119 protein-coding genes, 3 tRNA genes, 2 pseudogenes and 1 riboswitch (1 of these 125 running past the window's edge) are annotated in these 113804 nt (G+C 51.6%); of the genes and pseudogenes, 50 read left to right on the forward strand and 74 right to left on the reverse strand.

What is annotated here, in order from left to right:
* Positions 1 to 69 precede the first annotated feature (69 nt).
* Complete coding sequence (locus tag OGV38_RS03455) at positions 70 to 1050, forward strand: IS5-like element ISKpn26 family transposase (protein WP_000019450.1); 981 nt, start codon at positions 70 to 72, stop codon at positions 1048 to 1050.
* 397 nt (positions 1051 to 1447) lie between these two features.
* On the opposite strand, the gene cbl is transcribed toward OGV38_RS03455, so the two are convergent.
* Positions 1448 to 2398 carry an HTH-type transcriptional regulator Cbl gene (gene cbl, locus OGV38_RS03460; protein WP_286472942.1) on the reverse strand — a complete coding sequence of 317 codons (951 nt, stop codon included), beginning with the start codon at positions 2396 to 2398 and terminating at the stop codon, positions 1448 to 1450.
* Positions 2399 to 2499: 101 nt separating this feature from the next.
* Complete coding sequence (gene nac, locus OGV38_RS03465; protein ID WP_016156200.1) at positions 2500 to 3417, reverse strand: nitrogen assimilation transcriptional regulator NAC; 918 nt, start codon at positions 3415 to 3417, stop codon at positions 2500 to 2502.
* A gap of 59 nt (positions 3418 to 3476) precedes the next feature.
* Here nac and OGV38_RS03470 point away from each other — a divergent pair, with 59 nt between their 5' ends.
* The 5 genes from OGV38_RS03470 to OGV38_RS03490 all read left to right on the forward strand — a co-directional run bounded on the left by OGV38_RS03470 (position 3477) and on the right by OGV38_RS03490 (position 8715).
* Entirely contained in the window at positions 3477 to 3629 is a 153-nt protein-coding gene (locus OGV38_RS03470; RefSeq protein WP_165500029.1) for a hypothetical protein, read from the forward strand.
* Between the two features lie 113 nt (positions 3630 to 3742).
* Positions 3743 to 3818, forward strand: a tRNA-Asn gene (locus tag OGV38_RS03475).
* Positions 3819 to 4031: 213 nt separating this feature from the next.
* Entirely contained in the window at positions 4032 to 5348 is a 1317-nt protein-coding gene (gene shiA / locus OGV38_RS03480) for a shikimate transporter (RefSeq protein WP_286472943.1), read from the forward strand.
* 118 nt (positions 5349 to 5466) lie between these two features.
* The gene (locus OGV38_RS03485) at positions 5467 to 6921 is read left to right on the forward strand and encodes an AMP nucleosidase (protein ID WP_016152657.1); all 1455 of its coding nucleotides are present in this window, start codon (positions 5467 to 5469) and stop codon (positions 6919 to 6921) included.
* Positions 6922 to 6936: 15 nt separating this feature from the next.
* A complete protein-coding gene (locus OGV38_RS03490; RefSeq protein ID WP_016156197.1) occupies positions 6937 to 8715 on the forward strand; it encodes an aminopeptidase P family protein in 1779 nt (592 codons plus the stop codon).
* Positions 8716 to 8770: 55 nt separating this feature from the next.
* Here the strand turns inward: OGV38_RS03490 and ptsG are convergent, their stop codons facing one another.
* From ptsG to yceD, 14 genes are all read right to left on the reverse strand, one after another.
* The gene (gene ptsG / locus OGV38_RS03495; RefSeq protein WP_286472944.1) at positions 8771 to 10204 is read right to left on the reverse strand and encodes a PTS glucose transporter subunit IIBC; all 1434 of its coding nucleotides are present in this window, start codon (positions 10202 to 10204) and stop codon (positions 8771 to 8773) included.
* 292 nt (positions 10205 to 10496) lie between these two features.
* Positions 10497 to 11294 carry a metal-dependent hydrolase gene (locus OGV38_RS03500; protein ID WP_016156196.1) on the reverse strand — a complete coding sequence of 266 codons (798 nt, stop codon included), beginning with the start codon at positions 11292 to 11294 and terminating at the stop codon, positions 10497 to 10499.
* 10 nt (positions 11295 to 11304) lie between these two features.
* Positions 11305 to 12309 carry a DNA polymerase III subunit delta' gene (gene holB / locus OGV38_RS03505; RefSeq protein ID WP_016152653.1) on the reverse strand — a complete coding sequence of 335 codons (1005 nt, stop codon included), beginning with the start codon at positions 12307 to 12309 and terminating at the stop codon, positions 11305 to 11307.
* Positions 12306 to 12947, reverse strand: a complete 642-nt coding sequence (gene tmk, locus OGV38_RS03510; protein WP_016156195.1) for a dTMP kinase — start codon at positions 12945 to 12947, stop codon at positions 12306 to 12308. The genes holB and tmk overlap by 4 nt, the downstream gene beginning before the upstream one ends.
* Positions 12937 to 13959 carry a cell division protein YceG gene (yceG, locus tag OGV38_RS03515; protein ID WP_019076480.1) on the reverse strand — a complete coding sequence of 341 codons (1023 nt, stop codon included), beginning with the start codon at positions 13957 to 13959 and terminating at the stop codon, positions 12937 to 12939. Before yceG ends, tmk begins: the two co-directional genes overlap by 11 nt.
* Before the next feature lie 2 nt (positions 13960 to 13961).
* Positions 13962 to 14771 (reverse strand): aminodeoxychorismate lyase, encoded by an 810-nt coding sequence (gene pabC, locus OGV38_RS03520; RefSeq protein ID WP_286472945.1) that lies wholly within the window; start codon positions 14769 to 14771, stop codon positions 13962 to 13964.
* A gap of 135 nt (positions 14772 to 14906) precedes the next feature.
* Entirely contained in the window at positions 14907 to 16148 is a 1242-nt protein-coding gene (gene fabF / locus OGV38_RS03525) for a beta-ketoacyl-ACP synthase II (RefSeq protein WP_269517422.1), read from the reverse strand.
* A gap of 85 nt (positions 16149 to 16233) precedes the next feature.
* Positions 16234 to 16470, reverse strand: coding sequence for an acyl carrier protein (gene acpP / locus OGV38_RS03530; protein ID WP_000103754.1), 237 nt, complete (start codon positions 16468 to 16470; stop codon positions 16234 to 16236).
* A 155-nt stretch (positions 16471 to 16625) separates the two neighbouring features.
* The gene (gene fabG / locus OGV38_RS03535; RefSeq protein WP_016152641.1) at positions 16626 to 17360 is read right to left on the reverse strand and encodes a 3-oxoacyl-ACP reductase FabG; all 735 of its coding nucleotides are present in this window, start codon (positions 17358 to 17360) and stop codon (positions 16626 to 16628) included.
* 12 nt (positions 17361 to 17372) lie between these two features.
* A complete protein-coding gene (gene fabD / locus OGV38_RS03540; RefSeq protein ID WP_286472946.1) occupies positions 17373 to 18302 on the reverse strand; it encodes an ACP S-malonyltransferase in 930 nt (309 codons plus the stop codon).
* 15 nt (positions 18303 to 18317) lie between these two features.
* Positions 18318 to 19271 (reverse strand): beta-ketoacyl-ACP synthase III, encoded by a 954-nt coding sequence (fabH, locus tag OGV38_RS03545; protein ID WP_016152639.1) that lies wholly within the window; start codon positions 19269 to 19271, stop codon positions 18318 to 18320.
* A 77-nt stretch (positions 19272 to 19348) separates the two neighbouring features.
* Positions 19349 to 20428, reverse strand: a complete 1080-nt coding sequence (gene plsX / locus OGV38_RS03550; protein WP_072161016.1) for a phosphate acyltransferase PlsX — start codon at positions 20426 to 20428, stop codon at positions 19349 to 19351.
* 122 nt (positions 20429 to 20550) lie between these two features.
* Positions 20551 to 20724 carry a 50S ribosomal protein L32 gene (gene rpmF, locus OGV38_RS03555; protein ID WP_003036242.1) on the reverse strand — a complete coding sequence of 58 codons (174 nt, stop codon included), beginning with the start codon at positions 20722 to 20724 and terminating at the stop codon, positions 20551 to 20553.
* Positions 20725 to 20740: 16 nt separating this feature from the next.
* On the reverse strand, positions 20741 to 21262 hold the full coding sequence (gene yceD / locus OGV38_RS03560) for a 23S rRNA accumulation protein YceD (RefSeq protein ID WP_286472947.1): 522 nt from the start codon (positions 21260 to 21262) through the stop codon (positions 20741 to 20743).
* Between the two features lie 197 nt (positions 21263 to 21459).
* Here yceD and OGV38_RS03565 point away from each other — a divergent pair, with 197 nt between their 5' ends.
* Entirely contained in the window at positions 21460 to 22044 is a 585-nt protein-coding gene (locus OGV38_RS03565; protein WP_016152637.1) for a Maf family protein, read from the forward strand.
* A 91-nt stretch (positions 22045 to 22135) separates the two neighbouring features.
* Here OGV38_RS03565 and rluC read toward each other — a convergent pair whose 3' ends face one another.
* The gene (gene rluC, locus OGV38_RS03570) at positions 22136 to 23089 is read right to left on the reverse strand and encodes a 23S rRNA pseudouridine(955/2504/2580) synthase RluC (RefSeq protein ID WP_049259723.1); all 954 of its coding nucleotides are present in this window, start codon (positions 23087 to 23089) and stop codon (positions 22136 to 22138) included.
* Positions 23090 to 23787: 698 nt separating this feature from the next.
* Between rluC and rne the strand changes: the two genes are divergently transcribed.
* Entirely contained in the window at positions 23788 to 27018 is a 3231-nt protein-coding gene (rne, locus tag OGV38_RS03575; RefSeq protein ID WP_286472948.1) for a ribonuclease E, read from the forward strand.
* 242 nt (positions 27019 to 27260) lie between these two features.
* Here the strand turns inward: rne and flgL are convergent, their stop codons facing one another.
* From flgL to flgB, 11 genes are all read right to left on the reverse strand, one after another.
* Positions 27261 to 28214 (reverse strand): flagellar hook-associated protein FlgL, encoded by a 954-nt coding sequence (flgL, locus tag OGV38_RS03580; protein WP_016152634.1) that lies wholly within the window; start codon positions 28212 to 28214, stop codon positions 27261 to 27263.
* Positions 28215 to 28228: 14 nt separating this feature from the next.
* Positions 28229 to 29887: a flagellar hook-associated protein FlgK gene (gene flgK / locus OGV38_RS03585; RefSeq protein WP_286472949.1), complete on the reverse strand. Its 1659-nt coding sequence runs from the start codon at positions 29885 to 29887 to the stop codon at positions 28229 to 28231.
* A 64-nt stretch (positions 29888 to 29951) separates the two neighbouring features.
* Positions 29952 to 30902, reverse strand: a complete 951-nt coding sequence (gene flgJ / locus OGV38_RS03590) for a flagellar assembly peptidoglycan hydrolase FlgJ (protein ID WP_016152632.1) — start codon at positions 30900 to 30902, stop codon at positions 29952 to 29954.
* Positions 30902 to 31978, reverse strand: a complete 1077-nt coding sequence (locus tag OGV38_RS03595; protein ID WP_019076467.1) for a flagellar basal body P-ring protein FlgI — start codon at positions 31976 to 31978, stop codon at positions 30902 to 30904. The genes flgJ and OGV38_RS03595 overlap by 1 nt, the downstream gene beginning before the upstream one ends.
* A gap of 33 nt (positions 31979 to 32011) precedes the next feature.
* Positions 32012 to 32710: a flagellar basal body L-ring protein FlgH gene (gene flgH, locus OGV38_RS03600; RefSeq protein WP_016152630.1), complete on the reverse strand. Its 699-nt coding sequence runs from the start codon at positions 32708 to 32710 to the stop codon at positions 32012 to 32014.
* Positions 32711 to 32767: 57 nt separating this feature from the next.
* The gene (gene flgG, locus OGV38_RS03605; protein WP_003036202.1) at positions 32768 to 33550 is read right to left on the reverse strand and encodes a flagellar basal-body rod protein FlgG; all 783 of its coding nucleotides are present in this window, start codon (positions 33548 to 33550) and stop codon (positions 32768 to 32770) included.
* A 13-nt stretch (positions 33551 to 33563) separates the two neighbouring features.
* Positions 33564 to 34319, reverse strand: a complete 756-nt coding sequence (locus OGV38_RS03610; protein WP_016156188.1) for a flagellar basal body rod protein FlgF — start codon at positions 34317 to 34319, stop codon at positions 33564 to 33566.
* Positions 34320 to 34339: 20 nt separating this feature from the next.
* Positions 34340 to 35593 (reverse strand): flagellar hook protein FlgE, encoded by a 1254-nt coding sequence (gene flgE, locus OGV38_RS03615; protein ID WP_286472950.1) that lies wholly within the window; start codon positions 35591 to 35593, stop codon positions 34340 to 34342.
* Between the two features lie 26 nt (positions 35594 to 35619).
* On the reverse strand, positions 35620 to 36318 hold the full coding sequence (flgD, locus tag OGV38_RS03620; RefSeq protein WP_016152627.1) for a flagellar hook assembly protein FlgD: 699 nt from the start codon (positions 36316 to 36318) through the stop codon (positions 35620 to 35622).
* A 12-nt stretch (positions 36319 to 36330) separates the two neighbouring features.
* Positions 36331 to 36735, reverse strand: coding sequence for a flagellar basal body rod protein FlgC (flgC, locus tag OGV38_RS03625; protein WP_006685091.1), 405 nt, complete (start codon positions 36733 to 36735; stop codon positions 36331 to 36333).
* A gap of 3 nt (positions 36736 to 36738) precedes the next feature.
* Positions 36739 to 37155: a flagellar basal body rod protein FlgB gene (gene flgB, locus OGV38_RS03630; RefSeq protein WP_016152626.1), complete on the reverse strand. Its 417-nt coding sequence runs from the start codon at positions 37153 to 37155 to the stop codon at positions 36739 to 36741.
* Positions 37156 to 37312: 157 nt separating this feature from the next.
* On the opposite strand from flgB, the gene flgA reads away from it, so the two are divergent.
* The 3 genes from flgA to flgN all read left to right on the forward strand — a co-directional run bounded on the left by flgA (position 37313) and on the right by flgN (position 38785).
* On the forward strand, positions 37313 to 37972 hold the full coding sequence (gene flgA, locus OGV38_RS03635; protein ID WP_016156187.1) for a flagellar basal body P-ring formation chaperone FlgA: 660 nt from the start codon (positions 37313 to 37315) through the stop codon (positions 37970 to 37972).
* A gap of 93 nt (positions 37973 to 38065) precedes the next feature.
* Positions 38066 to 38359, forward strand: a complete 294-nt coding sequence (gene flgM, locus OGV38_RS03640) for a flagellar biosynthesis anti-sigma factor FlgM (protein ID WP_016152624.1) — start codon at positions 38066 to 38068, stop codon at positions 38357 to 38359.
* Between the two features lie 3 nt (positions 38360 to 38362).
* Positions 38363 to 38785 (forward strand): flagella biosynthesis chaperone FlgN, encoded by a 423-nt coding sequence (flgN, locus tag OGV38_RS03645; RefSeq protein WP_016152623.1) that lies wholly within the window; start codon positions 38363 to 38365, stop codon positions 38783 to 38785.
* Positions 38786 to 38870: 85 nt separating this feature from the next.
* On the opposite strand, the gene murJ is transcribed toward flgN, so the two are convergent.
* From murJ to rimJ, 4 genes are all read right to left on the reverse strand, one after another.
* A complete protein-coding gene (gene murJ / locus OGV38_RS03650; RefSeq protein WP_016152622.1) occupies positions 38871 to 40406 on the reverse strand; it encodes a murein biosynthesis integral membrane protein MurJ in 1536 nt (511 codons plus the stop codon).
* Between the two features lie 223 nt (positions 40407 to 40629).
* Positions 40630 to 41553, reverse strand: coding sequence for a Gfo/Idh/MocA family protein (locus OGV38_RS03655; protein ID WP_047415318.1), 924 nt, complete (start codon positions 41551 to 41553; stop codon positions 40630 to 40632).
* Between the two features lies 1 nt (position 41554).
* The gene (locus tag OGV38_RS03660) at positions 41555 to 42202 is read right to left on the reverse strand and encodes a YceH family protein (protein ID WP_049040969.1); all 648 of its coding nucleotides are present in this window, start codon (positions 42200 to 42202) and stop codon (positions 41555 to 41557) included.
* Between the two features lie 34 nt (positions 42203 to 42236).
* Complete coding sequence (gene rimJ, locus OGV38_RS03665; protein ID WP_006685101.1) at positions 42237 to 42821, reverse strand: ribosomal protein S5-alanine N-acetyltransferase; 585 nt, start codon at positions 42819 to 42821, stop codon at positions 42237 to 42239.
* 259 nt (positions 42822 to 43080) lie between these two features.
* On the opposite strand from rimJ, the gene mdtH reads away from it, so the two are divergent.
* The 9 genes from mdtH to OGV38_RS03710 all read left to right on the forward strand — a co-directional run bounded on the left by mdtH (position 43081) and on the right by OGV38_RS03710 (position 49825).
* Entirely contained in the window at positions 43081 to 44289 is a 1209-nt protein-coding gene (gene mdtH, locus OGV38_RS03670) for a multidrug efflux MFS transporter MdtH (RefSeq protein WP_286472951.1), read from the forward strand.
* 114 nt (positions 44290 to 44403) lie between these two features.
* Positions 44404 to 44964 (forward strand): lipoprotein, encoded by a 561-nt coding sequence (locus tag OGV38_RS03675; RefSeq protein ID WP_016152618.1) that lies wholly within the window; start codon positions 44404 to 44406, stop codon positions 44962 to 44964.
* 105 nt (positions 44965 to 45069) lie between these two features.
* Positions 45070 to 46116, forward strand: coding sequence for a dihydroorotase (pyrC, locus tag OGV38_RS03680; RefSeq protein WP_103283707.1), 1047 nt, complete (start codon positions 45070 to 45072; stop codon positions 46114 to 46116).
* Positions 46117 to 46181: 65 nt separating this feature from the next.
* Positions 46182 to 46427, forward strand: a complete 246-nt coding sequence (gene dinI, locus OGV38_RS03685) for a DNA damage-inducible protein I (RefSeq protein WP_003036157.1) — start codon at positions 46182 to 46184, stop codon at positions 46425 to 46427.
* A gap of 339 nt (positions 46428 to 46766) precedes the next feature.
* The gene (bssS, locus tag OGV38_RS03690) at positions 46767 to 47021 is read left to right on the forward strand and encodes a biofilm formation regulator BssS (protein ID WP_003036154.1); all 255 of its coding nucleotides are present in this window, start codon (positions 46767 to 46769) and stop codon (positions 47019 to 47021) included.
* A 114-nt stretch (positions 47022 to 47135) separates the two neighbouring features.
* Complete coding sequence (gene solA / locus OGV38_RS03695) at positions 47136 to 48254, forward strand: N-methyl-L-tryptophan oxidase (RefSeq protein ID WP_047501073.1); 1119 nt, start codon at positions 47136 to 47138, stop codon at positions 48252 to 48254.
* Between the two features lie 52 nt (positions 48255 to 48306).
* Complete coding sequence (locus tag OGV38_RS03700) at positions 48307 to 48420, forward strand: YceO family protein (RefSeq protein ID WP_003036148.1); 114 nt, start codon at positions 48307 to 48309, stop codon at positions 48418 to 48420.
* Positions 48421 to 48682: 262 nt separating this feature from the next.
* Positions 48683 to 49249, forward strand: coding sequence for a cytochrome b (locus OGV38_RS03705; RefSeq protein WP_049040632.1), 567 nt, complete (start codon positions 48683 to 48685; stop codon positions 49247 to 49249).
* Between the two features lie 12 nt (positions 49250 to 49261).
* Positions 49262 to 49825, forward strand: a complete 564-nt coding sequence (locus OGV38_RS03710; RefSeq protein ID WP_286472973.1) for a YceI family protein — start codon at positions 49262 to 49264, stop codon at positions 49823 to 49825.
* 46 nt (positions 49826 to 49871) lie between these two features.
* Here the strand turns inward: OGV38_RS03710 and trhO are convergent, their stop codons facing one another.
* Positions 49872 to 50924 (reverse strand): oxygen-dependent tRNA uridine(34) hydroxylase TrhO, encoded by a 1053-nt coding sequence (gene trhO, locus OGV38_RS03715; protein ID WP_016152613.1) that lies wholly within the window; start codon positions 50922 to 50924, stop codon positions 49872 to 49874.
* A 220-nt stretch (positions 50925 to 51144) separates the two neighbouring features.
* Between trhO and OGV38_RS03720 the strand changes: the two genes are divergently transcribed.
* The 3 genes from OGV38_RS03720 to OGV38_RS03730 all read left to right on the forward strand — a co-directional run bounded on the left by OGV38_RS03720 (position 51145) and on the right by OGV38_RS03730 (position 53900).
* Complete coding sequence (locus OGV38_RS03720; protein ID WP_019076458.1) at positions 51145 to 52065, forward strand: Kdo(2)-lipid IV(A) acyltransferase; 921 nt, start codon at positions 51145 to 51147, stop codon at positions 52063 to 52065.
* A gap of 155 nt (positions 52066 to 52220) precedes the next feature.
* Positions 52221 to 53441 (forward strand): multidrug efflux MFS transporter MdtG, encoded by a 1221-nt coding sequence (gene mdtG, locus OGV38_RS03725; protein ID WP_016156180.1) that lies wholly within the window; start codon positions 52221 to 52223, stop codon positions 53439 to 53441.
* Positions 53442 to 53522: 81 nt separating this feature from the next.
* On the forward strand, positions 53523 to 53900 hold the full coding sequence (locus OGV38_RS03730) for a MysB family protein (protein ID WP_016152610.1): 378 nt from the start codon (positions 53523 to 53525) through the stop codon (positions 53898 to 53900).
* Between the two features lies 1 nt (position 53901).
* On the opposite strand, the gene OGV38_RS03735 is transcribed toward OGV38_RS03730, so the two are convergent.
* The 3 genes from OGV38_RS03735 to mdoG all read right to left on the reverse strand — a co-directional run bounded on the left by OGV38_RS03735 (position 53902) and on the right by mdoG (position 58261).
* The gene (locus tag OGV38_RS03735; RefSeq protein WP_016152609.1) at positions 53902 to 54129 is read right to left on the reverse strand and encodes a YceK/YidQ family lipoprotein; all 228 of its coding nucleotides are present in this window, start codon (positions 54127 to 54129) and stop codon (positions 53902 to 53904) included.
* Positions 54130 to 54204: 75 nt separating this feature from the next.
* A complete protein-coding gene (gene mdoH / locus OGV38_RS03740) occupies positions 54205 to 56733 on the reverse strand; it encodes a glucans biosynthesis glucosyltransferase MdoH (protein ID WP_019076449.1) in 2529 nt (842 codons plus the stop codon).
* Positions 56726 to 58261, reverse strand: coding sequence for a glucans biosynthesis protein MdoG (mdoG, locus tag OGV38_RS03745; RefSeq protein WP_087121841.1), 1536 nt, complete (start codon positions 58259 to 58261; stop codon positions 56726 to 56728). The genes mdoH and mdoG overlap by 8 nt, the downstream gene beginning before the upstream one ends.
* Positions 58262 to 58532: 271 nt before the next feature.
* Here mdoG and mdoC point away from each other — a divergent pair, with 271 nt between their 5' ends.
* Positions 58533 to 59693 carry a glucans biosynthesis protein MdoC gene (gene mdoC, locus OGV38_RS03750; protein ID WP_286472952.1) on the forward strand — a complete coding sequence of 387 codons (1161 nt, stop codon included), beginning with the start codon at positions 58533 to 58535 and terminating at the stop codon, positions 59691 to 59693.
* 24 nt (positions 59694 to 59717) lie between these two features.
* Here the strand turns inward: mdoC and OGV38_RS03755 are convergent, their stop codons facing one another.
* From OGV38_RS03755 to csgB, 6 genes are all read right to left on the reverse strand, one after another.
* On the reverse strand, positions 59718 to 61157 hold the full coding sequence (locus tag OGV38_RS03755; protein WP_087121833.1) for a phospholipase D family protein: 1440 nt from the start codon (positions 61155 to 61157) through the stop codon (positions 59718 to 59720).
* The gene (ymdB, locus tag OGV38_RS03760) at positions 61141 to 61683 is read right to left on the reverse strand and encodes an O-acetyl-ADP-ribose deacetylase (protein ID WP_016156177.1); all 543 of its coding nucleotides are present in this window, start codon (positions 61681 to 61683) and stop codon (positions 61141 to 61143) included. Before ymdB ends, OGV38_RS03755 begins: the two co-directional genes overlap by 17 nt.
* Before the next feature lie 100 nt (positions 61684 to 61783).
* Positions 61784 to 62104 carry a YmdA family protein gene (locus tag OGV38_RS03765; protein WP_286472953.1) on the reverse strand — a complete coding sequence of 107 codons (321 nt, stop codon included), beginning with the start codon at positions 62102 to 62104 and terminating at the stop codon, positions 61784 to 61786.
* A 151-nt stretch (positions 62105 to 62255) separates the two neighbouring features.
* Complete coding sequence (gene csgC, locus OGV38_RS03770) at positions 62256 to 62588, reverse strand: curli assembly chaperone CsgC (RefSeq protein WP_016152602.1); 333 nt, start codon at positions 62586 to 62588, stop codon at positions 62256 to 62258.
* Positions 62589 to 62649: 61 nt separating this feature from the next.
* On the reverse strand, positions 62650 to 63099 hold the full coding sequence (gene csgA, locus OGV38_RS03775; protein ID WP_016156176.1) for a curli major subunit CsgA: 450 nt from the start codon (positions 63097 to 63099) through the stop codon (positions 62650 to 62652).
* 40 nt (positions 63100 to 63139) lie between these two features.
* Positions 63140 to 63595 (reverse strand): curli minor subunit CsgB, encoded by a 456-nt coding sequence (gene csgB / locus OGV38_RS03780; protein WP_019076446.1) that lies wholly within the window; start codon positions 63593 to 63595, stop codon positions 63140 to 63142.
* Positions 63596 to 64354: 759 nt separating this feature from the next.
* On the opposite strand from csgB, the gene csgD reads away from it, so the two are divergent.
* Genes csgD through csgG form a run of 4 tightly spaced genes read left to right on the forward strand, consistent with a single transcriptional unit; the run spans position 64355 to position 66700 of the window.
* A complete protein-coding gene (gene csgD / locus OGV38_RS03785) occupies positions 64355 to 65005 on the forward strand; it encodes a biofilm master transcriptional regulator CsgD (protein ID WP_003036091.1) in 651 nt (216 codons plus the stop codon).
* A gap of 4 nt (positions 65006 to 65009) precedes the next feature.
* The gene (csgE, locus tag OGV38_RS03790; protein WP_016152600.1) at positions 65010 to 65402 is read left to right on the forward strand and encodes a curli production assembly/transport protein CsgE; all 393 of its coding nucleotides are present in this window, start codon (positions 65010 to 65012) and stop codon (positions 65400 to 65402) included.
* A 25-nt stretch (positions 65403 to 65427) separates the two neighbouring features.
* On the forward strand, positions 65428 to 65841 hold the full coding sequence (csgF, locus tag OGV38_RS03795) for a curli production assembly/transport protein CsgF (RefSeq protein WP_016152599.1): 414 nt from the start codon (positions 65428 to 65430) through the stop codon (positions 65839 to 65841).
* 25 nt (positions 65842 to 65866) lie between these two features.
* Positions 65867 to 66700, forward strand: a complete 834-nt coding sequence (csgG, locus tag OGV38_RS03800; protein WP_016152598.1) for a curli production assembly/transport protein CsgG — start codon at positions 65867 to 65869, stop codon at positions 66698 to 66700.
* Between the two features lie 47 nt (positions 66701 to 66747).
* On the opposite strand, the gene OGV38_RS03805 is transcribed toward csgG, so the two are convergent.
* The 4 genes from OGV38_RS03805 to ghrA all read right to left on the reverse strand — a co-directional run bounded on the left by OGV38_RS03805 (position 66748) and on the right by ghrA (position 69672).
* Entirely contained in the window at positions 66748 to 67230 is a 483-nt protein-coding gene (locus OGV38_RS03805; RefSeq protein WP_016156175.1) for a DUF1097 domain-containing protein, read from the reverse strand.
* Positions 67231 to 67331: 101 nt separating this feature from the next.
* Entirely contained in the window at positions 67332 to 67886 is a 555-nt protein-coding gene (locus tag OGV38_RS03810; protein WP_103283704.1) for a TorD/DmsD family molecular chaperone, read from the reverse strand.
* A 23-nt stretch (positions 67887 to 67909) separates the two neighbouring features.
* Positions 67910 to 68647, reverse strand: a complete 738-nt coding sequence (locus OGV38_RS03815; protein ID WP_016156173.1) for a phosphatase — start codon at positions 68645 to 68647, stop codon at positions 67910 to 67912.
* 86 nt (positions 68648 to 68733) lie between these two features.
* On the reverse strand, positions 68734 to 69672 hold the full coding sequence (gene ghrA / locus OGV38_RS03820; protein WP_019076444.1) for a glyoxylate/hydroxypyruvate reductase GhrA: 939 nt from the start codon (positions 69670 to 69672) through the stop codon (positions 68734 to 68736).
* Positions 69673 to 69907: 235 nt separating this feature from the next.
* On the opposite strand from ghrA, the gene OGV38_RS03825 reads away from it, so the two are divergent.
* Positions 69908 to 69995, forward strand: a tRNA-Ser gene (locus tag OGV38_RS03825).
* A gap of 345 nt (positions 69996 to 70340) precedes the next feature.
* Positions 70341 to 70805: a hypothetical protein gene (locus OGV38_RS03830; RefSeq protein ID WP_286472954.1), complete on the forward strand. Its 465-nt coding sequence runs from the start codon at positions 70341 to 70343 to the stop codon at positions 70803 to 70805.
* A 57-nt stretch (positions 70806 to 70862) separates the two neighbouring features.
* Here OGV38_RS03830 and phoH read toward each other — a convergent pair whose 3' ends face one another.
* The 6 genes from phoH to putP all read right to left on the reverse strand — a co-directional run bounded on the left by phoH (position 70863) and on the right by putP (position 77203).
* Positions 70863 to 71651, reverse strand: a complete 789-nt coding sequence (gene phoH / locus OGV38_RS03835; RefSeq protein WP_016152592.1) for a phosphate starvation-inducible protein PhoH — start codon at positions 71649 to 71651, stop codon at positions 70863 to 70865.
* A complete protein-coding gene (locus OGV38_RS03840) occupies positions 71630 to 71926 on the reverse strand; it encodes a hypothetical protein (RefSeq protein WP_049041309.1) in 297 nt (98 codons plus the stop codon). The genes phoH and OGV38_RS03840 overlap by 22 nt, the downstream gene beginning before the upstream one ends.
* A gap of 245 nt (positions 71927 to 72171) precedes the next feature.
* The gene (gene efeB / locus OGV38_RS03845; protein WP_049041310.1) at positions 72172 to 73455 is read right to left on the reverse strand and encodes an iron uptake transporter deferrochelatase/peroxidase subunit; all 1284 of its coding nucleotides are present in this window, start codon (positions 73453 to 73455) and stop codon (positions 72172 to 72174) included.
* A gap of 5 nt (positions 73456 to 73460) precedes the next feature.
* Entirely contained in the window at positions 73461 to 74588 is a 1128-nt protein-coding gene (gene efeO / locus OGV38_RS03850) for an iron uptake system protein EfeO (RefSeq protein WP_016152589.1), read from the reverse strand.
* 58 nt (positions 74589 to 74646) lie between these two features.
* Positions 74647 to 75480, reverse strand: coding sequence for an iron uptake transporter permease EfeU (efeU, locus tag OGV38_RS03855; RefSeq protein ID WP_019076441.1), 834 nt, complete (start codon positions 75478 to 75480; stop codon positions 74647 to 74649).
* Positions 75481 to 75694: 214 nt separating this feature from the next.
* On the reverse strand, positions 75695 to 77203 hold the full coding sequence (putP, locus tag OGV38_RS03860; RefSeq protein ID WP_016152586.1) for a sodium/proline symporter PutP: 1509 nt from the start codon (positions 77201 to 77203) through the stop codon (positions 75695 to 75697).
* Between the two features lie 422 nt (positions 77204 to 77625).
* Between putP and putA the strand changes: the two genes are divergently transcribed.
* Both putA and OGV38_RS03870 read left to right on the forward strand, forming a co-directional pair.
* The gene (gene putA, locus OGV38_RS03865) at positions 77626 to 81588 is read left to right on the forward strand and encodes a trifunctional transcriptional regulator/proline dehydrogenase/L-glutamate gamma-semialdehyde dehydrogenase (RefSeq protein ID WP_269517431.1); all 3963 of its coding nucleotides are present in this window, start codon (positions 77626 to 77628) and stop codon (positions 81586 to 81588) included.
* A gap of 59 nt (positions 81589 to 81647) precedes the next feature.
* Positions 81648 to 82043 carry a lysozyme inhibitor LprI family protein gene (locus tag OGV38_RS03870; protein ID WP_016152584.1) on the forward strand — a complete coding sequence of 132 codons (396 nt, stop codon included), beginning with the start codon at positions 81648 to 81650 and terminating at the stop codon, positions 82041 to 82043.
* Here the strand turns inward: OGV38_RS03870 and rutR are convergent.
* The 3 genes from rutR to OGV38_RS03885 form a co-directional block, all read right to left on the reverse strand.
* Positions 82040 to 82678 carry an HTH-type transcriptional regulator RutR gene (rutR, locus tag OGV38_RS03875; RefSeq protein WP_016152583.1) on the reverse strand — a complete coding sequence of 213 codons (639 nt, stop codon included), beginning with the start codon at positions 82676 to 82678 and terminating at the stop codon, positions 82040 to 82042. The genes OGV38_RS03870 and rutR overlap by 4 nt on opposite strands.
* A 58-nt stretch (positions 82679 to 82736) precedes the next feature.
* Positions 82737 to 83651, reverse strand: a complete 915-nt coding sequence (locus OGV38_RS03880) for a DMT family transporter (protein ID WP_016156164.1) — start codon at positions 83649 to 83651, stop codon at positions 82737 to 82739.
* 164 nt (positions 83652 to 83815) lie between these two features.
* Positions 83816 to 83989 (reverse strand): con-10 family general stress protein, encoded by a 174-nt coding sequence (locus OGV38_RS03885; protein WP_003036022.1) that lies wholly within the window; start codon positions 83987 to 83989, stop codon positions 83816 to 83818.
* A gap of 386 nt (positions 83990 to 84375) precedes the next feature.
* Between OGV38_RS03885 and wrbA the strand changes: the two genes are divergently transcribed.
* Together wrbA and OGV38_RS03895 are read left to right on the forward strand one after the other, a co-directional pair.
* Positions 84376 to 84972, forward strand: a complete 597-nt coding sequence (gene wrbA, locus OGV38_RS03890) for an NAD(P)H:quinone oxidoreductase (protein WP_003832057.1) — start codon at positions 84376 to 84378, stop codon at positions 84970 to 84972.
* A 20-nt stretch (positions 84973 to 84992) separates the two neighbouring features.
* Positions 84993 to 85220: a YccJ family protein gene (locus tag OGV38_RS03895; protein ID WP_016152581.1), complete on the forward strand. Its 228-nt coding sequence runs from the start codon at positions 84993 to 84995 to the stop codon at positions 85218 to 85220.
* A gap of 38 nt (positions 85221 to 85258) precedes the next feature.
* Here OGV38_RS03895 and agp read toward each other — a convergent pair whose 3' ends face one another.
* From agp to OGV38_RS03935, 8 genes are all read right to left on the reverse strand, one after another.
* Complete coding sequence (gene agp / locus OGV38_RS03900; RefSeq protein WP_016156163.1) at positions 85259 to 86500, reverse strand: bifunctional glucose-1-phosphatase/inositol phosphatase; 1242 nt, start codon at positions 86498 to 86500, stop codon at positions 85259 to 85261.
* A gap of 87 nt (positions 86501 to 86587) precedes the next feature.
* Positions 86588 to 87295: an ArsR/SmtB family transcription factor gene (locus OGV38_RS03905; RefSeq protein ID WP_016152579.1), complete on the reverse strand. Its 708-nt coding sequence runs from the start codon at positions 87293 to 87295 to the stop codon at positions 86588 to 86590.
* 69 nt (positions 87296 to 87364) lie between these two features.
* The gene (locus tag OGV38_RS03910) at positions 87365 to 88120 is read right to left on the reverse strand and encodes a sulfite exporter TauE/SafE family protein (protein ID WP_049271386.1); all 756 of its coding nucleotides are present in this window, start codon (positions 88118 to 88120) and stop codon (positions 87365 to 87367) included.
* Between the two features lie 134 nt (positions 88121 to 88254).
* A complete protein-coding gene (locus tag OGV38_RS03915) occupies positions 88255 to 88761 on the reverse strand; it encodes a protein disulfide oxidoreductase (RefSeq protein ID WP_016152577.1) in 507 nt (168 codons plus the stop codon).
* Positions 88751 to 89374, reverse strand: a complete 624-nt coding sequence (locus OGV38_RS03920) for a DsbA family protein (RefSeq protein ID WP_046274457.1) — start codon at positions 89372 to 89374, stop codon at positions 88751 to 88753. The genes OGV38_RS03915 and OGV38_RS03920 overlap by 11 nt, the downstream gene beginning before the upstream one ends.
* Positions 89371 to 91251, reverse strand: a complete 1881-nt coding sequence (locus OGV38_RS03925) for a protein-disulfide reductase DsbD family protein (RefSeq protein ID WP_019076434.1) — start codon at positions 91249 to 91251, stop codon at positions 89371 to 89373. The genes OGV38_RS03920 and OGV38_RS03925 overlap by 4 nt, the downstream gene beginning before the upstream one ends.
* Positions 91252 to 91299: 48 nt before the next feature.
* Complete coding sequence (locus tag OGV38_RS03930) at positions 91300 to 91662, reverse strand: copper resistance protein (protein WP_103766121.1); 363 nt, start codon at positions 91660 to 91662, stop codon at positions 91300 to 91302.
* Positions 91663 to 91732: 70 nt separating this feature from the next.
* On the reverse strand, positions 91733 to 92137 hold the full coding sequence (locus tag OGV38_RS03935; RefSeq protein WP_016156158.1) for a VOC family protein: 405 nt from the start codon (positions 92135 to 92137) through the stop codon (positions 91733 to 91735).
* A gap of 397 nt (positions 92138 to 92534) precedes the next feature.
* Between OGV38_RS03935 and dsbA the strand changes: the two genes are divergently transcribed.
* From dsbA to OGV38_RS03955, 4 genes are all read left to right on the forward strand, one after another.
* Entirely contained in the window at positions 92535 to 93158 is a 624-nt protein-coding gene (gene dsbA / locus OGV38_RS03940) for a thiol:disulfide interchange protein DsbA (RefSeq protein ID WP_016156157.1), read from the forward strand.
* Between the two features lie 206 nt (positions 93159 to 93364).
* Positions 93365 to 94285, forward strand: coding sequence for a curved DNA-binding protein (gene cbpA, locus OGV38_RS03945; RefSeq protein ID WP_016152571.1), 921 nt, complete (start codon positions 93365 to 93367; stop codon positions 94283 to 94285).
* Positions 94285 to 94578 carry a chaperone modulator CbpM gene (gene cbpM / locus OGV38_RS03950; RefSeq protein WP_016152570.1) on the forward strand — a complete coding sequence of 98 codons (294 nt, stop codon included), beginning with the start codon at positions 94285 to 94287 and terminating at the stop codon, positions 94576 to 94578. The genes cbpA and cbpM overlap by 1 nt, the downstream gene beginning before the upstream one ends.
* Before the next feature lie 121 nt (positions 94579 to 94699).
* Positions 94700 to 95386, forward strand: coding sequence for a Crp/Fnr family transcriptional regulator (locus OGV38_RS03955; RefSeq protein ID WP_131348276.1), 687 nt, complete (start codon positions 94700 to 94702; stop codon positions 95384 to 95386).
* Between the two features lie 47 nt (positions 95387 to 95433).
* Here the strand turns inward: OGV38_RS03955 and OGV38_RS03960 are convergent, their stop codons facing one another.
* From OGV38_RS03960 to OGV38_RS03980, 5 genes and pseudogenes are all read right to left on the reverse strand, one after another.
* Entirely contained in the window at positions 95434 to 96270 is an 837-nt protein-coding gene (locus OGV38_RS03960) for an outer membrane protein OmpK (protein WP_200100779.1), read from the reverse strand.
* A gap of 95 nt (positions 96271 to 96365) precedes the next feature.
* Positions 96366 to 97520 carry an MFS transporter TsgA gene (tsgA, locus tag OGV38_RS03965; RefSeq protein WP_286472956.1) on the reverse strand — a complete coding sequence of 385 codons (1155 nt, stop codon included), beginning with the start codon at positions 97518 to 97520 and terminating at the stop codon, positions 96366 to 96368.
* Between the two features lie 38 nt (positions 97521 to 97558).
* Positions 97559 to 98266 (reverse strand): purine-nucleoside phosphorylase, encoded by a 708-nt coding sequence (gene deoD / locus OGV38_RS03970; protein WP_016156154.1) that lies wholly within the window; start codon positions 98264 to 98266, stop codon positions 97559 to 97561.
* Between the two features lie 184 nt (positions 98267 to 98450).
* Positions 98451 to 98558: pseudogene (locus OGV38_RS03975) on the reverse strand (YcgJ family protein); the annotation flags it as partial.
* 147 nt (positions 98559 to 98705) lie between these two features.
* The gene (locus OGV38_RS03980) at positions 98706 to 99515 is read right to left on the reverse strand and encodes a CatB-related O-acetyltransferase (protein ID WP_286472957.1); all 810 of its coding nucleotides are present in this window, start codon (positions 99513 to 99515) and stop codon (positions 98706 to 98708) included.
* 552 nt (positions 99516 to 100067) lie between these two features.
* Here OGV38_RS03980 and OGV38_RS03985 point away from each other — a divergent pair.
* The 8 genes from OGV38_RS03985 (at position 100068) to OGV38_RS04020 (ending at position 107263) form a co-directional block, all read left to right on the forward strand.
* The gene (locus tag OGV38_RS03985; protein ID WP_210591501.1) at positions 100068 to 100607 is read left to right on the forward strand and encodes a GNAT family N-acetyltransferase; all 540 of its coding nucleotides are present in this window, start codon (positions 100068 to 100070) and stop codon (positions 100605 to 100607) included.
* Positions 100608 to 100818: 211 nt separating this feature from the next.
* Positions 100819 to 101042, forward strand: a riboswitch (cobalamin riboswitch).
* 221 nt (positions 101043 to 101263) lie between these two features.
* Entirely contained in the window at positions 101264 to 102319 is a 1056-nt protein-coding gene (locus OGV38_RS03990; protein WP_269517447.1) for an ABC transporter substrate-binding protein, read from the forward strand.
* A gap of 66 nt (positions 102320 to 102385) precedes the next feature.
* Entirely contained in the window at positions 102386 to 103453 is a 1068-nt protein-coding gene (locus tag OGV38_RS03995; RefSeq protein ID WP_016156150.1) for a FecCD family ABC transporter permease, read from the forward strand.
* Positions 103450 to 104265 (forward strand): ABC transporter ATP-binding protein, encoded by an 816-nt coding sequence (locus OGV38_RS04000; protein WP_047501115.1) that lies wholly within the window; start codon positions 103450 to 103452, stop codon positions 104263 to 104265. Before OGV38_RS03995 ends, OGV38_RS04000 begins: the two co-directional genes overlap by 4 nt.
* A gap of 10 nt (positions 104266 to 104275) precedes the next feature.
* Positions 104276 to 104716: a pseudoazurin gene (locus tag OGV38_RS04005; RefSeq protein ID WP_047501117.1), complete on the forward strand. Its 441-nt coding sequence runs from the start codon at positions 104276 to 104278 to the stop codon at positions 104714 to 104716.
* A gap of 27 nt (positions 104717 to 104743) precedes the next feature.
* Positions 104744 to 105295 (forward strand): ubiquinol-cytochrome c reductase iron-sulfur subunit, encoded by a 552-nt coding sequence (gene petA, locus OGV38_RS04010; protein WP_049042414.1) that lies wholly within the window; start codon positions 104744 to 104746, stop codon positions 105293 to 105295.
* A 1-nt stretch (position 105296) separates the two neighbouring features.
* Positions 105297 to 106457: a cytochrome b gene (locus tag OGV38_RS04015; RefSeq protein ID WP_047501122.1), complete on the forward strand. Its 1161-nt coding sequence runs from the start codon at positions 105297 to 105299 to the stop codon at positions 106455 to 106457.
* Positions 106458 to 106459: 2 nt separating this feature from the next.
* A complete protein-coding gene (locus OGV38_RS04020; protein WP_049042405.1) occupies positions 106460 to 107263 on the forward strand; it encodes a cytochrome c1 in 804 nt (267 codons plus the stop codon).
* Positions 107264 to 107650: 387 nt separating this feature from the next.
* Here OGV38_RS04020 and OGV38_RS04025 read toward each other — a convergent pair whose 3' ends face one another.
* Both OGV38_RS04025 and OGV38_RS04030 read right to left on the reverse strand, forming a co-directional pair.
* Positions 107651 to 107950, reverse strand: coding sequence for a hypothetical protein (locus tag OGV38_RS04025; RefSeq protein WP_286472959.1), 300 nt, complete (start codon positions 107948 to 107950; stop codon positions 107651 to 107653).
* 395 nt (positions 107951 to 108345) lie between these two features.
* Positions 108346 to 108702: a hypothetical protein gene (locus OGV38_RS04030; protein ID WP_049040814.1), complete on the reverse strand. Its 357-nt coding sequence runs from the start codon at positions 108700 to 108702 to the stop codon at positions 108346 to 108348.
* A 359-nt stretch (positions 108703 to 109061) separates the two neighbouring features.
* Between OGV38_RS04030 and OGV38_RS25055 the strand changes: the two are divergent.
* The 3 genes and pseudogenes from OGV38_RS25055 to OGV38_RS04040 all read left to right on the forward strand — a co-directional run.
* Positions 109062 to 109241: pseudogene (locus OGV38_RS25055) on the forward strand (tyrosine-type recombinase/integrase); the annotation flags it as partial.
* A 50-nt stretch (positions 109242 to 109291) separates the two neighbouring features.
* Positions 109292 to 109522, forward strand: coding sequence for a type II toxin-antitoxin system Phd/YefM family antitoxin (locus tag OGV38_RS04035; RefSeq protein WP_049040815.1), 231 nt, complete (start codon positions 109292 to 109294; stop codon positions 109520 to 109522).
* 26 nt (positions 109523 to 109548) lie between these two features.
* Positions 109549 to 109878, forward strand: a complete 330-nt coding sequence (locus OGV38_RS04040; protein WP_049040818.1) for a type II toxin-antitoxin system RelE/ParE family toxin — start codon at positions 109549 to 109551, stop codon at positions 109876 to 109878.
* Between the two features lie 111 nt (positions 109879 to 109989).
* On the opposite strand, the gene OGV38_RS04045 is transcribed toward OGV38_RS04040, so the two are convergent.
* Positions 109990 to 110077, reverse strand: a tRNA-Ser gene (locus tag OGV38_RS04045).
* 142 nt (positions 110078 to 110219) lie between these two features.
* Positions 110220 to 111848 carry an ABC transporter substrate-binding protein gene (locus tag OGV38_RS04050; protein ID WP_047359360.1) on the reverse strand — a complete coding sequence of 543 codons (1629 nt, stop codon included), beginning with the start codon at positions 111846 to 111848 and terminating at the stop codon, positions 110220 to 110222.
* Between the two features lie 270 nt (positions 111849 to 112118).
* Between OGV38_RS04050 and yccA the strand changes: the two genes are divergently transcribed.
* A complete protein-coding gene (gene yccA / locus OGV38_RS04055; protein ID WP_016152501.1) occupies positions 112119 to 112778 on the forward strand; it encodes an FtsH protease modulator YccA in 660 nt (219 codons plus the stop codon).
* A 56-nt stretch (positions 112779 to 112834) separates the two neighbouring features.
* Here yccA and OGV38_RS04060 read toward each other — a convergent pair whose 3' ends face one another.
* Both OGV38_RS04060 and OGV38_RS04065 read right to left on the reverse strand, forming a co-directional pair.
* Entirely contained in the window at positions 112835 to 113311 is a 477-nt protein-coding gene (locus OGV38_RS04060; protein ID WP_019076424.1) for a hypothetical protein, read from the reverse strand.
* Positions 113308 to 113804: the 3' portion of a winged helix-turn-helix domain-containing protein gene (locus OGV38_RS04065; RefSeq protein ID WP_049042089.1), read on the reverse strand. The gene runs 259 nt beyond the window's last position; the window shows 497 of its 756 coding nt (coding positions 260-756); its start codon lies beyond the right edge, outside the window; its stop codon occupies positions 113308 to 113310. Before OGV38_RS04065 ends, OGV38_RS04060 begins: the two co-directional genes overlap by 4 nt.

A 113804-nucleotide genomic window follows, 5' to 3' on the forward strand; every position in this document is an offset into this window, starting at 1 on the left:
GGGAAGGTGCGAACAAGTTCCTGATATGAGATCATCATATTCATCCGGAGCGCATCCCAGAGGGACATCATGAGCCATCAACTCACCTTCGCCGATAGTGAATTCAGCACTAAGCGCCGTCAGACCCGAAAAGAGATTTTCCTCTCCCGCATGGAGCAGATTCTGCCATGGCAGAATATGACCGCTGTCATCGAGCCGTTTTATCCCAAGGCGGGCAATGGCCGACGGCCCTATCCGCTGGAGACCATGCTGCGTATTCACTGCATGCAGCATTGGTACAACCTGAGCGACGGTGCCATGGAAGATGCCCTGTACGAAATCGCCTCCATGCGCCTGTTTGCCCGATTATCCCTGGATAGCGCCCTGCCGGATCGCACCACCATCATGAATTTCCGCCACCTGCTCGAGCAGCATCAACTGGCCCGTCAATTGTTCAAGACCATCAATCGCTGGCTGGCCGAAGCAGGCGTCATGATGACCCAAGGCACTTTGGTGGATGCCACCATCATTGAGGCACCCAGCTCTACCAAGAACAAAGAGCAGCAACGCGATCCGGAGATGCATCAGACCAAGAAAGGCAATCAGTGGCACTTTGGCATGAAGGCCCACATTGGTGTCGATGCCAAGAGTGGCCTGACCCACAGCCTGGTCACCACCGCGGCCAACGAGCATGACCTCAATCAGCTGGGTAATCTGCTTCATGGAGAGGAGCAATTTGTCTCAGCCGATGCCGGCTACCAAGGAGCGCCACAGCGCGAGGAGCTGGCCGAGGTGGATGTGGACTGGCTGATCGCCGAGCGTCCCGGCAGGGTAAAAACCTTGAAGCAGCATCCGCGCAAGAACAAAACGGCCATCAACATCGAATACATGAAAGCCAGCATCCGTGCCAGGGTGGAGCACCCGTTTCGCATCATCAAGCGGCAGTTCGGCTTCGTGAAAGCCAGATACAAGGGGCTGCTGAAAAACGATAACCAACTGGCGATGTTATTCACCCTGGCCAACCTGTTTCGGGTGGACCAAATGATACGTCAGTGGGAGAGATCTCAGTAAAAACCGGAAATAACGCCAGAAATGGTGGAAAAAATAGCCTAAATAGGCTGATTCGATGTGTTTGCGGGAAAAAAATCGGCCCAGATCCGCGAAATTTTAATCAGCGAGTCAGCTTGGGAAGAAATGACCTGCTTATTCGCACCTTCCTTAGAGGAACAGACAACAGTCATTGTTGGTCGAAACAACAGTGGGAAAACTGAATCGCCACGGATAATCTAGACACTTCCGAGCCGTTGTGGACTGCCCCCACCCCGGTAGACGATCCTGCTCTATAGTTGTGGGGGCAGTCCAGTTTTAATAACTGGCCCAAAGCTGAAAGCTTTCCGGAACCCCCAGCCTAGCTGGGGGTTTTCTGTGCACAAAAAGCCTGCTTAGGAAACTAAGCAGGCTTTTTGCATTATATCTGATAATCAATCACGGCTTCATCTGGCTCCATCGCCTGGCGCTTGATTTCATCGACGGATAACCCTGCGTTGCATAGCTCAATAAATCGCCAGACATAGTTGCGCTGCAGTTGCCCGCGTTTCAGGCCCAGCCAGACGGTATTTGCATCAAATAAGTGCCGGGTATCCAGACGGGTTAAGCTCCCCTCCTCCTGCTCTCCACTGGATTGTTCTGCCACCAGCCCGATTCCCAGCCCCAGCGACACATAGGTTTTAATCACATCCGAGTCCTGGGCGCTGAGGATAATATCCGGCACTAACCCTTTACGGGCAAATGCCTCATCGATACGGGAACGCCCCGTAATCCCCTGACGATACGTAATTAATGGCCAGTGGGCGATAGATTCCAGTGTGAGAGGAGACGTTTTCACCAAGGGATGGTCGTGAGGAACAAGCAGGCTGTGGTGCCAACGGAACCAGGGAAAAGCTACCAACAGCGGATCGCTGCTAAGTCGCTCACTGGCAATCCCGATGTCTGCCCCACCGTTTTGCAACAGTACGTCAATCTCCTGCGGTGTACCCTGGATCAGTTCCAGACGCACCTCAGGGAAGAGCTCACGAAAGGCTTTAATCACCGCGGGCAGGCTATAGCGTGCCTGTGTATGCGTGGTGGCAATCGCCAGTACACCGGACGTGTCATTGGTAAACAGATCCGCCAGTCTGCGAACGTTGCTGGCCTCATTCAGAATACGCTCGGCAATAACCAGCAAGGCTTTGCCCGGTTCGGTCATGCCCAGCAGGCGTTTACCGCGACGGATAAAAATCTCAATGCCAAGTTCATCTTCAAGTTCACGAATATGTCGGCTGACTCCCGACTGCGAGGTGTACAGTATATTCGCGACTTCCGTCAGGTTGTAATCCTGACGGGCCGCTTCGCGGATTATTTTAAGTTGCTGGAAATTCACTTTTCGCTCCGGGCACATCAGACATTACGCTATTGTTAAAGTCTGATGCCCCGCATAACAAATAATAAAAACCCGCATCTTATTCCTGGAGGGAATAAGGTTTAGCTGACCAGCTGTAGCTCGCGGTTTTCCAGTGCCGGACGGCTTACCAGCGACAACAGGATCTCCTTCACGGCCTGTGCCTGCGGCGATAAGCTCCCTCTGGCTGAGACGTTCAGCGATAATGGCAGATTCATCGATGGGGTTGTTATCCGCGCCATCCAGCCGTTAGCGGCATTACATAATGAACGGGCCGCCGACTCAGGCAACACTGTGACGCCCATCCCACTGGCGATGGCAGCCGTTAAGGTGGCGATAGATTCAATTTCGCCAATCACTTTGGCCGTCAGGCGACGAAGCGAAAAAGCTTCATCTACACGCAGGCGAACTGCGCTGTAATCCCGTGGCAAAAACAGATTCATCTGCGCCACCGCGGCTAAATCGACGCTTTGCCCCGGGCAATCACGCGTCCCGACCAGGTACAGATCCTCTTTAAGCAACGGTTGACTGCTGATACCCGCCACGGGTGAGCGCTCGTAGAGCACCGCCATGTCTAAATGCCCGCTGAGCAGCTTGTCATTCAGCACCGCCCCACTGTTTTCATGCAAATAGACCAGCACATCGGGCAGCTCTGCTCGTACTGTCTGTAATAACGGCATAGTGATGGCTGACGCCGCCGTCCCCGGCGCCAGGCCAATAGAGACCTGTCCCCCCAGGGTCTGACCTACGTTATTGACCGCAAGTTGCGCCTGCTCGCACTGGCGTAAAATCGTCCGCGCATGGGCATACAACACTTTCCCCGCTTCCGTTGGTGTGACGCCGCGCTTGGTGCGAATCAGCAGTTGCTGATCCAGTTCGCCTTCCAGCGTAGCAACCTGCTGGCTCAGCGCAGGTTGCGCGATATGCAACACTTCCGCTGCCTGGGTCAGGCTACCAATATCGACGATTTTCACGAAATATTTCAGTCGTCTGAAGTTCATTTTGCCTCCTGTCGGAATACCAGAACCCGTGCTGGCAGTCATTAATTCAGGATTGCAAGATGCTTGCCAGTTTAGTCAGCAGCCGTGTTTTACGGTTAAAACCGCGTAAAGTCAGGCTCAAAGGTGAAGAATGGACTTTTTGCACACCTGAACCTCTCATTCTGGCTGCCCTGGAAGAGGTAGACGCGCACCAGAATGGGGCAAAAGCATAAAAAGACGGAAAGATCGCCGCTTTGCTGATTTTGTCAGCAAACGAACGCACAAATGTATTTCCCCCTTTGACAAGCCTCATCGCCCTCGCTAATATGCGCCTCGTTCAAACGATTCCTCTGTAGTTCAGTCGGTAGAACGGCGGACTGTTAATCCGTATGTCACTGGTTCGAGTCCAGTCAGAGGAGCCAAATTTAAGAAGCCTGCTTAGGAAACTAAGCAGGCTTTTTGCTTTTCTGTTTTTCATTCATCTTATTTTTCATGTAGCCCTCTGGTGAGGGAGATAATCGTTTTCTCTTCCCGTCTGTCGCGGTAATCTCATAACGGTCGTTAATATATCGACTGCAATGTGTGTAGCCCAATTCAAATACTAATAACTAAAAGACAGTACAGACAGGATAACTATGGATTCCACTCTCACCTCCGCGGGTCCCCAAGAGGACGTCTCTTCGCTTCATCGTGCCCGACGCGCTGCGCTTGGTAGCTTCGCTGGCGCCGTGGTCGACTGGTATGATTTTCTGCTTTATGGCATCACCGCCGCACTGGTCTTTAATCGCGAGTTCTTCCCGCAGGTTAGCCCGGCAATGGGAACACTTGCCGCATTTGCCACCTTTGGCGTCGGATTTTTGTTCCGTCCGTTAGGCGGGGTTATCTTCGACCACTTTGGCGATCGCCTTGGCCGTAAACGCATGCTGATGCTCACCGTCTGGATGATGGGGATTGCCACTGCGCTGATAGGGATTATTCCTTCTTTTGACACTATTGGCTGGTGGGCCCCTGTGCTGCTGGTGACGCTACGCGCCATTCAGGGATTCGCCGTTGGTGGTGAATGGGGCGGCGCGGCGTTGCTCTCGGTCGAAAGCGCGCCGAAAAATAAAAAAGCCTTCTACAGCAGTGGCGTTCAGGTCGGTTACGGCGTCGGACTGCTGCTTTCTACCGGTCTGGTCTCACTGATTAGCTCGCAAACCACCGATGAGCAGTTCCTGAGCTGGGGCTGGCGTATTCCGTTCCTGTTCAGCATCGTACTGGTTTTGGGCGCGTTGTGGATGCGTAACAGAATGGATGAATCAGCCGAATTCGAACAGCAGCAACAGGCAGCGCAACCAGAGAAAAAGCGGTTACCGGTGGTCGAGGCGTTAATCCGCCATCCGGGCGCATTCTTAAAAATTATCGGCTTGCGCTTATGTGAACTGCTGACGATGTATATCGTCACCGCGTTTGCCCTTAATTACTCTACGCAGAACCTGGGCCTACCCCGCGAGCTGTTTCTGAATATCGGTTTGTTAGTGGGAGGACTGAGTTGTCTCACCATCCCCTGCTTTGCCTGGCTTGCCGACCGCTTTGGTCGACGGCGCGTGTACATTACCGGTGCACTGGTCGGTACGCTGAGCGCCTTCCCGTTCTTTATGGCGCTGGAAGCACAGTCTATTTTCTGGATCGTGTTCTTCGCGATTATGTTGGCCAATATTGCGCACGATATGGTGGTCTGCGTACAGCAGCCTATGTTTACCGGTTTGTTTGGCGCAAGTTATCGCTACAGCGGCGCAGGCGTTGGCTATCAGGTGGCAAGTGTGGTTGGCGGTGGTTTTACCCCCTTCATTGCTGCGGCACTGGTGACATTCTCGGGCGGAGACTGGCACAGCGTGGCCATTTATCTGATGGCCGGGTGTCTTATTTCCGCCGCCACTGCATTGCTGATGCGGGATAAGCAGCACAGTTAAGCCCTGATGCGAAGGTCATTCGACCTTCGCACAATCTTCCTCTACGTCTGACTTTTGTTTCATATTCCTGTGACATACTATCGGGAGAGCAGTACATCTGTGGAACAAGGAGACAGACATGAACAATAAGGGCTCCAGCCTGACCCCAACTCAGGCACTGGATAAACTGGACGCGCTGTACGAGCAGTCGGTTAAAGCACTGCGTAGCGCCATTGGTAAGTACATTGAAACAGGGACGCTCCCTGACATAATTGCCCGCCATAATGGTCTTTTTGTTTACCCATCGCTTTGTGTCACCTGGGATGGCAGCGCCACCAATCCCCCGAAAACCCGCGCTTATGGCCGTTTTACCCATGCGGGTAGCTATACCACTACGATCACCCGTCCGTCGCTTTTTCGTCCCTATCTTGAAGAACAACTCACGCTGCTGTATCAGGATTATGATGCGCATATCTCCGTCGAACCGTCGCAGCATGAAATCCCTTATCCCTATGTGATTGACGGTTCTGAGCTGACGCTCGACCGCTCAATGAGCGCCGGATTAACGCGCCATTTCCCCACTACCGAGTTGTCACAAATTGGAGATGAAACAGCCGATGGTACCTATCATCCGGCGGAATTCTCCCCGCTGTCGCACTTCGACGCCCGACGAGTAGATTTTTCGCTCGCACGACTGCGTCACTACACGGGAACGCCGGTTGAACATTTCCAACCATTTGTGCTGTTCACCAACTACACCCGCTATGTCGATGAGTTCGTGCGCTGGGGCTGCAGCCAGATCCTCGATCCGAACAGCCCCTATATCGCGCTGTCATGCGCGGGCGGGATCTGGATCACCGCTGAAACGGAAGCTCCAGAAGAGGCCATCTCCGATCTCGCCTGGAAGAAACATCAGATGCCCGCCTGGCATCTAATCACCGCCGACGGTCAGGGGATCACGCTGGTCAATATCGGCGTTGGCCCGTCTAACGCTAAAACCATTTGTGATCATCTGGCCGTACTGCGCCCTGACGTCTGGCTGATGATTGGACACTGTGGCGGCCTGCGTGAAAGCCAGGCGATTGGCGACTATGTTCTGGCCCACGCTTATCTGCGTGACGACCACGTGCTGGATGCCGTCCTGCCGCCGGATATTCCGATTCCGAGCATTGCGGAAGTACAACGTGCACTGTATGACGCCACCAAAGAAGTCAGCGGCATGCCCGGCGAAGAAGTTAAACAGCGCCTGCGTACCGGTACCGTCGTCACCACCGACGATCGCAACTGGGAGTTACGCTATTCCGCTTCTGCGCTGCGTTTTAACCTCAGTCGCGCGGTGGCTATTGATATGGAAAGCGCCACTATCGCCGCCCAGGGCTACCGCTTCCGCGTCCCGTACGGCACGCTGCTGTGCGTTTCCGATAAACCGCTGCACGGCGAGATCAAACTACCTGGTCAGGCCAACCGTTTTTATGAAGGTGCCATTTCCGAGCACCTGCAAATAGGTATCCGGGCAATCGATCGTCTGCGTGCTGAAGGCGATCGACTGCACTCCCGTAAATTACGTACGTTCAACGAACCGCCGTTCCGTTAAGGCCTGAAGGTAACTATGCACAACTCAACTCCTCTTTCCGCTCTGCGCAACCTGCTGTTAGCGCAAGGGCTGGATGGCATGATTGTTCCGCGCGCCGACGCTCACCAAAGCGAAGATTGTACACCGCATGACAATAAGCTGGCCTGGCTGACCGGTTTTAGCGGCTCCGCTGGTCTCGCGTTGGTCCTGCGCGACCGCGCATTAATGTTTGTCGATGGACGCTATCAGGTCCAGGTGCGCAATGAAGTCTCGCTGGATGATTTTGAAATTCACCATTTACATGACGAACCGCTGGCCGACTATTTGCAGTCTCACGTTGCTGCGGGCGCGCGTATCGGTTTTGAACCGTTGCTGATGGTCAACAGCCAGTTTGAAGCACTGTCGGCGACCCATTGCGAGCTGGCGCCTCTTGAGCAAGATCCTTTCGACCAGGTATGGCTTGACCGCCCGGCTGCACCCTGCGGCATCATTCGTGAAATGCCCATTGAAATCAGCGGGGAAAGCAGCACACAAAAACGTGCCCGCGTCGTGGATCTGCTCACGCAACAACAGGCCGACGTTCTGGCGATCACGCTGCCGGATAACATTGCCTGGCTGCTGAATGTGCGCGGTTCCGATCTGCCCATGGTGCCAGTGCCGTTTTCGTTCGCCCTACTCCATCGCAGCGGCGAGCTGGAATGGTTTGTGGATAGCAACAAAACCCAGCAGCTCCCTGCTGCACTGCTGAATACGCTCACGCTGGCCCCACAAGAGAGTTTTCTTGCCCGCTGCCAGCAGTTAGCCAAAGGGAAACGCTTTTTGGTCGATAAAGACTACGCCCCGGTCGCGCTGCGTTTTGCCATTGTAGAACACGGTGGCGAGGTCTTATGGGCACCCGATCCCATCACCTTGATGAAAGCGCACAAGAATGACGTTGAACTGGCGGGCTATCGGGAATGCCATGAACAAGATGGCGCGGCCTGGGTTAACTTTCTGGCATGGCTTACGCATGAAGTTCCCTTGCGCGAAGCGGCAGGCAATCCGGTCACTGAGCTGGAAGCGCAGGCCAGGCAACTGGAATTTCGCCAGCAGCAGCCGGGATTTATCGAGCAAAGCTTCAACACGATTTCGGCCTCAGCCAGCAATGCCGCAATGTGCCATTACCATTCCAGCGAAAAAACCAATACGCCCATTACCTCTCAGGCCATGTATCTGAATGATTCCGGCGGCCAGTACCATAATGGTACGACGGATACAACGCGCACCCTCGCGTTTGGTCCACAGGATCCGCAGCGTCGTCTGCATTACACCGCTGTGTTGAAAGGCTTTTTGTCGCTTATCTCGCTGCAATTTCCCAGCGGCACTCAGGGTCATCAGCTGGATGCCTTTAGCCGTCGGGCGCTGTGGGATCTGGGTCTGGATTTTGATCACGGTACGGGACACGGCGTAGGCCATCAGCTCCTGATCCATGAGCAGCCCCATCGCATTGCCAAAAAAGTAAACCCCTGGCCTCTGGTCGCGGGCAATATCATTACCATCGAGCCGGGTTATTATCTGGCCGGAGAATATGGGATCCGTATTGAGAATCAGGTGGAGATTATCAACAGTCGTCCTGGCTTCTGTCGCTTCTCAACGCTGACGCTGGTGCCAATTGATTTAAGTCTGGTTGAACTGCATCTGCTAAGTGAGGCTGAAAAGCAGTGGATTGATGATTACCACCAGCAGGTCAGAGAGACGTTATCCCCACGCGTGAACGCAGAGGCTCGTCCGTGGTTGTTTGCCGCCACTGCGCCGATTCGCGTTCAGGCCAATTAATGCATTAAAAAAGGCAGCCCGCAGGCTGCCTTAATTCTCCCCAACTTTTTACTGCTTAGCTGTGACGGATGTACTCATCCATTTCAGTTTTCAGGTTATCGGACTTAGTACCGAAGATAGCCTGAACACCGGAACCCGCCACTACAACGCCCGCTGCACCCAGTTTCTTCAGGCCAGCCTGATCCACTTTGGCAACGTCAGCGACGCTGACACGCAGACGAGTGATGCACGCATCGAGGTTAGTGATGTTATCTTTACCGCCGAATGCCGCAACCAGGGCCGGAGCCATTTCGCCGGACGCACCCGCTTTGGTGTCTTCGGTAGCATCTTCACGACCCGGAGTTTTCAGGTCCAGCGCTTTGATCAGCACACGGAAGATGGTGTAGTAAACAATCGCATAACCGATACCGACAATCGGGAACAGCCACAGTTTGCTGCTGTTACCGGACAGAACGATAAAGTCGATCAGACCGTGGGAGAACGACGTACCGTCACGCATACCCAGCAGGATACAGATCGGGAATGCCAGACCAGCCAGAATTGCGTGGATGATGTACAGGATCGGTGCCACGAACATGAACGAGAACTCGATCGGTTCGGTAATACCGGTCAGGAACGAGGTCAGCGCCGCGGAGATTATGATACCGCCCACTTTCGCGCGGTTTTCTGGTTTAGCAGAGTGCCAGATAGCGATAGCGGCAGCCGGCAGACCGTACATTTTGAACAGGAAGCCACCAGACAGTTTGCCCGCAGTCGGGTCACCCGCCATATAGCGAGGGATATCGCCGTGGAATACCTGGCCCGCAGCATTGGTGTATTCACCGATCTGCATCTGGAATGGAACGTTCCAGATATGGTGCAGACCAAACGGCACCAGGCAGCGTTCAATGAAGCCATAGATACCGAACGCTACGACCGGGTTCTGGTATGCAGCCCACTGGGAAAACGTCTGAATAGCAGTCCCGATCGGCGGCCAAATGAAGGACAGAACCACACCGGTGAAGATAGCGGCCAGACCAGAAATGATAGGAACGAAGCGCTTACCCGCAAAGAAGCCAAGATACTCAGGCAATTTGATACGGTAGAAACGGTTGAACATATACGCTGCAATCGCACCGGAGATAATCCCCCCGAGAACACCCGTATCAGCAAGGTGTTTAGCTGCGATCTCTTCAGCAGGTAAATGCAGAACCAGCGGCGCAACAACAGCCATGGTCTTAACCATAATGCCGTAGGCAACAACGGATGCCAGTGCAGATACGCCGTCGTTATTGGTGAAGCCTAACGCGACACCGATGGCAAAAATCAGCGGCATGTTTGCAAAAACAGAACCGCCTGCTTCTGCCATTACGTGCGATACAACGGCTGGCAGCCAGCTGAAGTTAGCGGAACCGACACCCAGCAGGATACCTGCAATCGGGAGTACGGATACCGGCAGCATCAGCGATTTACCGACCTTTTGCAGGTTAGCAAATGCATTCTTAAACATAATTGAGAGTGCTCCTGAGTATTTGTGCTTTTCTACGTTCTCACGCATTAGCGAGGGGGGAGAACCTCGCCGTGTACAGGGCATCTAAGTACCCTTTATTTATTACACAGAGTAAAATAATTCAGTTTGTTTTTGTTTGACGGCTATCACAATTCAGTCGTGGATGGCCGTAAAATCCGCACATTCCGATAAAATGCGTTTCTGAATGTGTCAAACCGGTTATTCACCGCCCATTTTGAGGCGGTGAACTTTACTCGCTTTGCTTATTAATTACGAGCTTTAAAAAAGTCAGTTAACGAACGGATTGCAGGCGAGAAGCGTCGATGTGAAACAGGCGGGCAAAGTTATCAGTGGTTGCCTGCGCCAGTTCTTCAACGGCAACACCTTTCACTACGGCCATATACTCCGCAACGTCACGGGTCATGGCAGGCTGGTTCTCTTTTCCACGATGCGGTACAGGCGCAAGGTAGGGAGAATCCGTCTCAACCAGCAACCTATCCAGAGGAACATAGCGGGCGGCATCACGGAGCTGATCTGCGTTACGGAACGTGACGATGCCGGAAAACGAGATATAAAATCCGAGGTCCAGCAATTTGCCCGCCGTTTCTCTGTCTTCTGTAAAACAGTGTAGTACGCCACCACAATCCGTCACTTTTTCTTCGCGCAGAATAGACAGCGTATCGGCCCGCGCATCGCGGGTATGTACGATAACTGGCTTTTGTAACTCACGGCCAATCTGAATATGATGGATAAAAGATTCCTGCTGGCGCACCTTTGTTTCCGGCGTATAGAAATAGTCCAGCCCGGTTTCCCCCATCGCCACAACGCCCTCTTCGGCGGCAAAACGGCGCAGGTCTTCAACATCATAGGCTTCATCCTGATTTAACGGATGCACGCCGCAGGAGAACACCACATTGTCACGTTCACCGACCAGTTCGCGCATACTGCGGTATCCTGGCAGAGTGGTCGCGACGGCAAGACAGAATTTCACATCGCGTGCGGCTGCTTTCGCCAGCACGTCATCCACGTCCTTATGCAGAGATTGATAATCCAGGCCATCAAGATGGCAGTGTGAGTCGACTAAAAACATAATGTCTCTCTCAAAGATGGGGAACAGGCAGTACGGTGCCTGGTTGCAGGTAATGCTCAATACGCAGGATAAGATCGGTTAACACCAGTTCACGGTTTACGCCTGTTACGTTCAGCAACTGCTGACGGCAATGACAAACGTCACCGAGTATCGCCTGTATCCGGGCGACGGATAACCGTTCTGCGATAGAAGATATCAGGTCCAGCGCATCAGGATTGGTTAAATGGGAAACCCCATACGGACGCTTCAAGGCATCCGTCAACAACGTTGCCAGCCAGTGTAAACGGGCGGCGGCCTGATCGTGGTTTAACGCCGCGAGCAGGATATACCAGTCACCTGCGTTTAATGTGTTTGCCAGTGCCGCACAAAAATCTGTGCGATGCGCCCAGCTTTCAGCCTGTAACAACGAGAGTGCCGCACCAGGCGAACCCGCGCTCAGGCGTAATGCGCTCAACAGCGCTTCTGGAGATGCGGTCACTTCGCGGGCGAGCCAGGAGATTGCGTACGACTCAGCCGGCGGCGCAAGATGGTGTAACCGGCAGCGGCTGCGCAATGTCGCCAGCAATCGCGCAGGCTCTGTGCTGGCGAGGAAAAACCAGGTTTGTGCAGGCGGTTCTTCCAGCGTTTTTAGCAGAGCATTGGCAGCAGCATCAGTTAACTGGGCAGCATCAGGGATCCACACCACTTTCGCACCGCCAAGGCGTGAATGCTCGTACAGCTTTTCACTCACTTCACGTACCGCATCAACCCCCAGCGTGCTTTTGCCTTTTTCCGGCAGCAGCGAATAGTAATCAGGATGCGTCCCCGCCTGCATCAATTGACAGCCCCGGCAGTGTCCGCAGCTTTTATGCCCTTCCGGCTGCTGGCACATTAAATAGCGACTGAGCGCGTAAATCAGCGCGTCGTCACCCATTCCGGGTAATGCCTGAATCAGTAACGCATGGTGACCACGACCCGCCTGGTAGCTGGCTACCAGTTTTTCAAAATCTGGCCGTAACCATGGGTACCATTTCATGCGCCCTGCTCCTGCACCCACTGGGTGATGGTATTGCGGATATCAGCCATCACAGCTTCCAGCGGCTGCGTAGCGTCGATGGTACGAATGCTGGCATCTTTGGCAGCCAGTTCAAGATAGCGCGCGCGGGTGCGATTAAAGAAATCGAAAGATTCCTGCTCAATACGATCCAGCTCGCCGCGCGCACGGGCACGCTTCAATCCGACTTCTGGAGTCACGTCCAGATAGAGCGTCAGGTCCGGGCGAAAATCACCGAGCACAGCATCGCGCAGGGTTGCCAGCATGTTTTGATCGATGCCGCGTCCGCCCCCCTGATACGCCTGGGTCGACAAATCGTGACGGTCGCCAATTACCCATGCGCCTTTTGCCAGCGCAGGTTTAATAACGGTTTCGACCAACTGTACGCGCGCGGCGTAAAACATCAGAACTTCAGCTTTGTCAGTGATGACCTCGTCACCCACCGACTTAATGTCCAGCACCAGACTTCTTAGTTTCTCCGCGAGCTGAGTTCCCCCCGGTTCGCGGGTAAAAACCATGTCACGAATACCGAGTTGCTCAAGTGTCTCTACCACCACGTTACGCGCGGTGGTTTTTCCGGCGCCTTCCAGGCCCTCGATGACGATATAGTTACTGCCCATTTTTTTCCTTAAGCACTTTCAGGTAATCCTGCACGGACCGGTTGTGGCTGGCAAGATTGGTGTTAAACGTGTGACCGCCTTTACCGTCAGCCACGAAATAGAGGTACGGCGTTTTTGCCGGATGCGCCGCGGCCTGCAATGAGGCCTCTCCCGGCATGGCAATCGGGCCAGGCGGCAACCCCGTAATGGTATAGGTGTTATAGGCGGTCGGGGTATCTAAATCCACACGCGACAACTTGCCATTATACCGTGACCCCATCCCGTAAATCACCGTCGGATCGGTCTGTAAACGCATGCCAATCCGTAAGCGGTTAATAAAGACGGAGGCCACCTGGTCACGCTCGCTGGCAACCGCAGTCTCTTTTTCGATAATAGAGGCCATGGTTACCAGCTGATTTTTGTCCTGATAAGGCAGGCCTTCAGCGCGCCCTTCCCAGACGGAGTCTACCGCTTTAACCATTTTCTGATGCGCGCGTTTTAGCAACGCCACGTCGGTTGTATTGGCGGTATACATCCAGGTATCTGGCCAGAACCAGCCTTCTACCCATTGCGGGTTCTCCAGCTTCAGCGCCTGAGCAACGGTCTCGTAATTATCATCGCTCAGCGTATGTTTGATGTACGGGGCGTCGCGCAGCTGCTTGAGGTAGTCGCTCAGACGCATCCCTTCAACCAGACGTAACGGGAACTGCGCCTCTTTACCGCTTTCCAGCAGTTGCAACATATCCCGTACTGTCATGTCGGGCGTAAAACGGTAGGTTCCGGCTTTAAAATGCGACAGTTCGGGTTCCACACGCAGCAGCCACTGGAACACACGCGGACGATTGATAACGTTGTCCGCATACAACTGTTCACCGAGAGCCAGACGGCCCGTACCCGCTTTCAGCGTAAAAATCGTCTCTTCTTTAATCAATAACTTACTGTCCGCCAGATGGCGAACTTTCCACATTCCCACTCCCGCAGCTATGCCCAGCACAACCAGCAATAACAGGACAACAAGTAACAGTTTTTTCATGACTAATTCGGGTGCTCACAAAGTGGGGCTAAAAAATCGAACAACATACGTGCAGACAGCAGCGTGTCGCCACAGGTGTGTACGGGAATAACAGGCATTAACGCATTACAGACGACGATTTCATCGGCCTGCATAACCTCTTCCAACCCGGCATACACTTCGACAATGCTGAACGACGATTGTGCCAGCATCCGGATACAGAATTGTCGCATAATGCCGTTCACTCCGGCCTGATCCAGCCGGGGAGTGTAAACCACATCCCCCTTACGCCAGAACAAATTAGCCGCACAGCATTCCGTAACCCATCCCTCACTGTCAAGAACCAGTGCTTCATCAGCTGCCGTCTGCTCAAGATGAGAGCGAATCAACACCTGTTCCAGTCTATTCAGGTGCTTAGGTCCGGCAAGCAACGGATTACGCCCCAGACGCACTGGACTTAACGCCAGCGTTATCCCCTCCAGTCGCCAACGATCGTAATGATCGGGCCAGGCTGAAACAGAGAGAATACGTGTGGCACTGCGACAGTTTGCGCCGCTGTAACCACGGCCACCGCTACCACGGCTGATAATCACTTTTAACACGCCCCGCGCATGCCCTTGCGCCAGCATTTTCATTTCACTTTGCAGCTCTGACCAATCTTCGAAAGAGATCAGCAATTTTTGGCAGGCGTCTTGTAAACGCGCAAGATGCGCTGCAAAGAGGCAAATTTCGCCGTCAATAATACGCGCAGTGGTAAAACAGCCATCACCGAATTGGGTCGCTCGATCGCTTGCGGCCAGCATATTCTGCTCGCAGCCATTAATTAAGAACATGGTGGCTCCTTATTTCTGGTCCGCTAGTTTGGCAGGATGAACAACACAGGACAAGGGTGGAAAACCGAATAAAAAAAGGCCCGACAAGCGGACCTTTTTAAATTGCTATCGATGCTAACGCACCACCTGGCAGACTTAAATCTTTTTAAAGATCAACGAACCGTTAGTCCCGCCAAAGCCGAAGGAGTTACACAGTGCGTACTCCAGACCACTAACCTGACGCGCTTCGTGAGGTACGAAGTCCAGGTCACAACCTTCATCCGGGTTATCCAGGTTGATGGTTGGCGGAATAGCCTGATCGCGCAGCGCCAGGATAGAGAAAATAGACTCTACCGCGCCCGCCGCACCCAACAGGTGTCCGGTCATGGATTTAGTGGAGCTTACCATCACACGGCTTGCCGCATCGCCAAAGACAGATTTCACTGCCTGGGTTTCGGCTTTATCGCCAGCAGGAGTAGACGTGCCATGCGCGTTGACATAGCCGATCTGACCCGCTTCGATAGCCGCATCGCGTAGTGCGTTGACCATTGCCAGCGCAGCGCCCGCACCGTTTTCAGGTGGTGATGTCATGTGGTAAGCATCGCTGCTCATGCCAAAACCAACGACTTCAGCATAGACTTTTGCACCGCGCGCTTTCGCATGCTCGTACTCTTCCAGTACCACCATGCCTGCGCCGTCGCCCAGCACAAAGCCATCACGTTCTTTATCCCACGGACGGCTTGCCGCTTGCGGGTTATCATTACGTGTAGACAGCGCACGTGCCGCGCCAAAACCACCCACGCCCAGCGGGGTACTGGCTTTTTCTGCACCACCCGCAACCATCGCGTCTGCATCGCCGTATGCAATGATACGTGCTGCATGACCAATGTTATGCACACCTGAAGTACAGGCGGTCGCAATGGAGATGCTTGGCCCTTGCAGGCCGTACATGATGGTCAGGTGACCTGCCACCATGTTAACAATCGTTGACGGAACGAAGAACGGGCTGATCTTACGTGGACCGCCATTCACCAAAGAGGTGTGGTTTTCTTCGATCAATCCGAGACCGCCAATACCAGAGCCGATAGCGGCGCCAATACGGTGAGCGTTCTCTTCCGTAATTTCGAGACCAGAATCCTGCATGGCCTGAACGCCAGCGACAATTCCATATTGAATGAAAGCATCCATCTTGCGCTGTTCTTTGCGCGAGATAATGTCTTCACAGTTAAAATCCTTTACTAAGCCAGCAAATTTCGTTGCATAGGCGCTAGTATCGAAATGGTCGATCAGGCTGATGCCACTCTGACCGGCAAGGAGAGCTTTCCAGGTAGACTCTACGGTATTGCCGACAGGAGACAACATGCCCAGTCCGGTCACAACTACACGACGCTTAGACACGGTTGTCCTCCAGGGAGGGAAAATAATTCAAGTGGGATAAAAAGATAAAACTCAGGCGGTCGAATGACCGCCTGGAGATGTTCACTTACGCCTGGTGGCCGTTGATGTAATCAATGGCAGCCTGAACGGTAGTGATTTTCTCAGCTTCTTCGTCCGGAATCTCAGTATCAAACTCTTCTTCCAGAGCCATTACCAGCTCAACGGTGTCAAGAGAATCTGCGCCCAGGTCTTCAACGAAGGAAGCATTGTTGGTTACTTCTTCCTGCTTAACGCCCAGCTGTTCGCCGATAATTTTCTTAACGCGTTCTTCGATAGTGCTCATACTCTTAAATTTCCTATCAAAACTCGCTTTCGCGATGGTTTTCGTAGTGTATAAAATGTTGAAAAATTTGCAACTAAATCCCGGCAGGTCTTACCACGATTTTACGTTATTTTGAGGGCATTCACCCTAATAACGCAAATTTTTTTATCTCGTGGTTAAACCATGTACATCCCGCCGTTGACGTGCAAAGTCTCACCTGTGATGTAACTTGCTTCGTCAGAAGCTAAAAATGCAACCGCACTGGCGATTTCCTGAGCGCCGCCAAGGCGACCCGCAGGAACCTGCGCCAGAATACCCGCACGCTGATCATCAGACAGCGCACGCGTCATGTCCGTTTCAATAAAGCCCGGAGCAACAACGTTTACAGTAATGCCACGAGACGCAACTTCGCGCGCCAGTGATTTACTGAAGCCGATCAGACCCGCTTTCGCCGCAGCGTAGTTAGCCTGACCCGCATTTCCCATGGTACCAACCACAGAACCGATAGTGATAATACGCCCATGACGCTTTTTCATCATAGCTCGCATTACCGCTTTTGACAGACGGAAAACAGATGACAGGTTGGTTTCGATGATATCGTTCCACTCGTCATCTTTCATGCGCATTAACAGGTTATCACGAGTAATCCCGGCATTATTGACCAGGATATCGACTTCACCAAATTCTGCGCGAATATTTCCCAGAACAGATTCGATAGATGCCGGATCGGTCACATTCAACATCAGACCTTTACCATTTGCACCTAAGTAATCGCTAATGGCCTGCGCACCGCTTTCGCTGGTTGCAGTACCGATAACTTTCGCGCCACGGGCAACGAGTGTTTCAGCAATTGCGCGGCCAATGCCACGGCTTGCACCGGTAACCAGCGCGACTTTTCCTTCAAAACTCATGGTCTTCCTCTTTTATTGCTCTAGCGCCGCAGATAATGCCGCCGGCTCATTCAGTGCCGAAGCAGTCAGGGTGTCAACAATACGTTTCGTCAAACCGGTTAGAACTTTGCCCGGACCAACTTCATACAGGTGCTCTACGCCCTGGGACGCCATGAATTCAACGGTTTTAGTCCATTGAACCGGGCTGTACAGCTGGCGAACCAGCGCATCGCGAATAGCGTCTGCATCTGTTTCGCACTTCACGTCGACGTTGTTCACAACCGGAACAGTCGGCGCGTTAAAAGTGATTTTTTGCAGTTCAACAGCCAGTTTCTCAGCAGCAGGCTTCATCAGCGCGCAGTGAGAAGGAACGCTGACCGGCAGTGGCAGAGCACGCTTAGCGCCAGCCGCTTTACAGGCTGCGCCGGCACGTTCTACGGCTTCTTTATGCCCGGCAATAACCACCTGACCCGGTGAGTTAAAGTTTACCGGTGAAACCACCTGACCTTCGGCAGACTCTTCACACGCTCTAGCGATAGCAGCGTCGTCCAGACCGATAATAGCAGACATGCCGCCAGTGCCTTCCGGTACCGCTTCCTGCATGAATTTGCCACGCAGTTCAACCAGACGTACGGCATCGGCAAAACCGATAACCCCCGCACACACCAGCGCAGAGTATTCGCCCAGGCTGTGACCAGCCATCAGCGCAGGTGTTTTACCACCCTGCTGCTGCCATACGCGATAAAGCGCAACAGAGGCAGTCAACAGTGCTGGCTGCGTCTGCCAAGTTTTATTCAGCTCTTCGGCCGGCCCCTGCTGAGTCAACGCCCACAGATCATAGCCCAGCGCAGCTGATGCTTCAGCAAAAGTTTCTTCAACAATTGGGTAGTTTGCTGCCATTTCAGACAACATCCCAACAGTCTGGGAACCCTGCCCCGGGAACACAAATGCAAATTGCGTCATGTTTAAATCCTTATACTAGAAACGAATCAGCGCAGAGCCCCAGGTGAATCCACCCCCAAAGGCTTCAAGCAATATCAACTGCCCGGCTTTAATACGCCCGTCGCGGACGGCTTCGTCCAGCGCGCACGGTACGGAGGCCGCGGAGGTATTGCCATGTCTGTCGAGCGTCACGACAACATTATCCATCGACATACCCAGCTTTTTCGCGGTTGCGCTAATAATGCGGAGGTTTGCCTGATGCGGCACCAGCCAGTCCAGGGCAGAACGATCGAGATTATTTGCTTCCAGCGTTTCATCAACGATGTGTGCAAGCTCGGTCACCGCGACTTTAAATACTTCGTTACCCGCCATCGTCAGGTGGATCGGGTTTTCCGGGTTCACGCGATCGGCATTAGGCAGCGTCAACAGTTCGCCATAGCGACCATCAGCGTGCAGATGCGTAGAGAGAATGCCGGGCTCTTCTGATGCGCTCAGTACAACCGCACCTGCGCCATCGCCGAAAATAATGATCGTCCCGCGATCGGTTGGATCACAGGTACGAGCGAGGACATCTGAGCCAACTACCAGAGCATGCTTCACTGCGCCAGACTTAACGTACTGGTCGGCAACGCTCAAGGCGTAGGTGAAACCGGCACAAGCGGCTGCAACGTCAAACGCCGGACAGCCTTTGATCCCCAGCATACTTTGGATCTGGCATGCCGCACTTGGAAATGCGTGTGTGGATGATGTGGTGGCAACCACAATCAGACCAATTTGTTCTTTGTCGATGCCCGCCATTTCAATTGCACGGTTTGCGGCGGCAAAGCCCATCGTCGCAACTGTTTCATTTGGCGCTGCAATATGGCGTTCACGGATACCTGTGCGAGTGACGATCCACTCATCAGATGTCTCAACCATTTTTTCCAAATCGGCGTTAGTACGCACTTGTTCAGGCAGATAGCTGCCAGTACCAATAATCTTCGTATACATGTACGCTCAGTCACTTTTTGGTTATATACCGCCACGAGCAAATCGCTGATACGTTGGCAGCATTCACAAACGCACCGTTATCTGTGTGCTCGCGAGTTTGCGTTTTCGCCACCGTCCAGCAGTTCGAATCCAGCTGGGTATACAGATTCCAGGCGAGCGGCAATTCGCTGAGGAACTTGTCGCTGCACCGCCTGCACTGCCTGTTCAATCGCGACTTCAAATGCTCGCTGATTGGCCGCACCATGACTCTTAATCACCGTGCCGCGCAATCCTAACAGACAGGCGCCATTATACTGGTCGGGGTTGAGGTGACTAAATCGCCTTGTCAGGCTTTTTTGTAACCAACGTTTTAATAACAGCAGCCACCACGACCGTTTTTTGCCCTCACCCTGAAACTTCAGCAGTGAAAGGAACATTCTGACAACACCTTCCATCGTCTTTAATGTGACATTACCTGTAAAGCCGTCACAGACCAACACATCAGTTTTGCCAGTCAGTAACTCATTGGCTTCAAGATAGCCGATATAATTGATAGAAGGGATTGTTTTTAGCACTGCAGAAGCATCCCGAATACTGTCGAGACCCTTGGTTTCTTCTTCACCGATATTGAGCAACGCAACACGGGGATTGGCAATTCCAACCACCTCTTCTGCCAGCACGGAACCCATGACGGCAAATTGCACCAACATCGTGCTATCACAATCCACGTTGGCGCCCAAATCCAGCACCACCGTTTTGCCCTTTTGCTGATGGGGTAAAACCGTCACCAGCGCAGGACGCTCAATCCCCTCAAGGGGTTTGAGCAATAACTTCGCAAGACCCATTAGCGCACCTGTATTACCGGCGCTCACACAGGCTTCCGCTCGTCCTTCTTTCACGAGCTCCAGGGCAACGCGCATTGAGCTTCCACGACTGGCGCGAATAGCTTGCGAGGGCCGGGCATCACTGGCAATAACTGACTGAGCAGGGATAATCTGCAGACGTGAACGTTGTTCGAAGTCAGCTTTGGCAAGTAATGGCGTGATTGTATCGGGATCCCCGACTAAAAGAAGTGTGAGTTGCGAATTAGAATTCAGTGCCTGCAATGCTGCAGGCACTGTCACGGTAGGGCCAAAATCACCCCCCATGACATCTAACGCCAGGGTTAGACGTGTCAAGGTATCGTCGCTGCCCGGTTAGGTGTTTCCCCAGTTACCCGGGGAAAGCCTCACTAAGCTTCATCACGCGTGTGCTCTTTGTCTTTCTCACCGTAGCGGGAAAGCCATTGAGTCATGCGTGATTACTTAGCGATTACCTTACGGCCACGGTAAAAACCGTCGGCAGTGATGTGGTGACGCAGGTGTTGTTCACCAGAAGTTTTGTCTACAGACAGGCTGGTGACTGCGGTCAGAGCGTCATGAGAACGACGCATGCCACGTTTGGAACGGGTTGGTTTATTCTGTTGTACGGCCATGGACCTTACTCCTCAATTACTTACGCTTTAAGCTGGCTAATACGGCAAATGGGTTTGGTTTTTGCGCTTCATCAGGCAATTCGCCAAAGACCATGTCCGCCTCGGACACTTCACAGTGTTCAGAATCATGCACCGGAACTACCGGCAAGGAGAGGATAATCTCATCTTCAACCATTGCAAGCAGATCGATTTCACCGAATTCGTTAACCTCAATCGGCTCATACGCTTCCGGGAGTGCTTCAGCCTGCTCGTCAGAACGGACAGGACTAAAACAATATGTTGTGTGAACATGAAGTGGGAACGGTTTCCCGCAACGCTGACATTCGAGCGTAACCGACACCTTTGCATCACCGGTTATAACGGCAAGGCGCTGGTTATCGATAGCGAACGACATGGAGCATTCCACATCACTGTCCACTCTGACTACAGAATCGGCGACACGCTCAACCAGATCAGAAGTATAGATACCTTCATAATCGAGGCGTTTCTGAGCCGTACGAACCGGATCAAGAGTCAGGGGTAATTTTACCTTTTGCATAGGGCGCGCATATTAACTTTGTAACGTCATATAGTCAAAGAAAAAGGCAGCCTGTGGTTGCCTTTTGCCAATAATTCGCACACATTGCGGGTCATCGACTTAAAATCGCTCAACACAAGCCATTACAGCCAGCTTGTAGGACGAAGTCCATAGTTTAAAATGGCTCTCATCAATACGCTATATGCGAGGGAAAAAATATGCCTCAACTTATTCTTGCTTCTACCTCTCCCTGGCGTCGCGCTTTACTAGAAAAACTGGCAATCCCGTTCGAATGCGCAGCACCAGAGGTTGATGAAACGCCGTTACCGGGCGAAGCCCCCCGGCACTTAGTCTTGCGACTGGCGCAGAAAAAAGCGCAATCTCTCGCCCACCGATATCCATCGCACCTTATTATTGGTTCCGATCAAATTTGTGTTCTCGATGGTGAAATAACCGGCAAACCGTTAACAGAAGAAAATGCACGCCAGCAGTTACTCAAAGCCCGTGGCAATATTGTGACGTTTTATACCGGACTGGCGCTGTATAATTCTGCGACCGGACATTTACAAACTGAAGTTGAACCGTTCGACGTGCATTTTCGTCATTTAAGCGAAACGGAAATTGAAGATTACGTGCGCAAAGAGCGCCCGCTGCATTGTGCCGGTAGTTTTAAAAGCGAAGGATTGGGCATTGCACTTTTTGAGCGCCTGGAAGGTCGTGACCCAAATACTTTAATCGGTTTACCGCTAATCGCACTGTGTCAAATGCTGCGACGAGAAGATATGAACCCGTTAAAAGCCTGACGGGTTGACGGCTGTTTAGGCCTAATCCTGTAGGCCTGATAGGCACAACGCCATCAGGTCTACAGGTAATGCGCGATAATATCAATGCGCATCAGCCTTTACTGCGTAACACCTCGAGGCAGCGCTTCAACTGCTTATCCATTGGCGCTTCAATACGCATTACTTCACCCGTCCCAGGATGAGTAAATTTCAACGCAGCGGCGTGCAAAAAGAGCCTGCTCAGCCCGGTATCCGCCAGTTGCTTATCGAACTCACGATCGCCATAGCGGTCGTCAAAGGCAATCGGATGTCCGGCATATTGTGTATGCACGCGAATCTGGTGCGTTCGTCCAGTCACGGGACTGCAGCGCACAAGCGTAGCGAACGCATAACGCTCTTCCACTTTAAAGCGTGTTTCCGATGGTTTGCCTTCCTGATTCACCCGCACAATGCGCTCGCCGCTTTGCAGAATGTTCTTTAACAGCGGGGCCTGCACGGTTTTGACATGGGACTGCCACTGGCCGCGTACCAACGCGAGGTAGTCTTTCTGCATGCCTTTTTCACGCAGTTGTTCATGCAACGAACGCAAGGCAGATCGTTTTTTGGCCACCAGCAGCACGCCGGAGGTATCCCGGTCAAGGCGATGCACCAGCTCAAGGAAACGCGCTTCCGGGCGCAGCGCACGTAAGCCTTCAATGACGCCAAAGCTTAAGCCGCTTCCACCATGCACGGCCGTACCTGAAGGCTTGTTAAGCACCAGAATGTGGTCATCTTCATATAAAATGACATCGGTCAGCGCCGCGACCTTCTGCAAATTCGGTGAAATGGCCTCTTCTTCACGTTCAGCGACACGTACAGGTGGAATACGCACAATGTCCCCGTCTTCGAGTTTGTACTCGGGTTTAATGCGTTTTTTGTTCACCCGCACTTCGCCTTTACGCAAAATGCGATAAATCATACTTTTCGGCACGCCCTTGAGCTGGGTGCGCAAAAAGTTGTCGATGCGTTGCCCTGCTTCGTCGGCAGTAATGGCAACTGTTTTTACGGCTGGAGTCTCTGTTTTCATGGGGGCCGATTTTAAATAGCCATCAAGATTCGCGCCACACATTTTTCTATGCTTATATTAACTGCTATACCTTATTACTTAAGTTTGACATAGCCGATTTGGTGGTTATTAAAGCAATCACTACGCGGAAGTGAAAAAACTGTGAGTAACCGGGTGATAAATGGCAAAAGTCATCTTGCTATAACAAGGTTAGCAGTGGAATAATGAGGTTGTTTCCGTGTTGAATCTTGTTAAAACAAGACCTTTTCCGGAATGACCCAATTTTGCCCGACCGATCATCAACGCAGCAATGGCGTAAGACGTATTGATCTTTCAGGCAGTTAGCGGGCTGCGGGTTGCAGTCCTTACCGGTAAGTGCTCTATAGATTTCGCGTTGTAGGAAGGCGGCAAGTCTGGGAACCCCAGGTGCTTACTCCTGTAAGTGGTTGGGGTAAGAAGATGAAGCCAACGCACCCACAGCGTGAAAGACGATAAGCACAATGGAAGCTTCTCTGGAGAGTAACACCCAGACTGTTCCCCTGATAATTGCGCTGTGTTTCCGTATGAAATACAGGCAACCGACACTCTGCGCCTCTTTGAGCTGACGATAACCGTGAGGTTGGCGACGCGAATAGACACGAGGCCATCGGTTCACACCCGGAAAGGCATTACTCTGCCCGCAGCTTAGTCGTCAATGTAAGAATAATGAGTAAGTTACGATGAAAAGAATGTTAATTAACGCGACTCAGCAGGAAGAGTTGCGTGTCGCCCTTGTAGATGGGCAGCGTCTGTACGATCTGGATATCGAAAGTCCTGGACACGAACAGAAAAAAGCCAACATCTATAAAGGCAAAATTACCCGTATTGAACCGAGTCTGGAAGCTGCTTTTGTTGATTACGACGCTGAACGTCACGGTTTCCTCCCGTTAAAAGAAATTGCCCGCGAATACTTCCCCGCTAGCTACAACTCCCATGGTCGTCCCAACATTAAAGACGTGTTGCGCGAAGGTCAGGAAGTCATTGTTCAGATCGATAAAGAAGAACGCGGCAATAAAGGCGCTGCGCTGACCACCTTTATCAGCCTGGCAGGTAGTTATCTGGTTCTGATGCCGAACAACCCGCGCGCGGGCGGTATCTCCCGTCGCATTGAAGGCGACGACCGTACCGAATTAAAAGAAGCGCTGGCAAGCCTGGAACTGCCTGATGGCATGGGGCTTATCGTGCGTACCGCAGGTGTCGGCAAATCTGCCGAAGCGCTGCAGTGGGACCTGAGTTTCCGCCTGAAGCACTGGGAAGCGATTCAAAAAGCCGCTGACAGCCGCCCTGCTCCGTTCCTGATCCATCAGGAAAGCAACGTTATCGTTCGCGCATTCCGTGACTATTTACGTCAGGACATCGGCGAAATCCTCATCGACAACCCGAAAGTTATGGAGATGGCGCGTCAGCACATCGCCGCGCTGGGTCGTCCGGATTTCAGCAGCAAAATCAAACTGTACACCGGTGAAATCCCGCTGTTCAGCCACTATCAAATCGAATCTCAAATTGAGTCCGCATTCCAGCGCGAAGTGCGTCTACCGTCCGGCAGCTCAATCGTTATCGACAGCACAGAAGCGCTGACCGCTATCGATATCAACTCCGCACGCGCGACCCGCGGCAGCGACATCGAAGAAACTGCGTTCAACACCAACCTTGAAGCAGCCGATGAAATTGCTCGTCAGTTGCGTCTGCGCGACCTCGGCGGCCTGATCGTAATCGACTTCATTGATATGACGCCGGTTCGTCACCAGCGTGCGGTTGAAAACCGCCTGCGTGAAGCCGTGCGCCAGGACAGAGCGCGTATTCAGATCAGCCATATTTCTCGCTTCGGCCTGCTGGAGATGTCCCGCCAGCGTCTGAGCCCGTCGCTGGGTGAATCCAGCCATCACGTATGCCCACGCTGCTCCGGCACGGGTACCGTACGTGATAACGAATCACTGTCGCTGTCTATTCTGCGTCTGATCGAAGAAGAAGCGCTGAAAGAAAATACGCAGGAAGTTCACGCTATTGTTCCTGTGCCGATCGCATCCTACCTGCTCAACGAAAAACGTACCGCGGTAAATGCCATCGAGACGCGTCAGAATGGCGTGCGCTGTGTGATTGTGCCAAACGATCAGATGGAAACCCCGCATTACTCCGTGCTGCGCGTACGCAAAGGGGAAGAAACACCAACCCTGAGCTACCTGCTGCCGAAACTGCATGAAGAAGCGATGGCATTGCCGACGGAAGAAGAGTTCGTCGAGCGTAAACAGCCAGAGCAGCCGGCATTGGCCACCTTTGCTATGCCAGAGGTGCCGCCAGCCCCTGCTTTGCAGGAACCTACTGCGAAGGCCGCCGCGCCTAAAGCCGCAGCAGCGACCGCGGCCGTCGCCGCGCAGCCAGGTTTGATTAGCCGTTTCTTCGGCGCACTGAAGTCCATCTTCAGCGGTAGCGAAGAAGTGAAACCGGTTGAACAACCTGCGCCGAAAGCTGAAGAGAAAACCGATCGCCAGCAGGATCGTCGTAAACCGCGTCAGAACAATCGTCGCGACCGTAACGATCGTCGTGATAATCGCGACAACCGTGGCGAGCGTGATAACCGTAACGAGCGTTCAGAAAGCGGTGAAAACCGTGAAGATAACCGCCGTAACCGCCGTCAGTCGCAGCAGCAAAATGCGGAAGCACGCGATAACCGCCAGCAGTCTACTGAGGTCGCCGACAAAGCGAAATCCGGTGATGACCAGCAGGCTCCGCGTCGCGAGCGCAACCGCCGTCGCAACGATGATAAGCGTCAGGCGCAGCAGGAAGTTAAAGAGCTGAACCTGGCAGAACAACCTGCGCAGGATACCGAGCAGGAAGAGCGCGTTCGTCAGCCTCAGACTCGCCGTAAACAGCGTCAGCTGACTCAGAAAGTTCGTTACACAGACAGCCCGGCTGTTGAAGCCGAAGTCGCGACTGCCGAGGTGGTCACTGAAACGGCTGTCGCTCAACCAACTGAACAGTCCGTACCGGCACAGCGTACAGAACTGGCGAAAGTTGATCTGCCTGCCGTCGTTGCGACTGAGCAGGAAGACAACAGCGAAGCGCGTGACTCTAATGGTATGCCGCGTCGTTCCCGTCGCTCACCTCGCCATCTGCGCGTCAGTGGACAACGCCGTCGTCGCTATCGTGACGAGCGTTACCCGGTTCAGTCGCCGATGCCGTTAATGGTTGCCTGCGCATCTCCAGAATTAGCGTCCGGTAAAGTCTGGATCCGCTACCCTGTTGCTCGTCCTCAGGATCAGCAGGTTGCAGAGCAGCGCGAGCAGGAAACGCCAGTCGCCGTAGAGCCTCAGGTTGCTGCAGCTGCCGTTGAGCATATTGTGAACGCCCCTGCGTCGGTTGAAACCGTACAGCCAGAGGTGGTCATTGCTGAACCTCAGGCTACCGTCGTTGAAACCACGCATCCGGAAGTCATCGCTACTCCGGTCGAGGAACAACCGCAAATTATCGCTGAATCTGACGCGCCTGTTGCTGAGGATACCGCGGCGAAAGCCGAACCTGTCGCTGAAATTGTGGCTGCGCCGGTTGTCGAAGAATCTGCGGAGGTTGTTATTTCTCAGCCTGAAGTGGCTGAAGAGATTGCCGAGGTTGTGGAAACAGCGCCAGTGGCTGAAGAAGTTGCCGCGCCGCAAGAGGTTGTTGCCGCACCTGTCGTCGAAGACACAGTCGCTAAGGCTGAAGTTGTCGCAACCCGCATTGACGCAGAACATCTTCACAGCCACGCGGCCGCCCCGATGACCCGTGCTCCGGCACCAGAGTATGTGCCTGAAGCGCCGCGTCATAGTGACTGGCAACGCCCGGAATTCGCCTTTGAAGGTAAAGGTGCCGCAGGTGGACACAGCGCCACGCACCAGGCGACTGCGCCAGCAACGCGCCCGCAGCCCATTGAGTAAGTCATAATCAACATCAAAGCCGACCTTCGGGTCGGCTTTTTTTTATCTCTGCTCTACGCACTGGCAAACTGAGAAGGCGTGGTTACGCTGGCAATCTTTAGCGGTGCGATTGCGTGGGAAATAAGATTAACGGGGAATCTGTCGCTGAGAAAATAACAGTGGCCTAAAAAAATGCCCGCTCCGGGGTGTTAAAGGAGCGGGCAGACAAACATATCCAGTTTCATGATATGTTCAAAAAGGTGTTACCGGTTCAGTTGAAATAGCGACATTCCCTGCATATCGGTAAACGTTTTGTACGATGCCTGCAGTGCGGCCTGCTGCATCACGTAGGACGAAATCGCTGCGTTCCAGTCAACATCCACCAGATTGCTCATCTGCTGAGTCTGGCCCAATGCGCGATCGGCGCCCAGTGAATCCAGTGAACTTAACTCGCTGAGCTGAGTCCCTAATTCTGCACGAACAGAAAGCACGTTATTCAGTGAATTTTTCAGGCCACGACTGGTTTTATCAATGGCTGCAGAGGCGGTAGCTTTTGCCGCGTCATTGCCCTCAATCGGGGTTTTGAGCGCATCAATAGCGGTATCCAGCATTTTGAACAGGTTCTTTTCCTGAGTACCGCCGCCTGGTTCCGGTACGGCATTGCTGGTCAGATTAACAAATACTTTATCGCCAGTATGACCAATCACCATGGTGCGGGAGGCATCGACCTGCTGGGTCACATTTGTTGTACCGCCGCTGTAAGCGCCATCTGCCTGAGCAAACGGTGCAGATTCTGTTTTATATCCGCCAAAAATATAGCGCCCATTACCGTCGGTGCTGTTCGCCAGGTTCATCAGTTGATCGCGGATCCCCTGCAGGTCGGTGGCCAGCGATGCACGGTCGTCATCGCTTAACGTGCCATTCGCAGCATAGACAATTTTTTCCTGCGCGGTCTGAATTGCCGTCGTTACCTGACTCAGTACGTTCTCTTCCAGCGATACTTTTTGCGTCGCAAATGAACGCGCCAGCGTATATTGGCTGTTCTGCGCCTGTGCTTGAGAAAGCACCACGGCCTGCGAGGCGGCGATCGGATCGTCAGATGGGTTGATCACACGTTTGCCCGTTGACATCTGCTCGCCGAACTTCATCCATTCAGCCTGAGAGTTAGTGATGCCACGCATATTCTGCTGGTACATCATCTGGGTGCTGATACGCATTGTGTCCCTCTCCCTTAGCGAATATTAATCAGTGCATCAAACAGCGCATTTGCAGTTTGCAGCACTTGCGCGTTAGCCAGGTAATACTGTTGGTAGCGCTGTAAGTTACCGTATTCTTCGTCGAGGTTGACGCCGGAAATAGACTGCTGCTGCTTATAAAGCTGCGTTACCACGTTGTTCTGGGTAATGGCGCTGGTTTTCAGCGTCGCGGTTTTGTTCCCGACATCGCTTACCAGCGTGGCATATGCATCGTTGAAGGTCTTATTACCCACGGTAGCTTTGGTCTGCAGATCCAGCAGTTTCTGACCGTTACGGTTATCGCTTTTTCCCTTATCAATATCCGGGTCCGGATCATTTTTTGAGACCTGGGCCATGGCGATTTTCGACTCATCGGTCACCATGACTTTCATATCAACAACGGCGTTACTGACAGGTTTCACTGTGAAGCTGTCATTTGCTTTTGCGCCAGCATTTACGGTGATTTCCATCCCGTCAAAGGACATCTTCCCACCGGTAACGGTAGCTTTGAAGCTGGTATTATCCGCCAGGCGAGTAACCTGCCAGTCCGTCCCGTCATAAACGATTTTATAATCGGCCGCCTGTACAGCAGAGCTGTCGGTAATCTTCGCGCTTAACGATCCTGTTCCTGTATTTTTAGCGTTGTTGAATACTGCCGGGCTACCGATAGCAAAGAAATCCTTACCCTGATCGCCGTTCGCGTCAAAACCCTCTTTATGCTGGGTGTTAAACGCATCGGCAAACGCCAACGCCAGTTGGCCCAGTGTGTTACGCGTCTGGTCAAGCTCTTGAGAACGGAAGGTCAACAGCCCGCCCAGTGAACCGGTATTCAACAGTTTTTCGGGAATTTCAACCTCGCCAGCAACCCCGTCGACGTAGGCCACTGTGATACGATTGGGATCGTCACTGGAGGGCACAGCCGCCAGCTGGCGTGCATTGCTGCCCTGCACCAGTGAATAGCCGTTCGCCATGGTTATGTTGTAAGTCCCACCGTCCTGAACGCTGACTTCTACACCGACAATCTGGTTCAGTTCACTGACCAGTTGGTCGCGCTGGTCAAGTAAATCGTTAGGCGATGCGCCCGCACCGACGCCGGTCAGACGGGAAATCTGATCGTTGAGGCTGGCAATCTGTTTTGAATAGTTGTTGATCTGGTCAACGCTGGCCTTGATCGCAGTATTAACCTGCTTGTCTTGATCACGCAGATACTGGTCAGTTGTTCTGAACTGGTTGACCAAACCATCAGCTTTACCGATCAGCGCCTGGCGCGCCGCCGGGTCTTCCGCGTTACTGACAAGCGTTTGCAGGCTGGTAAAAAAGTCCTGCATTGAGGTCGAAATGGAACTGGTTTTGCTGGAGAGCAGATTGTCGATTTTCGACATTTGTTCATAGCGCGTTGTCAGGCCGCTGCTTTGGTTCTGCGCGGCACGTAACTGATTCGTGATAAAGGAGTCATACTCGCGCTGTACGCCAGAAACATAGACGCCATTGCCAACCCAGCCCCCCGCACCCAGCGTGCTGTTCGCTTGTGCCATAATTGTCGTTTGACGGGTGTATCCGGTAACGTTATAGCTGGAGATGTTATTACTGGCAGAATTCAACGCGGCCTGCGCTGCGGCGAGTCCACTCATCGCGTTATTAATCAAGCTGGACATGGAGGTTCCTTGTAATCCTTCAATACTCGTTATTATCGGCAGCAGGTTGGTAGACTTGAGCTATTTAAAAGAGATTATCGATATTCGTACTGTAGGTTTTGCTCACTTTTTCGCTCATCGATTTCAACTGCTGGATCATGCTGGTTAATTTACGCGCATAGTTAGGGTCGGTCGCGTAACCAGCATTCTGCAAAGCCTGTGCCCCTTGCTCGGCGGTAGCAGCGGCGGTTACCGCCGCATAGCGCGGGTTACGTGATATCAGACCGACATAATCCGACAGTGCCTCAAGGTAAGAGCTATAGACGCGGAATCGGGCTTTCACCTTTTTCGCCTCGCCGTTTTCATATTCGGTGGTGGTGATTTCGGTGGTTGGGCCTTTCCAGCTTCCCGAAGCCTTCACGCCAAAAATGTTAAAGCTCGGTTCACCGTTCTCACGGCGGATTTGTCGCTGGCCCCATCCGGACTCCAGCGCCGCCTGCGCCAGAATCAGATGATGTGGAACCCCGCTTTGCTGACTTGCCAGCTTAGCCGGCAGCGATAGCTGGGCGAGGAAGTCTTTACTGTCACCTGACAGCGGCTCATCATTGCTTTCCGTCGCGCGGGGAATGGCTTTACGGACCAGTTGCGTCAGCGCCTGGTTTTGATAGCTGGTCACCGTTTCCAGGGAGAACTTCATTGGCACCTGCGGCGCATCGTCTGCGGGTTGCGCCTGCCCTTCAGTCATCTGCTTAACCATCATTTCAGCCAGTCCCAGACCTTTACCTGCGGTCATCTGCTGCGCAATTTGTTGGTCATACATGCTGGTATACAAACGTGTTGAATCACTGCTAAAAACGCCATCTTTCGGCAGCGCTTCACGCATGCTTTTCAGCATCATTTGTACGAACATCCCTTCAACCTGACGGGCAACCGGGCGGATATTCGCCGCCGGGTCCTGACCCGCTTTCGCTTTCAGTTCGTTCAGTGATTGCGCATCCCAGGCGGCACTGGTCAGCAGTTTGCTGTCACCAATCATTAGATGATTTCCAGTTTGGCGCGTAAGCATCCCGCGCTCTGCATCGATTGCAGAATGGACATCAGATCCATCGGCGTTGCCCCTAGCGCATTAAGCGCACGCACAACATTGTTCAGGTTGGCGCTGGAACGCACGCTTTGCAGCGAACCGCCGCTCTGGCGCAGATCGATCTGGGTTTGAGGTGTCACCACGGTCTGTCCACCGCCAAACGGTGTATCCGGCTGGCTGACGTTCGCTTGGCGGTTTACCGTAATCGACAAGTTGCCTTGCGCGACGGCACAGCTATCCAGTGTGACTTCACGGTTCATAACGACGGATCCGGTGCGCGAGTTGATAATCACTTTCGCATCCTGCGGCGTGACGTTCACCTCCATATTCTGGATGTCAGCAAGGAAACGCACCTGCGAACTGTTGCCGCTTGGCACGCGTACCTGAATCGTCCGAGCGTCCAGCGCAGTGGCGCTACCAAAGCCGCGCGAACGGTTAATGGTGTCGGTTATCTGCTGCGCCATAGTGAAATCTTCATTATTGAGCTGCAGATTAATGGTGTTACCGCCGCCGAACTGGCTGGGTAATTCACGTTCGATGGTCGCGCCGTTGGTAATACGTCCGCCATTGAGCTGGTTTACCTGCACGCTGCTGCCACCCGCAGCCGCGCCTGCACCGCCTACCAGAATATTCCCCTGCGCCAGCGCATATACCTGGCTATCGACCCCTTTCAGCGGGGTCATCAGCAACGTTCCGCCGCGCAGGCTTTTGGCGTTCCCCATGGAAGAGACCACCACGTCAATGGTTTGCCCCTGACGACCAAAGGCCGGGAATTGCGCGGTCACCATCACCGCCGCCACGTTTTTCAGTTGCATATTGGTGCCGGTTGGCACGGTAATTCCCAACTGCGAAAGCATGTTGTTGAGCGTTTGCGTAGTAAACGGCGTCTGGGTAGTCTGGTCACCCGTGCCATCCAAACCGACCACCAGCCCATAACCGATCAACGAGTTTTCCCGCACGCCCTGAACGCTGGTCAGGTCACGAATACGGTCGGCATGCGCAAAGGTGGTTATCAGCACCAGTACCATTCCAACTAAAGATTTAAACACTGGCTACCTCGCTTACATCGGCGACAAGTTAAGGAAGAAACGCTGCAACCAGCCCATATTCTGCGCTTCATTGATGTAGCCGTTGCCGACATACTCAATACGTGCGTCCGCAACCTGAGTTGACGGTACGGAGTTGCTGCCACTGATGGTGCGCGGGTTAACGACCCCGGAGAAGCGAATGAATTCAGTGCCCTGATTAATGGCGATCTGTTTTTCACCCACAACATGTAAGTTGCCATTCACCAGTACCTGATCGACCGTTACGGTCAGGGTACCGCTGAAGGTATTGCTGGCGTTCGCGCCGCCTTTACCGTTAAAGGTGTTACCGCCTGAAGCTTCTACGTCAGCACGCTCGTTGCCAAACAGTCCTTGCAAATAACGCGGTACGGTATCAAAACCAAAGTTGGTTTTGCCGTCGCGGCTGGCATTAGCCGAAGAACTTTTGCTCGCGCTGACGTTTTCCTGCAATACGATGGTCAACGTATCGCCAATATTGCGCGGACGGCGGTCTTCGAATAGCGGCTGATAACCGTAGTTAATCGGTTGGGCCGACTGGAAGATTGATCCATTCGCCACCGGCGTCGGGCCAGGAACAGGCTGGGCAGACGTTGCGCCCTGCACGAGGGGCGTGGCCGGGATCCAGGCGCATCCTGTCAGTGAAACCACCAACAGGGCTAAAATTGGGTATGGGTGAAGCGCGTATTTTCGCATTGCGGTCATCTTCAAAATCAGTGTGCCGGTGAGGCTTTCACCCCACCGGGCCACACTTTAGAGTTGCGTCAGTTTTTGCAGCATCTGATCGGTGGTCGATACCGCTTTACTGTTGATTTCGTAAGCGCGCTGCACCTGGATCATGTTTACCAGCTCTTCCGCCACGTTGACGTTAGAGGTTTCAACATAACCCTGGTACAGCAGACCCGCGCCGTTCAGCCCCGGAGTGCTCTCATTCGGCGCACCGGATGACTGCGTTTCGGTGTACAGATTCTCACCAATGCTTTCCAGACCGGTATCGTTCATAAAAGTAGTCAGGTTAAGCTGCCCAACCTGAACCGGTGCTGCCTGGCCCTGCTGGGTTACGCTGACGATACCGTCGCGTCCAATGGTGATACTGAGCGAGTTAGCCGGGATGGTGATAGCCGGCTGAACCTGAAAACCACCCGCAGTCACCAGTTGACCGTTCTGATCCACCTGGAAAGAACCGTCACGGGTGTAGGCGGACGTGCCATCAGGCAGCATGACCTGGAAAAAGCCCTGCCCTTTAATCGCCACATCTTTACTGTTGTTGGTCTGCGACAGGTTCCCCTGGCTGTGTAAACGCTCAGTCGCGACCGGGCGCACACCGGTACCAATCTGCAAACCAGACGGCAGTGTGGTTTGTTCAGAAGACTGTGCGCCAGGCTGGCGAATCGTCTGGTACAACAGATCTTCAAAAACGGCACGTTGACGCTTAAATCCGTTGGTGCTGACGTTTGCCAGGTTGTTGGCAATCACATCCATGTTGGTTTGCTGCGCATCCAGGCCGGTTTTGGCGATCCACAATGAACTGATCATAAAATGTCCTGTATTAACTCATCGACAGCAGTTGGTTGGCGCGACCCGCGTTATCATCCACGCTACTGATAATCTTCATTTGCATTTCGAAACGACGGGCGTTGGCGATCATGTCACTCATCGCGGCTACCGGCTTAACGTTACTGCCTTCCAGCACACCCGACATAACGCGAATGCTGGGGTCAGCCTGTAACGTAGCGCCACGGGTAGCCTGCGCGGCCTGGGTCAGACGGAACATACCGTCATCGCCACGTTGCACTTCACTCCCCGTGGCCTTCACCAGTTTCAGTCGCCCAACTGGCGCAACGGTGTTAGCCGGATCGCCAGGGTTGAGCGCCGAGATCGTGCCGTCTGCCGCAATGGTGACTTCTGAACCTTCCGGTACGGCTATTGGTCCGGCTTCGCCAATCACCGGGTGTCCCTGAATGGTCAGTTCCCCCGTAGGGCTTACCTGAATGGCGCCATTTCGGGTATATCCTTCGCTACCGTCCGCGGTCTGCACAGCCAACCAGCCATCCTGTTGCAGCGCCACGTCCAGCGGACGTGAGGTATAGTCCATCTGACCCGGCGTCATATCGGCCCCCGGCGTGGAGGCCACCACCAGCGTACGCGTCGGTAAAGACAATCCTTCAACGGGAACCGCGCGCAGCGCATTGAGCTGCGCACGAAAACCCGGCGTTGAGGCGTTTGCCAGGTTGCTGGCCGTCACCGCTTGTTGATTCAGCGTCTGACTGGCCGCGCCCATGGCGGTATAAATTGCGTGATCCATTAAGCCATCCCGTCAGGCGCTTAGCGCAGGTTGACCAGCGTGTTGAGGATCTGGTCCTGGGTTTTGATGGTCTGCGCGTTCGACTGATAGTTACGCTGGGCGACGATCATATTCACCAGTTCTTTACTCAAATCCACGTTTGATGCTTCCAGCGCGCCGTTGGTCAGCTTGCCGAAGTTACCCTCGCCTGCGGTACCCAGCAGCGCCACGCCGGAAGACTGAGTAGCTGCCCAGACGTTGTCACCCTGAGAAGCCAGACCTTCGTTGTTGGCAAAGTTTGCCAGCACGATCTGCCCCAGAACCTGTTGCTGTTCGTTGGAGTAGCTACCGACCACAGTACCGTCATTGTTAATCTGGTAGCTCACCAGGTCGCCCGGCTTATAGCCATTCTGATTCGTGGCAACGATGTTGTTGGCGCCAGTGTTCTGCTGCATGGAGTTCAGGAAGCTCAGGGAGAAATTTGCCGCATCAGCACCGTTAATCTGCCCGGTTGTGATGTTGATTTCCTTTGGCCAGACGGTAGGAGGCGTTGGTACCGCCTCGGCGGCTGTGGCGCTAATCCCTAAGAACACACCATTTTCATTAAAGCGCATAAACCCTGCTGATTTTGCAGCGGCTCCGGTTGAAGCATCCTGTGTGTGAACTTCCCAGGTGTTGCTCTGCGCATTTTTGACATAAAAAATATTCATGTCATGGGCGTTACCCTGGCTATCGAAAACGGTAACGGTGCCTTTTTTGTTGTAGGAATCCGCATCGCTGGGATTAAACGGGGTCTTCGTTGGCACCTTGTCAGTGGAGTTCAGGTTGATCTGCATTGACGCAGTCGTGGTGGTTTTAGCCGCCATCAGCGTATTCGGGATAGTGATCGGCGCCGGGTTAGCACCTTGCTGTATCGTTGGCGGTGTACCGGTAGCCGGATAGCCCGTCAGCTGTAGCCCCTGCATGTTGACGATATTGCGGTTTTCATCGAGCTTGAACTGACCGTTACGGCTGTAGAAAACGGAACCGTTGCTGTCTGCCATGCGGAAAAAACCGTTCTGGCTGATAGCGACATCCAGCCCGCGACCGGTGTTGGTCGTGGTACCGTCGGTAAAGTCCTGGGTAATGCCCGCAACTTTAACGCCCAGACCCACTTTAGAACCGGCGAACATATCGGCAAACGAGGCCGTACCGGATTTAAAACCGTAGGTGGCGGAGTTGGCGATGTTGTTACCAATGACATCGAGGTTGGTCGCTGCAGCGTTCAGACCGCTGACCGCTTGTGAAAAGGCCATGACTTACTCCTGATAAGTGTGAAGGCTTAAATGATCTGCCGTACTTCGTCGAGGGTGGTGGTTCCATAGGTGCCCAGATCCAGCGTATTACCGCCGTTACTGCGAATAACGCCCTGCACCAGCGCAAACTGAAGCGGCTGAGCCACCAGTTGTGTTCCGCCATTACTGGCAGCAATTGACACGTTGTAAGAACCGCTTGGCGCATCCGTGCCATCGGTCATGGTGCCGTCCCAGGTAAAGGTATGAACGCCCGCTTTCAACCCACCAATATCAATGGTGCGTACCACCTTGCCGTCTTTATCGGTAATGGTTGCGGTAACCTTATCTGCCGGTTGCTGCAGTTCAACGCCAAACGGCGTAGTGGTGGTTTTTGCGCCCTCTTCCGTACCTTTACCGGTCAGGATGGTGGTACCTGGGATCATGACACCGTGGCCAATCAGCGTACTGGCCTGCAGCGACTGACTGTTGTCGATCTGCCCGGAGATCGATCCCAGCGTGGTGTTCAGTTTCTCAATTCCACTCACGGTACTGATTTGCGCCAACTGGGTGGTCAGTTCGTTGTTTTGCAGCGGGTTGGTTGGATCCTGGTTTTTCAGCTGTGCCACCAGCAGCGTAAGGAAGCTGCTTTGCAGGTCCGCGGCGTTGCTGCCCGTCAGCGAACTCTTCCCCGTTGCGTCATTCACACCCGTCGTGCTCGGGTCATTCATTTTTACAGCAATAGACATGTGCGCCTCCTTTTACTGGCCTAGCGTCAGCGTTTTGAGCATCAAGCTTTTCACCGTATTGAGCACTTCAACGTTTGCCTGGTAGCTACGCGAGGCTGACATGGTGTTGACCATTTCGCCGACGACGTCCACATTCGGCATTTTTACGTAACCGTTCGCATCGGCCAGCGGATTACCGGGTTCATAAACCAGCTTATCCGGCGCCTGGCTTTCAATGACGTCAGCGACTTTTACGCCACCGGTTGCCGCACCTGGCGCGGCATCAACCTGAAAAACAACCTGCTTCGCGCGATAGGGCTGACCGTCAGGTCCGGTGACGCTATCCGCATTCGCCATGTTGCTGGCTGCCACGTTCAGGCGCTTAGACTGAGCCGTCAGCGCAGAGCCTGCGATATCAAAAATATTTAACAGCGCCACGAATTAGTTCCCTCCTTGCAGCACGTTCATCATGCCTTTGATTTGTCCACCCAACGCGGTCAGCCCCATTTGATACTTGAGGCTGTTGTCTGCAAATTGCGTACGCTCCCGGTCCATATCTACCGTGTTGCCATCGAGAGACGGCTGATCAGGAATGCGGTAGAGCAGTTCCGTAGAAGGAGCGGAAACGGTCTGGGCCGGAATGTGTTGTGCAGAGGTCAGCGTCAACGAGACACCGCCGGTTTCTTCCCGTCCCCGCACCATGACTTTTTTTAATTCACTGGCGAAATCCAGGTCGCGCGCCTGATACCCCGGCGTGTCGGCATTGGCTATGTTGGCCGCCAATACTTCCTGGCGTTGGGCGCGCAAATTCAGCGCTTCCTGTTGAAAACGTAAGGCGGCGTCGAGCTTATCGAGCATATCTCCTCCGCAAATGACAAAATTCAGCCGACAGCTTAAATCCCATTACGCGCGCGTTATCGCCGGAATAAACGCAAAATGCGTCGCTATTTGTTGCGTTGATGACTGCGTCACACAGGTAGAATCCTGTCACTACCTGAAAAAGCGCGAGGTTTTGATGCAAACGTTTAAACGTGGAGTCGTCGTGGCAGCACTGCTGTTCAGTCCTATGACGCTGGCGCAAGACCTGAATTCACAGTTGACGGCATGGTTCTCCCAGCGTCTGGCCGGATTTAGCGATGAGGTCGTCGTTACTATCCGAACGTCGCCAAACTTATTGCCGAGCTGCGAACAACCAGCATTAAGCGTGTCCGGGAGTGCAAAATTGTGGGGTAATGTGAACGTGCTGGCGCGCTGCGCCAACGAGAAACGTTATCTGCAGGTGAACGTGCAGGCCACGGGAAACTACGTTGTTGCCGCCGCGCCCGTCGCTCGGGGTAGCGCCCTGACTTCGGCCAGCGTAACGCTAAAACGAGGTCGACTGGACCAACTCCCTCCGCGCGCCGTGCTGGATATGAATCAGGTGCAGGATGCCGTAAGCTTGCGCGATCTGGTGCCAGGTCAGCCGATACAGCTTTCCATGTTGCGCCAGGCATGGCGAATCAAGGCCGGTCAGCGCGTCCTGGTTATCGCCAACGGAGATGGCTTTCGGGTGAATGCCGAAGGTAAAGCGCTGAACAATGCCGCCGTCGCCCAGAATGCCCGAGTACGGATGATTTCAGGCCAGGTGGTGAGCGGTGTCGTCGATTCTGATGGGAATATTCTTATTAACCTATAATAGGTTAAAGATTTTTTAGCGTGTGCCGATAGATAAACAACCAATGATTACAGCGGGCCGCTATAGCGTAACCCCTCGATGAGGATAAACAAAATGAGCATTGATCGTACCTCACCATTGAAGCCAGTAAGTACCGTTCAGCCACGTGAAACCAGCGATGCGCCGGTACAAAAAACGCGGAAGGAAAAAACCACCGCCACCACCAGCACCAGCGTCATGCTGAGCGACGCCCAGGCCAAACTGATGCAGCCCGGCACCAATGACATCAATATGGAACGCGTGGAAGCACTCAAAACCGCAATCCGTAATGGCGAGCTGAAAATGGACACCGGAAAAATTGCCGACTCGCTGATCCGCGAGGCGCAGAGCTACTTACAGAGTAAATAAAGTATGACTCGTTTGTCAGAAATACTTGACCAGATGACGACCGTCCTCAATGACCTGAAAACGGTAATGGATGCTGAACAGCAGCAGCTTTCCGCAGGATATATTAACGGCAGCCAGCTACAGCGTATTACAGAAGAAAAAAGCTCTTTGCTGGCAACCCTTGATTATCTGGAGCAGCAGCGCCGTCTGGAGCATGACGCCACGCGCAGCGCCAATGATGAAATTGCCGAGCGTTGGCAGACCATTACCCGGAAAACACAGGACCTACGCGAACTCAACCAGCACAACGGTTGGCTGCTGGAAGGGCAGATCGAGCGCAATCAACAAGCGATTCAAGTGCTGAAACCGCACCAGGAACCGGCGCTGTATGGCGCAAACGGTCAAACCTCTGCTGCGCACCGCGGCGGGAAAAAATTCTCTATCTGATGCTAGCCTGATAACGTTTTGCTTATCAGGCCTACGCGTTTTGTAGGCCGGATACGGCGTCATGCCGCCATCCGGCATTAATCGGTTACGCCGTCCGGCGCACAAACTCTTTCACTTTAAAGCCCAGCACCGCGAGCGCAGCGAAGTAAGCAGCAATACCTGCCACCACAACGGCCATCAGACGCAGCAGACGCCATAACATCGTTCCCTGCGACCAGTCCGGCATGATGTAGAGCATCCCAACCAGCGCCGCCGACATCACCAGCACAGAAATCACCAGTCGCGCCAGGAACCAGGCCCAACCCGGTTGTGGGGTAAAAATTTTCTGTTTACGCAGTTGCCAGTACAGCAGTGAAGCGTTCAGACACGCCGCCAGACCAATCGACAGCGACAGCCCGGCATGTTTCAGCGGCCCAATAAACGCCAGGTTCATTACCTGGGTCATAATCAGCGTGACAATGGCAATCTTGACTGGCGTTTTAATATCCTGGCGCGAATAAAAACCAGGGGCCAACACTTTCACCACGATCAAGCCAATCAAACCTACCGAATATGCCACCAGCGCGCGCTGCGTCATCGCTGCGTCAAAGGCGGTAAATTTACCGTACTGGAACAGAGAAACCGTCAGCGGTTTGGCCAGAATCCCCAACGCCACGGCGCTCGGTAATGCCAACAGAAAACACAAACGCAGGCCCCAGTCCATCAGACGGCAATACTCATCATGATTACCGCTGGAAAAACTTTTGGACAGCGAGGGCAGCAGGATAGTCCCCAACGCGACGCCAAGTACGCCAGACGGAAACTCCATCAGACGGTCAGCATAATACATCCATGACACTGAGCCAGAGGCCAGAAATGAAGCGAAAATCGTATTGATGATCAGTGAAATCTGGCTGACAGATACCCCAAGGATCGCCGGGCCCATTTGCTTGACGACGCGCATCGCCCCCGCATCACGGAAGTTCACGCGCGGCAGCACCAGCATGCCAATTTTCTTCAGGTGCGGAAGCTGATAAATCAGCTGTAGCACACCGCCAACGGTAACGGCCCACGCCAGCGCCAGCACCGGAGGGTGAAAATAAGGCGCAGCAAACAGCGCGAAACCGATCATGCTGATATTCAGAAAGGTCGGCGCAAACGCCGGAATGGAAAAGCGATTCCAGGTATTCAGGATCGCACCCACCAGCGAAGCCAGCGAGATCAGCAGAATATACGGAAAGGTGATCCGTAGCAGTTGAGTGGTCAGCGCAAATTTGTCCGCGGTGTCGGCAAACCCAGGCGCGGTGACTAAAATCACCCACGGGGCAGCCAGCATCCCAGCGACCGTCACCACGGCCAGCGCCAGAGTCAACAGCCCGGAAACGTAAGAGACAAAGACGCGGGTCGCATCCTCACCCTGCTTACTTTTATATTCGGCAAGAATAGGCACAAACGCCTGCGAAAAAGCGCCCTCAGCAAAGATTCGGCGCAGCAGGTTAGGAAGTTTGAACGCCACAAAAAAGGCATCAGTCGCCATCCCTGCGCCAAAGATTCTGGCGACAATCGCATCACGCGCAAAACCCAGCACACGTGAAAACATCGTCATCGAGCTGACGGCTGCCAGCGACTTTAATAAATTCATCTATGTTGTATTCCAGACTCTGAGGCAAAACCCCGACAAACCTGCCCGTAGGTCGGATAAGGCATGATCGCCGCCATCCGGCACTTTTGCTGTGCCTGATGGCGACGCCGTAGCGTCTTATCAGGCCGACAAACCAGCCTATGGTTGAAAAGAGGTGTTATTTTTGAGTTGGCATATAGTACCTGGATTACAATGAATTACTACCGCCAGATGTTACAGGGGATTATTCAGCCATTGCCTCCCGCCACAGCTTTTCGACAACGCGCTGGGCCAGGAGCGCCTGCTCACCTGCCGTCTGGGGAACCGTCTGATTTTGCACGCACTCAATGAAATGACGTGCGCATCCGGCAAAACCACGCTGCTCCAGGGTAGTTTGCCAGCCTGCTACCGGCTTGTGCACCACACCTTGCCCGCGCTCTTCCCGCCATTCCCGCATATCCGTAACGTCAATCAGGCCACCATCCGTCACCGCCTGCACGCTCTCGCGCTGGCTACCGGCGCGGCGATGCATACTGGTCGTTACCTGCATTTGCCCGGCAGAAAAATGGTGCTCCGCATAGAGCATCGCGCCGGAGTCATTGGTTAACAGCGTACCGTTATTTAACTGCGCTTTCTCTCCCGCCAGCCACAATGCGGTATCGACAACGTGCAGATAGTCGTCCAGCAAAGTGAAGCGCAGATCGTGCGGCCCGACGCTGTCCGTCCGGTGCTTATCCATGCGTACGGACGCCGCATTGCCCAACTGGGATTTGAGATCCTGATACAGCGGCGCAAATCGACGGTTAAACCCCACCATCAGCGTCAGCTTTTTCCGCTCGGCCAGCTCCACCAATTGTTCAGCCTCGCGCAGGTTTTCCGCCAGCGGTTTATCCACGCACACGTGAACCCCGGCATTCAGCAGTTCGCTGACCACCGCATAGTGCGTTGCGGTACTGGAATGGACGAAAACCGCATCGCAGGTTTGCGCCAGATTAACCAGTGAATCAACGTAGGGTATCCGCCAGGTATCACAGATACGCTGCGCTTTTTCCCGCGAAGGTGAAAACGCCCCTTCCAGCGTCCAGTCTGCACTAGCGCCCAGCACGGGCAGCCAGGCCTTTTGCGCAATCCCGCCGAGCCCGACAACGCCGATACGTAATTTATTCACATCAGTCTCCCAGGTGCGCCAGCAAGGAATCAAGCCGTTGCTTAAGCTCCGCGACGTCTGTTTCCAGCGCTTCAACGCGCGCCTGTAGATCGCCCGAAGCTGCCGGAAGTTCATCTACCGTTGTCATCGCTTCATCAACGTCACCGCAAAACAGGTGCATATAACGGCTTTCACGTTTGCCCGGCTCACGCGCCAGGCGAACGACATAAGGACCATCTTCCCGGGTTGCCAGTTTCTCCAGTGTCGACTCTACTTCGGCCATGTCGCTGAATTCGTACATCCGGGAGGCGCGGCTACGCAGTTCACCTGGTGTTTGAGCGCCGCGCAGCAACAGCGTGGTAATGAGCGCGACTTCCCCCGCGCTGAGCTTAAGATTACCAAACTCAGAGTTGCAAAAACGCTGCTCATATTTCGTGACGCGATTACCAAAGCCACTCACCGTACGCAGGAAATGCCGTTTCACCAGGTTATCAAGCTGATCCTGCACGTCGGATTCCGACAGGTTCATCACGGGTTCACGATTCGTTTTTTGATTGCAGGCGGTTACGACTCCGTTAACGGAGAGCGGATACTGTTCAGGTGTAGTCACTTGTTTTTCTAATAAACAGCCAATCACCCGTGCTTCGGTGGCGGTTAATTCGTATTTCATCGTCTTCTCCATTAATCATGGCTGCATCTGAAACTTAGCGGCCGGGGGTCCATTCTGATGTGGTCAACGCCGTCAGCACGTGATCGCGCCACTGCCCGTCAATCAGCAGGTAGTCTTTGGCATACCCTTCTTTTTCAAAACCCAGTCGCGCCAGTAGGTCACCGCTGCGTTTATTATGTGGCATGTAGTTAGCCATAATGCGGTGAATATGCTGCGTGCGCTGCATATAGCGGATGGCCGAGGTTAAGGCTTCATACATCAACCCCTGCCCCTGCCACTTCTGCGCAATGGAGTAACCGAGATAACAGGCGTGGAAAGATCCCCGCACGACGTTCGAGAAGTTCGCGACGCCAATAATCTCTTTTTCTTCCGGATCGAGCAGCGCAAAGTAATAAGCGGTGCCCTGTTTATGAAACTCAGAGATCATGCTCAGACGCGCCTGCCAGCCTGATGGATAACAGTGGCTTTCATCGCGAATAGGCTCCCAGGGCTTTAAGAAATGACGATTTTCTGCGTAATAATCTGCCAGACGCCAGGCATCACGCTCATGCACTAAACGCACGACCAGGCGGTCCGTGGTTAAGCGCACTTTTGGCACGTTACTGCGATAGCCAAACATTCTATACCTACTCCTTCCCGTAACGTCTTCAATACGCTATTCGCATTACTATACCTGCGCAAATACGCCCTGTGAAAAGAGCAAAATGCCATTTTTTGAATTATTCACACATTTTGATGAAAACTCTCTATCAAGACGGACTTTTGATAAAAAAATATTGTCCCGCGAAGGGTGGGAAAAGCGATGACGACACCGCAGAATAGGAGGTGCTTATCTTTTAAACTCTATCCAGAGTGACGAGTTTTTCCCTGGAGGGGAAATGTCGCAAGTCTCGCAGGCAAGGAACCTGGGTAAATACTTCCTTCTTATCGATAACATGCTGGTCGTGCTGGGTTTCTTCGTCGTTTTCCCGCTGATCTCAATTCGTTTCGTCGATCAAATGGGCTGGGCCGCCGTGATGGTCGGTATCGCGCTTGGATTACGTCAATTTATCCAGCAAGGTTTAGGTATCTTCGGCGGTGCTATTGCTGACCGTTTCGGGGCAAAACCGATGATCGTCACCGGCATGCTGATGCGCGCTGCCGGATTCGCCACCATGGGCATTGCCCATGAACCGTGGCTGCTGTGGTTTTCCTGCTTTCTTTCCGGGCTGGGCGGCACGTTGTTCGACCCTCCCCGCTCGGCGCTGGTGGTCAAACTGATCCGTCCGGAAAAGCGCGGGCGTTTTTTCTCTATTCTGATGATGCAGGATAGCGCCGGGGCCGTGGTTGGCGCGTTGCTCGGCAGTTGGTTATTGCAATACGATTTCCGTCTGGTGTGTGCCACCGGCGCAATTTTGTTCGTTCTGTGCGCGGCGTTTAACGCCTGGCTACTTCCGGCATGGAAGCTGTCGACGGTGAAAATTCCGGTGCGCGAAGGAATGAGCCATGTGATGCATGACAAGCGCTTTGTCACTTATGTGCTGACGCTGGCGGGCTATTACATGCTGGCGGTACAAGTGATGCTGATGCTGCCAATAATGGTAAACGACATCGCTGGCTCACCGGCCGCTGTGAAATGGATGTATGCCATCGAGGCGTGCCTCTCTTTAACGTTGCTCTACCCGATTGCCCGCTGGAGTGAAAAACGCTTTCGCCTTGAGCATCGCCTGATGGCCGGTCTGCTGGTGATGTCTTTAAGCATGATGCCCATCGGCCTGGTCGGAAATTTGCAGCAGTTGTTCACCCTGATTTGCACGTTCTATATTGGCTCAATCATCGCCGAACCGGCGCGTGAACCCCTGAGCGCCTCGCTGGCGAATGCACGGGCACGGGGAAGCTATATGGGTTTCAGTCGACTGGGACTCGCCATCGGCGGCGCCATTGGTTATATCGGCGGCGGCTGGCTGTTTGACATGGGTAAAGCCCTGGCACAACCGGAGCTGCCCTGGATGATGCTCGGTATTATCGGCTTCATCACTTTCCTGGCGCTGGGCTGGCAATTCAGTCTCAAACGCCCAACGCGTGGTATGCTGGAGCCTGACGCCTGATAGCCAATCTGGTGTACGCTCATTTTTCAGTTTTTTCTGCTGTTACCCGCAGCGCTGGTGCTCGATGATGCTTTGTGTCACGATTACACCACAAGCATCATGTTGAGGAACCCCATGAAAAAGTTTTTTTTTGCCGCTGCACTAATTGTCAGCGGCCTGTTGGTTGGTTGTAATCAACTCACGCAATACACGGTTAGCGAGCAAGAGATTAATCAGGCCCTGGCGAAGAATAATAACTTTTCAAAAGATATCGGTCTGCCTGGTGTCGCTGAAGCACATATCGTACTGAACAATCTCGCCAGCCAGATAGGCCGTGAAGAACCCAATAAAGTGACGCTGACCGGAGACGCCAACCTGGACATGAACTCCCTGTTTGGCAGTCAGAAAGCGACCATGAAGCTGAAGCTAAAAGCCTTACCGGTTTTCAATAAAGAAAAAGGCGCGATTTATCTGCAAGAAATGGAAGTCGTGGACGCTACCGTCACGCCGGAAAAAATGCAGTCGGTACTGCAAACGCTGATGCCTTATTTAAATCAGTCGCTGCGCAACTATTTCAACCAGCAGCCAGCGTACATTCTGCGGGATGACAGCAGCCAGGGGGAAGCGCTGGCGAAAAAACTGGCGAAAGGCATTGAGGTGAAACCGGGAGAAATCATTATCCCGTTCACCGACTAATATGACAGAGGGCGCCGATGCGCCCTTTTTTTTCGTGCAAACGAAAACGTTTCCGCTTATCCTTTGTTTCCGGCAAAAAAGACTATCCTCAGCCGGAGCATATTGATGACTGCACCATCCCAGGTTTTAAAGATCCGCCGCCCAGACGACTGGCATCTTCACTTTCGCGATGGCGACATGTTAAAAACTGTCGTGCCCTATACCAGCGAAGTTTATGGCCGCGCCATTGTCATGCCGAACCTGGCTCCGCCCGTCACCACGGTGGACGCGGCTATCGCTTACCGCCAGCGAATTCTTGACGCGGTACCTGCCGGACACGACTTCACGCCATTAATGACCTGCTACTTAACGGATACGCTGGATCCCAATGAGCTGGAACGTGGATTCAACGAAGGCGTGTTCACCGCCGCAAAACTCTATCCGGCCAATGCCACCACCAACTCGACGCATGGCGTAACCTCTATTGATGCCATCATGCCAGTGCTGGAACGGATGGAAAAATTGGGTATGCCTCTGCTGGTGCACGGCGAAGTGACGCATGCGGATATCGATATTTTCGATCGCGAGGCGCGCTTTATTGAGACGGTAATGGAACCACTGCGTCAGCGTTTAACTGCGCTGAAAGTGGTGTTCGAACATATCACGACTAAAGATGCTGCCGAATACGTGCGCGACGGCAATGACCTTCTGGCGGCGACCATTACGCCGCAGCACCTGATGTTTAACCGCAACCACATGCTGGTCGGCGGGATTCGCCCTCATCTGTACTGCCTGCCGATCCTCAAACGTAACGTCCATCAACAGGCGCTGCGTGAGCTGGTCGCCAGCGGGTTTAACCGCGCCTTCCTCGGTACCGACTCAGCGCCGCATGCGCGTCATCGCAAAGAGTCAAGCTGTGGCTGTGCGGGCTGCTTTAATGCGCCGACCGCACTGGGCAGTTATGCCACCGTGTTTGAAGAGATGAATGCACTGGACCATTTTGAAGCCTTCTGCTCACTCAATGGCCCACAGTTCTACGGTTTGCCGGTGAATGAAACCTTTATTGAGCTGGAACGCGTGCAGCACCAGGTCCCAGAGAGCATTGCGCTGCAAGATGATACGCTGGTGCCTTTCCTGGGTGGCGAAACGGTACACTGGTCCGTGAAAAGCTAAAAAAAGTGTAGCCAACTGGCGAGAATAACTGTATAAATAAACAGTATATTCCACAGGGGGCTACTATGCGTATTGAAGTCACTATTGCCAAAACTTCACCTTTACCTGCTGGTGCAATTGACGCGCTGGCAGGTGAACTCTCCCGCCGTATTCAGCACCATTTTCCGGATAACGAAGGTAACGTTACCGTCCGTTATGCCGGCGCAAACAATCTGTCGGTTATTGGTGCCACCAAAGAGGATAAAGAACGCATCAGCGAGATCCTCCAGGAGACCTGGGAAAGCGCGGATGACTGGTTCATCAATGAATAAATAATGATATGCAGTGATGTTTGTTTGCCGGGTCGCCCCGGCTTTTTTATACACACCATCTTTTAATCAATAGTTCATTCCTTCTGGCAAACTGATATTTTAATAATAAATTCCTGGCTATCTTTTAACCACAACACCAAAATAATTGTGCAACATGCTTAAAAAAAATGAATAACATGTCGGTTTGTTAGTCAGATAACGCTGAAAACGAAAATTTTATGTGCTTACCTCTTTAAATTTTCAATGAATACCCTTATTTATTGATATACTGAAGTTGCTTCAGAAAAAACGCATTGAACCTCGAAAACCGTTGTCTAGTAACACGAATTAGGGGGCATGATGGAAAAGAATAATGAAGTCATTCAGACTCATCCGTTAGTAGGATGGGACATCAGCACTGTTGATAGCTACGATGCGCTGATGCTGCGTTTGCACTACCAGACCCCGAATCGTCCAGACCCGGATGGGACTGAAGTTGGTCAAACGCTCTGGTTAACCACTGATGTTGCCAGGCAATTTATTTCGATATTAGAAGCAGGAATCGCTAAAATTGAATCCGGCGATTACCAGGTAAATGAGTATCAGCGACATTAAATCTGATACATCCAACCATCAAAAGGCACCTTTCCGGTGCCTTTCTTATTTCCAGGTTGAATATTCCGGGTCACTTATTTACCCTGCTACTATCGCGATTGCAGAGAGAAGCGGATGAAATACGACTTAATCATAATTGGCAGCGGTTCCGTGGGCGCCGCAGCCGGATACTATGCCACTCGCGCCGGTCTGAAGGTTCTGATGATCGATGCGCATATGCCACCGCATCAGCAGGGCAGCCACCACGGCGACACTCGATTAATTCGTCATGCCTATGGCGAAGGTGAAAAATATGTTCCGCTGGTGCTGCGTGCGCAAACATTATGGGATGAATTATCCACCCAAAATGAAGAGCCGATTTTTGTGCGCTCTGGTGTCATCAACCTTGGTCCGGCAGATTCAACCTTCTTAGCGACCGCGGCGCAAAGCGCAAAACAGTGGCAACTCAATGTTGAACAACTGGATGCAGCAGCCATTATGGCGCGCTGGCCAGAGATTCGCGTACCTGAAAACTATATCGGTTTGTTTGAAGCGGAGTCTGGTTTTTTACGTAGTGAGTTAGCGATTAAAACCTGGATCCGTCTGGCGGAAGAAGCAGGCTGTGCGCAGCTATTTAAATGCCCGGTCAGCGCAATTCGTCATAGTGATGATGGCGTCACGGTAGAAACCGCCGATGGTGACTATCACGCGCAAAAAGCGGTGATCAGCGCCGGAACCTGGGTACAGGCATTAGTCCCTGAACTACCGATACAACCGGTACGCAAAGTGTTCGCCTGGTATCAAGCCGATGGGCGTTACAGCGTTAAGAATAACTTCCCTGCCTTCACCGGGGAGCTACCAAATGGCGATCAATTCTACGGTTTCCCGGCAGAAAATGACGAGCTAAAAATTGGTAAGCACAATGGCGGACAGGTAATTCATTCGGCAGAAGAGCGCAAGCCGTTTGCCGCTGTAGCCAGCGATGGTTCTGAAGCCTTCCCATTCCTGCGCACAATTCTGCCAGGCGTAGGCTGCTGTCTGCACGGTGCGTCCTGCACCTATGATAACTCACCAGATGAAGACTTTATTATTGATACTCTACCGGAGCATGACAACACGCTGATCATCACCGGGCTGAGCGGACATGGCTTTAAGTTTGCCTCCGTCCTCGGAGAGATTGCGGCAGACTTCGCCCAGGACAAATCGTCTGACTTTGACCTGACGCCCTTCAGGCTAAGTCGTTTTAAGCGATAATAAATGAATGGCCTCGTTGGTGAGGCCATTTTTAATGACAGGAATAACGTTGATGCGCCGCATCTTTCACTATCTGGTTAATAATATTCGCGAGCATCTTATGCTCTACATTATTTTATGGTCGCTGCTGGCAATTATGGATGTGATATATATTATGTTTTTCTGAACCCGCAACGCTGACACTAATTGACATAAACTGATATTAACTTAATTTTCATTGTAATTAACTGAACAAGAAAAATACCTTAAACACCCTGAAAACAAGCCTTAATGTCATCCACCCCCACTAATTCCTTGATGATTACTTCACAATTCAATCAATTTTATTGAATCAAAAACAAATATCACCATTATTGTTATTTATTAGTTGCATTAATGTCTTTTACGCGCCATTTTCATTCACTTCTGAAATATCTAACGGTGCACTTATGCAATTCAATAATACTCCACAACGCTATGGCGTGGTGTCTGCCGCTTTACACTGGCTGATTGCGATTGCTGTATATGGCATGTTTGCGCTGGGATTGTGGATGGTCACGCTTAGCTATTACGACGGCTGGTATCACCAGGCCCCTGAACTGCATAAAAGCATCGGCGTTGTGCTTATGATGGGGCTGGTTATCCGCGTCGTCTGGCGGTTGATCTCCCCTCCTCCTCCTGCGCTGGCAAGTTATTCCCGTTCCACCCGCATCGCGGCGGCACTGGGTCACCTCGCGCTATACACATTGCTCTTTTCTATTGTCATTAGCGGGTATTTGATTTCCACCGCTGATGGCAAAGCGATAAGCGTATTTGGTTGGTTCGACATTCCTGCCACCCTTGCCAATGCGGGCGCTCAGGCCGACCTCGCCGGTAGTCTGCACCTGTGGCTTGCGTGGACTGTGGTGGTTTTATCGCTTCTGCACGGACTGATGGCCCTGAAACATCACTTTATCGATAACGACGATACCCTGAATCGCATGTTGGGAAAATCGTCATCTGACTATGGAGCTTAAAATGAAAAAAACCTGCTGGGACTTACACTCGCCTCTCTGTTATTCACCACCGGGTCAGCCTTGGCGGCAGATTACAAAATTGACAAAGAAGGACAGCATGCCTTTGTTAATTTCCGTATTCAGCACCTGGGTTACAGTTGGCTGTACGGCACATTTAAAGATTTCGACGGGACTTTTACCTTTGATGAGAAAAATCCCGCAGCCGATAAGGTTAACGTCACCATCAACACCAACAGCGTTGACACCAATCACGCCGAACGCGACAAGCACCTGCGCAGCGCAGATTTCCTTAACGTGGCCAAATTCCCGCAGGCGACCTTTAGCTCTACCAGCGTGAAGAAAGAGGGGAATGACCTGGATATCACCGGTAATCTCACCCTGAACGGCGTCACTAAACCGGTTACGCTGGATGCGAAGCTGATCGGTCAGGGCGGCGATCCGTGGGGTGGCACGCGTGCAGGTTTTGAAGCACAAGGTAAAATTAAGCTGAAGGACTTCAACATCACCACCGATCTCGGCCCGGCGTCTCAGGAAGTCGATCTGATCATCTCAGTGGAAGGCGTCCAACAGAAGTAACGTATGAGTTGCCGGATGGGGCTAAAGCCGCCATCCGGCATGATGACTATTGCGCAGGGTCCGGAATACCCAGTTTGGTATTCAGGCGACCGCGTGACTTATTAAAGATTTTGTTGCCATTTTCACGTCCGGCGCGAAGACGACGTTGCTCTTCTTCCGGCAACTTACTCTCTTCGCTACACAACTCGCTACAGCAGCCGTTATACTTCTGCGCGCAGGCCGGACACTGGATAAACAACAGATGGCAGCCATCATTTTTGCAATTAGTATGGCTGTCGCACGCCGTTCCGCACTGATGACAATGCGCAATAACATCTTCAGAAATCCTTTCGCCCATACGCTCATCAAAAACGAAGTTTTTACCGACAAAACGCACAGGAAGCCCCTGTTCACGCGCCTTGCGGGCATATTCAATAATACCGCCCTCAATGTGCCAGACTTTGCTAAATCCGTTGTGTTTCATCCAGGCGCTGGCTTTCTCACAACGGATCCCGCCCGTGCAATACATAACGATTTTTTTATCTTTATGCGCCTGCATCATTTCAACGGCTTTCGGTAACTGGTCGCGGAATGTGTCTGCCGGGATTTCTAGCGCATTCTCGAAATGGCCCACTTCATATTCATAGTGGTTGCGCATATCAATGAATACCGCGTCAGGATCGTCCAGCATGGCGTTTACTTCCGCCGCCTTCAGGTAATCACCTACGTTGCTGGCGTCAAATTGCGGATCGTCAATACCATCCGCCACGATGCGTTCACGCACTTTCATGCGCAGCACCCAGAACGATTTACCATCATCATCCAGCGCGATATTCAGACGTAACCCGGCGAATGCGGGATCAAACGCATAAAGCTGCTGGCGGAATGCCTCGACGTTGCTTTGCGGTACGCTGATTTGCGCATTGATTCCTTCATGGGCAAGATAAACGCGCCCGAAGACGTTCAATGCAGTGAACATCTGGTACAGCGCATCACGCGTGTGCTGAGGATTGGCGATGGTGAAATATTTATAGAATGAGATCGTCGTGCGCGGCTCGGTCTCAGCCAACATTTTGGCTTTGAGCGCATCGTTCGAAATGCGGTTGTGTAACACTGGCATGGTGTACGTATCCTGCAAATAGGGAGAAAATGAAAATCGGCGGCATAATAAAGCAAACACCGCCAATTTACATCCACACATTTTACGCTACATTTCTTACTCCAATATAAAAGTGCAACAACAATTGCTGGTTTAATCACCGTTCTCCCGTCACAAATTTTTGATATGCGCGAAAAAATGCGACAATACAGGCAATTGGTCGTTTGAAGACAGGATAGACATGACGAATTTACCCAAGTTTTCGGCTGCGTTACTGCATCCACGTTATTGGTTAACCTGGCTGGGCATTGGCATCCTTTGGTTAATCGTGCAGTTACCCTACCCGGTTCTTTACAAGTTGGGCTGCGCATTAGGTCGTCTGGCATTACGTTTGATGAAACGTCGGGCAAAAATTGTTTCCCGTAATCTGGAACTGTGCTTCCCGCAAATGAGCGAGCAGGAACGCCAGCAGATGATCATCAAGAACTTCGAGTCCGTGGGCATGGGCGTGATGGAAACCGGAATGGCCTGGTTTTGGTCTGACAAGCGCATTTCACGCTGGACGGAAGTTATCGGGATGGAACATATCCGCGACGTTCAGGCGCAAAAACGGGGAATTTTGTTAGTGGGTCTGCACTTTCTGACCCTTGAACTGGGTGCGCGTCAGTTTGGTTTGCAGGAGCCGGGGATAGGCGTATATCGCCCTAACGACAACCCACTGCTCGACTGGCTACAAACCTGGGGCCGTATGCGCTCTAATAAATCAATGCTCGATCGTAAAGACCTGAAAGGAATGATTAAAGCGTTGAAAAAAGGCGAAGTGGTCTGGTATGCGCCGGATCATGACTACGGTCCCCGCGCCAGCGTATTTGTCCCGCTTTTTGCTGTTGAACAGGCCGCAACAACCTCCGGGACCTGGATGCTTTCACGCATGTCGAATGCCTGCCTGGTACCGTTTGTTCCCCGCCGCAAACCTGACGGTAAAGGTTATCAATTGATTATGCTGCCTCCGGAGTGTTCACCGCCGTTAGACAACGCGGAGACTACGGCTGCGTGGATGAATAAGATTGTTGAGCAATGCATCATGATGGCCCCAGATCAGTACATGTGGCTACACCGTCGTTTCAAGACGCGTCCTGAAGGTTCACCTTCCCTGTACTAAAGCACGGTTGCAGTCCTGTGGACTGCAACACCTTCCCTGCCCGCTTTAGGTTTAACTGCTATCCGCATTGCAGCCACTATCTACCAGGCGCATAATTAGCCTGCTTGCTTATATTCAATCGATAGCGCAAACAGCGCGCCACACTGCGGAACGCTATGTCACCCTCAGATGCTCCCATAAACTGGAAACGTAACCTCACCGTTGCCTGGTTGGGTTGTTTTTTAACCGGTGCAGCATTTAGCCTGGTCATGCCCTTTTTGCCCCTCTATGTCGAGAGTCTCGGCGTCACGGGTCATAGCGCCCTGAATATGTGGTCAGGTCTGGTCTTCAGCATCACTTTTCTCTTTTCCGCCATCGCCTCTCCTTTCTGGGGTGGCCTTGCCGATCGCAAAGGGCGAAAAATCATGCTGCTGCGTTCCGCATTGGGTATGGCTATTGTGATGCTGCTGATGGGGCTGGCGCAAAATATCTGGCAGTTCCTGGTCCTGCGTGCCCTGTTGGGTCTGCTCGGCGGTTTCATTCCCAACGCCAATGCGCTGATCGCCACCCAGGTTCCGCGCAATAAAAGCGGCTGGGCGCTGGGAACGCTTTCCACCGGCGGCGTCAGCGGCGCACTGCTTGGACCGTTGGCTGGCGGGCTGCTCGCGGATCAGTACGGACTACGCCCGGTATTTTTCATCACCGCCAGCGTACTGCTGCTCTGTTTTATCCTGACGCTATTTTTTATTCGCGAACGTTTCCAACCGGTGAGCAAGAAAGAGATGCTGCACATTCGCGAAGTCGTGGCCTCGTTAAAAAATCCCAAACTGGTGCTGAGCCTGTTTGTCACAACGCTGATAATCCAGGTGGCAACCGGGTCCATCGCGCCAATTCTGACGCTGTACGTTAGAGAGCTGGCTGGCAACGTCAGTAACATCGCCTTTATCAGCGGGATGATTGCTTCCGTACCGGGCGTGGCTGCGTTAATTAGCGCCCCGCGACTTGGCAAATTAGGTGATCGAATTGGCCCGGAGAAGATCCTGATTGTTGCTCTGGTCATCTCCGTGCTGCTGCTTATTCCAATGTCGTTTGTACAATCGCCCTGGCAACTTGCCGTTCTGCGCTTTTTATTGGGGGCCGCTGATGGGGCTCTGCTCCCGGCAGTACAAACGCTGCTGGTCTATAACTCAACCAATCAGATCGCCGGGCGTATTTTCAGTTATAACCAGTCATTTCGCGATATCGGTAACGTAACGGGACCGTTAATGGGGGCGGCAATTTCCGCCAACTACGGTTTTCGCGCCGTCTTCTGCGTGACCGCGGGCGTCGTACTGTTTAACGCTTTCTACTCGTGGAATAGTCTGCGCCGTCGCCGGAACACTGAGGCCACGGGATGATTTTTGTGCATTCATACTTGCAATATCGGAGAATCAACTATTATTTCCCTGAATACTTCATTAAATCAAAGGGAGACTCTGATGACCATGTATGCCACGCTGGAAGAAGCCATTGATGCCGCTCGTGAAGAATTTCTGGCTGATAACCCTGACCTTGAGCCCGACGAAGCCAGCGTTCAACAGCTAAGCGTACAAAAATACGTGCTACAGGATGGTGACATTATGTGGCAGGCGGAATTCTTTGCTGATGAGGATGAGGGCGAGGGTGAATGCCTGCCAATGCTGAGTGGTGAAGCGGCCCAAAGCGTTTTTGATGGCGACTATGATGAAATTGAGATCCGTCAGGAGTGGCAGGAAGAAAACACGCTTCACGAATGGGATGAAGGTGAATTCCAGCTGGAACCTCCCCTGGATACCGAAGAGGGTCAGACCGCGGCCGATGAATGGGATGAGCGATAGCTTACTCGTAAGGTCCGTGGTGAATGTCGAGCGGGAGCAGCAAGGTATCAAACACCAGCGAAAATGGCAGGTCGAGGATGGTGACGTAGCGCCACGCGGAGTCACGGACATCCCATTGCACGCCAGGATAGTATTGGTTTCCGTGCCCTTGCCCTGGGATAGTTCGGCTAATAATACTGCCGCATCCGCTCAGCAAGCACACCATGATTGCCACTGCCAATATTCGCACCTGATACCTCACGGCTCTTTTATTTAGTATAAAAAAATACCGGCACCAGGCCGGTATTTTCACGTTACATAGCGCTTACTTTTTCCTGAGCGCCAGCGGATTCAGGGTCAGTCCCTGGTAGTAATTCACCCACGAAGAATACTTATCAGGTGAATTCCAGACGCGATAGTGCAAACGCGCCATCGTCACCGGATCGCTCAACAGCACCAGACGGCGGTCACGGTTTAGTTTCTCCGGCGTTTCGTTCAGCGCCTGCTCCACATGGCGGTCACGGGCAATCTCAAGCACGTTACTCGCGCGGTGACGTGCAGTCGCCATTGCCGTTGCCAGTGCGTTAAATGACGGGTTAAACACCGCATGCATAAAGCCGTCGTCCAGCGTACGATTGCGGTTCATCACCAGATAGGTATCCGTATCAACCAGCACCTGCGGCGGAGAATACTCTTCCGGGATCAGGAACAGCTTCCAGCGCTTGGTACGTAACCCAACCGTGGAACGGCTGGAAATCACGGAAACAAACGGCGACAGGATCAGCGAGAAGACAATCGGCGCCAGCCAGAACAGGAAACGCAGATCCAGCCAGGCCATACCTACCGCCCACACCAGCCCCAGCAGTAACTGAGAACCGTGACGCATAAATGCTTCACCCCACGGGGTGGAATCGTCATCACGCTGCGGTGAATTCCACACCACTTCCCAACCGAGGAAGGCGCTCACGACGAAGACGGTATGGAACAGCATACGTACCGGCGCCAGCAGCACGGAGAACAGAACCTCCAGCAGCAGCGACAGCGTGACGCGGATAAACCCGCCGTACTCTTTCGTCCCTTTACACCAGATGAGCAAAATACTCAGCAGCTTCGGCAGGAACAGCAGCACCATCGTAGAAGCAAACAGCGCGATCGCCAGTTCAGGACGCCACTGCGGCCATACCGGGAACAGCTGGCGCGGTTGCAGGAAGTACTGTGGTTCAGTCAGCGCATGCACCACCTGCAATGCAGTCGATAACGCGAGGAACATAAACCACAGCGGCGCGGACAGATAGGACATAACGCCGGTCAGGAACACTGCACGGTGAACCGGGTGCATCCCCTTCACCAGGAACAGACGGAAGTTCATCAGGTTGCCATGACACCAGCGACGGTCACGCTTGAGTTCATCCAGCAGGTTCGGCGGTAGCTCTTCATAAGAGCCCGGCAGATCGTAAGCAATCCACACGCCCCAGCCGGCACGACGCATCAACGCCGCTTCGACGAAGTCGTGGGAGAGAATCGAACCCGCAAACGAGCCTTCGCCCGGTAACGGCGCAAGCGCACAGTGTTCGATAAACGGCTTCACGCGAATAATCGCGTTATGGCCCCAGTAGTGCGATTCCCCCAATTGCCAGAAGTGAAGTCCAGCGGTAAACAACGGACCATAAACACGGGTCGCAAACTGCTGACAGCGTGCATACAGCGTATCCATACCGGAAGCCTTCGGTGAAGACTGGATAATCCCGGCATTTGGATTCGCTTCCATCAGGCGCACCAGCCCGCTCAGACAGTCACCGCTCATCACGGAGTCAGCGTCCAGCACCACCATGTAGCTGTACTGATTTCCCCAGCGACGGCAGAAGTCATCAATGTTACCGCTTTTACGCTTCACGCGACGACGACGACGACGGTAGAAAATCTGCCCTTCGCCTTGCACTTCGGCAATCAGCTCCATCCACGCTTTTTGTTCTGCTACGCAGATATCGGGGTTGTAGCTGTCGCTCAGGATGTAAACATCAAAATGCTCGGCGTTGCCCGTCGCTTTGACCGACTCCCACGTGGCGCGAAGTCCCGCGAATACGCGGTCAACGTCCTCGTTACAGATCGGCATAATCAACGCGGTCCGGTGCTCGGGATTTAACGGTTCGTCCCCAACCGTTGAGGCGGAGATACTGTACTTATCTCGCCCAATCAACAGTTGCAGGAAGCCCATCAGCGCGGTCCAGAATCCTGCTGAAACCCAACAGAAAAGCACGGCAAACAAAATGAGAATGCCGGTCTGGAGCATGTAGGGCAGCAGTTGCATAAAGGAGACCCATAAATCCTGCCCCATCATGTCAACAGGATTAATGAATGCCCAACCCTGATACGGAAGGATCGTCTTCATATACCAGGTTGCGACGACCGTTTGCGCCAGCGTTAAGATCAACAACGTATAGCGGCGGATGGTGCCAACCGTACGCCATTTTTGCTCGCTCTCCTGTTCTTCTTTCGTCAAACGCGAAAGATAACGCGGAGTCACATCGCGCCCGCGCAGGCGATCCCAAAAGCGGCCAACCGGGTTGGTACGCCAGGGATCGGGGAACATAGAGGTACGCGTTGCTTTTGGCATCGCCTGCAGCTGATCGCGCCCCTCATCGTCCTTAACCAACTGCTCTTTGGCCAGAGAATCAGGCCACGCCTGCTCCAGGCGAGCTTTCACCGAACCCTGCGGTGAATCATCTTCGCGCGAGTACGTACGATGCTCGGCATCCAGCGCCTGATGAACGGCGCGGATGTCAGTTTTCGGCAGTGCCGCTTTTTCGATATCCGAAAGCGGCATTGCGTCAATATACTCAGTTGTCTTATTCATTGGCAGGTAACTGGTAGCTCCAGGTTTCACTCAGCGTCTGATCGGCATTGACCAAGGCAGCACGCATTTCAGTGGTTTTCTTCACGTCTTTCACTTTCACGCGCAATACCAAACGCCAACCTTTAGAGACCGGGTTGTAGCGCACAGTACTTTCAACGATCTCGCCGTTGTCGCCAATACTGGTTTGTGCGGTAACCGGGGTATCCTGCGGCAGCTTTTTCATATCCGTGCCGGTAAAGTCCACCACAAACGCGATGGTGCCATCAGGCTGACGAATGAGGTTAGACTGTTTTACATCACCGGTAGAACGACGAGTCTGCTGGACCCAGGCGCTATCAGGGGCATGAAGCTTGTCTTCGTCACGCGTGAACGTCAGGGTGTACTTGAAGTTCATCTCTTTACCAGCTTCAGGCAGTTGATCCGGCGTCCAGTACGCAACGATGTTATCGTTCGTTTCATCGTTAGTTGGGATTTCAACTAACTCAATCTTACCTTTACCCCAATCACCTTTTGGCGTGATCCAGGCGCTTGGGCGCAGATCGTAACGATCGTCGATATCTTCAAAACGCGAGAACTGACGGCCACGCTGCAGCAGGCCGAAACCTTGCGGATTTTCCATCGCAAAGCTGCTCACCGCCAGATGTTTCGGGTTATTCAGCGGACGCCAAATCCACTCGCCGTTGCCAGCGTGGATCGACAAACCGTTAGAGTCATGCAGTTCCGGACGATAGTTGGTCGCCGGAGAAGGCTGGTTTGGTCCGTACAGGAACATACTGGTTAACGGTGCCACGCCCAGCTTGCCCACTTTGTCGCGCAGATAAACTTTGGACTGAACATCGACTACCGTGTCACGACCCGGAATGATGACAAAGCGATACGCTCCGGTTGCGCGCGGAGAATCCAGCAAGGCATAAATGGTCAAACGTTTGTCAGTCGGTTTCGGACGCTCGATCCAAAACTCACGGAAGCGGGGAAATTCTTCGCCAGAAGGCAGAGCGGTATCAATCGCGAGACCGCGCGCAGACAGACCGTAGACCTGCCCTGCCCCCAGAACACGGAAATAGCTGGCACCGAGCATGCTGACGATTTCGTCGTTTTTATCTTTGCTGTTGATCGGATACAGCACTTTGAACCCGGCGAAACCGAGATCTTTTACCGTGTCTTTATCATGCTGAACATCGCCAAAATTAAAATAATCCGGGCTGTATTTGATTCTTTTCACCGCTGTAGCGGTAACTTCGTTGATTTTGACCGGCGTGTCGAAGTACATACCCTGGTGGTAGAACTCGAGCTTAAATGGGGTCTTGAGATTGCTCCAGTAGGCTTTATCGCGGTTAAACTGGATCTGCTGATAATCCGCATATTTCATGTCGCGGAAAACGGAGGGCAAGTTACTTTTTGGCGCCTCATAGCCTTTACCGGCTAAGGATTGAGCTTGTTTTGCAACATCATCGATGCTGAACGCCCAGCTCGATGATGTGTACAGCGTTAACATAACTGCTGCACCCAACCAACGCATTTTCATCATTTGTAGTTTATGTTTCATAATTAGTAAGCACTTCCCCCTTTGTGTGCTTATATTGATCCGATCCATTTTAATGGATAATCGGGTATTCCGACAACTGAATCCCTGTATTGTTCGCGCGCTGGCTCATGGTTTAATCAGGTTCAACTACCTGTTTTCACTTTGCGTGCTTATCCTGGAGACAGGTTGTTGGACTTCGTGTAGGGTTGCCCTCGAATGTAACCATTATTCGTCTTAGGGATAAGACGAAAAGTCTGAGAATACATAACTGTCTATGAGCTCTGTATCACCACCACGCGAATATTTTCTTGACTCCATCCGTGCCTGGCTAATGTTGTTAGGGATCCCATTCCATATTTCATTGATTTACTCGACCCACACCTGGCACGTGAACAGCGCGGAACCGTCGTGGTGGTTGACCCTGTTTAACGACTTTATCCATGCTTTTCGCATGCAAGTCTTCTTTGTCATTTCGGGTTATTTTTCCTACATGCTATTTTTGCGCTATCCGCTAAAGCGCTGGTGGAAGGTGCGTGTAGAACGCGTGGGGATCCCGATGCTAACCGCGATTCCATTACTTACGCTGCCGCAATTTATCATGCTGCAATACGTAAAGGGAAAAGCTGACAGTTGGCATACTCTCAGCGGCTACGATAAATACAATGCGCTGGCCTGGGAGCTGATTTCCCATCTGTGGTTTTTACTGGTTCTGGTCGTATTAACGACCGTGAGCATGTGGGTGTTCACCCAGATGAAAGACAGACTGACGCGTAGCGACGCCGCCAGCGCCCCAGCAGTGTCGATGACTAAATTAACGCTGATTTTCATCTTGTTAGGTGTCGGTTACGCTACCGTCAGAAGGACAATTTTCATCCTCTACCCTTCGATTCTCAGCGATGGCATGTTCAATTTTATCGTTATGCAAACGCTGTTCTATGCGCCTTTCTTTATGCTCGGCGCACTGGCGTTTATCAACCCGAATCTGAAAGCACTGTTTACCACACCGTCACGCGGTTGCACGCTCGGTGCTGCATTCGCATTTGTGGCACACCTGCTCAATCAGCGTTATGGCAACGGCGATGCCTGGATGTATGAAACCGAATATGTCATTACCATGGTCATGGGACTGTGGATGGTGAACGTCGTCTTTTCGTTGGGTCACCGTTTGCTTAATTTCCAGTCTGCCCGCGTGACCTATTTTGTCAACGCGTCGCTGTTTATCTATCTGGTGCACCACCCGTTAACGCTGTTTTTTGGCGCTTACATCACACCGCATATCACGTCGAATCTGCTGGGTTTTCTCTGCGGTCTGCTGTTTGTGGTTGGGATTGCGGTAATACTGTACGAAATCCATTTACGCATACCGGTGCTGAAGTTTCTCTTTTCGGGTAAACCGCCCGTTAAGCAGGATAAAAACAAGGCCGTAGCCGGCTAGTTTTTCCCTCAATCATTGTGTGGTTCAAAGCAGCCATTCAATGGGTAACACGGACGCCAGCTTTACCAGAATCCGCTTCCAGAATCCTGTGGCGGGTTCTTTTTTCAGGACCTGTTCACTGCCAGAAAGTCGGTCGACCCAATTAATTCTCCCCCAACGGTCAAGGCGTAGCTGCCAGGCCATATCACGCTGGCTTTGCATAAACCGTTTATGAATCAATTCGGCCAGCACTTCACTCTCAATCACAAATCCCATTTCTGTATTGAGCAGCGTCGAACGAGGATCAAAATTAAGCGAGCCGATAAACACTTTGCGATCATCAATACTGAACGTTTTCGCATGCAGGCTGGACCCTGAATTCCCGGTTAATCCACGATCGTGAACGACCGAGACGCGATCGCGGGTCGGTTTAAGTTCGTATAATTCTACACCGTAGCGCAGCAGTTTTTTTCGCCAGCGCGCATAGCCCGCATGGACGATCGCCACATCATTCGCCGCCAGTGAATTGGTTAAAATGGCAATCTTGACGCCTTTTCTTACCAGTCTCAGGAGCTGCGCCACACCGGCACGCGTCGGCACAAAGTAGGCAGAAATAATATCAATACGTTCGGTCGGCGAGCCCATTACGTCAAACAAACGCTGCGGTAATAGCGAGTGGCGCGGCGCTTTCCCTTCTCCTTTTGCAGGATCATCGCTCAGCAAACGCGTTTTGGCCCAAATCAGCGGCAGCGATCTTTGATCGAGACTGGACATAAACTGGCTGGTTTCCAGCTTATGCAGATAGCGGCGGGTAATATCATCGTTATACCAGGATTCGGGTAGCTCAATACGCTGTACAGAATCTGGCTCGGACATCTCAAGCACATTTTGTAACGTTGAAACCGAGCGGCAGTGCCAGTAACGCTCAAAATCATCCGCCACATCTTTGACAACCGGCCCGATAGCCATGACGTCCAGGTCGGAAAATAGCGGTTGCTCACCCGCGCCAAAATAGGCATCGCCAATATTACGCCCACCAACGAGAGTCACCACGCCGTCAGCGGTATAACTTTTATTGTGCATGCGCCGATTAAGCCGGGCAAAATCGGTTAAATAGCCCAGCGCGCGCAGGATGCGAAAGGAAAACGGATTGAAGAGGCGAACTTCTATATTGGGGTGCTTATCCAGCAGACGCAGCGTGTCGTCCAGACCCGGCGTGTTGTTATCATCCAGCAGCAAACGCACCCGTACGCCTCGCTTCGCTGCGGCCAGCAGAACGGAAAATAGCAATAGCCCGGACATGTCGTTTTCCCAGATGTAATACTGCACATCCAGGGTTCGTTCCGCCATTTCCGTTAACCGATAGCGAGCAGCAAACGCATCCAGGCTGTCATCCAACGCAAGAATGCCGCATTCTCCCGGGTGGTCTTCGCAAAGGGGCGTGATGGCACGCTCAAGTCGCGTCATATCAGTCCGTGTGATCATCGCCTTGTTGTGTTAGCAATCTCTTATAAAGTTGAGCGTTTTCGTCATCAAAGCACACGAAGTATATCTGATCAGGAAGTGCGCGGCGGGTAATAAATTTCAGCACCGTTTTCACCGCTATTTCTGCCGCTGCGGCGCGCGGATAGCCATAAGCCCCGGTGCTAATCGCCGGAAAAGCAATGGAGTGATAACCATTGGCCAGGGCCAGTTGCAGGGTGTTTAAGTAAGCTTCTTCGAGGCGTTCGGCCTCATGATGACCTCCCCCTTGCCAGACCGGTCCTACGGTATGAATGACCGCTTTTGCCGCAAGCGCTCCCGCCAGAGTGATCACCGCATGCCCTGTCGGGCATTCTCCTTGTTGCTGGATAACCTGTTTGCAGGCCTCCAGCAATGCTGGTCCGGCAGCGCGATGGATTGCGCCATCGACGCCACCGCCTCCCAGTAGCGATGAATTCGCCGCATTGACAATCACATCAACAGCGACAGTCGTAATATCGCCATGTAACACATGAACACGTGATTGCATAAGTTCCCCCTGACAAAACACCATTCGTTAAGTGTACAGCAGGGTTTTCCCTTAAATCTCTCTTTTTAACCGTAAGTGTGCATATCTACGCCACAGCGAGTCATTTATATTCAATATTAAGAATCGCCATGTTTTTCTGTTCATTGAGGTAGTGCATTTTGACTGTGGCAATTTCCTGCACATTCTGAGGGGCTGTCGCGAGCTGTTGCGGGTTGTAAAGACTATTCTGGTTGGTGCCGTTGCGGATACATGACAATTCAATTTGCTGCTGCTGTCTGTTAACGTCGCAAGGTGATTCAACTATCGCTCCGCGAAAATGAATAACCCCGCCGGTTGTGATTTGCTGCGCAATTACAGGGAGGGTTAAAAGAGAAAAAGCACATAAACTGGTACTTAAAATACGCTTTAATAATGTACACATAAGGGTTCCTCAATGATTAGCCATCTTTGAGGGATCGAAATGATCCTTCACCGCTACGATTAACGATCAAATACAAACGCTCACACGCTTCTATATTCATAGAACAGCAGCGCATTCCCAGCCACACCCTTAATGCAAATACAGCAAAAAATTATGGGTGACTGTTTGAGTCAGGCCATTGTTGCGACAGATGCAGAGACTGCCCATCTGAAACGGTAACGATAATTTTGACCGAATCCTCAGATGAAATATTAAAGCTCAGTTTGGTTAATTCAATCGGTCGATTAGCAGGGACCGAAAGGCTTATTTTCTGCTGCGACTGGCTTTGTCCCCCCTGCCCTTTACGTATGGCAAGGACTTGTACCTCACATACGCACGGTTGGGTTAACGTCACCTGAGGAATAATGGTGTACATATCACCTTGCTGAGTTGTATTGAATGTTATTTGATTTGCCAGCGCGGCAATGAGTAATAGCGTATGCATCATATTCTCCCGAAAAAAAAACAGGGCTCACGCCCTGTTTATTATCAGTCAGAAAACTGAATTAGTGTTGGTTAGCTGTAGCGTTGTTGCCAAAGCCAACTTGCTGAATCAGCACATTGGAGTCAGAAGCGGTCTGATTAACCAACGCACCGTTACGGCCACCGAACTGGGTTACACTAATATCAGCATTTTTAGCATTCCACTGATCGATAGTGGCATTGTTCTGGAAGCCAGTCTGTTTCAGGCTAATGGTACTGTCATCAGCGCCCTGACCAACTACAGCCCCGTTACCACGCCCCTGTTGTGTGATAGTGACATCTGATTTACGCGCATCACTTTGCAGAGCATTCGCAGCGTTGTTTGACCCATATTGGTAGATACTCAGTGAAGAGTCCGGGCCATAGTTACTACCGCCACCATGATGATTGCCGCCCCATTGCGGAACAACACCAGCCAGAGCACTGCCAGAAACTACGATTGCTGCGAATGCTGCCACTTTTAAAAGTTTCATGGTAAACCCCCATCGGATTGATTTAATCGTCGTTAATGGATTAGCGTTGAGTAACGCGAATTGCCATTTGCGACTGTCTCTGCACCACAACTGCTGTTTTTTGTGTACCGTACTGAGTAATATTGGCTTTATTACCAGAACCTTTCTGGATAATTACCGCCGTATTACCGTATGAACCTTGTTTAATACTCGCGTCATTGGAACTACCCGTTTGATCAATATATGCAAAGTTATATGACCCCGTCTGGTCTGTTTTCGCTCGGTTACCAGAACCTTCTTGCGAAATAACCGACAATAACTTCGAGCCCCCCTGTCGAGTATTTGCACTGTTCGCAGTGCCAACCTGACCAATAATGGCTGCCTGATTAAATGAAGACTTACTTAATTCATTTACCGCAAAGTTATATTCTGAGTTAGCTAAATCATAACTTGTAGCGGATGCAATCCCAGGCACACCCAGCATTGTAAACATCATAAATAACAACTTGTTTTTCATGTTGTCACCCTGGACCTGGTCGTACATAAGGTTAAATTATTTACCACTCAAATTATTGTTAACGTGACTTACATTTGTTAACGCCACGTTACGATGAAGAGTATGTCCGTTGAAACATTTTAAATAACTCACCCACCAGTTGTATTTTTATATCCAGATTCACCCCAAAGTACTAATTAACCGCAATTAACACCGTTATAGCTCTGGATTTTATTTCTTTTGTAACCCGATGAGTGAATTTCTATGCAGTAACAAAAAAACGCGTTTCCCGCGTTTTCTGGGCCTTGCAGACGGTAGTGGGATTGTCCTCGGTACAAGTCGTGACAAGTGTCATTTTTTTCTATCTAAAATTGTTCAACTTAAAGTGAGACAAAAAAATCAAAATTCATTAGAAATCTAAAACCATCTAATTATAATTTTATTTCTTAAAATTCAATAAGATATTATAATTTGTATGATTTTTTAAATCTATGCAATAACGCTAAAATGTACAACTTTACTATCAAATCTAAACTCCACAAAAACGCAAAAATCACATTTTAATATATAAATTTACATTATGTAACATGTTTAACACTTGCTTTAAGATTTGTAATAGCTAGATTGAAATCAGTTGAAGTCCATTTGTTTTAATATTTTCACCCCGTTGTGTCGAAGTTTTATTTCTACACAGCAGTGCAACATCTGTCAGTACTTCTGGTGCCTCTATTTTAGTAGAGGCAACTGTCAGGTGTGCGACTAAAAAAGTGGAGTTTCATCATGTTTAATGAAGTCCATAGTATTCATGGTCATACATTATTGTTGATCACTAAACCATCCCTGCAGGCAACTGCGTTATTACAGCATTTAAAGCAATCGCTGGCGTTAACCGGAAAACTACATAATATTCAACGTTCTCTGGATGATATATCCTCCAGTTGCATTGTTTTACTGGATATGATGGAGGCAGATAAAAAACTGATCCATTACTGGCAAGATAATTTGAGCAGAAAAAACAACAATATAAAAACTTTATTGTTGAATACCCCAGATGATTATCCTTACCGGGATATTGAAAACTGGCCGCATATCAATGGCGTATTTTACGCAACTGAAGATGAGCAGCGTGTAGTCAGCGGTTTGCAGGGTGTGTTGCGGGGCGAATGCTACTTTTCGCAAAAGCTTGCCAGCTACCTGATCACGCATTCCGGGAACTACCGCTATAACAGCACGGAGTCGGCATTACTTACGCACCGTGAAAAAGAGATCCTTAATAAACTGCGTATCGGCGCCTCAAATATTGAAATCGCGCGTTCACTATTTATTAGTGAAAATACGGTGAAAACACATCTTTATAATCTTTTCAAAAAGATAGCTGTCAAAAATCGTACGCAGGCGGTCTCGTGGGCCAATGATAACCTCAGGCGATAAAGCCATGAAACGCTATTTGACCTGGATTGTGGCAGCAAATTTGTTCCTTGCTGCCGGGAATCTACACGCGGCTGTAGAGGTGGAGGTTCCCGGACTGTTAACTGACCACACTGTCTCTTCCATTGGCCATGATTTTTACCGGGCCTTTAGTGACAAGTGGGAAAGTAAGTACACAGGAAACTTAACCATTAATGAAAGACCCAGTGCACGTTGGGGAAGTTGGATCACCATAACGGTCAATCAGGACGTTATCTTCCAGACTTTTTTATTCCCGACGAAAAGAGACTTCGACAAAATTGTGGTCTTTGCATTGGCAGAAACTGAGGAAGCATTAAATCGTCGGCAAATAGATCAAACACTATTAAGCACGAGCGATTTAGCGCGCGATGAATTCTAAAACATGATTTTGTCCGGAGGCTTTCATGCGTGTCAAACATGCAGTGGTTTTGCTCATGCTGATTTCACCATTAAGTTGGGCCGGAAATATGACGTTCCAGTTCCGCAACCCTAACTTTGGTGGTAACCCAAATAACGGATCTTTTTTACTGAACAGCGCCCAGGCGCAAAACTCGTATAAAGATCCGAGTGCCGGCGACTACGGGATTGAAACCCCAACAGCGCTGGATAACTTTACCCAGGCGATCCAGTCACAAATACTCGGTGGCTTACTTACCAATATCAATACCGGTAAGCCGGGAAGGATGGTAACCAGCGATTTTATCGTTGATATCGCCAACCGGGATGGACAACTGCAACTGAATGTCACGGACAGGAAAACGGGGAGAACGTCGACTATTGAAGTGTCGGGTTTACAAAATCAGTCGACCGATTTCTAAATTATAGCCACGAAAGGAAAAAATCATGCAGCGCTTACTTATCATGGTGGCAGTAATTTTACTCAGCGGATGTTTAACAGCCCCGCCGCAAGAAGCCGCTAAGCCGACATTAATGCCCCGAGCCCAAAGCTATAAAGACTTGACGCACCTGCCCATGCCTACAGGTAAGATATTTGTCTCGGTATACAATATTCAGGATGAGACTGGCCAGTTTAAACCTTATCCGGCAAGTAACTTCTCAACCGCCGTCCCGCAAAGCGCCACGGCGATGCTTGTCACCGCATTGAAGGATTCTCGTTGGTTCGTCCCGCTGGAACGTCAGGGATTGCAGAACTTGCTTAACGAACGAAAAATCATTCGTGCAGCTCAGGAAAACGGCACAGTTGCCATTAATAACCGGATCCCTCTGCAGTCTCTGACCGCGGCAAACATCATGGTAGAAGGGTCAATTATTGGTTATGAAAGCAACGTTAAATCGGGTGGCGTTGGTGCGCGCTATTTCGGTATTGGCGCCGATACGCAGTACCAGCTCGACCAGATAGCGGTCAACCTGCGTGTGGTTAACGTTAGTACCGGTGAAATCCTCTCATCGGTGAATACCAGCAAAACTATCTTGTCTTATGAAGTGCAGGCTGGGGTATTCCGCTTCATTGACTACCAGCGACTGTTGGAAGGTGAAATTGGCTACACCTCTAACGAACCGGTTATGCTTTGTCTGATGTCAGCAATTGAAACCGGCGTTATCTTCCTGATTAATGACGGGATTGATCGCGGATTGTGGGATTTGCAGGATAAGAAACAAGTTGATAATGACATCCTGGTTAAATACCGCCATTTGTCGGTACCTCCGGAATCCTGAGTGGTCGATACAGCATAAAAAGCGTGAGGAAAACCCTCACGCTTTTTTTATTTACTGGTCAGCGTCGACGATAGCCGATTCTCACGACGAGATGCCAGCCACAATCCGCTGTTTTTCATCGCATAGCCGAATACCAGCCCCAGCGCCAGAGAAGGCACGACCAACTGCCAGTCACCCTGCCCTGCAAACGTTGCGCATGCGCCAATAAAGGTACCCGGCACAAATGAAAGCAACCATTGCTTTGCCTGAATACACATTAGAAACGCGACAATTCCCGTCATGACATAACCAATAATGTCCATATGCGGGGCAAGCGCGCTACCGTTAATAATCACCAACGCCCACACCACACCGCTTAGCAGCGTACACGCCGAGATCCACAGCCCTTTCAGCCCACCCTGCGGACAGGCAAAATAGGCCGTGCAGCCCAGAAAGCCAGCCCAACTGAGTAAACCAAGAGATACGGCCACCCATCCCCAAATCCCAGAGAGAATGCCCGTTGTGATTGCAATTGAGAGAAGTATGTTCATGCCGCGTATCTTAGCAGAAAAACGGCATGGGAATGAGATCGTGCACACAATTCATGCAATGATGTAAATTGAGTTGCAGTTTAATGAGATCTAAATCACATTTACTCTTCAGTATCTTCCTGCAATTCGTCCCACATCGCGCCAATGGCATCACGCGTTAACGGTGCCATGGTACGCCAGAACTGTGTGTTTGCATGCGCTTCAACTTTGCCAAGGAACGTGCCGCACCAGGGCAACAGGTATTCCACAAACAAGGTTTCGAGTGCTTCACTTTCATCTTCCGCAGACTGGTCTTCAAGCCATGAAGCCGCCAGCAACAGCGTGCCAATATGATCTGCAGGCGTATCTGCCAGCGGCATTCCGCGGGCAGAAAGAAAAGCACGAACATCGGATTCTTTCGCCCCTTCTACCCAGGCGCTACGATAAGGCGGCACCGCACACTCGTCGCCGACAAACAGCGCGTTGTAATCCGCAGCCAACTGAGGCATATCGCAGCTTTTCTGCAGACGAGTGAACAGTTCGTCCTGTTCCAGCGGCCAGTTGGCGGACAGTTTACCTTCACTAATCAGGGTAAACAGAGGAACCAGTAAAGGGTCCTGCGGTTGGCGGTAAAACAGCGAGCCCAGTACACGACACAGGATAGAAAACTCGTTCATTGATATATTCCAGTTAGTAACAATTACAGTTCAGCAAATTCCGCGATCGGCTCCATGCCTCGCGATTCCAGAAACGCCAGCAGGCGTTTAGGGGTGACGTTTAAAATTCTGTCTTCCGGGAAATTTACATCATCCAGAATTTTACGGCATTCACCAAATTCACCCAGTGTGAAAGCGGTATGTGAATCCGACCCTAACGCCACCCAGCCTCCGGCATCACGCACTGCCGCAGCGACCGCGCGACAATTGTCCTCACTCCCCTTACGCGAATGCAAAAACGAGGAGTTATTGATTTCCAGCGCGACCTGGTATTTTGCCGCCGCCTGCGCAATCGCTGTGATATCCACGGGATATTTAGGATTCCCCGGATGGCTGATGATATGCACGTGACCACTGGCCATCGTGGCTATCATTGCCTGGGTATTGGTGTCTTTATCGTGAGGTGCAAAAACCGGCTCATGGAAGCCCGCAATGATGAGATCCAGGGAAGTAAACATCGGACCGGAACAGTCGATTTCGCCTTCAATATTCTTAATATTCGCCTCGATACCGCGCAGGATCCCTACGCCATCGACGATACGAGGCCAAATGCGCATATTAATAAAGTGCCAGTGATGAGGCGCATCCGCCATGTCCGGTCCATGATCGGTTATGGCAAACAGCTTGATGCCTTTGCGATGGGCTTCAGCGATGTAATCACTTAAGGTGCTGTAGGCGTGGGTACTGGCGACGGTATGCATATGCAGGTCAACGGGATACATAACTCTCTCCTGTAGTCATTTTCCGTCAAGGATAGCAGGTATCGTCGCCATTTATTAGCTGAAACCCGGCACTTGCCGGGTTACCATCAATATCCCCGAACGCGATCGACCTGACCCGTTACGGATTTCCCACTTTCCAGGTCCAAAATCGTACGGGAGATGTAGTCCACCGCCTCTGCCGGGCGTGTTACCGCGGCGATATGCGGCGTCATTGCCACACGCGGATGTTTCCATAGCGGGCTGGTTTCCGGCAGCGGTTCACGGCTATAGACATCCAGCATGGCACCTTTCACTTTGCCGCTGTCCAGCGATGCCAGAAGATCGTCTTCATTGAGATGAACGCCGCGCGCCAGGTTGAGCACGTAAGCGCCATCCTGCAATTGGCTGAGTAAATCAGCGTTAATAATGCCTACGGTTTCTGCCGTATTAGGCAGGAGGTTGATCAGCACGCGAGTTTGACTCAAAAACGCGCTCAGTTCCTCGGTACCGGCGAAGCTTTCCACACCAGACCAGGATTTACGCGTACGACTCCAGCAGCGTAGCGGGAACCCCCATGCTTGCAGACTTTCTGCAACTTTTGCGCCTAAAACACCAGCGCCCATGATCCCGACGCTAAACTCATCGCGGGTATATTCTGGCAACGGTTGCCATTTCGCCTGGTTTTTTAATGCCTGGTAGTCATCAAAGCGACGGAACCAGTGCAATACCTGACTAACCGCATATTCCTGCATTTGCAGGCCCATCCCCGTATCTTCCAGACGGAAAAGCGGGATCGACGCATCCAACATTTCCGGATGAGCGTTTAGTTTACTGAGAATAGAATCGACGCCCGCACCCAGCGCAAATACGGCTTTTAATTTTCGTCCGGCGAGCATTTCAACCGGAGGATGCCAGACCAGCGCGTAGTCAGCATGCGCATTATCACCTGCCTTCCACTCACGGACCCGCGCGCCAGGTATGGCCTTTGTCAGCGCATTAAGCCACCAGGTTGTATCGAATGTTGGGTGATAGAAAATTATATCCATAGCGTCTCCTGAACATTGTTATGCGGAACGTACTCGCACTTATAATCATCATTTTTCGAGGGAACATCAGAGTAGCAAATTTTAGGGTGCTGGCAAAAAAAACAATTCCCGCTTATTTAAGCTGCATATTGATTGAAGTTTGTGTAAATGCACGTTTTTTTCAAAAAGTTGATTGACGCCGGAGCGGTATTTCCCTAAATTAGCGCCCGTTCCGGTAGCACAGGGACAACAATATGGTGAGGTGTCCGAGTGGCTGAAGGAGCACGCCTGGAAAGTGTGTATACGGCAACGTATCGGGGGTTCGAATCCCCCCCTCACCGCCATATTTGAGAAAGAGCTCGTACGTAAGTACGGGCTTTTTTTTCGCATGTTGCACGCCTACGGGGGGATGAGAAGCCCCGACCGGGGGTCGACACAAAATTGCCGGGAGCAATTTTGAACAGCGCATGCGCTGGCCCCGTAGGGGCGAGGCCCAGGGATGGGCCGAGTAGCGGTGCAGCCAGTTGGACAGACTGAGCGCGCAGCGAACAGGCTGCCCGAAGGGCGAGCGAAGCGAGTCAATCCCCCCTCACCGCCATATTCGAGAAAGAGCTCGTACGCAAGTACGGGCTTTTTTTTCGCATGTGAGCCGTCCTGAATAGCGTTAACCTGTAGGTCTGATAAGCAACGTGCTATCAAGCATCATCCCCCGCCCCGTTGCACATTATCTAAACCACTCTTATGCTGTAACTACCGCTTTCTCAAGCAATCAGGAAAATAACGGCATGTTAAACCTAGAAGGAACTTTGCTTGATGAGATCATGTCGCAGGCAGACGAAGCAGGATTTATTCCGTTGAAGGTTTTCTCGCGAAAAATCCTCAAACGTACACCGAATGAAATAAATACGTTTTTCGATCCTGACAGCCGATTCTACGAAGAGTATCAGCGAACGGTTATTTGCAACGTCAGGCATAACGTCACCATTAAAAAAACCTACACCAGCAATGGGATCTTACGAAAAGAAACTACGGTAGGCGGGATTTATAAGGATGACCTGCTGACCTTTCTGGCACAAGCGCTAAAGAAAATAGACGAAAATAACCAGCTGTTTGACCAGGCCTGCGCCAACTACTGGAGCAGCAAAAGAAAGTAATCTGCTGACGTCAAATAACAAAGCCCGGTTTCCCGGGCCTTGAAGACGGAGTACTTATCAGTTGTAAGCATTGAGCGTCCGCTGACAGAGTGCCGAACGGACGCAATCGTCTTTATTGAAACGAACAATCCCAACCATATCATCTTCTTCGAAACGGGCCAGCGCATCGCTTAGCCCTGAGCGAACGTGGGCGGGTAGATCGCACTGGGTCACATCCCCGTTCACAATCACCGTCACATTCTCCCCGAGGCGAGTCAAAAACATCTTCATCTGTGCTGCAGTAACATTCTGAGCCTCGTCAAGAATGACCACTGCATTTTCAAATGTGCGTCCACGCATATAGGCGAATGGCGCGATTTCCACCTTACCAATCTCAGGCCGCAGGCAATATTGCATGAAGGAGGCGCCCAGACGTTTCACCAGCACGTCATACACTGGACGAAAATAAGGCGCAAACTTCTCGGAAACATCTCCAGGTAAGAAGCCGAGGTCTTCATCAGCTTGCAGAACTGGACGGGTTACAATGATCCTGTCCACGTCTTTGTGGATCAGGGCCTCTGCTGCTTTTGCCGCGCTGATCCAGGTTTTACCACACCCGGCTTCACCGGTAGCGAAGATCAGCTGTTTACTCTCGATAGCATTCAGGTACTGGGCCTGAGCTTCATTCCGCGCCGTGATTGGCGTGGCGTCGCGACTATCACGCGCCATACCAATCGCTTCTACGCCGCCCATCTGCACAAGCGAGGTGACCGATTCATCTTCACGTTGTTTATGGCTACGCGAATCCCGCCTCAGCACACGTTTTGCTTCACGACGAGCTTTGATCACTGCTTTTTGTCTTCCCATGGATAGCACCTTGAGTTGTAGGTATACATCACACGCGCCGTTGGCGGCACGATTATGCGCACGAACATCTGAGGGTTGGCTTCCTTGTAAGCCATTGCTTGCTTTCGGATAAGACGCCACACACGGCTACGCGCACCGTACAAGGTGTCAGTTACGAAGATAAGAAGTGAAAGGGAGAGAGATTTAGCGGTGACGAGGTGGCTACCGGAAGAGAAACGTCCGCGTAACGTACTGCAGCTACTGTGAAAAATGCGTCCAATACAGGACTTTTCCATCGCGATCTCCATAGTGAACGACTATCACCGCCGGGAACTACCGCTGTTTCTTATAATTACATCATAATCTTTCGTTAATGAACAATATTTTTACTTGTCGTTAACTTAAATTCTATCTAATCACCAGAGACAGTCTCTTGCAGAGAGATGACAGAATTATTTCAGTCTCGTACCGATCATAAAAAATAATTTGTTCATTCATACAGATGTCAGGAAAAGCCCCGCTGTACAACGGGGCGTAATCATCAGGCTTCGAGGAGAGACTGTCCCAGATATTGATCTGCGGTTTTGACACCCGGCAAAGCAAAGAAGTAGCCCCCACCAATTGGTTTGACATACTCTTCCAGCGCTTCACCGTTGAGGCGTTTCTGCACAGTCAAAAAGCCTTTTTCCAGATCGTGTTGATAGCAGACAAACAACAGTCCCATATCCAGTTGACCGGATGGGGTCACACCGAGCGAATAGCTGTAGCCACGGCGCATCATCAGGCTGGAGTCGGTCTCTTTCGTGCGCGGATTCGCCAGGCGGATATGACTGTCGAGCGCAATCACCTCACCTTCGGGATCGCTGGCATAGTCAGGCACATCGTGCTCGTGCTGCATACCCAGCGGCGCGCCGGTGTGTTTATCTCGACCAAATATCGTTTGCTGCTCTTTCAGCGGCGTACGATCCCAGAACTCGACGCGAAACTGAATGAGCCTGACGGCCTGATAGCTACCACCTTGCGCCCAGACAGGTTCGCCCTGCCCGTCCGTAACCCACACCACGTCTTGCATCAACTTCGCATCCGTCGCGTCCGGATTCGCGGTGCCGTCCTTAAAGCCAAGCAAGTTGACCGGGGTCTCTTTGCCTTTGCTGCGCGCGGCATGGTCGGAAATAAACCCTTCACGTTTCCAGCGCACGCTAAGGAGATCGGGCGTATGTTTAATGATATCGCGCAGCGCATGGATAACGGTGTCCTGCGTGTTGGCACAAATCTGCAGCAGCAAATCACCATGGCACAGCGCCGCATCCAGCGAATCATTCGGGAAGCGGGTCATTTTTTGCAGCTTTTTCGGCATCTGCGATTTCAGGCCATAACGTTCATCAAATAGCGAGGCGCCGACTGACAACGTCATCGTCAGGTTGTCTGGCGCAATGTATGCGCCGAGGATACCGGAATCCATAGGGGGTAAACGCGGGTTCGGCGTATCCGGCGCCGGCCCGCCCGTGGTCAGAAACGCAAATCGGGTGGTCAGCAAGCGGAACAAGCGTTCCAGATCAGCCTTATCGCTGGCGAGAACATCGAACGCCACCAGCATCATCGATGCCTGCTGTGGCGTCAGGATCCCTGCCTGATGCTGACCATAAAACGGCTGCGCTTCACTACGCGCATCGGGGGACAGCGTTCCCGGCGCGCTTTGTGGTTTTTGCGCGTGGGCAACCGGACATCCACCCGCCAACGCCAGCGCCCCACCCAGGGCGCCCATCCCTTTCAGTAAACGTCGGCGTGAAGGTTCGCTCACGCCGTTTTCATTATCTTGCTGCATTTTGCTTAATCCAGACCCAGAACACCGCGTAATTGCGACAAGTCTTCCGCCAGCGTCGTGATTGGCCCTTTCAGCGCATTGCGATCGGCGTCGGTCAGTTTGTCATAGGTTTCAAAACCGTCTTTGGTACGGTACTTGCTCAGAATGGTATCGACTTTTTTGAAGTTCGCATCCACCTTCGCCAACAGCTCAGCATTGGATTTTTGTAACTGAGGGCGCAGGAGATCGACGATTTTCTGCGCGCCATCGATATTGGCCTGGAAATCCCACAGATCGGTATGGCTGTAGCGATCCTCTTCTCCGCTGATTTTGCTGGCAGCGACTTCTTCAATCAGTCCTGCTGCCCCACCAACCACTTTTGACGGTGGGAAGGCCAGTTCGCTAATACGCGTTTGCAGGTCAAGAACATCGCTGTTTAATTGGTCGGCATACTTGTCCATTCCTTTGGTGGTGTTGTCGCCGAACAACGCTTTCTCCAGACGGTGGAAGCCGGTGAATTTAGGATCGGCGGCTTTTTGCTCATAATCATCTTCACGCGCATCGATGCTGCCGTCGAGATCGGAGAACAGTTCAGCAATCGGTTCAATACGCTCATAATGCTGACGGGTTGGCGCATACAGCGATTTCGCTTTTTCCAGATCGCCAGCTTTAATAGCATCGGTGAATGCTTTGGTGCCCGCAACCAGTTGTGCAGTTTCGGCTGTCACATAGGCTTTGTATTCAGTAATCGCGCCACTTAGGCTCAGCAGAGCATCGCCCTGCGCGGCATCCGCCGTTGCGCTACCTTTTACAATTAGTTTGCCTTTCGGGTTGGTCAACAGACCGCAGGTCATATCATATTCACCTGGCTGCAGGTTAGCTGTCATTTTCTGGCTAAAGCCCGGCGCAATGTTTTCACGTTCTTCAACCACCATAACCCCTTTAAGGATCTCCCACTCCAGCGCTTTCTGGCTGTGGTTCTGGATGATGAACTGCGTTTTCCCAGCGTTAACCGTGATCGTCATCGGCTCACACTGTTTGTCGTTAACCGTGACTTTCACCTGCGGAATATCGGCGGCTTGTGCAGAAAAAGCGGAGGCAAACAGCGCGGCAATACCCAACTGCAGCGCACTACGGCGAAAATTAAACGTCATAACCTATCCCTATAAATAAGTATGTTGTAACTAATGAGTATTCTGCATCGCGTTTTTATCAGGGTGCGGTACGCGATGCCGTAGTGCCTGAACGCGGCGGCAGTGCAAACATAATCAATGCCGGAATCAGGTAGATAAACCAAATGGCGACTTCACTGACGCTCGGCGCTTCCTGATAGCCGAAAATACCTTCCATCAATGTGCCAAACAGCGAATGCGTCGAAAGCACACTGCTCATGTCAAACGCCACATCCTGAAAATGATTCCATAACCCGGCTTCGTGGAACGCGCGGATGGCCCCAGCGGCAAGACCCGCGGCCACCAGCAAAATGAACAGGCTGGTCCATTTGAAGAATGCCCCGAGGTTGAGGCGAATGCCGCCGAGGTAAATCAAGTAACCCAGTACCACCGCGGTGGCCAGCCCCAGCATCGCACCTAACGGTGGCCAAATGCCTACATCCTGCTGGAATGCCGCCAGCAGGAAGAACACCGATTCCAGGCCTTCACGGGCAACGGCAAAAAAGACCATCATCACCAGCGCCCAGCCGTGATGATTGCCGCGTTGCAACGCGTTATCGACAGCCTGTTCAAGCTGGACTTTGACGTTGCGCGAAACTTTACGCATCCAGAACACCATCCAGGTGAGGATCACCACGGCAATGACCGCCACGATGCCTTCAAACAGCTCCTGTTCCTTTTGCGGAAATTCACCGGTGGTTTCATTGATGAAAACGCCTAACGCCAGGCATAACGCCGCCGCCAGCAGAACACCAATCCACATCACACCAATCCATCGACCACGCTGAGTCCGTTTCAGGTAGCTGGCAATCAGGCTGACTATCAGCGCGGCCTCTAACCCTTCGCGCAACATAATAAGAAATGGAACAAACATGCGAAGAACCCTTAAACGTTATTCTCAGTCAATTGATGAAAAGAAAAGTAAATTACAGTGATAGTGATTATCATTACAGTAAAGAAAAACTCAAGCAGAATGTTTTGAGAATGATGACTTAATGTAAACAGTTAGGCGGGTAACGATTAGGGCGGTTTTGCAGCGGGGACAAATAAAAAAGCCCGCACGCGGCGGGCTTAAGGAGCGAGGCGGATTACTCTGCCTGTAAACGCGATGGCGGAGCTGTGTGATAATGTGCATCAGCCTCGGCAAAACGTTGCTGCATAGCGGCTGAAGGCGCTTTACCCAACAGGCTGAAGACCACAATACCGATGCTGCCGAAAATAAAGCCCGGGATGATTTCATACAGACCCAACCAGGCAAACTGCTTCCAGACGATTACCGTCACCGCACCGATGAGCATCCCGGCCAGCGCGCCGTTACGCGTCATACGCGACCACATTACGGAGAACAGAACCACCGGACCAAACGCCGCGCCAAAGCCGGCCCAGGCGTAGCTTACCAGACCAAGCACACGGTTCTCCGGGTTCGCCGCCAGCGCGATAGACACCAGCGCCACAACCAGCACCATGATGCGACCAATCCATACCAGCTCTTTCTGGCTGGCATTTTTACGCAGGAACGCTTTATACAAGTCTTCGGTGATTGCGCTGGAACACACCAGCAGCTGGCAGCTCAAAGTCGACATCACCGCTGCGAGGATCGCAGACAGCAGAATACCGGCAATCCACGGGTTGAACAGGATTTGCGCCAGTTCAATAAACACGCGTTCGGCGTTCTGGTTAACGGCACCGGCAAGCTGTGGGTTGTTGTTAAAGTAAGCGATACCAAAGAAGCCAACGGCAACTGCACCTGCCAGACACAGGATCATCCAGGTCATACTGATGCGGCGGGCATGAACAATGCTATGGTGAGAATCAGCCGCCATAAAGCGCGCCAGAATATGCGGCTGCCCGAAGTAGCCCAGACCCCAGCCCATCAGGGAAATAATGGCAACAAAATTCAGCCCTTTGAACATGTCCACGTTCTCAATGCTCTTTTGTTTAATCACTTCCAGCGAATCGTCAAACCCACCCACACCAATGACTACCATCACTGGCGTCAGGATCAGGGCGAAGATCATCAGGCTGGCCTGGACGGTATCGGTCCAGCTTACCGCGAGGAAACCACCGATAAAGGTATAAATAATCGTCGCGGCCGCCCCCGCCCACAGCGCTGTTTCGTAGCTCATGCCAAAGGTGCTTTCAAACAGACGCGCCCCTGCCACAATACCGGAAGCACAGTAGATGGTGAAAAACAGCAGAATAACCAGCGCGGAGATAATACGCAGAATACGGCTTTTATCTTCAAAGCGACCGGTAAAGTAATCCGGTAACGTCAGCGCATTGTTATTGTATTCGGTATGCACGCGTAAACGTCCGGCCACCAGTTTCCAGTTGATCCACGCACCCAAAATAAGGCCAATAGCGATCCAGCTTTCTGAAATCCCCGACAGGAAAATCGCGCCAGGCAGGCCCATCAGCAACCAGCCGCTCATGTCAGATGCCCCGGCGGATAACGCGGTCACGAATGGACCCAGACTGCGTCCACCCAGAATGTAATCGTCAAAGTTTTTGGTTGAACGCCATGCAATAAACCCTATCAATATCATGCCGAAAATATAGACACAGAATGTCACTAACATCGGTGTGCTAATAGCCATCAAAACTCTCCAAAATTATGTATCAGCAATGCCGTGGCTTGCCGTTTTATTACCCTGCCGGAACGTGGCAAAGATATCTATGTTTACCAGGGCGACCGTATCCTGCCGGAAGCGATGGTCATTCACAATCGATTTAACACACCATTTACATCAAATTTAATCCACAGTAGATAGCATTTTTCTGTAGGTTGCACTCTCTCACACTTTTTTCGGTTGCACCTTTTAAAAGTGTTAACTACCGCAGAGAAAAAGATTCGGCAACTTTTATAGCCCCCGTCAAAACACTCACATTTATTAACATTTCATTCATTTCCAAGCTTGCAAACCAAGTCACATTTAACACGGTTGCACAAAGTTGCAACATAGTGGATATTTCTCGGTAACTATCAGACCCGTATTTCAGTACAACAGGAGTAAACGGCATGGGAACCACCACGATGGGGGTTAAGCTGGATGACGCCACTCGCGAGCGTATTAAAACAGCAGCATCACGAATCGATCGCACGCCACATTGGCTGATCAAACAAGCCATTTTTAATTATCTCGAAAGACTGGAAAATGACGACGCGCTTCCTGAACTACCGGCCCTGCTAGCGGGTGCTGCGAATGAGGGCGATGAGTCGACCACGCTGCAAAATGAAGCGCATCAGCCTTTCCTGGAATTTGCTGAACAGATCCTGCCGCAGTCAGTTTCCCGCGCGGCAATCACTGCTGCTTACCGCCGCGCCGAAACTGACGCCGTACCTATGCTGATGGAGCAGGCTCGTCTGCCGCAGCCCATCGCCGAGCAGGCGCATAAGCTGGCATACGATCTGGCAGACAAACTGCGTAACCAGAAGACCGCCAGCGGCCGCGCCGGGATGGTACAAGGTTTATTGCAGGAATTCTCCCTTTCTTCACAGGAAGGCGTCGCGCTGATGTGTCTGGCCGAAGCCTTGCTGCGTATTCCAGATAAAGCGACCCGCGATGCGTTAATCCGCGACAAGATCAGCAACGGTAACTGGCAGTCGCACATTGGCCGCAGCCCGTCTCTGTTCGTCAACGCGGCGACCTGGGGGCTGTTGTTTACCGGTCGTCTGGTTTCAACGCATAACGAAACCAGCCTCTCACGCTCACTCAACCGTATTATCGGCAAGAGCGGTGAGCCGCTAGTGCGTAAAGGCGTCGACATGGCCATGCGCTTGATGGGCGAGCAGTTTGTCACCGGGGAGACCATCGCTGAAGCGCTGGCTAACGCGCGTAAACTGGAAGAAAAAGGCTTCCGTTACTCCTATGACATGCTGGGCGAAGCGGCCCTGACCGCCGCCGATGCACAGGCTTATATGGTTTCATACCAGCAGGCGATCCACGCCATTGGTAAGGCCTCTAACGGGCGCGGTATCTATGAAGGGCCAGGCATTTCTATCAAGCTGTCGGCACTGCATCCGCGTTACAGCCGTGCGCAGTACGATCGCGTGATGGATGAACTCTATCCTCGTCTGAAATCGCTTACTCTGCTGGCACGTCAGTACGACATCGGCATTAATATCGACGCCGAAGAGGCTGACCGACTGGAGATCTCCCTCGATCTGCTGGAAAAACTTTGCTTTGAACCCGAACTGGCAGGCTGGAACGGGATCGGTTTTGTTATCCAGGCCTACCAGAAGCGCTGCCCGTATGTTATCGACTATCTGATTGACCTCGCCACGCGCAGCCGCCGCCGCCTGATGATCCGTCTGGTTAAGGGCGCCTACTGGGATAGCGAAATTAAACGTGCCCAGATGGACGGTCTGGAAGGTTATCCGGTCTACACCCGTAAGGTGTACACCGACGTTTCTTACCTGGCCTGTGCGAAAAAACTGCTTGCCGTACCGAATCTGATCTACCCGCAGTTCGCCACCCACAACGCCCATACGCTGGCGGCGATTTATCAGTTAGCCGGTCAAAACTACTATCCGGGTCAGTACGAGTTCCAGTGCCTGCACGGCATGGGCGAACCGCTGTATGAGCAGGTTACCGGCAAAGTTGCGGATGGCAAACTGAACCGTCCATGCCGCATTTATGCGCCGGTCGGCACGCACGAAACGCTGCTGGCGTACCTGGTGCGTCGTCTGCTGGAAAACGGCGCCAACACCTCGTTCGTCAACCGCATTGCCGATACGACCCTGCCGCTGGATGAACTGGTTGCCGATCCGGTCGAGGCTGTTGAAAAACTGGCGCAGCAAGAAGGTCAGGCCGGTCTGCCGCATCCGAAGATTGCCCTGCCGCGTGACCTGTACGGTAAAGGCCGCGAAAACTCAGGCGGGCTGGATTTAGCTAACGAACATCGTCTGGCCTCGCTGTCCTCTGCCCTGCTCAACAGCGCGCTACAAAAATGGCACGCTAAACCCATTCTGGAGCACCCGGTTGCTGACGGCGAAATGACGCCAGTCGTTAACCCAGCCGAGCCGAAAGACATTGTCGGTTACGTGCGTGAGGCGACTCACGCTGAAGTGGAACAGGCGTTACAGAACGCAGCGAATAACGCGCCGATCTGGTTCGCCACACCGCCACAAGAGCGCGCCGCCATTTTGCATCGTGCCGCCGTTCTGATGGAAGGTCAGATGCAGCAGTTGATTGGCATCCTGGTACGCGAAGCGGGTAAAACCTTCAGCAACGCCATTGCGGAAGTGCGCGAAGCGGTAGACTTCCTGCATTATTATGCCGGTCAGGTTCGCGATGATTTCGATAATGAAACCCATCGACCGTTAGGACCGGTGGTTTGTATCAGCCCATGGAACTTCCCGCTGGCCATTTTCACCGGGCAGATTGCCGCCGCGCTGGCGGCGGGTAACAGCGTGCTGGCGAAACCGGCGGAACAAACCCCGTTAATTGCCGCCCAGGGCATCGCTATTTTGCTCGAAGCGGGTGTACCGCCGGGCGTGGTGCAACTGTTGCCTGGTCAGGGTGAAACCGTCGGGGCTCAGCTCACTTCCGATGAGCGCGTACGCGGCGTCATGTTTACCGGCTCAACGGAAGTCGCCACGCTGTTGCAACGCAATATTGCCACCCGCCTTGATGCTCAGGGGCGTCCAATCCCGCTTATCGCCGAAACCGGTGGGATGAACGCAATGATTGTCGACTCCTCCGCGTTGACGGAACAGGTCGTGGTCGACGTTCTGGCTTCAGCGTTTGACAGCGCCGGACAGCGCTGCTCCGCGCTGCGCGTCCTGTGTCTGCAGGATGATGTAGCCGACCATACGCTGAAAATGCTGCGCGGCGCGATGGCGGAATGTCGCATGGGTAATCCAGGTCGCCTGACCACGGATATTGGGCCGGTAATTGATGAAGAAGCCAAAACCAATATTGAGCGCCATATTCAGGCCATGCGCGCCAAAGGACGCCCGGTGTTTCAGGCCGTGCGCGAAAACAGCGACGATGCGCGTGAATGGCAAACCGGTACCTTTATTGCTCCGACGCTGATCGAGCTGGAAAGCTTCGACGAATTACAAAAAGAGGTGTTTGGTCCGGTACTGCACGTCGTGCGCTACACCCGTAACAATCTGGGCAACCTGATTGAGCAAATTAATGCCTCCGGCTACGGCCTGACGCTGGGCGTACACACTCGTATCGATGAAACCATCGCCCATGTCACAGGATCGGCACACGTGGGGAACCTGTACGTTAACCGCAATATGGTCGGTGCCGTTGTCGGCGTGCAGCCATTCGGTGGCGAAGGCTTGTCTGGTACAGGGCCAAAAGCAGGTGGACCGCTGTATCTGTATCGCCTGCTGGCTAACCGCCCGGAAAATGCGTTAGGCATTACGCTGGCCCGTCAGGATGCAGACTACCCGGTCGATGCGCAGCTTAAAGCTGCACTCGTTCAGCCGCTGAAAGCGCTCAGCGAATGGGCAACCGATCGACCCTCGCTGCAGGCGCTCTGCCAGCAGTTTGGCGAACTGGCGCAGGCCGGTACTCAGCGTCTGCTGCCAGGACCCACTGGCGAGCGCAATACCTGGACGCTGTTGCCGCGTGAACGCGTACTCTGTATCGCCGATGATGAACAGGACGCGCTGGTACAGGTTGCCGCTGTGGCTTCCGTTGGTAGCTTAATCCTGTGGCCAGATGATGCGTTCCATCGTGAACTGGCAAAACGTCTGCCAGCCGCCGTCTCCGGGCGCATTCAGTTTGCCAAAGCGGACAACATCACCACGCAGCCGTTTGATGCCGTTATTTTCCACGGCGATTCCGATCAACTGCGTTCACTGTGCGAAGCGGTAGCTGCCCGCGAAGGGGCGATTGTATCAGTCCAGGGCTTTGCCCGTGGCGAAAGCAATATTCTGCTGGAGAGGCTGTACATTGAACGCTCCCTGAGCGTCAATACCGCCGCTGCCGGGGGTAACGCCAGCCTGATGACAATCGGCTAAGGTTGTGGTTAATTAAGGCTCCGGTAACGGGGCCTTTTTTTATGGATCCAGAGGGAAGCATGAAACGAATCGTACTGACATGTGCAGCGCTGCTGTTGAGCGGCCAGGCGCTGGCGGATGACTGCGCCAACGCGAACACTCAGATTGAGATGAACACCTGTGCGGCAGAGCAGTTTAAGGCGGCCGACACCAAACTTAATGACACTTATCAGAATGCGCTTAAGCGCGCCGCCCCGACCCAGCGCGATTTACTGAAAAAAGCGCAAATCTCATGGATAACCCTGCGCGATGCGGACTGCGCGTTAATCAGTTCCGGCACCGAAGGCGGTAGCGTCCAGGCGATGATTTCCAGTCAGTGTCTGACGGATAAAACCAACGAGCGTGAAGCGTTTCTCGCCTCACTCTTACAGTGCGAAGAGGGCGATTTAAGCTGTCCGTTACCGCCAGCCAGTTAACGCACGCGGATCCCTTCAATAATCATCCGCTGCACGCTCTCCACCGTTTGGTTAAAAAAGGCTTCATCACGCAGCGTTGCGCCCGTTACCGCCTCAACCTGTGGGGCAAAGTCGGCGTAGTGCTGGGTTGAAGCCCAAATCATAAAAATCAGATGATGCGGATCGACCGGAGCCAGTTTCCCACTTTTGATCCAACCGGCAATCAGCGCCGATTTCTCATCAATTAGCGTTTTGAGATCGCCCGTTAATTCAGCCATCAATAAAGGCGCACCTGCCAGCATCTCCATACAAAATAGCCGTGAAGCCTGAGGGTAATCGCGCGACACTTCCAGCTTAAGGCGAATGTATTCTTTAATGGCCACCAGCGGCGCAAAGTCTTCGCGAAAAGCCTTCAACGGAGCCAGCCAGACGTCGAGGATTTGCCGCAAAACGGCAATATAGAGCACCTCTTTTGACGGGTAGTAATAAAGCAGATTCGTTTTTGACACACCCGCCTGCTCAGCGACCTGTTCGAGACGCGTGCCGTGGATCCCATATTGGGAGAAGATATTTAATGCCGCGGTTAATATGGCCTGGCGTTTTGCACTGACGGCCTGCGAGCGCTTACCTGTTTTTTTCTCTGCGCGTTGGACCATGCGCCCTCTCCTTCTTGTGAGGGCGTCAGCATACCAAATCACGCGGTGAATGGTTAAATTAAAGCGACTCCGGCGGCGCCTCTTGCACTCCCCCTTTTTTCTTTTTGAACTTCAGTTCGCTGACCAGCACGCCAACAATAATGAATGCTGCGCCGAGCAAAGCCAGTAGCGGTAAGCGCTCCCCCGCAAGGCGACCAAAGATCCCCGCCCACACCGGCTCACCGGTATAAATGACCGTCGCGCGCGTCGGCGAAACGCTGCGCTGTGCCCAGTTCATGGTGACCTGAATAATCGCACTGAAAATCCCCAATCCCAGCGCCACCACCAGCAATCCCGTAGACATCGGCGGCACGGACTCTCCGGCCGGAGCCATGGCAATAAACGCCACTATCGAAGCGGTTGCCAGTTGTACCACCGTTACCCGCCGCACATCCACTTTTCCCGCCCACGCGCTAATCAGGATAATTTCTGCCGCAATCGCCACCGCGCCGGCGAGTGTGATCCACTCTCCTTCGCCTAAAGCCAGCAAATTGCCTCCCGGTCCGGCGAGAAAAATCAACCCGATAAAGGCCAGCACAATGCCGACACACGGCATCAGGCCGGGCATACGCCCCAGACACAGCCATTGTAAAAGCGGTACCAACGGCACATACATCGCGGTAATAAATGCCGATTTACTGCTGGGAATAAACTGTAGCCCCCAGGTTTGCAGACTATAGCCCAACGCAATTGCGATACCGATCGCAACGCCTGCTTTGACTTCCAGCCACGTCAGTTTATGCAATGTGCGTAGTGACAAAAGCGCGACCGCCAGCGCAGCGGTGGCAAAACGCACGCCGACAAAGAAAAAAGGTCCGCTCAGGGTAACGGCATATTGCACGGCCAAAAACGTGCCACCCCAGAACATAGTGATCACAATGAGGATCGCTTCCTGAGGTTTAACAGAGAAGGAATAACGAGAAAGTAATGACATGAGACACCCGATTAACTGAATGTCGTTAGTCTGCGTTGCGTTTTGTTACAGTTCAACCTTGCAGACAAAAAAACCGCCGGAAGAAACCGGCGGCGGTGGGTGGCTACGTAACGTCTGACTCTGATCCTCAGCCGTCACGGCATATCTGACAGCTAGCCCGGCAATTACGATTTGTTGTTGCCGTGGCTATTTTTGCCCCCTTTTTTGCCTGCCTCTGAAGCGCGTTGCGGGTCATTCTTAAAGTTGCCCCCGCTGTGCTGGCCACCTTTTCGACCTGCTTCTGATGCTCTTTCGCGATCTTCCGCAAAGTTGCCGGAACCGCCTCGATGGTTTGCCATTACTGACCTCCGTCATTGATTAGACATCATATTGCATAGGTACTGAGGAGTGATACCTCACGCAGCATTACGGGCGATACCCTGAAAATAACTGCGTGGGATTAAGCATAGTGAAGCGTGGCCTGAGCAGCCGCTAACTGTAATATCCTGCAACAGGATTGGCGGTGATAGAGAAATAATCACAGCGAGAAATCAATAAGTCTTTCTTATGACTACCAAATTCCACCCGGTTAAATATGTATCATTTTGCAACAAGAGAAGTTGTTATAAAAATTGTTATAAATCAAAGAAGTGATTGTGAAATTTGCACTCCTGACAGTACGTCATATCTTTAAAGGTAGGTAGCGAGTCGCTACGGACACGGTTAACTCGAGGAGTAGTGTAAAATGGCAAAAGTTCTGGTGCTTTATTATTCCATGTACGGACACATTGAAACTATGGCCCATGCAGTCGCAGAAGGCGCAAATAAGGTTGATGGCGCGGAAGTGATTATTAAGCGCGTACCAGAGACCATGCAGCCGGAGATTTTCCTCAAAGCTGGCGGCAAAACACAAAACGCACCAGTCGCAACCCCGCAAGAACTGGCAGATTACGATGCCATTATTTTTGGTACCCCCACACGCTTTGGCAATATGTCCGGTCAGATGCGCACCTTCCTCGACCAGACTGGCGGGCTGTGGGCTTCAGGCGGCCTGTACGGCAAACTCGCCAGCGTATTCAGCTCGACAGGAACCGGCGGCGGTCAGGAACAAACCATTACATCAACCTGGACTACGCTTGCTCACCATGGGATGGTGATTGTGCCTATCGGTTACGCGGCGCAAGAGCTGTTTGATGTTTCTCAAGTTCGCGGCGGTACCCCTTACGGCGCAACCACCATCGCCGGAGGTGACGGCTCTCGCCAGCCAAGTCAGGAAGAATTATCTATCGCCCGCTATCAGGGTGAATATGTCGCAGGTCTGGCAGTAAAACTCAACGGCTAATCTTCAACAGGAGGATTCGAATGCCAACTCAAGAAGCGAAAGCCCATCGCGTCGGCGAATGGGCAAGTCTGCGCAATACATCGCCGGAAATAGCCGAAGCCATTTTTGAAGTCGCGCATTATGACGAGAAACTGGCGGAAAAAATTTGGGAAGAAGGTAGCGACGAGGTGCTCATCAAAGCCTTTAAGAAAACAGACAAAGATTCGCTCTTTTGGGGTGAACAGACTATCGAACGCAAAAACGTCTAGCGCTCAGACTCCCCCGCGAACACGGGGGAGTTTTTCTTTTACTTAGCCGCCTCATTCAACACGCTGTCGAACTTATCTATCGGGCAAAAGCCATCCGCATCTATCGGACACCCTTTCAGCTCCAGCGTTACGCGCTGCGCCGGGGATTTCAGGGTCAGAACGTCAGCATTACGCAACTGCTGCGAGCTCTGATACACGTACTCGATTTTCATCAGATCACGATTCGCGTTGCTGTCATGCCAGCGCTGGAAGACAATCTTCCCGCCAATCGGCGTACGCTCGTTCTGATCGTGAAGCTGGTACGGTTTGAAATCCAGCGCGGTGAGCAGCGATGCGATGTTTGAGTCATGCCCCACCAGCACGGTTATTTTTGGCGCTTTTACGCGTTCAGTAACCAGCGCATTATCAATATACTTCACCAGCGGTTTGGCGACATTCTGCGCCACTTCCGGGGAGGTGAACAGGCTGTCCTGATAGCCATTTTTCAGCTTCGACAGAACCTTCCACTGTTGATCGGATTTAATCTCGCCCCAGGCGACCTTGTCCATCGGGAAGCCTTCGTAATATTGCAGCGTGAAGGCATCAACCAGCGAATTCCCGACCTTCAGCGGCCCCGAAACCCCAGGCTCCTGCTGGTATTTCGCGCTAAACGTATCTTTGGCATCGGTCAGGGAACACTGCTGTTTTTCTTTGCAGGACGGAGAGTCTTTGTAGTCGGTCATTTGCTCAAGCAACTGATAGCTGTCGTTGAGCTGCATTTGGCTACGCTCTTTCTCCATTGCCTGAACCGCCTGCTGGCTGAAGGCGGCGGAATCATCGGTGATCACCGGGTTAAAGGTGGGATCCATGGTGCCCATTTTTTCCTGATGATGGACCGGGACGTCGCAACCCGGGAAAGCACCGGTGACAAAGAACTGCGCCGTCGCGACCGTACGCTGCAGGCTGTTAGCATAGGTATAGACCGTACCCGGCGCCGGACATTCGCCCGATTTCACCATCCCCTGCTCTGCCAGCCACTCTCGCATATAGTGGCCCATATAGATTTCCAGCACGCCGCCTTTGGTGGTCAGTTGTCCGCCGGGGACATCCCATTCTGGCCATTGTTTGGGGGTGGACTGCTCAAGAACACTGCCATTATTGGCTAAAGGTGCGCGTAAGTTATGCCGACTCATCATCAATACTTGCTGAAGCTGATAGCCTTCCGGCGCGGTCTGCGCCTGCGCGGCGGTTGACATTAATACAGCCCCTGCCACGGCTGCGGCGATTAACGATTTATTCATCCCTACGACCTCTTGTTGTTATCAATCACAACAGAGTGTGACAGAAATATGACATATTTCCCGGAACGCTTTCGCAAAACGAACCATCTACGGTGTCGTTTTAATACCGAACTCGGTTTCTAATTTGCGAATGCCAAGCGGGGTGAAGGTGACGCGGCGACCACTCAGCTCCGTTTTTATCCATCGTTTTTCAATCAGCCAGCGTAGCAGCGATGCGCCAAGCACGCCGCCGGGATGGTAACGTCGTTCACTCCAGTCCAGACAACCGCAGGTTAATTTCCGCCGCGATGCGCTCGCAGCAAGGACAATCCCCATTTGTGCCAGTTTTTCCTGCCCAAGAGAGGTCAGCGTTTCACCATCCGGCGTTAACCATTGACGGGAAACCAGCGTATCGAACAGCCTCACCGCCACCTCGCCAGCAAGATGATCGTAGCAGGTTCGGGCATGTCGTAAGCCTGGCGGCGTCGTGATTTTTCGTGGCGTAGATGTAGCCCACGCCACGCCCATCAGGCGCTCCAGCAGTTCAGCGATATCGGAGCCTGCAAGGCGAAAATAACGATGCCTGCCCTGCGCGAGCGCCACAACAAAACGTTGTTCGCACAGACGCGCCAGATGCGCACTGGCGGTTGACGCTGACACATCCGCCACTGCGCTGAGCTCGGTCGCGGTCCAGGCGCGGCCATCCATCAGGGCGCACAACATTCGCGAGCGCGATTTATCGGCCATCGCCGCCGCGGTGAGCGCCATTCGCGACTCCAGAGCACCCTCTTCCTCACTTAACATCACTGATGCCATAGCGACCTCTTTGACCCTGAATGTCTGAATTAACGATGCCATGAATGCGTTCTAAAGTCACCGCACAGGTCACACCGCACGCAGCATCATCTCGATACCCAACCCGACCAAACAAAACAGAAAACAGCGTTTAAACACGAGCGGAGAAATAACCCGTCGTACACGGGTTCCTAACCACTGACCAATCAGCGCAGGAACAATGGCCAAAGCCGATAAGCTCAACGACTGTACGGGCAGCGCGTTGTGCCACCACAGACCAAGCGCCAAAGCCAATGTCGAAAACGTAAAAGAGATCCCGAGCGCCTGAACCAGCTCATCTTTCTCAAAACCCAATGACTGGATCCAGGGCACGGCGGGCATCACAAATACACCGGTTCCGCCAGTCAATAAGCCAGTAACAAATCCTATGACGAGGGAGTACGGTTTTTCATGCTGCGGAGCCACTGCGATTTTCTTTCCGGCCAGCGTCCAGATAGCGTAAGCCACCAGCGCCACGCCGAGCGCAAACTGGGTACGGGTGGTATCGCCGCCGGTAATCCAGGCGCTGGCAAACAGTGTCGCCACCACCACCGTCAATAACATTGGCCACAGTCGTTTGACTAATTGACGCGTATTTCCGCCACCGCCAAACTGAAACAGATTGCTAATCAGCGAAGGCAACAGCAGCATGGCCGCCGCCGCAACCGGCGAAATAAGCGATCCGAGGATCCCCATAGCCACGGTGGGCAATCCCATACCAGTGACGCCTTTTACCATCCCTGCGAGGACAAACGTGGCGGCAATCATCATCACCAGAGCGGGCCCAAACGCTAACGAACTCGTCATGTTGCACTTTCCTGAAAAAGAGAAGATGACCCATTCTGGACGTTAATCGCGGCGCTCGCTTCGCCAGGCAACGAAATATGTCTTCCCGCTTACGGGTAATAATATAAAAAATGCCGGGTTTCCCCGGCACATTATCAGAACGTTTTGGCCCACCACAGCCGCAGCTTCATGCCCCAGTAGCTGGTCCAGCCGCTGGTTGTTGACACCACCCGACCTTGTGACACTACCACCAGCGTGGGCGTGACGCTAATCGCCCAACTGCGGGAAATTGCCCCGTTCGCATCATTGATGACCGGAAAGTCCACGCCTTTACGCGACAGCCAACGAGACACCTCAGCTTCACTGCCGGAGCGTAACGCAATGGTCATCACGTTTTCCCCTTCCGAACGCAGCCTGGCGACTTCCGGCGTCGTGAAGCGGCAAACGCCGCACCAGCTCGCCCAGAAATAAAGCAGCACCGGCTCGTCTTTGCTGAGCGCCGCCAGCGTGACGGTTTCACCATCCAGCGTTTGCAAAGGCGTGCTGTCAAAAGAGCCAGGGAGCTGCGGCGCGCGCCAGACATCCATCAGCAGCATCGCCCCTGCCAACAGCGCCAGTAAGATCAGCCCTTCGCGCAGCCAGCGGCGCAGTTTACTGAGCATTGGCCGCCGCCAGCTTTTCTTTGACCACTTCCTCAAGGGTTTCCCACGGCACCGCACCGGGAATAAGCTCATCACCAATAATCGTTGCGGGGGTTCCCTGCACGCCCACCAGTCGCGCCAGTTGCAGGTTAGTGCTTAGCGTTTCAGCGCTTTGGGCATCCAGCGTCACCGGACTGGCTCCCGATTTTTCCTGCGCCTGTTTGATACTGACGTCGGTATGGTAACCCTTTTTCTGCATCAGTTTTTCATGTAGCGCCAGAAACTGCTGCGGATGCTCAAGCCAGGTAGTCAGCACGGTCCGCGCCGCCAGTTCCGAACTTTCCCCTTTAAACGGCAGCGGTTTAATCACTACCGCCACGTCAGGATATTTCTGCACAATTTTTTCCAGCATGGGATCCAGTTGCTTGCAGTACGGGCAGTTGTAATCGGTGAAGTTTATCAGGGTCAGTTTCGCCTGCTTAGCGCCAATCCGCGGGCTGTTGGGATCGTTAAACAGGGCCTCCTGGATTAATGCTTCAATTTGCTTTTCCTGTTCCGGGGTAAACGGTGCAGGCTCTTTCGCTACGCTGACGGCAGAAAACAGGGTTAACAGCAGAACAATCATTATTTTCATGGGGTTACTCCTTTGGCATCGGTCAACGTTTGCAATACCGCATCGCGGGTCAACAACGTTGGTAACGCCTGGCCTTCCGGCAGACCGGGGCCATAAATTTGGTTATACGGCACAGCAACCTGGCCGCGTTTTTTCAGAAATTCGGTGATGGCTTCAGAAGGGAGCGTCCAGTCGCCGCGCAGCGCCACTACATCCGGCTGTTGCAAAGCGGCCTGTACGTCATCTTTATGCAACACGTTGTATTTGTTTACCTTACAAGTGATGCACCAGTCGGCAGTGACGTCAATGAACACACGCTTATGTTGCGCCAGCGCATCCTCAATCGCCTGCTCGCTAAGCGGTTGCCAGTTCACGCTTTCTTTAGCGCTAGCGTGTCCGGCCAGCCCTAAATGCGGGAGCAGCAACGTCGCAAGCCAGATAGCCGAACCCAGCATCATGACACCGAGAAGACGCCGCAAAATATTCATCCAGCGTCCCGGACGCGGCAAACGCAGCGCCAGACCGGGACGCAGAGCCACAAGCAGCCACGGCAAGCTCATCCCCAGGCCGAGTGCGATAAACAGTCCCCACAACGTTGGCAGCGAAGCGGTCAATGCCACCGCTACCGCCGTTCCGAGAAACGGGGCGCTGCACGGCGTGGCGAGCAGGGTCGCAAATGCGCCTTGCCAGAAATGTCCCGACAAGCCGTTGCCACCGTGAGTCGCCAGCGTGGTGGTCATCGCCGAAGGCAGGCGGAATTCAAACCACCCGAACAGGCTGGCGCTGAACGTCAGCATCACCACGACCATGACGCCAATGAACCACGGGTTCTGAAACTGGATCCCCCAGCCCAGCGCCTGATTGGTTAAACGTAGCACTGTCATCAATAGCGCCAGGGCCATAAAGGAGACCAGGATCCCGGCTACCGATGCGAGGAATTGACGGCGGATCTGGCGACGGCTTTTTTCCTCAACCAGCAAAATAGAGCCCAGTTTCATGCCGAGAACCGGTAACACACAGGGCATCAGGTTGAGGATCAAACCGCCCAGCAGCGCCATTAGCACCACCTGCCACAATGGGAGTGAGGCGTTCTCAATAACCGGGGCTTCGCCAATCGCAAGACGACTTTCCTGGGCAACACCGTTATCTGCCAGCACCAGCGTGACCGACTTACCGCGTAAATCCGGCGCGCCTTCCCCCCAACCGTCATGAACAGGTACCGTGGCGCGTAACGTCTCACCTGCGACGTGAATTTGCGGCATGCCAAAATCAGCATCATCAACGGCGTCAAGATACAGCCCAGGCGCAGTCCAGCCTCCCGCGCGGTGAGCCTCAACAACCAGCTCGCCGGCCCGTGCGCCAGCGCGCAAAGTATCGGTCAGGCCGCTGGCAAGCGGGATCTGCCCCATTGCCTGCGCATAGTCATGCGCAAAAGTCGGGTCCTGGGTCGTGGAGGTCACGGAAAAAGGAAAATCCGTCAACAAGCAAACGTTGCTACAGGTGGATAGCGTCAAAACACCGCTAAGCGTGGCGGGCGATCTGCCGCGCACAACCATCGGGAATGTCACATTATCGTGATAGCCCTGGGTCGTGATATTAGCGACCTCAAAGCGTGCAGGGGTTGGCCAGAACCAGTCGACCGCAGGCATTTCCCCTTGCCAGGCGATAGATGGCGCGACGCCTCCCTCGCCCGGCGAACGCCAGTAGGTTTTCCAGCCGTCCTCCAGTTTAACATCCAGCAACAGACGAGTTTCGCCGCCTGAGGACGTATCAGCGCGTAACCGTACGCTGGCGTGATCGTTATCGGGTGAACGCAGCCAGCCGGGTTCAGCCGCCCAGGATACGGGCAGCCATAGCAATAACAGACAGAGCAGCGCCTGCCTGAAAACAGTCATCATATATTTTCTCCGTGAATAATTATCTAACAGTCAGCAACGGCTGTTCTGTCATTCACGGAAGACGCAAAATCGCAGATGTACCCTTAGCGTGGGCGGCGAGATGGCTCGCGGTGGGAAAAAAGGCAGACGAAACGCCCGCACTGGCGCCAGCAGCGACAGTAGCAGACACAGCACCAGAATAGCGCCTTCGAACAGTACCGGGGGCGCCGCCAGTAATGACTTCGCACTCAGTTCACAAGGGGTAACGGACGAGGCCTCATCGGTCTGCGCTTGTCCGCTTACGACCACGCTTGTGGCAACGGTGTCCATCTGCAACGCGTGCAGGCCCGCCATGCGTTGTGCGGTACAAACCATCACCACAACACATGCCAGACAGAGGAACCACCATCCCATCCGTTGACGTTTCGCCATTATACCCTCACTGATTGATGCGAGTTATCTTAACCACTCACCAGGTTTTGGCAACCTTTGCGCTGTAAAGTTATGTCCTGTCATCAGCAGGATATACCGCGATTTCAATCAGATTGAGATCGGGATCTCTGACGTAAACCGAGCGAATCGGTCCCATCGCACCGGTTCGTGCAACCGGCCCCTCAACAATATCGACCCCGTGCGTTTGAAACGTGGCTATCACCTCTTCCAGCGCACGCGTGGTGATAAAACACAAATCCAGCGCCCCCGGCGTTGGCGCGTAAGCTTTGGGTTCAAACTCCTTTCCCCGAATGTGGAGGTTAATTTTCTGATTGCCAAAGACGAAGGCTTTCCGCCCTTGCGCGAAGGTTTCCAGCCTCATCCCTAAAAGTTCGACATAAAAACGAACGCATGCCTCTTCATTATTGGAGGTCAATACCAGATGATCCAGGTGGTCAATCATAGCGATATCCATTTTGGTTGCTCATCTCAGACACTTACCCTATTCATTCACACGCTACAAGAAAAAGAGAATCTTACGGCTGCGTTGACAGAACATAGCGCAAGGCGTTGCGGCTCACGTTTTATAAATTAAATGATAATTAATCATATTTTTGTTTTTATTTATTACAATATAACATTGCCAAAATAATTGCGGAAATATCACGGAAGTGATCATTCACTATTTACGAAGAGTACCAAAGGATATTCGCAGAACAGTACATAAATACTGTCCCGCTACGTATTGATGCGTAAATGAAAGTAAGGGTCAGCGCATTTTTAGGTGATTATCGTATTATAGCCCGACGCAATGAAGAGCGTATTCATTCGCAGAAAATTTGTTTATTGAATGTTATTTAGAGTATATGGAAATGAAAAAATATTTATTACCCCTGATTGGGTTACTTTTTACCGTTAGCGCTCAGGCAGCACCATTTACCGACGGCAAAGAGTTTATCTCACTGGAAAAACCCGTCGCTTCAGCCCCGGCAGCGCTGAAGTTTTTCTCATTCTATTGTCCTTCCTGCTATCAGTACGATGAAGTTTTTGAAATCACTGATAACGTGAAAAAAGTTTTGCCTGCTGACGTCAAACTCACCGAATACCACGTCGACTTTTTAGGCCCTCTGGGGCAAGACATGACGCACGCCTGGTCCGTCGCCATGCTGTTGAACGTGCAAGATAAAGTTAAACCGTTGCTTTTTGATGCCGTGCAGAAAAAACAAACCATTAAATCGGCGGACGATATACGTAACGTATTTATCAGCGCGGGCGTCAGTGCCAGTGATTATGATGCTGCATGGAATAGTTTTGCCGTGAAATCACTAACCGCCAAACAGCAAGAAATGGCTAAAGCCGTAGATTTAACCGGTGTGCCCGCCATTTTTATCAACGGTAAATATATGATCAATCCGAAAGGACTGAAATCTGATGACCTTAACGCGTTCGTACAAAACTATGCTGATACGGTCCGCTTCCTGATCACTAAATCCTGATGTTTAGCTAATCTCACTATTCGCACCACACAACAGACGTCATAACGTTAAAAAGCGCTGTTGGTGGTGCAACGCCCGCATCGTTTATAGCAATATCCTCCCTTCCCGGTTGGCATTCTCCGTTATCAGGATTACCCTAAACTTAGCGGTGATACCTGTTGTCAGGGTTCACCTTCTGCAAGTGTTGATTTACACGAGAGAACGCTATGGAATTAAAGGATTATTACGCCATTATGGGCGTGAAACCGACAGACGATCTCAAGACAATCAAGACCGCCTATCGTCGACTCGCCCGGAAATATCATCCTGATGTCAGCAAAGAGACTGACGCGGAGGCCCGGTTTAAAGAGGTTGCTGAAGCCTGGGAAGTCCTGAGTGATGAACAGCGACGCGCCGAGTACGACCAGTTGTGGCAGCACCGCAACGACCCACAGTTCAACCGTCAATTCCAACAAGGAGAGAATCAACGCTATAACGCCGAAGATTTCGACGATATCTTCTCCTCCATTTTTGGTCAGCATGCGCAACAGTCTCGCCAGCGTCATGCCAGCCGCGGGCACGATATTGAAATTGAAGTCGCCGTATTCCTCGAAGAAACGCTTACTGAGCATAGCCGCACGATCAGTTACACCCTGCCGGTTTACAATGCGTTCGGCATGGTCGAACGTGAAATTCCTAAAACGTTGAATGTGAAAATTCCGGCTGGCGTCGGTAACGGTCAGCGTATTCGTCTGAAAGGCCAGGGCACCCCCGGTGAAAACGGCGGACCAAACGGTGATTTGTGGCTGGTGATTCATATCGCGCCACATCCGCTGTTCGATATTGTTAACCAGGATCTGGAAGTGGTCGTTCCCCTGGCGCCGTGGGAAGCCGCGCTGGGCGCGAAAGTAACCGTTCCGACGTTAAAAGAGAGCATCCTGCTGACCATTCCTGCGGGCAGCCAGGCCGGGCAGCGGTTACGCATTAAGGGCAAAGGTCTGGTAAGTAAAAAACATACCGGCGATTTGTATGCGGTGATCAAAATCGTCATGCCGCCGAAACCTGACGACGCCAGCGCCGCCCTGTGGCAGCAGTTGGCGGATGCACAAAAGACCTTTGATCCGCGCAAAGAGTGGGGGAAAGCATAATGGCTAACGTCACCGTCACCTTTACCATTACCGAGTTTTGTCTGTACACCGGTGTGTCAGAAGAAGAGCTACATGAGATTGTCGGCTTAGGGGTGATAGAACCTCATGAAGACGAGACTTTTGACGATCATGCGCTGACCGTCATGCGTCGCGCGATACGCCTGCGTCAGGAGCTGGAACTTGACTGGCCGGGAATTGCCGTTGCGCTGACATTGCTGGAAGAGAACGCTCAACTGCGGCAGGAAAATCGCCTGCTGCGCCAGCGATTGTCTCGCTTTATCAGCCATCCTTAGTGTGTCAAGGCCAGCATGGTGCTGGCCCTTTTATTATCCGCAACCCGCTCTTAATGACATTGCGCAGCAGATGGCATACAGTCAGCGATAAGAATTATCTCAAACAATAAGACGTTGAACCATGCAGCTTAAGCCCCTCACAAAAGGTCGTTTTCACAATATCTGGCAGCAGGATGATGCCTTAATTGAGAAGATATTCCAGGAGTTGCTCTCTGAAACACAGATTATCCAGGAAGATGACTATCTTTACCGCCAGGGACAGGTAGTCGATCGACTAATCATGGTGCAGTCAGGGAGAATTTCTCTGCGTTATAGCGCGGAGAATGGTCGCCGTTTTCAACTGGGTGCAATGGAATGTGATGAGCAACTGTTTGGCGAAATGGAGTTTTTTACCGGGTATCGTTGCCAGCTTGATATCGTAGCCGAAGAACCGCTGACCGTGGCGGTATGCAACTGTGACCGTCTGGAGGAAGCGCTGAACCGGCATCCCAGACTGGCGATATTTTTCGCCAGCGCAATGGCCGTTGATTATCAGGATATGCTGGAAATCTTCCTGCACCGGATGCTCTACCCTATCGTACATAACGTGGCGTATGACCTGTATCGCCAGCATCAGGACAAGCAGCCAATGGATGGTTTTCATAAAAAATACCAGGAAGCTGAGCGATTCGGCACCACCGACCGGGTCTATCGGCGGGCGGTGAAAGCGCTGACGGATGCCGGACTGGTAACGCGCACGAAGCAAGGACTGGAGATTAAGGATCTGGATGGGCTGCGTAAATTTCTCGGCAATGACATCATTGACTGACACACCAACCCTGGCAAACGGAGCATTGGTGTGTCATTTCAGCGCAATCAGAACTTATAGGTGAGGTTGAAATAGTGACCCAGTCCGGTGGTACGCCCTGCTCCACCGTGGTTTTCCATCAATGCCATGTTGCGGAAATATTTTAAGCCATAACCTACTGCATAATGCTCTGAATGCCAGTAGATGCCGTTATACCATTCAATCGCGTTATTGCTATATAACGGCTGGTTAGCAATCTTGTTCGCGGCGAACTGGTAGTCAAAGTAACCCTGATAGTTCAAATAACTGCCGTTGGCGAATGTATAGAACGGCGTCGACCAGTTGGTCGAGAACATGTAACCATCCCACTTGCCTTCGTTATCCGCACCGTAATTTTCACGTACATAGTGCGCATAAATGTTCATTCCCACCAGACCAAACCACGGCACTTTAACATCCGTGCCGAGACCAACGTAATGCTCGAATAATTCCCGGTCGCCAATGTTATTTACCGTTGCGATATAGAATTCGTTAAATGGCCCAACGGATAAATCTTTATTAAAAATGGCGTCGAGGGAAAAACGTGGAGATATCTTGGCAAAGAAGTTATCCCCCCCGTGACGATCGTCCTGCTCGCGATCCAAAATATCAAAGAAATCCACATAACCATACAGATCGATAATCCCGGATCGTGCGCCAAACTCCAGCTCAAGATAGGTGTCATTACGAATACCATAAGGCACTTTCGCATCCACACTTTGCATTAAGTTCATCTGCATCCAGTTAAAATCATTTTTGCGGATGTTGCCATTGGCATAATCAGCCGCAAGCGCTTGCGTACAGCACATCGCAATTACCGCACCCAGAACTGTTTTTTTCATCATTGATTTATTTTTCTTCAGCATTTTCAATTCCTTTGAGCAAAGTTGAGTGTCGCCCCACCAGTTAAATGGCGTGACGGCGGGCTATCTAATTAAAGAGGTAAGCGTTATTACTGTGTTTAATTACGTTTGAGTTTTAATGTACCCATCAACATAATAAAGATAATTAAATACAACACCGGTATTGCATACATAATTTTCTGCAATCCCATAGTTTTTTCCATTAACGCACTGATCGCCGGACTGAACATGGCGCCAGCACTACCGCTAATTAAAATATAAGAAACGGTCTGGCTACTCGCGCGCTTCACGAAAGAAACCCCGTAGGCAATAAAGGAGTTATACAGTGCTGCGCAGACAAACCCGTAACTATAGGCCAGATAATCAAGCCCGGAGATATTTTCCTTCGTGACAATGATGGTGGTAATAACGCAAGCTAACAAAATAATGCTAAGCAAGAAATAATGTATCTTTACGCGGGAAACAATAACGGTTGAGACTAACGCGCCGACCAGCGCAGCACCCCAGTATTGCGTAATAATATTACCTGCTTCTTCGAAGGGAATACCAAATTTGTTCTTCACAAATAATGGTGCCCAGGTCAGGAAGGTATACAGCGCCAACATACCTAAGAACAGGCCAATGCCTCCGCTGATAATCCCTGGATTCCACTCGGATTTCACCGGGTCTGCGCTATCCGCTGCAGGAGCCGTTTCACAGGCGGTAAAGCGGGTGAGAGCCACAACGCCCAGCGTGAGTAAGGCCACTATGCCTACGCTCAGATAGCTGTAACTCCACGACATATTGTGCGTCAGGGCGAAGGTGGTAATCAGCGGGAAAACTACGCCCGCGACGTTAAAGGTGGCGTCCTGCACCACCAGCATCGTACTTTGAATGCGATCCTGCCAAACCGAAACCACGATCGTTCCCGCCACGCACAGACCAATCCCGCCGCAGAAACCCACCAGGGTCATGGCGACCATCACCGGCCATAAGCCAGGGCTTAAGTGCATTGCGAGAGCGCAGAGGAACACTATCGAATAGATAATGAGCGTCATACGCTTAACGCCGATTTTCTCAATCAGGAAAAAGGCGGCGATGGTCCCGGCTAAAGCCCCACCGTTAAGCAACGAAAATATCGAGGCGACGGTATTCACATCGGCACTGTAGCGTACTGCAATCGGTTCAATCAGCATACCAAACTGACTGGCAAATCCTGCCATAATAAAATTTGCCAGAAAACTAATCAGCGTAAGTGCTATTTTATTCTTCATATAATGCCATCTCTGATTGGTTCATTTAAATTTTGATGCTAAGCCGTAACAGCTGTATTTAGCGCCAGCTCTATCATATTTTTAAAGGTTAACTGCCGTTCTTCCGCCGTTGTTTCTTCTCCTGTCAGGCAATGATCGGATACGGTTAATATAGCCAACGCTTCAATATTAAACTGATGCGCTAAAGCGTATAACCCTGCCACTTCCATATCCACACCCAGCACACCAAACTTTTCCAGTGCAGGTATTAAATTTTCGTCAGGATCGTAATAAAGATCGCCACTGAAGACATTGCCGACTTTAACGTCAATACCGGCCTTCTGCGCCAATGCCCACGCCTGCTGCAATAATGGGAAATGGGCAGATGTCGCCATCGTGTAGCCCGCGCTACGTTTTAAATTTGTGACGGAATCCGTTCCGGCGGCGATGGCAAGAATAATATCTCGCATTTTGACATGATGTTGTGTTGCCCCCAGACTGCCGACACGAATAATTCGCTGTACACCGAAGTCATGTACCAGTTCATGAGCATAAAGCGTCATTGACGGAATACCCATGCCATGTCCCATCACCGAAACAGGTTGCCCAAAATAAAGACCGGTATAGCCTAGCATATTGCGTACATTGGTGACTTCGCGGTAATCCATTAGATAATTTTCGGCAATAAACTTAGCGCGAAGCGGATCGCCCGGCATAATAACGGTTGGCGCAAAATCACCCGCTTTGGCATTAATATGTGCAGTCATAACAATTCCTGAATTATGGGTATTGAAGATATGCAGGGATTGTAACCAGAGGTTTGCAGAGGATTGAGGACAAAAGTCCTGCTCAGAGGATCGGCCTCTCATTTCTGAGAGTTAGTGTTGCGGGCAGATGGAAAAGCAGAAAACGGCGTCCCCGCCGCGCAGGCAGGGAAAACGCGCAGGACTATCAGGATTTATCGTTCTGTCTGAACAATAGAGCGGTGTAACGAGTATTCAGTTTCCCGCTACGCTTACCATCTGGCCCGAAATAGCGATCGTTTCTACACAGACGCTCGGTGCCAGTCTGGTTAGTCCGGTCGTTGCTGCGTATGCTGACAATGGCAAAACGCTCATCGCTAGCAAGATGCTAACTTTTGTCATCGTGTTGTCCTTATCTCATTTTGCTTTCGCCGGATAACAGTCCCAACAATGACATATTAAACTAAAGAGTTGTAAATATTTCGGTAAGATTAAATTTTTTATATGCTTTTTCTTTTATAGTGCCATTCGATATCAACGTGCTCATTTCAGTGACAAAATTTATAATATCATCACACTTGCTGTTATCAGGTAAATCGGTGTAATTATAGTTCCACCATTTTATTTTTAACAACTGTTCAATAATATCTGACTCAAATCTGTATTTGATAATTTTCGCAGGAACCCCTGCGACAATAGCATATGGAGGCACATCTTTAGTAACAACGGAATTTGCTGCAACAACAGCACCATCACCAATTGAAATACCACCTTTTAAAACGACATCATTGCCAATCCAGACATCATTGCCAATCGTTGTATTTTTAGGCTTTGTAATAAATGGTTTCAATACCCAGTTTTGTCCGAACTCGTTGGCAGCATATTTATCAAACTCGCCATTATAAGTAAGCATATGAGTTGTAAAACGATTCATAGGATGGTTTCCTCCCATGATTTTTACGTTTGATGCAATACTACAAAATCTTCCGATATTTACATTACCCGGAAAATAACAGGTTGGAAATGAAAACACACCAACGCTAGAAAAACTTTTTACTGGCATTGTGGAATATTGTTCAGCAATAACATCAGCTTCAATTCTAATTTTGTCACCTTTCGAGAACAGTAACAAATTTCTTTCTTTATAAACTTTCTTACCTCTATGATTCAAAAAGATATCGTTATCCATGCAAAATTCATAGTGCTTCCGAGTCCATCTAAAAACAAAAATTTCATTTGTGTCTTCTGAAAAATTATAGAGTCTGGTTTTCATACTGTTATTGTCTGCTTTTATTTGAAAATCTACGATTAGATTAAAGATACTCTAAACCCTAACCTTAATCAACTATTACAGTATGAAATAATACATATTGTAAATCACCTTGTTGTGACATTTACTCTTACCACTCATAATTTAGTTTCTATAATATTCTGCTTAGAGAATGAATACAGATATGTTTTGAGACGTCGTTTTCAAAAACAAAATGTCAGATGCTTTTCTATTAGGGCAATCCAGGTAATGAAGAAAAAAATGCAGCCCCAGTTGCAAATGCCTGGCAGCCCAATAGGATGCAATTCTTTTTTCTGTCCCAAGAAGACGCTGAAAACCTTAGTTCTCGCGACAGCCTGACCTTCTGCGCGAAGAATTTTGTTAAGTGTTTCTGCCTGATTGCACTCTGTGGTGGCCGCCCAAACACCCATTTATAACCCGTAATGAGAATAGCTCCGTATGCAATTGCGAGTCTGTCTCCTACTGCTCAATATTGTTTTTAAAGTGGTCTTATTGTTATTATCATTTTCCGTTCTAAATTTGAGTTATGCTGCCATGATCCCATTTAGGTTTAGTGAGATGACTCCCGCCGATATTCCTGCTGTTCAGTCGTTTCTTGTTGAGCATCTTAATTTATTCTTCAATGCCGGTAGAGCCATGCCTTCTGCCGAAGAGGATCTCTTTGATCTCGCACAACAGTATATCTTGCAGGAAAGGAATTTATTACTTTGCGCGTGGAGTGAAAACCAAGAATTAATCGCTACACTGGCGGTATGTCAATATGATGATCGTATTACTGAACTACGTGGTCGCTATAACTTGTCTGAAACGGCGGAAATTTGTCGTTGTTACGTGGATGAGCGCTACCGCAGACAGGGGATCGGAAGTCAGTTGTTTGCTTTAGCTGAGGTATTCTGTCAGCAACATCAATATAAGACTTTGTATCTCCATACACATCATTTTTTACCCGGAGGGTATTATTTCTGGTTGCATAACAATTTTAACGTGATTATGGATATGCAGGATGAATGGCAATTGGTACATATGGAGAGTACACAAAAAAAAGAGTCAAGCGCTGATATGCGGAACTTTTGATGGTGATCAATATGTTTCATACACAGAAGTTTCAGCATGCGTGTAATTTGATCAATATCAACCAATTCTCATTTAGCTTCCTGTTGCTATTTTCATTTACAACATCGCAGTAACCAACAAAATCATAACTCACTGTATTAAATGGGTATTTTTTTCTACACCACTACCTTTTATCTCTTACCCTCTATGGTTGACCTTGTTAACAATTGCCGCTAGAGTCGCTTTCGACAGCATTTCATTACATTTTTGTATATGAATAGGAATATGGTGAGAATTATTCAATTCAATTCCATAACTGCCCCCGCAACTGTAGGCGGATGCAGAATATCCCTGTGTGGCTCATAAACCACAGGTCACTGTAAAGTTCATCTTTATGGGAAGGCCGATATTCTGATTACCGTGAGTCAGGAGACCTGCTGTCAAAGGTATATGCCATTGAGTGGACGGGATGGTCCATGGGATGAATTATTTGACGCAAGCGGTAGTGTATTTATGAATAAGATTTTGGCTGAGTAAAGCTTATTTGCATTTTTTGCATATCTTCATTCTTAAATTTCACGATTCAATGTCATCTATCTTCATGTCTCCTCCCGATATATGGAATGAAATAAGCCATGACCAGACCTTAAGATTCTGGCATCAACGGGACGATGATAATGCACGCTAATTCTACCTTTTACTTCTCTAAAAAAACGCTTCTGGCTATTTTTGGCACGACTGCTCTCCTGCTTACTTCCGGTTTTTCCGAGGCAGCAAAAACCGAATATCCTCTGACGATTAAAAACTGTGGCCACGATATTACCTTCAATCAGGCACCAACGCGCGTGGCGACGGTGGGTCAGAACAGTACCGAGATTCTCTATTCACTGGGGCTGGCCGATCGCGTCGTGGGTACTTCGCTGTGGTTTGGCCCGGTACTGGAGGCTTATAAAACAGCAAACGAAAAAGTCGCCGTTATCGCGCAAAATATTCCAAGCTTTGAAGGGATCGTGGCGAAAAAACCGGATCTGATCGCCAGTCAGTTTGAGTGGCAAATCGGCCCTGCTGGCACGGTTGCCTCTTACGAACAGTTTAGTGAACTTAAAATTCCCGTTTACACCGCGCCAGCTGACTGTGCGAAAGATAACGAAGATGGTGGTGATGGTGTCCGTAAGGGCATGTTTGATATTGCCATGGTGTATCAGGAAGTCGCCGATCTGGCGAAAATCTTCGATGTTCAGGATAAAGGCGAGGCGCTGATTGCCAGCCTTAAAGCACGTGAAGCCGCAGCGAAAAACAAAATTACCGGAATGGATGAGAATGTTTCCGCCGTGTTCTGGTTCTCAAGCGCCGACCTCCAGCTTGACCCTTACGTTGCCGGGAAGTTTGGTCCGGCGGCATGGATCGCCCAAACACTGGGAGTGAAGAATGTGATTGATTCTGCTGAAGAGTGGCCAACGGTGGGTTGGGAAACCATCGCAAAAGCGAATCCTTCACTCATTGTGCTCGGTGAGATGAGCCGTCGCCGCTTCCCGGCGGATGACTGGAAGGTCAAGATGGAATTCCTCAAGTCCGATCCTGTCGCCAAACTGGTTCCTGCCGTCAAGGAAAACCATCTACCGGTCATTGACGTACAGACCATGAATGCCGGGATCAGAACTATTGATGGTGTGGAAAAACTGGCTGATGCCCTTGTTGAATATGGCTTAGCACATCCGCAGGCTGCTCATTAATCTACGTTTTGCGCTATATCCTCGCACGGTGTAGCGCATCTCCGTTACTCAGGAACGCAGATAATCATGAGTGATTCACGCAGGATGCGTCGCGCTGTTGGTCAGCTTGCGGTGAGAGTCAGTGGGCATGCCGTTTGGGTCAGTGCGCTAATGTGTGGCGTACTGCTGGCGGGGATTTCCATCGGCGAAACGCTTATCCCCTGGCAGCATGTTCTCAGCACGCTGGCAAATCATCTTTTTGATACACACTATCCTGTCGATGCGCTGGATGCAGGGATCGTCTGGAACTACCGCCTGACCCGAGCGCTGGTCTCGGCCAGTTGCGGCGCGTGCCTGGCTGTTTCCGGCGTAGTGTTACAGTCGCTGCTACGCAATGCGCTCGCCGAACCCTATCTACTGGGGATTTCTGCCGGAGCGTCCACCGGAGCGGTGCTGATTGCTCTCACTGGACTTGGGGCTGGCATCATCAGTATGTCATTGGGCGCTTTCATTGGTGCGCTGACGGCATTTCTGTTCGTTGCGCTATTGGCGATGGCCGCTGGCGGTAGACAAGGTGGGGGTGTGACAACCCAAATCATCCTTGCCGGGATCGCCAGCTCCCAGCTTTTCAATGCGATTACATCGCTTATCATCACCCGCTCAGCAAACGCCGAGCAAGCACGCGGTATTATGTTCTGGCTGTTGGGCAATTTGAGCGGTGTACGCTGGCCCGATGTAGTCTTAGCCATTCCTACCGCTCTGGTCGGTATCGCGCTGTGCTTCTGTTATGCCCGCCATCTTGATGCTTTCTCCTTTGGCGCGGAGTCTGCGGCATCGCTGGGCATTCCGGTAAAACGTACCCGTGCAGTGCTGATTGCCGCCGTCACCGGCATGACGGCGATTATGGTCTCCATTGTGGGTGCGATCGGCTTTGTCGGTCTGGTGATCCCTCATGCTGCTCGTCTGCTGGTCGGCAACCAGCATCATCGACTGCTGCCGGTTAGTGCGCTTACCGGAGCTATTTTCCTCATTATCGCTGATGTTATTTCCCGCACGTTACTACCCGGTCAGGTACTCCCAATAGGCGTGATCACGGCTCTGGTTGGCGCTCCTGCGTTTTCAATCATTCTGATTAGAGGAAACCAGAACAAATGACGGTGAATCTCGTACAGCCACTCGTTGCCTCTGCGCAAGTCGTTATTGAAGCCTGTAATTTGTACTGGAAGGTAAAAGGTAAGACGATTGTTGAAGATATTTCACTCAGCGTAACGCCCGGCGAGTTTGTCGGCATCATCGGTCCCAACGGCTCGGGCAAAACGTCACTGATTTCACTGCTGGCCGGTTTGCTGAAGCCAACTTCCGGGCGTATCACCCTGCAGCAAAAGGCGCTCCAGCATTATTCGCGGCGTCACCTTGCGCAGCGGGTGGCGTTGGTCGAACAACAGGCAGAAACCAGCGAGCGTCTTACCGCTTTACAAGCCGTTTCTCTGGGGCGCACGCCCTGGCTTAGCCTGCTCTCGCCCTGGTCCGCCAAAGATGACGATATCGTGCAAACTATGCTGGAGAAGGTCGATCTCCGTGAATTACAGCACCGATGCTGGCATACCTTTTCCGGGGGAGAAAAACAGCGCCTGCATATCGCCCGGGCGCTGGCGCAGCAGCCGCAGTTGTTACTGATGGATGAACCCACCAACCATCTCGACATTCAACATCAGATTGGCCTGCTTAGTCTGGTTAAACGTGAAAAGCTCACGGTCATTGCCGCTCTGCACGACCTCAATCATGCCGCGATGTTCTGCGATCGCATCATCGTCATGACATCCGGGCATATGGCGATGCAGGGGACTCCTTGCGCCGTGTTTACCCGTGAAAACCTCCATGCCTGGTTTGGTATCGACGCCATTGTTGAACATGAAACTGGCGCTGAAAACTGTTTTATCCGTTATCAAAGACCTGATGAATTTTAAGGAAGAATCGATGAAATATCTCAAACAGAGCCTGAAAGTTTTATGTTTACTCGCCCTCGCCTCTTCAACCTTCGCACAAACTCACGACGTTTTGATGAAAAATCGTGGGTCTGCGGGACCAATGGTCTATGAGCCGGATTATCTGGAGATCCAGCCCGGGGATACGGTGAAGTTTATCCGTAAACATAAGAGTCACAACGCGGCTTCAATCGCTGAATTGTCTCCGGCTAACTATCCCGGTTTTTTGGGAAAAATCGATGAAGAGATCGAAGTAACTTATGACAATGCCGGATTTTACGGAATCAAATGTACACCGCATTACGCTCAGGGCATGGTGATGCTGATAAAGGTTGGAGATGCCACGTTACCAGCAAGCTATCGGGCATTCAAAGCGCCGGGTATTGCTGATAAGCGCTTTCAGGAAATTTACGCGCGTATCGACAAACGTTAATCCGCGATGCTCAGGGAGAAATACGAGGTGACAGAGAATAAACTTGCAGATGGCGAAATCCAGGAACAGCGCCGGGAATGTCTGTGTAAACTGACAAAATTCGTCGGTGCGGCAGGCGTCGCTGCTGCCGTCTGGCCGCTGGTTTCGGCCCTGGGTCCGGATGAGAAGACTCTTGCGGAAAATGAACCGATTGATGTCTCTCTTGCGGGGGTTGCTGCTGGACAAACCGTCAGACGCGTATGGCAGGGAAAGCTGATTCTTATTCACCATCGCACCCAGGATGAGATTATTACTGCCAGAAGTGCCGACTGGCATACGCTTATCGACCCACAACCGGACAGCGAGAGGGTCTCTGCTACTCATCCTCAATGGCTGGTGGTTCAAGGGTATTGTCCACATGCCGGGTGCGTACCCAACGCCCGACCAGGAGGGGTGGGTTGGATCTGTCCGTGCCACGGCTCAGAGTTTGATACCTCCGGGCGCGTGACGCGCGGCCCCGCGACGACCAACCTGGCAATCCCGGACTACGTTATTCATTCGGATGGTCAGGCCGTGCGTATCGGCACGAAGGAAGCCTGAAATGAGGAGTGAGCGCGTCTATTCGCTTCGCTGGCGTATCCCGTTTCCTCGCTCGATTGCCGGACTCTGGGTATTCGCAATCGGCGCCATCCTGCTGGTTATACTCGGTGTGCAGATCCTTACGGGTATCGTGCTGGCAATGTTTTACGTGCCGACGGCCGAGCTGGCATTTGACTCCATTATTCATATTATGCGTGCGGTTCGCCATGGAGAACTGTTACGCAACATGCATGCTATTGGCGCGTCGCTCTTTTTCTTTGCCTGTTATCTGCATATTTTTCGTGGCATGTACTACAGCGTTTACCGCAAGCCCTGGACGACAATGTGGATGATTAGCGTGACGCTATATATCCTGCTGATGATGACCGCATTTCTTGGTTATAGCCTTATCTGGGGGCAAAAAAGCTACTGGGCGGCCACGGTAATTACCCGCTTTGCCCAGGCCATTCCGCTGGTGGGTGATACCCTTTACGCATATTTAGTCGGCAGCCATACTCCGGGAACGCCGATGCTTGGCCGCTTTTTTGTTCTCCACTTTATTCTTCCCTTTGTGATTGTTGGAGCAACGGTTTTTCATATTCGCACCGTACAGTCGGCGTTTGCGCAGGCGATGAAAAAGAGGTTTAGCGAGAAAGAGTCCAGGAGCCTGCTGTTCGATTACAAAATTACCGATCTTGATGCCATCAAAATCATCCTTTTTTTGATGATCTTCGCCTGGTTCTTATTCTTCGCGCCGCACTATCTGAGCAGCGCCGATAACTTTATTCCTGCGGATCCAACAGTTACACCCGCGATTGTTGCGCCGGAATGGTATTTTCTCCCCTTCTTCTCCATCTTGCGTTGCTTCCCAAATGAATTCGTTGGCTTAGCCGCAATGTGCAGCTCGGTACTGATTTTCTATTTCCTTCCCTGGCTTGATACTTCCCGGGCTCGTTTTCGCCATTACAGCAAACTGGTTAAATGCGGATTCTGGCTGTGGGTCATTAATGCCTGCTTTTTAGGCTGGTTAGGGTCGAAAGCGCTGGTTGGCCCCGATCTTATTGACGGTTTCCGTAACGAAGAGGGCTGGATCCGTGCCGCATCGCAGCTTTCGACTCTGATTTGGTTTGCCTGGTTTTTAATCGTATTACCTTGCCGTCGTTTTCTGGAAAAACAGGACTGATGATGAAACAACTATTGAAAATCAGCATTCTGTCCTTTTCTCTGTTGGGACTGGGTTCCTCCTATGCGCAGGAAGCCACGCCTGAACGGCAGGAATGGAGCTTCAGCGGCATCAATGGCCAGTATGATAAAGCGCAGCTTCGGCGTGGCCTGCAGGTTTATGAAGAGAAGTGTCGCGCTTGTCACGGCATAAAGCACCTTAGCTTTCGGTCGTTGACCAGGCCCGGCGGTCCGGAACTCACGGCTGAAGAAGCAAGAAGTATCGCCAGCGGCTATCAGTTTCCTGAGCTTCAGGATGACGGCCAGATTGGCGAGCGAGACGGGACGCTAAATGACAGCTTCATCTCGCCGTATCTAAACGAGCAGGAAGCACGATACCTTAACAATGGCGCTTCTCCCGTTGACCTGAGCTATATCGTGCGTGCCCGCTCATACGATCGCGGATTCCCGCAATTTCTGTTGGATGCTTTTCTGCCCTACACGGACCAGGGAGCAGATTACGTCTACGCACTGCTAACCGGTTATCAACCTGCCGATCCCGAACTGAAGGCTAATCGCTATTTTCCCGGTGGCGTGATTAACATGCCGAAACCGCTGACCAGCGGAGAGATTCAATGGCGCCCGGCGTCGCTACAAGCTGAAACGGAGGAGCAATATGCCAGGGATGTTACCGCCTTTCTGGCATGGGCGGCCGACCCAACGCTCGCAGAACGAAGACAGCAGGGATATTACGTTATGGGTTACCTGACCTTTATGCTGGGGCTGCTATGGATATTACGACGAATGAAAAGACGTTCGCTCATGTAGGCATTGCCAGATATGAAGATGATTCAGTTCGTCAGCTTTCCGCCGGGCAGCAGCGCTGAGTTGCCCTTGCGCGACTAAGGCTGGAGAAAGATGGCATGACATAAACTGCACAAAACGAAAAAACCCCGAGCTATTAAATAGCTCGGGGTTTATGTTTGGCGGAAGCGTAGAGATTCGAACTCTAGAACCCTTTCGGGTCGCCGGTTTTCAAGACCGATGACAATTTCAATAAAATCAACGACATGATATTTGTTCTTAGTAAATTGTACGAACTTTGCACCCAGAAAAAACAACATGTTAGGCACAACCTTGAAGATAGTATACCAACACTTTCAAAGAAATCTGCCTTCCATGGCTATCAATTCCGGTTCATCATAATCACCATCATCAGGTGGTGTTCCCGGCATTGGCGGCCGGGGATGTATTAGTGCCACTGCCCCCCCCCCTTTTTCTTAATCCCCTCACCAGCATTCCCAGTAAATCTTTTCCATCCTGACTGCGTAATAAATCCGGCTGCACAGTAATATTTTCAGCCACAAATTTTAAGTCATCGCCGGGCAGAGATTCTTCAAGAACGGCAATAATTGCCTGCATGGGTTGCGGCGCCTCTGGTTGACGCTCCTGAATGTACCTGTCGACTTCAGTTCGGATACTCTGCACAAAATGATCGTTTTTCTGAAACTGCATGGCTTTTCGCCCCATATCCTGTGAGACCTTAAACACACGGTTGGTTACATCAGCCAGCGTTTCATTCGCTTTGACGGCGTTAACCAGTTTGTTGCTTAATTCAGTCCATGCGTTTGCGTATTCAACAACAACGTTTGCTGATAATGCGGTCGCTACCGCTGATGCAACGGCGCTTAATTTGCCAAATGAGGCACTGACTTTTTTACGGAATTATCTGTTTTGCCAAAACCCGACTGCATTTTTTATTCGCAGTGTCGACCTCTTTTTGTGCGTTCAAAAGAGGGGCTGTCTGGGCATTTACTGTGTAATAAATCCCCCCTAAATCCTCTGATATATTTCCTCCGGGAAATAAATAACCCCGCCGGAGCGAGGTTTAAGTTATTTAGAATTATTATCTATTTAGCATTAAAACATCCTGGTAGCGTTTTATCCAACACTAGGTTACCTTCAACCGTAAACCCCTGAACACCAAATAAAAATGCGTATACATATTGTTCGACAACAACATTAGTCAACCCCACGGCACAGCGATTCTGCTCTATAGCCCTGTCCGCTGCTTCCTTAACATTTGGCATACCTAGTGGGAAAATAACTATCGCCGAACTATCCTCCCCGGTAACACGATTACCGGTGACAAATTGTCCTCCGTTCATATTGTAATTTTTAGTGCTTGCCACCGTCAGATCAGCAACGCGCTGACTGCACCCCGATAAAAATAACACTCCCAAAATACACATCGCCACTCGTTTCATTTTACAACTCCATGCCTGGAAAAATCGCACCGTATCACTACGCGCGAACAGTGCCAGAGCGAATCCGTGATTTTAACAACTTTAGGAATTTATAAAAATTAACTGAAATTATTCATTAGAAGTAAACATTCACTGCAATAGATGATCTTAATAACAGTGATTTTTATCACGATGAGTTATTTACGGATACTAATCTATTAGTCTCTTCGTTTAAAAGTGCTGTTGGCGCGGAATACATTCGGTACCGGCGGTGAGTTTGTTGTGACGACAAACAAAGGCAGTCGTGTGATCCCGAAAACGTTAAATAACTGTTGGACGATGCGAAACGAACTGCAGAGCAGAAAGCCAGCGTTCCGTTCGACCGCAATTTCCACGACATTAGAGCAAAGGAGATTTCGGATCTACGCAGGTTCCAGCCGGGACAAGCAACTATTTTCTGGTCATAAAACGGAAATCATGTGCTGGTTTACGACCGCAAAGTGAAGGTGATGCCGACGTTGGACGCTCCATTCATTGAAAAACAACACCGTTGCATTTAGATCAAATTTAGACTAAATTAAGACTCCCATAACTGATAAAGGAAAGTGCGATGCGAATTGAGACTATTAGCTTCGTTAAGAAAAACGCAGCTTCTCTCAATTTATCTGAGCCGATCCTAGTAACACAAAATGGCACCCCCGCGTACGTTATCGAGTCTTATGAACAAGTGCAGGAGCGGGAAAATGCTATTGCTCTTCTGAAGCTTCTCACACTGTCTGAGAAAGATAAATCTGACGGTAAGGTACTTTCGAAGGAGCAGTTACTGGATGGGCTTATATGAGAGAATACTGATATAAGGATCCTGTAATGGAAAGCGTCAAAATCGAATACACGCATACAGTCAAAACCTGCATTGATGACATTGCCAACTATCTGCATCACGTTGACGTGGAAGTGAAGCCCGTGATTACCGACATTCTTGAGCAGTTTGAGAAACAGGTCAGCCAGTTTCCCCTCGGTTGCCAAGTTTGCCCGGAGTTGATCAAGATTGGAGTTGCAAAGTATCGTGAGTGTAACACTGCAGGTGGTTATAGAGTTTTGTATTCGGTAGATGGTTCAACGATTACGGCACATGCAATTTTGTCACACCGCCAAGACGTCAAACAGTTGCTGTTTAAACGACTAATCCAAGCCTAAAAATCTCCCGCTTCGGCGGGATTTTTTTCGTCTAATGTTCTGACAGATGAGGAAAATATTCCAGTAGCCAAAACAACAAGGGGCTACCTTTCGGTAACCCCTTGTTTAATTTGGCGGAAGCGTAGAGATTCGAACTCTAGAACCCTTTCGGGTCGCCGGTTTTCAAGACCGGTGCCTTCAACCGCTCGGCCACGCTTCCAATGAGGCGCACTATAAACATCCCGAACGGACCTGTAAAGCATCAATGCGTTCGTTTGCCTGAAAAACAGCCAAAATATTGTTAATCGACTGAAATAACAACAGATTGACCGTTTATTCAGCACAAATACTGGCTACAGCGCTTAATGTTTTTTGATGAACATATCTTTGGTGTAGTAATTTCCCCGGTTATCTGGCGCAAATCCTCCCACCCACGGCTTCACAAGATGCGTGCGGACATAGTGGTAAACCGGAATCGCTGGTACATCCTCTCCTAAAAGGTCTTCAGCCTGCTGGTAGTATTTGCCTCGCTCCTCCAGCGAAGTTGCTTTCGCCGCCTTGCGCATCGCGTCATCAAAAGCGGGATTGCTGTACCTGGTGGTATTCTCGCTATCGCCGGTACGGAAAATATTGAGGAAACTTGAGGCATCATCATAATCGGCGATCCATGCGTAGCGCACGACGTCAAAATTACCGGTGTGCATGGTATCCAGCATGGTTTTCCATTCCTGATTTTGCAGCTTCGCCTCTACGCCGAGGTTTTTCTTCCACATTGACGATGCGGCAATGGCAATACGCTGGTGCGTTTCGAAGGTGTTATAGAGCAGATTTAGGCTAAGCGGATGCTCAGGGCCATAACCGGCTTCAGCCAGCAGTTTCTTAGCCTCGGTAATGCGTTTTTCGAGCGGCCACGCCGCATATTCCGGCGCATGCAGTTGCACTCCCCCTATTTCCGGCTGGCTGATAACCCACGCCGCGCGTTGTCCCTGCCCCATCACCTTTTGTGCGATGATGTCTTTATCTAACGCCATATTCAGCGCCCGGCGCACGCGCGGGTCATTAAACGGCGCTCGAGTCGTATTGAACTGATAGTAATAGGTTGAAAGCTGAGGTGAGACATGGAGTTCATCGCCCATCGTCTTTTTCAACTGCGCGAACTGATTGACCGGGACGCTATACACAATGTCGATTTCGCCGGCCTTATAGCGGTTAACGTCTGCGGACTCTGAACTGATGGGCAAATAAGTGACCTTATCAATGACGGTGTGCCGATCGTCCCAATAATGCGGGTTACGCACGGCAACGATGCGCTCATTGACTACCCACTGCGATAACTTGTACGCCCCGCTGCAGACAAAATGTTCTGGCCGGGTCCACTTATCACCAAAGCGGCCGATCAGCACTTTATCCAGCGGAACCAGTGACGGGTGCGCCAGCATCGCCAGAAACGCCGCCGTTGGTTGCGTCAGGGTAATTTCCAGCGTGCTATCATCCAGGGCTTTAACCCCGATAGAGGCGGGATCTTTTTTCCCTTGGGCAATATCGAGGGCGTTTGCTACGTGCATATTGCCCAGATACGAGGAATAAGGTGAAGCTGTTTGCGGTGAGACCAGACGCTGCCAGCTCCAGACGACATCCTGTGCGGTAATGGCAGACCCATCTGACCAGGTTATGCCCGGACGTAAATGAAAGGTCCAGACGGTGTTGTCTTTGTTCTCCCAGGACGCGGCCAGCCGGGGTTCGATAGACCCATCCGACTTAACCGCCACCAGTCCGTCGAACATATCGCTGATTAAATTAAATTCAACGTTGCTTTCGACTTTATGCGGATCCAGCGACGCTGGCTCACTGCCATTGTTTCTGACCAGTTCCTGTTTTTCTGCAAGAATTGTTCCTGCGGGAACATTTGCCGCCATCGCCGCGCCGTTGATAGACATCAAACAGACAGTCAACAGCGTAAACGTCAATATCTTCGATTTATGTTGAATCATTCCCTTTACCTTATTGCTCTGTTTTATGTAGACACCGCTGTCACTGTCAGAGAGAAACAGGAATAACGCAATATTTTTCAGTTACCTGGCAGATATCTAACAGGCATTTTTACACATATAGTGCTAACATCTGATTCGGGAGCTTTTGTTGAAATAATATGCTTAAGCCTGGCGGGTTAAAATGCGTAAAGATGGGTAAAACCGCTGTGTCATTCCCCTTGATTTCATTATCCTCCATCATTAATTACATCTGTCATAAGAGAGTGACTCATGGATCGTATTATTAGTTCTTCACGCGATCGTACATCGCTACTCAGCACGCATAAGGTGCTGCGCAATACCTATTTCCTGCTCAGCCTGACGCTGGCGTTTTCGGCGCTCACTGCGACTGCCAGTACCGTACTGATGCTGCCTTCTCCGGGGCTTATCCTGACGCTCGTGGGTATGTATGGTCTGATGTTCTTGACCTATAAAACGGCGGATAAACCGGTTGGTATTCTGTCAGCTTTCGCTTTTACCGGCTTCCTGGGCTACATTCTGGGACCGATCCTGAACACATACCTGTCTGCGGGCATGGGTGATGTTATCGCCATGGCTTTGGGCGGTACGGCGCTGGTCTTCTTCAGCTGCTCAGCCTACGTGCTGACCACGCGGAAAGACATGTCCTTCCTCGGCGGTATGCTGATGGCAGGGATCGTGGTGGTGCTGATTGGTATGGTTGCGAATATCTTCCTGCAGTTGCCGGCTTTACATCTGGCGATCAGCGCGGTGTTTATTCTGATTTCTTCAGGCGCAATCCTGTTTGAAACCAGTAATATCATCCGTGGCGGTGAAACCAACTACATCCGTGCCACCGTCAGCCTGTACGTTTCGCTGTACAACATCTTCGTCAGCCTGCTGAGCATTCTGGGCTTCGCCAGCCGCGATTAATCAGCATCACTGATACGAAAAAAGAGAATGCCATTGGCATTCTCTTTTTTTATACCTTATTGACCCCGGCAGATATAGGTAGGATAGCGCCGGTCCTGAATAAGCCACACAGCAGGTGAAAGTTCAGAGATCGTCAGGTAGTAGCGTGAGGTCGGATAGGCGAAACTCCCCCATTGGGCATTCGGCGTATTGTCATTGTGGCGAAGCCAGGTTTTGGTGTAGGTCAATACAATGACGTTGTCATCGTCCCGCTGCTCCCACGTAAAGTCTACATCCCTGTCAACGATAAAATTTTGCCCGCCAGCTCTTGCCGCACCTTTATAGGTGGTCAACCCTGTACCGTCCCGATGAAAATAGAACTGAGCAAGGGCATTTACCTTCACCTCACTTGCTTTCCCTTCATTGCGCGTAAAGTTAAATTCAGTGCTGCAGGCCAGCACATCGCTTTTTCCCGTCGCGCCGCAATAGTAAAATAGCGCCAGCGCGCCGCCGACCAGGGCTCCGCCCAGTCCAAAAAGAAGCCTTATTTTCATTTTCCAGCCCCGTTTTTATAGCGAATGGTCTTGCACAGACGTGTTTTATTGACCGGGCAGGCCCCGATAAACAGTTCATCAGCAGTTGCAAGCGAAAAACGGGCGCTGAAAAAATAAATAGCATACTCCTCGCGCTCGCAAGCCACGTCATTGGCCTCCAGTCGCTCTGCTAATTTTGATAGCACTAACGGCCGTCCATGATCTTCGATAACCCAGATACTACAACGCGCGATTTTTTCCTGGACCGGCTTTAATTTCGCCGGAACAGTTATCTCCTGCGGGCGGCTAACGTAAAAGATCGCTCCCAACGGCACGGCAATCAATGCCCCTATTCTGAACCACTTTTTCAGGGATACTCGCCGGGGCAGAACGTCTTGTTGCGCTGAGGGGGGGTGCGGATCAACGGCTTGAATTTTCTCTCCAGGCTGAAAAATCACATCAGCATCAAAACGGAAACCATAGCGCGGGACAGTGACGATCAATTCGTGCCCCT

It is taken from the genome of Citrobacter sp. Cb080 (genome assembly GCF_030334745.1).
GTDB lineage: Bacteria > Pseudomonadota > Gammaproteobacteria > Enterobacterales > Enterobacteriaceae > Citrobacter > Citrobacter braakii.

Coding starts and splice junctions, on each gene's coding strand:
- OGV38_RS03810 (WP_103283704.1), bottom strand. CDS start 67,886: ATGAACGAGTTTTCTATCCTGTGTCGTGTACTGGGCTCGCTGTTTTAC.
- OGV38_RS04020 (WP_049042405.1), top strand. CDS start 106,460: ATGAAACAACTATTGAAAATCAGCATTCTGTCCTTTTCTCTGTTGGGA.
- OGV38_RS03995 (WP_016156150.1), top strand. CDS start 102,386: ATGAGTGATTCACGCAGGATGCGTCGCGCTGTTGGTCAGCTTGCGGTG.
- solA (WP_047501073.1), top strand. CDS start 47,136: ATGAAATACGACTTAATCATAATTGGCAGCGGTTCCGTGGGCGCCGCA.
- rpmF (WP_003036242.1), bottom strand. CDS start 20,724: ATGGCCGTACAACAGAATAAACCAACCCGTTCCAAACGTGGCATGCGT.
- csgB (WP_019076446.1), bottom strand. CDS start 63,595: ATGAAAAACAAGTTGTTATTTATGATGTTTACAATGCTGGGTGTGCCT.
- agp (WP_016156163.1), bottom strand. CDS start 86,500: ATGAATAAATCGTTAATCGCCGCAGCCGTGGCAGGGGCTGTATTAATG.
- OGV38_RS03500 (WP_016156196.1), bottom strand. CDS start 11,294: ATGTTTTTAGTCGACTCACACTGCCATCTTGATGGCCTGGATTATCAA.
- dsbA (WP_016156157.1), top strand. CDS start 92,535: ATGAAAAAATATTTATTACCCCTGATTGGGTTACTTTTTACCGTTAGC.
- pabC (WP_286472945.1), bottom strand. CDS start 14,771: ATGTTCTTAATTAATGGCTGCGAGCAGAATATGCTGGCCGCAAGCGAT.
- flgB (WP_016152626.1), bottom strand. CDS start 37,155: ATGCTCGATAAGCTCGACGCCGCCTTACGTTTTCAACAGGAAGCGCTG.
- OGV38_RS03700 (WP_003036148.1), top strand. CDS start 48,307: ATGCGCCGCATCTTTCACTATCTGGTTAATAATATTCGCGAGCATCTT.
- OGV38_RS03920 (WP_046274457.1), bottom strand. CDS start 89,374: ATGAAAATAATGATTGTTCTGCTGTTAACCCTGTTTTCTGCCGTCAGC.
- rutR (WP_016152583.1), bottom strand. CDS start 82,678: ATGGTCCAACGCGCAGAGAAAAAAACAGGTAAGCGCTCGCAGGCCGTC.
- OGV38_RS03880 (WP_016156164.1), bottom strand. CDS start 83,651: ATGTCATTACTTTCTCGTTATTCCTTCTCTGTTAAACCTCAGGAAGCG.
- OGV38_RS03705 (WP_049040632.1), top strand. CDS start 48,683: ATGCAATTCAATAATACTCCACAACGCTATGGCGTGGTGTCTGCCGCT.
- rne (WP_286472948.1), top strand. CDS start 23,788: ATGAAAAGAATGTTAATTAACGCGACTCAGCAGGAAGAGTTGCGTGTC.
- wrbA (WP_003832057.1), top strand. CDS start 84,376: ATGGCAAAAGTTCTGGTGCTTTATTATTCCATGTACGGACACATTGAA.
- csgG (WP_016152598.1), top strand. CDS start 65,867: ATGCAGCGCTTACTTATCATGGTGGCAGTAATTTTACTCAGCGGATGT.
- OGV38_RS04000 (WP_047501115.1), top strand. CDS start 103,450: ATGACGGTGAATCTCGTACAGCCACTCGTTGCCTCTGCGCAAGTCGTT.
- OGV38_RS03870 (WP_016152584.1), top strand. CDS start 81,648: ATGAAACGAATCGTACTGACATGTGCAGCGCTGCTGTTGAGCGGCCAG.
- OGV38_RS03980 (WP_286472957.1), bottom strand. CDS start 99,515: ATGAAAACCAGACTCTATAATTTTTCAGAAGACACAAATGAAATTTTT.
- OGV38_RS03470 (WP_165500029.1), top strand. CDS start 3,477: ATGCTTGCCAGTTTAGTCAGCAGCCGTGTTTTACGGTTAAAACCGCGT.
- OGV38_RS03720 (WP_019076458.1), top strand. CDS start 51,145: ATGACGAATTTACCCAAGTTTTCGGCTGCGTTACTGCATCCACGTTAT.
- efeU (WP_019076441.1), bottom strand. CDS start 75,480: ATGTTTGTTCCATTTCTTATTATGTTGCGCGAAGGGTTAGAGGCCGCG.
- flgG (WP_003036202.1), bottom strand. CDS start 33,550: ATGATCAGTTCATTGTGGATCGCCAAAACCGGCCTGGATGCGCAGCAA.
- OGV38_RS03755 (WP_087121833.1), bottom strand. CDS start 61,157: ATGATCACACGGACTGATATGACGCGACTTGAGCGTGCCATCACGCCC.
- holB (WP_016152653.1), bottom strand. CDS start 12,309: ATGAAATGGTACCCATGGTTACGGCCAGATTTTGAAAAACTGGTAGCC.
- cbpA (WP_016152571.1), top strand. CDS start 93,365: ATGGAATTAAAGGATTATTACGCCATTATGGGCGTGAAACCGACAGAC.
- yceG (WP_019076480.1), bottom strand. CDS start 13,959: ATGAAAAAACTGTTACTTGTTGTCCTGTTATTGCTGGTTGTGCTGGGC.
- OGV38_RS03610 (WP_016156188.1), bottom strand. CDS start 34,319: ATGGATCACGCAATTTATACCGCCATGGGCGCGGCCAGTCAGACGCTG.
- acpP (WP_000103754.1), bottom strand. CDS start 16,470: ATGAGCACTATCGAAGAACGCGTTAAGAAAATTATCGGCGAACAGCTG.
- OGV38_RS04015 (WP_047501122.1), top strand. CDS start 105,297: ATGAGGAGTGAGCGCGTCTATTCGCTTCGCTGGCGTATCCCGTTTCCT.
- OGV38_RS03925 (WP_019076434.1), bottom strand. CDS start 91,251: ATGATGACTGTTTTCAGGCAGGCGCTGCTCTGTCTGTTATTGCTATGG.
- efeO (WP_016152589.1), bottom strand. CDS start 74,588: ATGACGTTTAATTTTCGCCGTAGTGCGCTGCAGTTGGGTATTGCCGCG.
- OGV38_RS03955 (WP_131348276.1), top strand. CDS start 94,700: ATGCAGCTTAAGCCCCTCACAAAAGGTCGTTTTCACAATATCTGGCAG.
- ymdB (WP_016156177.1), bottom strand. CDS start 61,683: ATGCAATCACGTGTTCATGTGTTACATGGCGATATTACGACTGTCGCT.
- flgM (WP_016152624.1), top strand. CDS start 38,066: ATGAGCATTGATCGTACCTCACCATTGAAGCCAGTAAGTACCGTTCAG.
- flgE (WP_286472950.1), bottom strand. CDS start 35,593: ATGGCCTTTTCACAAGCGGTCAGCGGTCTGAACGCTGCAGCGACCAAC.
- OGV38_RS04060 (WP_019076424.1), bottom strand. CDS start 113,311: ATGAAAATAAGGCTTCTTTTTGGACTGGGCGGAGCCCTGGTCGGCGGC.
- OGV38_RS04040 (WP_049040818.1), top strand. CDS start 109,549: ATGGAAAGCGTCAAAATCGAATACACGCATACAGTCAAAACCTGCATT.
- OGV38_RS03565 (WP_016152637.1), top strand. CDS start 21,460: ATGCCTCAACTTATTCTTGCTTCTACCTCTCCCTGGCGTCGCGCTTTA.
- shiA (WP_286472943.1), top strand. CDS start 4,032: ATGGATTCCACTCTCACCTCCGCGGGTCCCCAAGAGGACGTCTCTTCG.
- ptsG (WP_286472944.1), bottom strand. CDS start 10,204: ATGTTTAAGAATGCATTTGCTAACCTGCAAAAGGTCGGTAAATCGCTG.
- flgL (WP_016152634.1), bottom strand. CDS start 28,214: ATGCGTATCAGCACCCAGATGATGTACCAGCAGAATATGCGTGGCATC.
- pyrC (WP_103283707.1), top strand. CDS start 45,070: ATGACTGCACCATCCCAGGTTTTAAAGATCCGCCGCCCAGACGACTGG.
- OGV38_RS03805 (WP_016156175.1), bottom strand. CDS start 67,230: ATGAACATACTTCTCTCAATTGCAATCACAACGGGCATTCTCTCTGGG.
- OGV38_RS04025 (WP_286472959.1), bottom strand. CDS start 107,950: ATGCAGTTTCAGAAAAACGATCATTTTGTGCAGAGTATCCGAACTGAA.
- flgJ (WP_016152632.1), bottom strand. CDS start 30,902: ATGATTGGTGACAGCAAACTGCTGACCAGTGCCGCCTGGGATGCGCAA.
- dinI (WP_003036157.1), top strand. CDS start 46,182: ATGCGTATTGAAGTCACTATTGCCAAAACTTCACCTTTACCTGCTGGT.
- OGV38_RS03815 (WP_016156173.1), bottom strand. CDS start 68,647: ATGTATCCCGTTGACCTGCATATGCATACCGTCGCCAGTACCCACGCC.
- OGV38_RS03485 (WP_016152657.1), top strand. CDS start 5,467: ATGAACAATAAGGGCTCCAGCCTGACCCCAACTCAGGCACTGGATAAA.
- OGV38_RS03455 (WP_000019450.1), top strand. CDS start 70: ATGAGCCATCAACTCACCTTCGCCGATAGTGAATTCAGCACTAAGCGC.
- nac (WP_016156200.1), bottom strand. CDS start 3,417: ATGAACTTCAGACGACTGAAATATTTCGTGAAAATCGTCGATATTGGT.
- OGV38_RS03730 (WP_016152610.1), top strand. CDS start 53,523: ATGACCATGTATGCCACGCTGGAAGAAGCCATTGATGCCGCTCGTGAA.
- OGV38_RS03960 (WP_200100779.1), bottom strand. CDS start 96,270: ATGCTGAAGAAAAATAAATCAATGATGAAAAAAACAGTTCTGGGTGCG.
- mdtH (WP_286472951.1), top strand. CDS start 43,081: ATGTCGCAAGTCTCGCAGGCAAGGAACCTGGGTAAATACTTCCTTCTT.
- tsgA (WP_286472956.1), bottom strand. CDS start 97,520: ATGAAGAATAAAATAGCACTTACGCTGATTAGTTTTCTGGCAAATTTT.
- rimJ (WP_006685101.1), bottom strand. CDS start 42,821: ATGTTTGGCTATCGCAGTAACGTGCCAAAAGTGCGCTTAACCACGGAC.
- OGV38_RS04030 (WP_049040814.1), bottom strand. CDS start 108,702: ATGAAACGAGTGGCGATGTGTATTTTGGGAGTGTTATTTTTATCGGGG.
- OGV38_RS03885 (WP_003036022.1), bottom strand. CDS start 83,989: ATGGCAAACCATCGAGGCGGTTCCGGCAACTTTGCGGAAGATCGCGAA.
- yceD (WP_286472947.1), bottom strand. CDS start 21,262: ATGCAAAAGGTAAAATTACCCCTGACTCTTGATCCGGTTCGTACGGCT.
- flgK (WP_286472949.1), bottom strand. CDS start 29,887: ATGTCCAGCTTGATTAATAACGCGATGAGTGGACTCGCCGCAGCGCAG.
- OGV38_RS03935 (WP_016156158.1), bottom strand. CDS start 92,137: ATGGATATCGCTATGATTGACCACCTGGATCATCTGGTATTGACCTCC.
- putP (WP_016152586.1), bottom strand. CDS start 77,203: ATGGCTATTAGCACACCGATGTTAGTGACATTCTGTGTCTATATTTTC.
- csgD (WP_003036091.1), top strand. CDS start 64,355: ATGTTTAATGAAGTCCATAGTATTCATGGTCATACATTATTGTTGATC.
- fabD (WP_286472946.1), bottom strand. CDS start 18,302: ATGACGCAATTTGCATTTGTGTTCCCGGGGCAGGGTTCCCAGACTGTT.
- phoH (WP_016152592.1), bottom strand. CDS start 71,651: ATGGGAAGACAAAAAGCAGTGATCAAAGCTCGTCGTGAAGCAAAACGT.
- mdtG (WP_016156180.1), top strand. CDS start 52,221: ATGTCACCCTCAGATGCTCCCATAAACTGGAAACGTAACCTCACCGTT.
- fabH (WP_016152639.1), bottom strand. CDS start 19,271: ATGTATACGAAGATTATTGGTACTGGCAGCTATCTGCCTGAACAAGTG.
- flgA (WP_016156187.1), top strand. CDS start 37,313: ATGCAAACGTTTAAACGTGGAGTCGTCGTGGCAGCACTGCTGTTCAGT.
- rluC (WP_049259723.1), bottom strand. CDS start 23,089: ATGAAAACAGAGACTCCAGCCGTAAAAACAGTTGCCATTACTGCCGAC.
- putA (WP_269517431.1), top strand. CDS start 77,626: ATGGGAACCACCACGATGGGGGTTAAGCTGGATGACGCCACTCGCGAG.
- flgD (WP_016152627.1), bottom strand. CDS start 36,318: ATGTCTATTGCTGTAAAAATGAATGACCCGAGCACGACGGGTGTGAAT.
- flgN (WP_016152623.1), top strand. CDS start 38,363: ATGACTCGTTTGTCAGAAATACTTGACCAGATGACGACCGTCCTCAAT.
- OGV38_RS03490 (WP_016156197.1), top strand. CDS start 6,937: ATGCACAACTCAACTCCTCTTTCCGCTCTGCGCAACCTGCTGTTAGCG.
- yccA (WP_016152501.1), top strand. CDS start 112,119: ATGGATCGTATTATTAGTTCTTCACGCGATCGTACATCGCTACTCAGC.
- csgF (WP_016152599.1), top strand. CDS start 65,428: ATGCGTGTCAAACATGCAGTGGTTTTGCTCATGCTGATTTCACCATTA.
- OGV38_RS03675 (WP_016152618.1), top strand. CDS start 44,404: ATGAAAAAGTTTTTTTTTGCCGCTGCACTAATTGTCAGCGGCCTGTTG.
- bssS (WP_003036154.1), top strand. CDS start 46,767: ATGGAAAAGAATAATGAAGTCATTCAGACTCATCCGTTAGTAGGATGG.
- OGV38_RS03660 (WP_049040969.1), bottom strand. CDS start 42,202: ATGAAATACGAATTAACCGCCACCGAAGCACGGGTGATTGGCTGTTTA.
- OGV38_RS03990 (WP_269517447.1), top strand. CDS start 101,264: ATGCACGCTAATTCTACCTTTTACTTCTCTAAAAAAACGCTTCTGGCT.
- OGV38_RS04005 (WP_047501117.1), top strand. CDS start 104,276: ATGAAATATCTCAAACAGAGCCTGAAAGTTTTATGTTTACTCGCCCTC.
- efeB (WP_049041310.1), bottom strand. CDS start 73,455: ATGCAGCAAGATAATGAAAACGGCGTGAGCGAACCTTCACGCCGACGT.
- OGV38_RS03915 (WP_016152577.1), bottom strand. CDS start 88,761: ATGCTCAGTAAACTGCGCCGCTGGCTGCGCGAAGGGCTGATCTTACTG.
- csgE (WP_016152600.1), top strand. CDS start 65,010: ATGAAACGCTATTTGACCTGGATTGTGGCAGCAAATTTGTTCCTTGCT.
- mdoH (WP_019076449.1), bottom strand. CDS start 56,733: ATGAATAAGACAACTGAGTATATTGACGCAATGCCGCTTTCGGATATC.
- trhO (WP_016152613.1), bottom strand. CDS start 50,924: ATGCCAGTGTTACACAACCGCATTTCGAACGATGCGCTCAAAGCCAAA.
- flgH (WP_016152630.1), bottom strand. CDS start 32,710: ATGCGAAAATACGCGCTTCACCCATACCCAATTTTAGCCCTGTTGGTG.
- ghrA (WP_019076444.1), bottom strand. CDS start 69,672: ATGGATATAATTTTCTATCACCCAACATTCGATACAACCTGGTGGCTT.
- csgA (WP_016156176.1), bottom strand. CDS start 63,099: ATGAAACTTTTAAAAGTGGCAGCATTCGCAGCAATCGTAGTTTCTGGC.
- mdoG (WP_087121841.1), bottom strand. CDS start 58,261: ATGATGAAAATGCGTTGGTTGGGTGCAGCAGTTATGTTAACGCTGTAC.
- deoD (WP_016156154.1), bottom strand. CDS start 98,266: ATGACTGCACATATTAATGCCAAAGCGGGTGATTTTGCGCCAACCGTT.
- OGV38_RS03595 (WP_019076467.1), bottom strand. CDS start 31,978: ATGGTACTGGTGCTGATAACCACCTTTGCGCATGCCGACCGTATTCGT.
- cbpM (WP_016152570.1), top strand. CDS start 94,285: ATGGCTAACGTCACCGTCACCTTTACCATTACCGAGTTTTGTCTGTAC.
- tmk (WP_016156195.1), bottom strand. CDS start 12,947: ATGGGCAGTAACTATATCGTCATCGAGGGCCTGGAAGGCGCCGGAAAA.
- OGV38_RS04035 (WP_049040815.1), top strand. CDS start 109,292: ATGCGAATTGAGACTATTAGCTTCGTTAAGAAAAACGCAGCTTCTCTC.
- OGV38_RS03905 (WP_016152579.1), bottom strand. CDS start 87,295: ATGGCATCAGTGATGTTAAGTGAGGAAGAGGGTGCTCTGGAGTCGCGA.
- mdoC (WP_286472952.1), top strand. CDS start 58,533: ATGAGCTCTGTATCACCACCACGCGAATATTTTCTTGACTCCATCCGT.
- OGV38_RS03910 (WP_049271386.1), bottom strand. CDS start 88,120: ATGACGAGTTCGTTAGCGTTTGGGCCCGCTCTGGTGATGATGATTGCC.
- OGV38_RS03985 (WP_210591501.1), top strand. CDS start 100,068: ATGATCCCATTTAGGTTTAGTGAGATGACTCCCGCCGATATTCCTGCT.
- OGV38_RS03930 (WP_103766121.1), bottom strand. CDS start 91,662: ATGGCGAAACGTCAACGGATGGGATGGTGGTTCCTCTGTCTGGCATGT.
- OGV38_RS03840 (WP_049041309.1), bottom strand. CDS start 71,926: ATGGAAAAGTCCTGTATTGGACGCATTTTTCACAGTAGCTGCAGTACG.
- fabG (WP_016152641.1), bottom strand. CDS start 17,360: ATGAGTTTTGAAGGAAAAGTCGCGCTGGTTACCGGTGCAAGCCGTGGC.
- OGV38_RS03895 (WP_016152581.1), top strand. CDS start 84,993: ATGCCAACTCAAGAAGCGAAAGCCCATCGCGTCGGCGAATGGGCAAGT.
- murJ (WP_016152622.1), bottom strand. CDS start 40,406: ATGAATTTATTAAAGTCGCTGGCAGCCGTCAGCTCGATGACGATGTTT.
- OGV38_RS04050 (WP_047359360.1), bottom strand. CDS start 111,848: ATGATTCAACATAAATCGAAGATATTGACGTTTACGCTGTTGACTGTC.
- csgC (WP_016152602.1), bottom strand. CDS start 62,588: ATGCATACGCTATTACTCATTGCCGCGCTGGCAAATCAAATAACATTC.
- OGV38_RS03765 (WP_286472953.1), bottom strand. CDS start 62,104: ATGTGTACATTATTAAAGCGTATTTTAAGTACCAGTTTATGTGCTTTT.